The organism is Micromonospora zhanjiangensis (assembly GCF_042650605.1).
GTDB classification, from domain to species: Bacteria; Actinomycetota; Actinomycetes; order Mycobacteriales; family Micromonosporaceae; genus Micromonospora_J; species Micromonospora_J zhanjiangensis.
On the sequence record NZ_JBHSBN010000001.1, the window covers coordinates 338,498 to 449,460 of the forward strand.

Below are 110,963 nucleotides of genomic sequence, written 5' to 3' on the forward strand. Positions count from 1 at the left end.
ATGACACCGGACGAGGCCAACGCGCTCGGCGACGCGCTGAAGGCTGCCGCCGGCTGAGCAGACGACGAACGGTCCGGGTCGCGCGAGCGCCCGGGCCGTTCGTCGCTTCACGGCCGCCCGGCGCCCGCCGGTCGCCCGGTCACCGGCGACCGGCGGGCGACATTGAACCTCTTTCAACCTCCCCTTGCGGGCCGCCGTTGGCCGAGGTCGAAGGCGGCGCGTGCGTGCCGCGCGGTTCAGGTTGAAAAAGGTTCATCGTTCACGATCTTTCGGAGGTACGGTCGGCGTGCTGACCATCCGTCTCGCGGTCGACCCCGACGGGTACGCCGCGCTCGCCCTCCCGGTCCGACCGGCCGAGCCGACCGGCGACGGCCCGGCCGCCGAGCTGCTCCGCACCGCGTCGAGGCTGCCTGACGAGTTGACCGCCGAGGCCACGGTCCTGCTCGACGAGCTGGACCACACCGGGGCGGCCGGCGCCGGACAACTGACCGTCCGGCCGTCGCGTACCCCCGGCCGGCTCGTCCTGATCGGGGTGGGCGCCGGCGACGAGGCCGGTTGGCGGGCGGCCGGCGCGGCCCTGGCCCGTACCGGGCGCCGAGAGAGATCGATCACACTGGCGCTCCCCGCCGACCTGGACCCCACCGCGGTCCGGGGTCTGGCCGAGGGGCTGTGGCTGGCGTCGTACCGGTTCCGGCTGCCGGGTGTCGAGCCCGCCGGGGACGACCGGCCGACGCTGGACGAGGTGGTGCTCGCGGTGGCCGACGTCGACCGCTACGCCGCCGCACTGGCCACCGCCCGGGTCACCGCCGAGGCCACCCGGTTCGCCCGCGACCTGACCAACACCCCGTCCTCGGTGAAGAACCCGGCCTGGTTCGCCGGGCAGGTCAGCTCCGCCGCGGCCGACCGGCCCGGGGTACGGGTCGAGGTGCGCGAGCCGGACCGGCTCGCCGCCGAGGGCTTCGGCGGCATCCTCGCGGTCGGTGGCGCATCGGTCAGCGGACCGCGCCTGCTGGAGCTGGAGTGGGCACCGGCCGGGGCCACCCGGCACGTCGTCCTGGTCGGCAAGGGCATCACCTTCGACACCGGCGGCCTTTCCATCAAGCCCCGCGAGGGGATGAAGCTGATGCGCAAGGACATGGGCGGCGCGGCGGCGGTGGTCGCCGCCACCCTGGCCGCGGCGAGGCTCGAACTTCCGGTCCGGATCACCGCGCTCGCGCCGCTGGCGGAGAACGCGATCGGCGCCTCGGCGTTCCGTCCCGGTGACGTGATCCGGCACTACGGCGGGCTGACCAGCGAATCGACCAACTCGGACGCCGAGGGGCGACTGGTGCTCGCCGACGCGCTGGCGTACGCGGTGGACCGGCTGGCCCCCGACCTGCTGGTCGACCTGGCCACCCTGACCGGGGCGAACGCGGTGGCCCTCGGCAAGCGCACCGGCGCGCTGTACAGCGACAACGACGAGCTGGCCGGCGCCGTGCTGGCGGCGGCCGACGAGGCCGGCGAGCGGGCCTGGCGGATGCCGCTGGTCGCCGACTACGTCGAGTACCTGGGCAGTGACCTGGCCGACCTGTACAGCGCGCCCGACCCGGCGAAGTCGGTGACCTCCGCGCTCTACCTGCGGGAGTTCACCGGCCAGCTGCGGGACCGCTGGCTGCACATCGACATGTCCGCGCCGTCCTGGGCCGAGCGGGACGAGGTCGAACTGGTCAAGGGCGCCACCGGCTGGGGTGTCCGCACCCTGCTGCGCTGGCTGGCCACGCTCGGCTGACCGGCGCGTGCGGGTGCGGATCGCGACTCAGCGGGCCCGTTTGACGGCGACGAGCAGGCCGTCGCCGACCGGCAGCAGCGCCGGTACCCAGTCCTCGGACTCGCGGACCGACTTGACCACCTCGCGGACGGTGACGGTCTCCCGGTCCCGGGCGGCCGGATCGCCGATCCGCCCGCCGGCCAGCGCGCCGTTGATCGCCAGCACGCCGCCGGGGCGGAGCAGCCGCAACGCGGCGTCGATGCTCGCGCTGTACTCCGTCACGTCGGCGTCGACGAAGACCAGGTCGTACACCCCGTCGGCGAGCCGCGGCAGGACGTCCAGCGCCCGGCCGGTGATGATCCGGGTACGCCCCGGCGGGAAGCCCGCCTCGACGAAGATCCGCCGGGCGATCCGCTGGTGCTCGGCCTCCACGTCGATCGTGGTCAGCACGCCGTCCGGGCGCATGCCGCGCAGCAGCCAGACACCACTGACCCCGGTGCCGGTGCCGATCTCCACCACCGCCCGGGCGTTGCCGGCGGCGGCCAACAGCCGCAACGCGGCGCCGGCGGCCGGGGTCACGGCGTCGAGCCCGACCTCGATGGCGAGGTTGCGGGCGGTACGCAGCACCAGGTCCTCGGCGACGTACGCCTCGGTGAACTGGACTGCCTGCGGGGTCAGCGTGCTCACTGACCGGGCGACCGTGGCGATGGGGGACCTCCGGGCGGTACGCGTCGGGGCGGCGGATGCGAACACGAGCCTAGAGCCGGCTCGCCATGATCTGCAGTCCAGACCGGGCCGAGCGACATCGGGGCGCCGACTCTCGACTGCCACTGCGCGATTCATGTAATCCTGGAGGGCGGAAACCGGACGCCGCGACCCGGCTGGGTCGCCCGCTCGGCCGGATTCCGGGACGGACTTGGAGGCACGCAACGTGACCGACGGCTGGAACTGGCGCCAGCCCGACGGGACGCCGGCAGCGGTGGACCGGCCGCTACCGGCCGGCCCCGTGCCCGGACCCCCGGCGGCACCTGGCGGTACGGCCGGATCGGCGTCCTCGCCCTGGTGGTCGGACGCGCTACACGACCCGTGGCGGGACCCGAACAGCCCCTCCGCCGTGGTGGTGCAGGCCCCCGGCGGCGGTCCGGACAGCGAGCCGGAGCCGGTCACCGATCCCGACCTGCCCCGCCGCCCCGGTCTCCGGCTGGTCTTCCTGGTCTCGTTGATCACCGCCCTGCTGGCCGGCGCGCTGGGGGCCTCGTTGGGCTACTTCCTGGCGGTCGGCAACGGGGTGGCCGGGACGACCACGCTCGGTGTCGGCTCGGGTCAGCCGCCGGGGCTGGCCCAGCGCAAGCCGGATTCCCTGGCCGGTGTCGCCGAGCGGCTGCTGCCCAGCGTCGTCACGGTCCGGATGAACAGCGGCACCGGGGTCAGCGTCGGCTCCGGCTTCGTGGCCAGCCGGGACGGCTACGTGATCACCAATCAGCACGTGGTCGAGGGCGGCAAGGGCGCGGCGACGGTGACCTTCAACGACGGGTCGACCGCCACCGGCTCGGTCGTCGGGCAGGATCCCGAGTCCGACATCGCGGTGCTCAAGGTGTCCCGTACCGGGGTGTCGCCGGTCGAGTTCGGTGACTCGGAGGCGATCGCGGTCGGCGATCCGGTGCTGGCCTTCGGCTCGCCGCTGGCGCTGTCCAACACCGTGACCGCGGGCATCGTCAGCGCCCTGGACCGGACCATCCGGGCCGGCGAACCGGGCGGTCAGATGCGCTACTACGCGGCCATCCAGACCGACGCCGCGGTCAACCAGGGCAACTCCGGCGGTCCGCTGGTGGACGGCGCCGGCCGGGTGATCGGGGTCAACTCGGTGATCAAGTCGCTGGCCGTGGACGAGCAGCAGGCGGGCAATATCGGCCTGGCCTTCGCCATCCCGATCAACCAGGCAAAGCGCATCACCCAGGACATCATCGACACCGGCCGAGCCCGCCGGACCGTCATCGGCGCCCAGGTGGGCGGGCCCGGTTCCGGCTCCGCGGCCGGCGTACGGCTCGGCACGGTCGACGCCGGCGGGCCCGCGGCCGGGGCCGGGCTGAAGGCCGGCGACGTGATCCTCAAGCTGGGCGGGCATCCGCTGGAGGAGCCGAGCGACCTGATCGCCCTGGTGCGCAAGTACGCCCCGGGCTCGGTGGTCGCGGTGGAGTACCGCCGGGGCAACGCGAAGCAGACCGCCTCGGTGACCCTCGCCGCGGACGTGAAGTAGCCGCGCGCACCCCCTCCCTGACCGTCCCGTCGGCTGCGTACTCTTGCCGGGGACGGACGAGGAGGCGCCGATGTTCGAGAATCTGAACTGGTGGGAGATCGGTGCGCTCCTGCTGCTCGCGCTGTTGATCTTTGGCGACCGGCTGCCCACGGTGATCAGCGACGGTCTACGGATGATCCGCAACCTGCGGCGGATGGCCCAGAACGCGACCGGCGACCTGAGCCGGGAGCTGGGCACCGACATCCAGCTGGAGGATCTGCACCCGAAGGCGTTCATCCGCAAGCACCTGCTCAGCGAGGAGGACGAGGCGGCGCTGCGCAAGCCGTTGCAGAGCGTCTACGACGACTTGCGGTCGACCGCCACCTCGGTGCACGACGACCTGAAGGACGTCGCCAAGAACGCCGACATCAAGTCGTTCGGCCGCGACACGGGCAGCAGCTCGACCACCAACGGCTCGACCACCGGCGGCGGCCAGGTGGCGCCGAGCCCGCGTCCGGCCCGCTTCGACCTCGACGCGACCTGAGCCTCAGCGGCCGGCTGAGCCTCCGCGGCCGCGTTCCGGTGTCGGCCCGCTGAGCCTCAGCGGCCGGCCGGTCGCAGGCCGAGCGGCTTGCCGAGCAGGGACTCCCGACGGACGGCCAGCCGGTCGGCGACCGCGTTGAGCGCCACCGCCGCAGGTGCGGCGGGCTCGGCCAGGACCACCGGCGTCCCGCTGTCGCCGGCCTCGCGGACCCGGGTGTCGAGCGGGATCTGGCCGAGCAGCGGCACCTGCGCGCCGACCACCCGGGTCAGCGACTCGGCCACCGTGGCGCCGCCACCGGACCCGAAGACCTCCATCCGGGAGCCGTCGGGCAACTCCAGCCAGGACATGTTCTCGACCACGCCGACCAGCCGCTGGTGGGTCTGCAGGGCGATCGCACCGGCCCGCTCGGCGACCTCGGCGGCGGCCTGCTGCGGCGTCGTCACCACCAGGATCTCCGCGTTGGGCAGCAGCTGGGCCAGCGAGATCGCCACGTCACCGGTGCCCGGCGGCAGGTCGAGCAGCAGCACGTCCAGGTCGCCCCAGTAGACGTCGGCGAGGAATTGCTGCAACGCGCGGTGCAGCATCGGACCCCGCCAGACCACCGCCGCGTTCCCGTCGGTGAACATGCCGATCGAGATTATCTTCACGCCGTGCGCCTGCGGCGGCATGATCATGTCTTCCACCCGGGTCGGCCGGGCGCCGGTGCCGAGCATCCGGGGCACCGAGTGTCCGTAGATGTCCGCGTCGACCACGCCGACCGAGAGCCCCTTGGCGGCCAGCGCGGCGGCCAGGTTGACCGTCACGCTGGACTTGCCGACCCCGCCCTTGCCGCTGGCCACCGCGTAGACCCGGGTCCGCGAGCCGGGCTGGGCGAACGGAATGACCGGTTCCTCGGTGGCCCCGCCGCCGCGCAGCCGGGCCTGCAGCGACTGCCGCTGCTCCGGTGACATCACGCCGAACTCGATCTCGACGCCGGTGACCCCGGGCACCGCCGCCACGGCGGCGGTGATGTCGGTCCGTAGCTTGTCCCGCAGCGGGCAGCCGGCCACGGTGAGCAGGAGTTCGACCGTGACCAGCCCGTCCGGCCCGACCACGGCCGAGCGCACCATCCCCAGGTCCGTGATGGGTCGGCGGATCTCCGGGTCGTCGACGGTGGCCAGGGCGGCCTGTACCGCGTCCTCGATGGTGCTGACGGGTGCTGACATGTCCGCCATGCTACGTCGCGCCCGGGACCGGGCCGCCGCTGCCGGGTGCGGATGTGAGCCAACCGATGCCCTGCCCGAGATGGCCGGGTCAAAGTTGAAAGCCCGGGAATTCCGGATTTGCCGCTGGACGCCGTACCTGTCGGGATGCGAGCATCGTTATCAGCGCCGCGCGCCTGGCCCCTTGAGGCGCGCGGCGCTTTCGCGTCCCCGGACCGGACGGTACAGGCGCCTGCGGTGTCGGGTCAGCCGTTGTCCACGTCGTCGCGCGGCTCGGTGGGGTCGCCGCCGCCCGGCCCGCCCCCGCCGCGAATCGGCCCGCCGCTCCGTTCCCCGCCGGGTCCGTCCCGGCCGACCCGGTCGGAGACCCGGTTCCGGCCCTGCTGGCGGCGTTCCTCCAAGCGTTGCCGGCGTCGGTTCTGCTCGTCCAACTCCTCGGCCAGCCGGGCCAGCTCCGACCGGACGAAGTCCCGGGTCGTCACCTCGCCCAGGGCGATCCGCAGCGCGGCGATCTCCCGGGCCAGGTACTCGGTGTCCGCCTTCTGCATGGCGGCCCGCCGCCGGTCCTCCTCCATGGCGAGCCGGTCCCGGTCGGCCTGCCGGTTCTGCGCCAACAGGATCAGCGGCGCGGCGTACGAGGCCTGCAGCGACAGGAGCAGCGTCAGGAACGTGAAGGTGTACGGGTCGAACCGCAGGCTCGCCGGCGCCAGCGTGTTCCACAGCAGCCAGGCCGAGATCACCAACGTCATCCAGACGATGAAGTTGGCCGTGCCCATGTACCGCGCGGTCCCCTCCGACCAGCGACCGAACGTCTCCGGGTCGAATCGGGGCAGCTTCACCCGGTGCGGCTGCTGTGGCTGGTCGAGGCGCTCACCCCGGCGCTGCTCAACCACCGGTCACCCCGTCCCGCGGGCTGGCCGGGCCACCCGCCGTGCTCCCGGTGGCCGCGTTCCGGTCCCGCCAGTCCCGGGGCAGGGTCTGGTCGAGCACGTCGTCCACGGTGACCGCGCCGACCAGCCGGTTCGTCGCGTCCACCACCGGCATGCCGACCAGGTCGTACGTGGCCATCCGACGGGTGATCTCCGGCAGCGGGGTGGCCGCCTGCAGCGGATCGATGTCGTTGGCCACCACCGCGCCGAGCAGCTCGGCCGGTGGCTCCCGCAGCAACCGCTGGAAGTGCACCATGCCCAGGTAGCGACCGGTGGGGGTGGCCAGCGGGGCACGGGCCACGAAGACCTGGGCCGCGACCGCGGGCGAGAGCTGCGGTTCCCGGATCCGGGCCAGCGCCTCGGCCACCGTGGCGTCCGGCGGCAGGATGATCGGCTCGGAGGTCATCACGCTGCCGGCGGTGCCCGGCGTGTACTTCATCAGCTGTCGGACCGGATCGGCCTCGTCCGGCTCCATCAGGTCGAGCAGGACGTCCTGCTCCGGCGGCGGCAACTCGTTGAGCAGGTCGGCCGCGTCGTCCGGGTCCATCTCCTCCAGCACGACGGCGGCCCGTTCCCGGCCCAGCGCGGAGAGGATCTCCACCTGGTCCCGTCCCGGCAGTTCGCTCAGCACGTCGGCGAGGCGTTCGTCGTCCAGCGCGGCGGCGACCTCGTCCCGCCGCCGGTCGGGCAGGTCCTGCAGGGCGTTGGCCAGATCGGCCGGGCGCAAATCCTGCAGCACCGCGAGCAGGTTCGCCGTGCCCCGGATGTCCGCCGCGCCGATCAGGCCGCGGACGTTCTCCCACTCCACCTGGTACAGGTGGCCACGGCGGGTGAGCCGCCGGGTGTGCTCCCGTACGGCGACCCGGCTCAACGACCACTCGCCGGTACGGCTGCACTCCATCGCGACGTCCACCACGGCGCCGGACACGCCGGCCGGTTCGACGACGACCCGCCGGTCGAGCAGATCCTCCAGCACCAGTAGCTCGTTGGGACGTTTGGAGAACCGTCGCAGGTTCAGCGTGCCGGTGCCGAGCGCCACCGCCTCCGGGTCGAACGAGGTGACCCGGGTGATCGGCAGGAAGATCCGCCGACGCATCGGCATCTCGGCGACCAGCCCGACCACCTGCGGCGGCAGGCCGGTGGTCCGCAGCCGGACCACGGCGTCCCGAACCCGACCCACCAGGTCTCCGTTCGGGTCGAAGACGGCGAGCCCGGCGAGGCGGGCGATGTACACCCGGATCGGCGTGGTCACGCGGACAGCCTATGCGCCTAGGCTCGGTGAGCATGTCGAGCCTGTCGTACGAGATCGTCGACGTCTTCACCGACCGCCCGTTCGCCGGCAACCCGCTCGCCGTGGTCTTCGGCGCGCAGGCCCTGGGCACCGCCCAGTTGCAGGCCCTGACCAGGGAGTTCAATCTCTCCGAAACGGTTTTCGTGTTGCCGCCGACCCGCCCCGGTGCCAGCTACCGGGCCCGGATCTTCACGGTGGACGGCGAGTTGCCGTTCGCCGGCCATCCCAGCGTCGGCGCGGCGGTGACCGCCGTGGGCCGCGGCCTGTTCCCGCCGGAGGGGGTCGTCCAGGAGTGCGGCGCGGGCCTGTTGCCGATCGTCGTCGGCGACGGGCAGGCCACGCTCACCGGCGGTACGCCCACCCTCGGCGCCGAACTGGACCCGGGACCGCTGCTGGCGGCGGCCGGCCTGACGGCGGACGACCTCGCCGGTCCGGCGCCCCGGACCGCCGGGTGCGGACTGGAGTTCCCGTACCTGTCGGTGCGCCCGGACGCGGTGGCCCGCGCGGTGCCCGACGTCGCGGCGGCCCGCCGATTCGGGGTCGACCAGGTCGTCGTGCTGTCCTGGCAGCCCACCGGACGGATCGCCCACGCCCGGGTGTTCTGCGTGGGCATGGGGGTGCCGGAGGACCCGGCGACCGGCTCGGCGGCGCTCGGCCTGGGCGTGTGGCTGGTGGCCACCGGCCTACTGCCGGCCGACGGTACGGCCGGCTACACGGTCCGGCAGGGTGCCGAGATCCACCGCCCGTCGTTGCTGGAGTGCACCGTCACCGCGAACGGCGGAACCGCCGTCGGGGCGACCGTGACCGGCAAGGTGGTGCCGGTCGCCCGGGGCGAGATCGCCGTGCCCCCGTTCGTCGGCTGACCGGCCGCGCTCCGGTCCCGGTGGGCCGACCGGGCTCCGGCCCGTGGACGTGGAGCGTCCCGCTCAGCGGCGGCGGACCCGGTGCAGCCGGAACGGGCGCCGGGTCCGCCGGGTGGCCGGCGTCTCCCGGGGCGGTTCGGCGAGCGACCCGTCGGGCAGGGCCGTCCCGTGCGTGGCCGGCCCGGCGGCCGGGACCAGCCGGTTGACGGCGCACCCGGTGGCCCAGCGCCCGACCAGTTCGGCGGCCGTGCCGGGGGCGTTCAACCGCTTGGCCGCCACCAGCGGCGCGACCTCGGTCCACTCCGGGCCGTCGGGGTCCAGCCGGGTCACCTCCGCCGACCAGGTGATGATCCGGCCGCCGTGGTCGCCGCGCAGCGTCACCCGGGCGGTGCGGGCGTCGGCCAGTCCCGGGGCGGACTGCTCACCCGGGCCGCTCACCACGTACAGCGCGTCGCCGTGGGACAGGCACCACACCGCGTACGCCGGCCCGTCGGCGACGCTCACCCAGGCCACGGCGGCCTTCTTCAGGGCCTCGTCCAGCAGCGGGGTGGTGGTCCGGTCGGTGGGCTGCTCGGTCACGTGCCCATCCTGCCGTACCGGGGCGTCCGGCAGCAGGTGCCGGGGCACCCGATCCGCCGCCCGCGACCAGCGCCGGCACCTCGGCCAGGGTTTTCACGACCGGTCCGGACCAGTCCGGTTCGGGGTCGAAGACCAGGTGCCCGGCGAGGTCGGCGGCCGCCAGCCGGACCGGGTGCAGGCCGGCGCCCGCGGCGCCGGAAAGTTCCCGGCTGCCGCCGTCCCCGACGTACAGGCAGTCGGCCGGGTCGACGTCGAGGCGCCGGCAGGCGGTCAGGAAGATCTCCGGATCCGGCTTGCAGCGGCGTACCTCGACCGAGAACACCCGGGCGTCCAGCAGGGGCGCGATCGGCAGGGTCGGCAGCAGCAGCGGCAACTCGTGCGTGCAGTCGCTGACCACGGCGGTGCGTACGCCGAGGTGGCGCAGCCGGCGCAGCACCGCGACGGCGTCCGGGCGCAGCCGGATGTCGGCCGCCACCGCCCGCTCCCGGGCCAGCCGGGCGGCCCGCACCCCGGCCTCGGACGGCCGGGTCCCGGCCTGGCCGGCGACCCAGCGCAGGGTCGCCTCCGCGTCGCCGAGGGCGCCGCCGGCCCGCGGGTAGTACGACCGGTCCAGGACGTCGACCAGGACGGCCGGGTCACAGCCGAGCGCCTCGGCGACGGCCCGGTGGCCGGGCCCACGGCGGACCGCCCGGGTGAGGGTGCCGAAGAAGTCGAACAGGACCGCGCGGTAGGCGGGCATGGCGCAGTGGCCTTCCGAAAAGGGGTGGGATGGCCCCGGGACGGGGTCGGATGATCTTAAATCCAGCCGCGCTCCCAAACCGCTCGGAACGGGCTGGAAGGATACTCTCCCGTGTCGCGCCGCTACTCCATTCCGGGCCAGTCTTCCCCAGTCGACCCGCTGACCACCGGGGCGGTCGCGCTGGCCCTCGTGGCGGTCTCCTCGTCCGGGCCACTGGTCGCCTTCGCCGCCGCGTCGGCGCTGGCGGTGGCGTTCTGGCGCAACGCCCTGGCGGTGGTCCTGCTCGGCCCGGTCTCGGTGCTGCGCCGCCGGACCGAACTGCGGCACCTGGTCCGCGGCGCGGGCCGCCGGGAAGGCGGGTACTGCCTGCTGGCCGGCGTCGCGCTCGCGGTGCACTTCGCCACCTGGATGCCCAGCACCAAGCTGACCTCGGTGGCCACCGCCACCGCGTTGGTCGCCACCCAGCCGGTGTGGCAGGGGCTGATCGTGCTCGGTCAGGGCCGTCGGCTGCCCGGCCCGGTCTGGCTCGGCATCGGCGTCGCGGTCGTCGGGGCGGTGCTGGCCACCGGGGCGGACTTCGGCGGGTCCGGTCGGGCGGTGCTCGGCGACCTGCTCGCCGTGCTCGGCGCGATGGCCGCGGCGGTCTACACGTCGTTCGGTGAACGGGCCCGCAGCGCGGTCAGCACCGTCTCGTACACGACGATCTGCTACGGCGTCTGCGCGCTGCTGCTGCTGCTGGTCTGCCTGCTGGGCGGGGTACGGCTGACCGGGTTCCCACCGACCACCTGGCTCGCCATCGGCGGCCTGGTGGTGGGTGCCCAACTGCTCGGGCACTCGCTGCTCAACTACGCGCTGCACCGGATCTCGGCGACCACGGTCAGCGTGCTGATCCTGCTGGAGGCGCCCGGCGCCGCCCTGATCGCCTGGGCCTGGCTCGGCCAGCTGCCCCGCCCGGCGGCGCTGCCCGGGTTGGCCCTGCTGCTGGTCGGGGTGGCCGTCGTCATCCTCGCCGGTGGCCGGGCCGCCCGGCGCGCGCAGCCGGTCGCCGCTCCGCCCGAAGCCGGCCCGCTGCCGGACTGAGCCACGCCCGCCAGGCCGGCCCCGGTCAGCCGAGGCCGACGGCCTCGGCGCTGGTCTTCCACAACCGGGCCGCGACCCCGGCGTCGGTGGCCTTCGGCAACGCTCGCCGGAGCCGGCAGTCGATGTGGTAACCGCCGCTGGTCAGCGTCGCGGGGTCCTGCCGGGCCAACCACACCAGCGTCCGCGCACCACGTTCCGGGGTACGCATGAACAGCAGGCCCACCTTCATCCCGACCGCGATGAACCGGCTCTCGTTGGCGAACCGGGTCCGCACCACGCCCGGATGGAAGCAGTACGACGGCAGTTCGGGCCACCGGCGCGCCGCCTCGGCGGTGAACAGGATGTTGGCCTGCTTGCTGGTCCCGTACGCCCGGAAGGGCCGGTAGGCGGACAACTGCCCGGACAGGTCGTCCGGGTCGAGGGCGCCGGACCGGTGCGCCGCCGACGCGGTGTTGACCACCCGCCCCAGGCGGTCGGCCAGCAGGTTCGTCAGCAGGAACGGAGCCAGGTGGTTGGCCTGCATGGTCAGCTCGAAGCCGTCCACCGTGGTGACCGGGTGCAGCACCAGGGCGCCCGCGTTGTTGGCCAGTACGTCGATCCGCTCGTACCGGTCGCGCAGGTGTTCGGCGAGCCGGCGTACGTCGTCGAGCACCGCGAAGTCAGCCCGGAACAGCTCGGGAGCCCGGCCGCTCGCCTCGCGTACCCGATCGCCGGCCGCCGTGAGTCGGGCCGGGTCCCGCCCGACCAGGGCGACCCGGTCGCCACCCCGGGCCAGCTCGACTGCCGCGGCCAGGCCGATGCCGGAACTGGCGCCGGTGACCACCACCTGGCGGGGGGCGGTGACATCCTCCACAGCTCGGTTCTCCGCGGTCATGACGTGAGGTTACCGTGGCGTCACTGCGACCGCGCGTGGTCGTCGTCGCCCCGCAGGTCCTGCCTCGCGGTGCCGGGTTCCAGCGTCAAGATGCTGGCTGCACCCCGCCGGCCGGCTGAGGTCAGTTCGCACCCGCCCCGGTCGACGCGACGGTCCCGAACATCACCGCGAGGAACCCGAAGTAGCCGACGAACAGCAGGATGAACAGGGCGGCCAGGCCGACCGCGCACCAACCCACGATCACCCCGGCCTGCGCCAGACCGTCGCCGTCCTCACCGCTGGCGCGGATCTCGGCCCGGGCCTTGTTGCCCAGGACGATCGCCACGATGCCGATCAGTTGACAGCTGAACAGGCTGACCACCCCGACCACCAGGGCGGCGATCGCCATGCCGTTGGTCCGGCGGACCGGGTACGGCGGATAGCCGTACCCGGGCTGCTGCCAGCCGGGCGGCGGGGGGACCAGCTCGCCGCCGGGTGGTGTGTTGGTTTCCGGGGTGTCCACCGGATGCTCTCCTTCGGCCGGGACGGGTGGGTGCGGCCCGGTCAGTAGCCGCTGTTCGACGAGGACGAGGTGGCCGCCCAGACGATCAGACCGACGATGACGAGGGTGGCCAGCACGGCGAGGCCGGTGGCGATCCAGCCGACGATGATGCCGGCCTTGGCCATTCCCTCACCCTGCTCGCCGGATTCCCGGATCTTGCGCTGGGCGACGTGTCCGAGGATCGCGCCGATCGCACCGAGGTACCCGCCGAGGCCGTAGCCGCACAGACCGACGGCGCCGATGATGGCGACCACCATCGCGGCGATCGCCAGGCCGTTGGTCTGCGGCGCCGGGGCGTACCCGTAGCCGGGATAACCCACCCCCGGGTACGCCGGCTGCCCGCCCCCGGGGTACGCCGGCTGCTCGTCCCCCGGGTAGGTGGGTTGTCCCGTCACCGGGTAGGCCGGCTGTTCCGCGCCCGGGTAGGCCGGCTCGGCGTAGCCCGGTGCCGGGTAGCTCTGCGTCGGAGCCGGCGGGGCGGCCGGCGGCGGGGCGGCCGGGAACGGCTGGCCGCTCACCGGCTGCCCGGCGCCGCCGCCGGGGTAACCGGCACCACTGCTCGGGTAACCCGCCCCGCTGCCGGGCTGGCCGGGAACGCCGCCGGCCTGGCCGGGCACGCCGCTGGCCTGGCCGGGGTTGGACAAGGGGGTGGTGGGCGGCTCGGTGGACCACGAGGGGTCGGTCCAACCGCCGGGCTGGTGCGGACTGGTCATCGGGTTCACTCCGTACTGATCCGTCGAGGGCGCGCCGCCAGGGTAGCCATCGGGGGCCAACGCCGTGACCCCGGCCGCCGGGCGCCGCGTTGCCCCGGCGAGGCTGACCGGGCAGGATCGCGGCATGGTATTCGATTCGCGTGCTTCGGACCGGTCTGGTGGCCGGAGCCGACGGGACATCAGTCGGCCCGGCCTGGCTCGGCGCAGCCGGAGCACCCCGATGAGCGCGGACTCCACCGACGTGGACCAGCCGATGCCGATGACCGAGCCGGTCACCCTGCGGCTGGACGGCCGGGTCGCGCTGGTCACCGGCGCGGGCAGTCCGGACGGGATCGGCTACGCCACCGCCCGCCGGTTGCGTGACCTGGGCGCCCGGGTGGCCATCGTCTCCACCACCCGCCGGATCCACGAACGGGCGAGCGAACTCGGCGTGACCGGCTTCGTCGCCGACCTGACCGACGAGTCGGAGGTCGGCGCGTTGGCCGACGCCGTCGCCGAGCAGCTGGACGAGGTCGAGGTGCTGGTCAACAACGCCGGACTGGCCAGCCGGGCCAGTCCCGAGGTGCTCCGCCCGGTGGCCCAGTTGTCGTACGACGAGTGGCGGTCCGAGATCGACCGCAACCTCACCACGGCCTTCCTGTGCAGCCGGGCGTTCATCGGCGGGATGGCCGAGCGCGGCTGGGGCCGGATCGTCAACCTGTCGGCCACCGCGGGGCCGGTCAACGCCCTGCCGACCGAGGCGGCCTACGCCGCGGCCAAGGCCGGCGTGATCGGTCTGACCCGGGCGCTGGCGATGGAGATGGTCGCCGACGGCGTGACGGTGAACGCGGTGGCGCCGGGCACGATCTACACGGCGGCGTCCACCATGGCCGAACTCAAGCAGGGCCTCGGCACGCCGGTCGGCCGCCCCGGTACGCCGGACGAGGTGGCCGCCGCGATCAGCTTCCTCTGCTCGCCGGCGGCCTCGTACATCACCGGGCAGATGCTGGTGGTGGACGGCGGCAACAGCGTCCGGGAGGCCGAGTTCCGCTGACGCCCCGGCCCTCGTCAGTACGTGTTGTTGTTGCCGGCCCACACCACGATGCCGATCCAGGCGCAGCAACCGATCAGGTAGAGCGCGGTGAAGATGTAGCTGAGCACCAGCCCCCACTGGGCCACCTGCTCACCCGGCTCGTGCCGCTCCCGGATCTGCTTCTTGGCCAGGTGGCCGAGCACGATCCCGGCCGGGGCGAAGACGAACGCGAAGACCAGGGACAGGATCGCCAGCACGTTCGTGCTCGGCTGCTGCTGGCCGGGACCGCCCGGCGGGTACGACCCGTACGGGCCGGGCTGCCCCGGTTGGCCGGGCTGGGCGTGTGGGCCGGGCTGGCCGTACGGGCCCGGTTGGCCGTACGGGCTCTGATCGCCGTACTGGCCGGAGGGATTGTGCTGGCCGTACTGACCGTACGGGTTGGCCGGATCGCCGGGCGGCTGGCCGTACCCGGGCTCGCCCGGTCCGCCGCCAGCGGACGACCCGTGCGGGGGCGGCGGCTGGTGGGGATCCTGCGGTTCGCCCGTCGGCCCGTGGCTCATGGTTCGGACGCTACCGGCCGGTGAACCTTTTCACAGCGGATCGGTGCACACGTCGCCTTGGCCGGCCGGGCGGACCGCTACTTACCGAACGTTCAGTTACTCGTCGGTAGGCAGAACCCGGAATCGACTTTCCGGAGCCGGGACCTGGCGCGGCATCGTCGACCCGCACCTGCTCAAGCGGTACAAGCTCTGAACGACCGGCCTCAGCGTCCGCGGCGGGTCAGGTCGGCGGCGGCCCGCTCGATCACCAGGCAGCGGTTCTCGACGTAGTCGATGCCGGCCTCCTCGGCCAGTCGCCGGGCCTCGGGCGACACGATCCCCAGTTGCAGCCAGACCGCCGGCGCGCCGATCGCGATCGCCTCCCGGACCACCGCCACGGCGTCCTCCGCCGGCCGGAACACGTCGACCAGGTCGACCGGGTGCGGGATGTCGGCGAGCGACCGGTAGACCGGCTCGCCGAACAACTCGTCGGCCACCGGGTTGACCGGGACGATCCGCCAGCCGTGTCGCTGCATCTGCGCCGGTACGGAGTGCGCGGCCTTGCCGGGATCACGGGAGGCACCGACCACGGCGATGACGGCGGACTCGGCGAGGATCTGACGGGCGTCTCGCATCACCCGACCCTATCGCGGCCGGGTCGGCTCGCAGCGGTATCCGGAACGGGCGGACCCTGGCTCAGAGCAGCGTCAACTGTTGTGGCTCCGGCGGCGCATCCGGCACCTGGCGGGCCTCGCCCGACTCGGCCCGGTGCAGGCCGTACCGTCGGGCGGCCAGCCGGACCCGGGCGGTGACCTCGCGCTGGTACTCCTTCGGCGAGTACGAACCGGACCGGAACAGTTCCCGGTGGCGCGGCACGAGGCGGGGGTGCTCGCGGGCCAGCCAGGCCGCGTACCACTCCCGGGCGCCCGGCCGCAGGTGCAGGGGCAGCGGCGTCACACCGGCCGCCCCGGCGGCGGCGATCGCGGCGACCGTCCGGTCGATCGACTCCTCGGTGTCGGTGAGACCGGGCAGGATCGGCGCCATCAGCACGCCGACCTCGAAACCCGCGTCGGCGAAGGCCCGGACCGCGTCCAGCCGGCGACGCGGGCTCGGCGCGCCGGACTCGACGCCACGCCAGACCGCCTCGTCGACGAAGCCGACCGAGAACGACACCCCGACCCGGGTGACCCGGGCGGCCGCGCGGAGCAGGTCGAGGTCGCGCAGGATCAGGGTGCCCTTGGTCAGGATCGAGAACGGGTTGGCGAAGTCCCGCAGCGCCGCGATGATCTGCGGCATCAGGCGATATCGACCCTCGGCCCGCTGGTAGCAGTCCACGTTGGTGCCCATGGCGATGTGCGCGCCCCGCCACCTCGGCGCGGCCAGCTCCCGGCGGACCAGCTCACCGGCGTTGACCTTGACGACCACCTTGCTGTCGAAGTCCCGCCCGGCGTCCAGGTCCAGGTAGGTGTGACTCTTTCTTGCGTAGCAATATTGGCATGCATGAGTGCAGCCGCGGTACGGGTTGATCGTCCACTGGAACGGGACCCGCGACGTGCCGGGCACCTTGTTGATGATCGATTTGGCGCGCACCTCGTAGAACGTCATCCCGGCGAAGCCGGGCGTGTCGAAGGTGCGCACCACCGCGTCGGGCAGCGCCAGCGGCAGGGGTGGTGCCGCTGGCGCTGGCCCGTCCGGGACGATCCCGTCGGGGGGAGCCGACAGTCTCTCCCAGCGCATGCGGGTCATTCGAACACACGTACGACCCGCTGGCAAGTCGACCCGCCGGTACGCGCTTCGGCCCCGGCACCCAGGTCGGGCGCCGGGCCAACGGGCGGCGGCGGGCTCAGTGCTGGTGGCCGGCCAACTGCTGCCGTACGTCGTTCATGTCCAGCGCCTGGACCTGCTCGATGAGCGACTCCAGGGCGGACTCGGGCAGGGCGCCCGGCTGGGCGAAGACGATCACGCCGTCCCGCACCGCCATGATGGTCGGGATCGACCGGATGTCGAACTTCGCCGCGATCTCCTGCTGGGCCTCGGTGTCGACCTTGCCGAAGACGATGTCCTGGTGCTTCTCCGACGAACGCTCGTAGGTCGGAGCGAACTTCAGGCACGGGCCGCACCAACTGGCCCAGAAGTCCACCAGAACGATGCCGTCCCGGCCGGTCACCTCGTCAAAGTTGGCCGTGGTCAGCTCAACCGTTGCCATCGATCTCTCCGATCACCGGTGTTGTGCGTACGTCAGGAAGAACTCTTCCCTATTCCGGGGAATTCCCGACGGGGGAGGCGGCAAACGCCACGCCGACAGTCGTCGGCCGGGCGCGCGGAATTGATGGTGGTCCCTGCCGAATGCTGCCGAGTGGTTACGCAACGCGACGTAATCGTCGATACCATCCGTGATGGGAGCGATCCCATCGTGACCTGGGCGAGAGGCGGCTACCAGTCGGTAACTTAGCCCGCGACTAGGGCAAACAATGCTGTCACGATCAGTTACAACGAGATCATTACTTCACGTTCAGTAGTGTAACGAATTGATAACTGTGACCTCTGTCTCTGATCCGTCCCTTCCGGCGGGGTCAGGCGTGCGGCAGAATCCTTCCCATCAGAGCGTGGGCGGCGGGTGCCGGGGAGGGCCCCGCCGCTCATTGCGTCCGGCCCCGTTTTTCCGGTGCGGCCCACACCCCCGGTCGCGGGCCACACCCCCCGTACCGCCGCGAGCCGGTGCGCCCGGCGCCCGCGGGCATATGCTGGCCCCGGGAGGTCACCATGCGCCGGTCCGTGCCCGCAGAGCCCTCGCCTTCTGCCCGCCGTTCCGGCGCGCTGACCGCGGCCACCTGGTCACCGCCGCAGTGGCGACTGCTGGTCCGGCTACCCGGCCGGGTGATCGTCGCGACGACCTCGGTGGCACCCGGTGACCCCGGCCGTACCGTGATCGAGGGACTGGCGGGCCTGGACGGCATCGCCGCCGGCCGGGCCAACGACTGCGACCTCGTCCGCTCGGTGGTGGCCGCGATCTACGCCGAGTCCGACGACGGGTGGGTCCCGGCCGGTGACGACGATCCGACCACCCGCCGTACCGAGGTCCTGGTGGCCTGCCGGTCGGCGACCCGGATCCTGGCGGGCCGGGTCGACCCGGCCGATTCGGCCGCCTACCGGCAGTGGGTGCAGACCGTGGCCGCGCGGGTCTGCCGGGCCGCCGGCGACGGACCCGACCCGGACGGTACGGGTGCCGAGCAGCGGCGGTTCCTCCGCGAGCTCGGCCGCGCCCTGCGCCTCGGCTGAACCCCCGGACCACCCACCCCGGGGCCTCGGTCGCCGCCGGCCGGTGCGGACCCGTACCCTGCCAGTTCGTGGACGGTGAGCAGGTCGAGGTGGGCGTCGGACCCTGGCCCGGGGAACCGCCCGGCGATCCGCGGTTCGACCCGGAACTGCTCGCCCAGGGCGACCGGCGCAACGTCGTCGACCGGTACCGCTACTGGCGCCGGGAGGCGATCGTCGCCGATCTGGACCGCCGGCGGCACGGATTCCACGTGGCGATCGAGAACTGGCAGCACGACCTGAACATCGGCACGGTGGTCCGCAACGCCAACGCGTTCCTCGCGGCCGAGGTACACATCGTCGGCCGGCGCCGGTGGAACCGCCGGGGTGCGATGGTGACCGACCGGTACCAGCACGTCCGGCACCACGAGACGATCGAGGACTTCGTCGGTTGGGCGCGCGCCGGGCAGTTGCCGATCGTCGGCATCGACAATCTCCCCGGCTCCCGGCCGATGGAGACGGCGACCCTGCCGCGGCGCTGCGTCCTGCTCTTCGGCCAGGAGGGCCCGGGCCTGTCCGAACCGGCCCGGGCCGCCTGCGACCAGGTCTTCTCGATCGCCCAGTACGGCTCGACCCGATCCATCAACGCCGGCGTGGCGAGCGGGATAGCGATGCACGCCTGGATCCGCGCCCACGCCGTCCCGGCGCCGCCGGACGGGCCGCCGCCGTCACCCGGAGGATGACCGGACGCGCCGGAAGTTGACCGAAAAGGCCGGTTCGCTTGACTGTGCCGGACGACCCGTGGACTGTATGTCTGTGAGCGTCGAGGTGACCTGTCCGCGGTGCGGCGGGTCGGTGCGAGCGCCGGACCTGATGCACGCGCAGTGGCGGTGCGAGCAGTGCGGTCCGGTGCCGCCGCTGCACGTCGCCGGGCATGTCGGACCCGAGATCGTGGAGAGCGTCGCGGCCCGGATCGCCGCGGTCGACCGGCCGCCGGTGCCGTTGTGGTGCCCGTGGCCGCTGCCGCCCGGTTGGACGATGACCGGCGTGGCCCGGGCCGGCGACGACCGCTCCGGGGTCCGGGCGACAGCGGTGGCGTGCAGTGGTCCCGCGCCGCTCGGCGGGGGACCGGCCGACCTGGTTCTGGTCGCCGAGGAGCCGGGGGTCGGACTCGGCACCCGGTTCGCCGGCATCCCCGGTCCCGACCCGGGTGACCTGCTCTCCGACGCGATGTCCGAGGCACCGTCCGGACACGCCGAGCACGCACCGCACGCCAAGGTCCGCGCCGGCGGCCACCCCACTCCACTGTGGTCGGTAAAATCACCGACAGACCGCAGCGCGTACGTCGGCGAAGCTCGGGGAATGTGGCTCTATGCGATAACCTGGCCGGCGAGTGCGGGCTACCTCCTCGCGGAAGACGTCGTGCTGCACGACCTGACCGAGTGGTTGCCGCCCGAGCTCGTGTACGGCGCGCCATCTCCATACCTGCACGGCATGGCCTGAACGGGCTTGCCATGTAGCCGGAGTGGACACATACTCTGTTCACCCATAGAAGTCCGACTGACACTCTCGGTAGTGACGCGGCACGGGCTCCGGCGCCGCGCGGAGGGAAGGCCCGCCATGGTCAAAAAGGTTCTCACCTGGCTCGGGATCGCCTTTCTCATTTTCTTCATCGCGTTCCGACCCAACTCCGCCGCGGACGTCTTCAAGTCACTCGGTGGTGGCCTGATGGACATCGCCTCGGGCTTCGGCGACTTCTTCAGCAGCCTCGTCGCCTGACCGATGAGCAGCCCGCCCGGTCCGCCGCCCGATCCCGACGACGACGAATGGCGTCGCCGGGAGCGGGACACCGAGCCGATTCCGCGGGACCGTCCTGACGACGGTCCCGCCTTCGGCACCGGTCCCGCCTATTCGGACGGTCCGTCCTACGCCGAGAGCGCCGGCTTCGGCCGGGAGGAGCCTCGGCGGCCGTGGGCGGACGACCCGGAGGGCTACCGGCAGCCCGAGTTCTCCGAGGACGAGCTGGCCGGCCTGCGGGTGGACGCGTCCGGGATGCCGCTCGGCACCCGCCGGGTGCTGCCGCTGGAGGACGAGCCGACCCCGCTGGTGGCCCGCTACCTCTTCCCGACCGAGCGTTACCGGGGCGAGTGGAAGCGGCACTGGATCCACCTGGCCACCCCGCTGCTGGTCGGCATCCTGGCCACCTTCGTGCTCGGTTACCTGGCCGGCTTCCTGGCCGGCCAGAACGTCGGCGCGCTGACCACGGTCGCCGTGATCCTCTGGTTCGCCGTCATCGGCTGGGTGGCCTGGCGGGTCGCGGACTGGTATTACGACCGGTTCATCCTCACGAACAAGCGGGTGATGGTGGTCAACGGCATCATCACCCGGCAGGTGGCGATGATGCCCCTGCTTCGGGTGACCGACATGAAGTACGAGCAGTCGCCGCTCGGCCGGACCCTGAACTACGGCACCTTCGTCCTGGAGTCGGCCGGTCAGGAGCAGGCACTCCGCGAGGTCAAGCACCTGCCCAACCCCAACGAGCTCTACCTGCGGGTCGTCGAGGAGATGTACGAGCCGCAGGCCGTCGAGGCCCGGCTGGGCAAGGAGGCCGACGAGGCCAAGGCCGACGACGGAGCCTGACGCTTTCTGACCGAACATCGGATGGCCGGGAAGCTTGTCGCCATGAAGTGTCGGGGACGGGCGGAGACGCCCGTGACGGTGACACGGCTACGGGGAGGCGGCGGTTGGCGGCCAGGGACAGCCTGGAGGAGGAGTTCCGCGAGTTCGTCGCGGCCCGCTCCGCCGCCCTGCTGCGCACCGCCTACCTGCTCGCCGGGGACTGGGCCACCGCCGAGGACCTGTTGCAGACCGCCCTCACCAAGACGTACCTGGCCTGGAAGCGGCTCGGTGGCATCGAGGCGGTCGAGCCGTACGCCCGGCGGGTGCTGGTCAACACGGCCACGAGCTGGTGGCGTCGCCGCTGGCACGGCGAACGCCCGACCGAGGTGTTGCCCGAGCGCAGCGCCCCGGACCAGATCGAGGAGCAGTTGGAGCGGGACGCGCTCTGGCGGCACGTCCAGACCCTCCCGCTGCGCCAGCGGGCCGTGCTGGTGCTGCGCTTCTACGAGGACCTGTCCGAGGCGCAGACGGCCGACCTGCTCGGCATCTCGACCGGCACGGTGAAGAGCCAGACCTCCCGCGCCTTGCAAACGCTGCGGCGCCGGATGGGCGTCGAGTCGACCGCCGAGGCGGCGTCCTCGCCCCGCACCGCGGGCCCGCCGGGCCGGTCCCCCGGCGGGTCCGGGCGCGGCGCGCGCCCGCCCGCCACCCCCGACCCGATCGTGGCCGCGCCGGCCGCGCGCCCGCCCGCCACCCCCGACCCGATCGTGGTCGCGCCGGCCGGGGGGACCGCGGCGCCGGACGGTAGCCTGCGTCCGGCCGCCCCGGGACCGGTGCCCGGTGCCGACCGCTCGACCGGCCGTGGCGTACCGGTGGCGGCCGCGGTGTCCGCACCACCTGCCGGGGGCCCGTCCCGGCTGCCGGTGCCCGACCGCGGGGACGGAGGCTGAGACGATGACAACCCGTAGGCCACGCCCGCGCGTTACTAGACCGTGACCCCGGAAGAGCTGCAGCGCGCGCTGCGGGACTCGATGTCCCGGCAGGTGGCCGCGCCGCCCGCGCCGGCCGCGGACCGGGCCGGTGCCGTGATCTCCCGGGGTCGGCGCGCCCAGCGGCTGCGTACCGGCACCGGGGTCGCCCTGGCCGCCGTGGCGACGGCCGTGGTGAGCGTGTTCGCCGGGCAGCTCACCGGCCCGGGGATCCCCGTCATCGGCGACCCGTTCGTCGACCCGACCGCCTCCGCCGACGTACCCGTGCCGGACGGACCCACCCCGGGGCCGACCGCGCCGGACGGACCCCCGGCGGTCGACGTGGTGGTCGGCGCCACCCTGCACACCACGGCCGGCGGCCGGGTCGACCTGTCCGCCGTGGGTCCGGTCGCCACCGTCCGGCGGGCGCCGGTCGGGTGGCTGGTGATCACCCGGCCGCGACCCGGCACCGCCGGCCTCTGGTACGTCACCGCGACCGCCCGCCCGGTGCCGGTCCTCACCGACATCGACGCGGTCACCGTGGCGTCCGACGGGCAGCGGGTCAGCTGGCGGGCCGGCGGTACGTTGTCGGTCGGCACCCTCTCCGGCGGCACGTTCAGCAGCAGTACGGACGTCCCCGCGCCGCCCGGGGCCGAACCGGCCGGCTTCGTCGGTGTCGCGGTCCTGTTGCGCCGGGCCGAGGCCCAGGGCGGCGGCTACGGCCTGTGGTGGCCCGCCGAGCCCACCCCGCCGACCTGGTCGTGGAACCCCGACGCGCTCGGCGTGTACGGCCAACTGCCGGAGAACCGGGGCCTGCTCGGGCTGGTCTCGGCCGGGCAGCCGGCCCGCCCCTGCCTGGCGGTGCTGGACGTCAACCGGGCACTGGCCCCGTTGCGTACCGCCTGCGGCGCCCCGCTGGGCGGGGACGCCCGCGGCGCGATCTCCCCGGACGGCAGGTGGCTGGTCGCCGACGCCGAGCACCCGGCCGGCACCCCGACGGCCGGGCCCGGCTCCTGCCTGGTGGTCGACCTGGCCACCGTCTTCGACCGGCCGACCGGCGCGCGGCCGGCCGGACCGGCGCTGACCGGGGATCCGGTCTGGACCGACGCGGGCTCGCTGACCTACCTCGGCGGGCCGGCGGAGCTGGTCCGGGTGGCGGCCGACCGGATCGCCGCCGGCGGCGAGGGCGTCGAGCGGTTCCCGGTCCCGAACGCCCGGGCCGGGGACCCGGTGGTGCTGGTCGCCGACACCCGCTGACCGCCGGTCCCGTCCCGCCCGGCCGCCGGCGGCGGGATCCGGCACGGTGGCGGCGGGTCGGGCCGGGTACCGTCGGCCGGTGAGCCCTCTCCGGCACGACCCGGACGACGGCGGTCCGCCGGCCGCCGGGATCGACCTGCACACCCACTCGACCGCCAGCGACGGCACACTCAGCCCGGCCGAACTGGTCCGCGCCGCGGCCGGTACCGGCCTCGACGTGCTGGCGATCACCGATCACGACACCACGTCCGGCTGGGCACCCGCGGTGGCGGCGCTGCCACCCGGCCTCACGTTGATCCGCGGCGCCGAACTGTCCTGCCGCTGGTACGGCGGGCAACCGGCCGTCGCGTTGCACCTGCTGGCGTACCTGTTCGACCCGGACGAGGCGGAGCTGCGGGCCGAACTGGCCCGGGTCCGGGCGGCCCGGGAGGTGCGCGGGGAACGGATCGTCGAGCTGCTGCGCGCCGACGGCGTCGACGTCGACTGGGCGGACATCCGGGCCCGGGCGGCCGGTGGCACGGTCGGCCGGCCGCACATCGCCCAGGCGTTGATCCGCGCCGGGCTGGTGACCAGCACCGCCGAGGCGTTCACCGCCCGCTGGCTGGGGGAGCGGTACCGGCTGCCCAAGGAGGACATCGACGTCTTCCGGGCGGTCGAGCTGGTCCGCCGCGCGGGCGGCGTGCCGGTCTTCGCGCATCCGCGGGCCAGCCGGCGGGGTCCGGTCGTCCCGGACCGCCTGATCGTCGAGCTGGCCGCCGCCGGGCTGGCCGGTCTGGAGGCCGATCACGAGGACCACTCGCCGGCCGAACGCGCGCACGTCCGGGCGTTGGCCGCCGAGCTGGGGCTGCTGGTCACCGGATCGTCGGACTTCCACGGCGGCAACAAACGGGTCCGGCTGGGCGCGTTCGGCACCGCGCCGGAGGTGTACGAGCGGCTGATCGGCCTGGCCAGCGGGGTGACGCCGGTCGCTTCGGCGTGAACCGGATCCGCCTCGCCGCTACCGTGACCGGGTGGATCTGACACTGTTCGGCGAGGTCTTCGTGACCCTGTTGGTCATCACCGATCCTCCCGGCATGATGCCGATCTTCCTCGCCCTGACCGGTCCGCTGCCGGCCCGGGAACGGAACCGGGCCGCCTGGCAGGCCGTGGCGCTCGCCCTCGGGGTGATCGTGGTCTTCGCGGTCGCCGGCCAGACCCTGCTGGCATACCTGCACGTGACCCTGCCGGCGCTGCAGGCGGCCGGTGGCCTGCTGCTGATCCTGGTCGCCCTGGAACTGCTGACCGGCAAGGCGGACGACCCCGACCAGCAGGCCACCGCCAACATCGCCCTGGTGCCGCTCGGTACGCCGCTGCTGGCCGGCCCCGGTGCCATCGTCGCGACCATGCTCTTCGTGCAGCGCGCGCACACGTCCGGCGCCTACGCGCAGATCGCCGCCGCGATCGTCGCCGTGATGATCGCCGTCTGGATCGTGCTGCGGTTCTCCGGCGCCATCGTGCGGATCCTGCGGCCGGGCGGCATCGAGGTGCTGACCCGGATCGCGGGTCTGCTGCTCGCCGCGATCGCGGTCCAGCTCATCGCGGACGCGCTGGCGGCCTTCGTCAACGTCTACGCCCACCGGGCCTGATCCCGCGCGGCCGGCGCGCCGGTGTCGGACCGGGATGGCAGGATCTGGGCGTGCGACGACCACCAGCGGGCGGCCGCCCGCCCACCGCCGGACGCTCCGCCCCGACCGGCGGCCGGACCCCGCGCCCCCGGGCCGACCAGCCGGAGCAGCTCGGCTTCGAGGGCATGCCGGAGCGGTTGTTCGTCTGCACACCGAGCAAACTCGCCGCCTACGCGGACTGCCCCCGGCGTTACCGCTACTCCTATGTCGACCGACCGGCGCCGCCGCGCGGTGGGCCTTGGGCGCACAACTCGCTCGGCGCCAGCGTGCACAACGCGTTGCGCGGCTGGTACGCGCTGCCGCCCGGCAAGCGGCATCCGCAGGCGCTGCCCACCCTGCTCAAGGGCACCTGGGTCGGCGAGGGCTACCGCGACGACGACCAGGAACGCACGGCCTTCCGGCGCGCGCTGGAGTGGCTGGAGACCTACGTCGGGACGCTCGACCCGGCCGACGAACCGCTCGGCGTGGAGCGGGTGGTCGCGGTGAAGACCTCGGTGCTGGCGTTCAACGGGCGCGCCGACCGGATCGACTCCCGTCCCGGACCGGACGGCCCGGAGTTGGTGATCGTCGACTACAAGACCGGCCGCGCCGGGCAGGACCGGGACGACGCGCGCGGCTCGCAGGCGCTGGCCCTCTACGCGTACGCGGCCGAGCGGGTCTTCCGGCGCCCGTGCCGGCGGGTGGAGCTGCACCACCTGCCGACCGGCACGGTGGTCGGCCACGACCACACCGAGGACTCGCTGGCCCGGCAGCTGCACCGGGCCGAGGCGACCGCCCGGGACATCGTCGAGGCCGAACGGGCGGTGACCGACGGCGCCGACCCCGACGAGGCCTTCCCGACCAGTCCGGGCAGCCTCTGCACCTGGTGCGACTACCGGCGGGTCTGCCCGGCCGGTGCCGAGGCACCGGCCGTCGAGCCCTGGGCCGCGGTCGACCGGGTCCTGCTGCCGGTGATCCCGCCGGCCGACCCGGACCCGGTCACCGACGCGGACTGAGCCCGGCCCGGCCGCCGGCGGCCTGGTCAGCCGGTCGGGGCGAGCCGGGTGGCCCTGGCCTGCGCGGCCTGGTAGATCTCGCCCTCGATGAACCGGCGGGGGACCGCGTTCAGGGCCAGGCGCAGCGCCCGGACGCCGAGTTCGGCCGACAGATCGGTGGTGGGCAGGCCCAGTCCGCCGTACCGGCGCCGGGCCCACTGCGGCAACAGGCCGAACGCGGTGCCGGCCAGCCCGAAGTAGAGCAGTCGGGTCGGACCGAGGCTCAGGCCGACCCGCAACGGAAGGCTGATCTTCCGGGGTACCGGTGGCGCGGTGAGGAACAGCGCCGTCTCGGCGGCCTCCCTGGTCAGCCGCAACTCCGGCCGGATCCGGCGGTAGTACTCCGCCACCTCGGCCGCGCTGCCCGGCACCGATTGCGGGTCCAACCCGGCCAGGGCGGCGGCCCGGCGCTGTTCGGCGAAGTAACCGTCCACCTCCGCCCCGGTCAGCGGTACGCCGGCCCGCTGGGCGGTGGTGACGAACGACTCGACCTCGGTGACGTGCACCCAGCGCAGCAGGTCCGGTTCGTCGACCCGGAACTCCTCCGCGGTGAACGGGTCCCGGGCGGTCATCCGGGCGTGCATCCGCCGCAACCGGCGCCCGGCGGCCTCGGCCTCGGCGGTGGTGCCGTAGATGGTGGTGGCCACGTACGTCGTGGTGCGCATGAGCCGTCCCCACGCGTCGGCCTTGAAGTCGCTGTTCTGCGCCACCCCGGCCATCGCCCGCGGATGCAGGGCCTGCAGGTAGAGCGCCCGCAGGCCGGCCAGGAACAGGATCGGTTCCTCGTGCACCTTCCAGGTGACCGAGCCGGGCCCGAACAGCCCGAGATCGTCGTCGGGGTCCATCGGTCAAGCCTGCCACGTGGGCCGGACCGCCGGCACGCCTCGCCGCGTCGCCGGGCTGGCCGCGGCGTCAGGCGTCCGTGGTCTCGCTGGTGTCCGCGGTCTCGTCGGTGTCCGCGGCGCGACGGGTCTGGCAGTTCGGGCACAGCCCCCAGAAGGTCACCTCGGCCTCGTCCACATCGAACCCGTGCGCGGTGTCCGGATCGAGGCACGGGGCGCTGCCGCGTGAGCAGTCGATGTCGGCGATCTCGCCGCAGCCACGGCAGACGACGTGATGGTGGTTGTCGCCGACCCGGGCCTCGTAGCGGGCCGGGCTGCCGGCCGGCTCGATCCGCCGGGACAGGCCGGCCCGGGACAGCGCACCGAGCACGTCGTAGATCGCCTGGATGGAGACCGAGTCGAGCCGTTCGCGGACCCGCCGGGTGATCTCGTCGACCTCCAGGTGGCCGCCGCCGGCGAGGACGTCGAGCACGGCGAGGCGCGGCCGGGTGACCCGAAGCCCCCGGGAGCGGAGCAACTCCTCACCTGACATGCCGTAATCACAGCATGACCAGTCGGGACCGACAACCGGGGAATCGGACGAGGTGGCCTACGCTGGCCTCGGTCGCTCCCGATCCGTACCGGAGGTTGTCGATGTTCAGAGAAGTCATGGGCCTTCCGGCGCATGCGTTGGTGATCCATGCCGCGGTGGTCTTCGTCCCGCTGCTCGCGGTGCTCGCCATCGGGTACGGCGTCCTGCCGGCCTGGCGCGGCCGGCTCGGCTGGGCGGCGGCGATCCTCGCCGTACTCGCCCCGGTGACCGTCTTCGTCGCCAAGGAGTCCGGCGAGGAACTCGAGCACATCCTGGCGGAGAAGAACTACGGCGCCGAGATCCTGAAGCAGGTCGAGGTCCACAGTGGGTACGCCGACCAGCTGTTCTGGTGGACGGTGGGTCTGGCGGTGGCCACCGCCCTGCTGCTGTTCGCCACCAGCCGGCACCCGCGGGCCGCGGCGCTGCCCGGCTGGGTCGGCACGGTGCTGACCGGCCTGGTCGTCGTGCTGGGCGTGCTCGCGGTGATCTACGTCTACCTGACCGGCGACTCCGGAGCCCAGGCGGTCTGGAAGGGCGTCGTCTAGCACCGTCGCTCGGGTGGCGGCCGGGTCGGAGCAGGACGCCGGGTCAGAGCACGACCCGGCCGCAGAGCAGGCAGAACAGCACCAGCAGCACCACGCCGGCGACCACGGCGACGGTGCCGGTCACCGTCCGGGCGCGTTGTTCCTCCGCCTCCACGGCGAGGACGTCCTGCGGCGGGAGTTGACGCGGCGGGGCGGGCCGGATGTGCACCGGCGGACGCCAGTCCCCGGCCGGCACCGGAGTCGGTGGCGGCCCGGCGTAGCCGACCTGCGCCGGTGGCGGGGCCGCCGGTAGCGGCGCCGGAGGCGCCATCGGACCGCCGGGCTCGGGTTCGACCGGCCGGCGCCAGACGTCGTGGCCGGCCGGGTCGCCGCTGAAGTCCGTCACGCTGTCCGACGCTACCAACGTCGGCGGCCGACGAACCCGCCCGACGTGCCCGTCGCGGCGGCCGGCCCGGCCCGGCGGGTGATCCCGGCCAGCGGCCGGACCCGCCGCGCGCGGGTAGGCTTGCCGGCGTGGACAGGCTTGACGAACCGCGCCGACCGGCGTCGGCGGCCCGGCCGACCCGGCCCGAGCGCCGCGCGGACGACGCTCCGGTGCTGCCCGAGCGGTCGGCCGACGACACCGATCACGGCTGGGGCGAGCGCTCCGACTCCAACGACGACCGACTGCTGGCCGACCGCCCGCCGCACTGGTGATCCGCCCCGGGCTGTCGGTCGCCGAAACGGACGTCTCGCCCCGCGCCGGGTCAGGAAGCGCCGCTCGCGGCGGGTGCGCTGCTGCTCTTGGTCGTCGACGACGAAGACGTCGAGGTCGAGGTCGACTTCGCCGGGTCGCTCGATCCCGATCCGCCGTCGCTCTTGGTCGCCGAGTCGCCGCCCGACGACGAGGACGACTCGGACTTGGCCGCCGGCTTGCCGGCGGTCGGCGATTCGGAGCCGTTGGCCCGGGAGTCGGTGCGGTAGAAGCCGGACCCCTTGAAGACGATCCCCACCGAGTTGAACAGCTTCCGCAGTCGTCCCTCGCACGACGGGCACTGGGTCAGCGGCTCGTCGCTGAACGACTGGACCGCCTCCAGCTGGTGGCCGCACGCGGTGCAGGCGTACTGGTACGTGGGCACGGGTTCCTCCGGATCTTGCGACTTGTCTGGCACTCGACGTATCCGAGTGCCAATGGTGCGGCATCGCACCCTCGATCGTCCAGCGGAAGTGTGGTGCGTGACACTCAGTCACGCCGAGAGCCGTCGTAGGCCCCCGCTCGGCGTGACCACCGCCCGTACCCGGCGGTCGTGTGGTTGCGCGGGGACGTGCTCGATCAACTCCTCGTCGTACACCAGGGCCACGGTGAGGGCGGCGGGGCCGCACCGGGCCAGTGCCCGGTCGTACGAGCCGCCGCCGCGGCCCAGCCGGACGCCGGTCCGGTCCACGGCCAGTGCCGGGACCACGATCAGCTCGGCGGTGCCGACCGCCCCGGCGCCGAGCCGGTCGGTCATCGGCTCGCGGATGCCCCGGCCGGCGACCCGCAGCGTCCCCGGCCCGGCGTAGCCGGCCCAGTCCAGGTTTAGATCCGGCAGTAGCACCGGCAGCAGCAGCCGGGCGTCGGGCGGCAGCGCGGTTCGCAGCACCTCGGGCAGCTCGGCGCCGCCCGGCTCGGCGCCGATCGGGACGTACCCGGTGACGGTGGCCGGCCGCAGGTCGCGTACCAGGTCGGTGAGGGTGGCCTGGACGCGCCGGGCGGCCGCCGCCCGCCGCTTCGCCGGCAGCGACCGACGGCGGGTGAGCACGGCGCGCCGCAGGTCGATCTTGGCGCCGGCCGAGGCTTCCGCTTCATCCGAAAAATTCGGCACGCAACTCTCCAGCGGGAATCCGGGTTAACCGATAGGGCTGTGCAGTCAGCATCGCAGTCGCCGCTCGCGCGACCGCCGGGGGGAAGAGTGACGTTGCGGGGCCGGTTGACCACCGCGTTCCTCGCGGTCGTGCTCGGTCCGGTGCTGCTCGGCGCGGTGTTCGTCGGCGGGACCCTGGCGACGGTCGGCGCCCACCGGTCCGCGGAACGCCTCACCATCGCCGCGAACACGGTACGCACCTCGGTCGGCGCGTTGTGCCGCCAACTGCACGCCGCGGCGGACGCCGTCGCCGTGACCGACCCGACCCTGCGACCCGGCGCCGCCGGCCAGTTGGTGGCCCACGGCCTGGCCGACGCGGTGCTGGTCACCGGCGCGGACGGCGCCGTCCAGGCGGGTACCCCGCGGCAGCCCGCCGGGCCGTGGGCCGACTGCTCCGCCGCCGCCCCCGCCGACGCGCCGGCCCGCGCCCTGGCGGTCCGGGTCGAGCTGCGCGACCCCGACGGCCGACCGATCGGCGCGGTCACCGCGACCCAGGTGCTGGACCTCGCCTTCCTGTCCCGACTGGCGGCCACCATCGGCACCGAGGTCACCCTGCTCGGCGGGGCCGGCGGTGGCCGGACCGCCGGCACCCCGAGCACCGAGAACCTGCGCTCCCGGGAGGCGGTGCTGGCCACCGCGGCGCGGCTCACCGGCGACGGGACGGCCCGCACCGACGGCGGCGGCCGGTACGTCCGGCGGGTCGGCCCGTCGCCCGGCCAGCCGCTGCCGCTGGTGCTGTCGGTGGCTCCGGACGACCCGGCCGCCCTGTACGCCGTACTGATCGGGGCGGTGCTGTTGGCCGGGGGCTGCGCGGTGGTCGCCGCCCGGCGGCTGGCCGGTTCGACCACCCGGCCGCTGGCCGAACTGGCCCGGGCGGTCGACCGGGTCGCCGACGGCGACCTGGAGGCCCGGGTGCCGGTCCGCACCTGCGACGAGGTGGGTCGGCTGGCCGGCGCGTTCAACCGGATGACCCGGGAGACCCAGTCCTACGTGCAGGCCCTCACCACCAGCCGGGACCAGCTGCGGGGCCACCTGGCGGTGCTCGGCGACACGCTGGCCAGCACGCACGACCTGCCCGGGATCCTGCGGGTGATCCTGCGGTCGGCGCTGGCCACCACCGGCGCCCGGGCCGGCCTGGTGCTGCTGGTGGACCCGCGTGCGGCCACCCTGGTCGGGCAGTGCGCCGAAGGGCTGGACGACCCGACCGCGCTCCGGATCCCGCTGGGCAGCGGGCTGCTCGGCCGGGTCGCGGCCACCGGCGAGCCGTGCCGTGGCCGGGTCGACCGGGACCGGCCGCGGCTCGCCGCCGGCGAACCGCGCCGCGGCACGTACGTCGCGGTGCCCTTCGCCGCCCCGGCGCCCGCCGGCGACGGCCCGCCCGGCGGCCCGGTCACCCGGGCACCGTTCGCGCCGGGGGTGGCGGCGCCGCCGGCGTTGGGCGTGCTCGCCCTGTACGACCGGCTCGGCTCCGACGAGTTCGACGACGCCGACCTGGCCACCCTGCGCACCTTCGCCGAACGGGCGGCGGTGGCCGTGGACAACGTCCGGGTGCACGAGGAGGTCCAGCGGCTGTCCCTGACCGACCCGCTGACCGGCTTGTGGAACTACCGCTATCTGAAGGACTCGATCCGTCGCGAGGTGGAACGGGCCAGCCGGTTCGGCCGGATGCTCAGCGTGCTGGCGCTGGACCTGGACCGGTTCAAGGACGTCAACGACACGTACGGGCACGCCGCGGGCGACGTGGTGCTGGCCGAGTTCGCCCGCCGGATCCGCGGCGTGATCCGCGAGGTCGACCTGGCGTTCCGGCAGGGCGGGGAGGAGTTCGTGCTGCTGCTGCCCGAGACCGACGCCCGGGGCGCGGCCACCGTCGCCGAGCGGCTCGGCGCGGCGATCCGCAACAAGCCGGTGGTGGTCGCGGCGGCGCCCGGCTCGGCGGTCCCGCCCGCGCTGATCGAGATGACCGTCTCCGTCGGCATCGCCGTCTACCCGGACCACGGGGGCACCGGCCAGCGGGTGCTCGCCGCCGCCGACGACGCCCTGTACGCGGCCAAGGCCGCCGGCAAGGACACCTACCGGGTCGCGTCGGGGGAAATGCCGGGGGAAATGGTGGTGGCGACCGGCGCCGGATCACCCGAGGACGGTCCGCCGTGGGTCGGCAACCGGCAGGTCGACCCCTCCGGCGGCGCGTCTTGCGGGCCACACCCGCCGCGGCAGAGCCGTGGCGGATAGTCTCGCGGCATGTCGGAGCATTCAGCGTCCCCAGCCACGGCCTCCACCTCGACCGCGGGGCCTCGGGCGGTCAAGGCGGTCATTCCGGCCGCCGGTCTCGCCACCCGGTTCCTGCCGGCGACCAAGGCGGTGCCCAAGGAACTCCTGCCGGTCGTGGACCGGCCGGTGCTGCAGTACATCGTCGAGGAGGCCACCGCGGCCGGCATCGGTGACGTCCTGCTCATCACCGGCCGGGGCAAGACATCCATGGTCGACCACTTCGACCGCCGGCCCGACCTGGAGACCCGGCTGGCGGAGAAGGGCGACCAGGAGCGGCTGGCCGCGGTCCGCCGGCCCAGCGAGTTGGCCGACATCTACACCTGTCGGCAGCCCGAGCAGCTCGGCCTCGGCCACGCCGTCGGGTACGCCGAGGCGCACGTCGGGGACGCCCCGTTCGCGGTGCTGCTGGGCGACGAGTTCGTCAAGCTCTCCGAGCCGCTGCTGCCGGCCATGCTCGATCTGCAGGCCCGTACCGGTGGCATCGTGCTGGCCTTCTTCGAGGTGCCGCCGGCCGACACCAAGCGGTACGGCATCGCCTCGGTCGAGCCGGCCGAGGACCACCTCACCGACCTGGGCGAGGTGGTCCGGGTGACCGCCCTGGTGGAGAAGCCGAAGCCGGAGGACGCGCCGAGCAACCTGGCGATCCTCGGCCGGTACGTGCTGCCGGGCCGGATCTTCGACGCGATCCGGCGGACCGAGCCGGGCAGCGGTGGCGAGATCCAACTGACCGACGCGATGGGACTGCTGATCAAGGAGGGCGTACCGGTGCACGCGATCGTCTACCGCGGCACCCGCTACGACACCGGGATGCCGCTGGGCTACCTGCAGACCGTGGTGCAGATCGCCTGCGAGCGGGAGGACCTGGGCGCCGAGTTCCGCCAGTGGCTGGGCGAGTTCGTCCGGGCGGGCGCGTCGGGCGGGCCTAGTACATGACCGCGACGGCCGACGCCGAGGCGGCCGCCAACGAGCTGACGCCGCTCGCCGAATACCTGGGCAGCGTGCTGCGCAGGCTCCGCGCGCTGCCCCCGCTCGACCTCGACCTGACCCAGGCGTACGGCAACACGCTGGCCGAGGACGTCGTGGCGCCGCACGCCTTCCCGGCGTTCGACCAGGCCGCCGTCGACGGTTACGCCGCGCGTTGGGAAGACCTGTCGGGTGCCGGCTGGGGCGTCTCGTCCGCCCCGGCCGGCTCCGTCGTGCCCGGCGCCCGTGCGGGCGACCACCGCGCGGTACGCCTCAACGTGGTCGGTGACCTCGGCGCGGCCAGTTGGCGACCGGTGCGGCTGACCCCCGGCTCGTGCTTCTCGGTGGCCGCCGGTTCGCCGTTGCCGATCGCCGCCGACGTGGTGGTCCCGGTGGAGTGGACCGACCAGGGCATGGCCGCGGTGGAGATCTTCCGTACCCCCAAGCGCGGCTACGGCCTGCGCCGGGCCGGTGAGGAGGTGGCCGCCGGCACCCTGCTGGCCCGGGCCGGCACGTACGTCTCGCCGGCCCTGGTGGCGCTCTTCGCCGCGACCGGCATCGGGCACGTGGTGGTCCGGCCCAGCCCGCGGGTGGTCATCGTGGCCACCGGCGACGAGCTGGTCGACGTGGGCCGGGCCAGCCAGCCCGGCCAGGTGGTGGACACCAACTCGCACGCGTTGACGGCGGCCGCCGCCGAGGTCGGCGCGCTGGCGTACCGGGTGGGCATCTGCGACGACGATCCGGAGGGTCTGCGGGGGCTCCTTGAGGATCAGACGCTGCGGGCCGACCTGATCATCACGACCGGCGGCACCGGCACCGGCCCGGGCGACATGGTCCGCCGGATCATGTCCCGGCGCGAGGGCGGCCGCGCCGGCCCGGTCTCCTTCACCGATGTCGCCCTCTATCCCGGTACCTCGCTCGGGTTCGGTACGGTCGGAGCCGAGGAGGTGCCGGTCGTGTGTCTTCCTGGTGACCCCGGTGCCGCGTTGATCGGCTTCGAAGTCCTGGCCCGCCCGGCCATCCAGCTGCTGGCCGGCGCCGAGCCGGTGTTCCGGCCCAGCGTCCGGGCGCACCTGCTGGAGACCGTCTCGTCCCCGGCCGGGCTGCGCGAGTTCCGTCCCGCCCAGGTGGCCGAGCGGCGCGGCGGCGGCTACACCGTGCAACCGCTGCGCGGCGGTCCGCACACCCTGTCCGGGCTGTCGCACGCCAACGGGCTGCTGGTGCTCGGCGAACGGGTGACCACCGCCGCCGCCGGTTCCACCGTTGACGTGTTGCTGCTGGACCGGCGGCGATGATCGGCGGACTGCCCGGCTGGCCCGTCGTGCTGCGGGACGGCGCGGTCCTGCTGCGCCCGTACCGGCGCTCGGACGCGGCCGCCTGGTCGGAGATCCGGCTGGCCAACCAGCGGTGGCTGGCACCCTGGGAGTCCTCGCCGCCCGGCCGCTGGGTGGACCTCAACTCGCCGGCCGCGTTCCGCTACGTGCACAAGGACCAGCGCCGCTCGGCCCGCCTGGGCGAGGGCATGCCGTTCGCCGTGTGCCTCGTCGAGGACGGCCGGGAACGCCTGGTCGGGCACCTGAACCTGGGCAACGTCGTGCGCCGGGCGTTCTGCTCCGCGTACGCCGGCTACTGGGTGGACGGTCGGGTGGCCGGCCGCGGCGTGATGCCGACCGCGATGGCGCTGGCCGTGGACCACGCCTTCGGCCCGGGTGGCCTGCACCGGATCGAGGTCAACATCCGGCCCGAGAACGGTCCGTCCCGGCGGGTGGTGGAGAAGCTGGGCTTCCGCGAGGAGGCGTACCACGCCCGCTACATGCACATCGACGGCGCCTGGCGCGACCACATCGGCTACGCGCTGACCAGCGAGGAGGTCGCCGCCGAGGGCGGCCTGCTGGCCCGTTGGCACCGCAATCGCGCCGCCGCCTCTTGATCTTTTCGGTCCGTTGTGATCGGCGCGCCGTACGGCCGTACCGGTGCCACGCCCGTAACCTGAAGTAACTGGACGTGCGGCAACCTCGTACCAAGCCTCAATGATCTGCGTGATCGGCGACCACTGCGCGGAGATCTTCCCGGGTACGGTCGGTTGCCCGGGAAGGCTGACGGGAGGGGGAGCGGGTGCCGACGTCGGTGCTCCTCGCCGTCCTCGCCGCGGCCGGTCTGCTCGCCCTCGCTCCGGCGCTGGTCCGCCGGTACGACGCCACCGAGCGGCTGGTGGCGGAGCGGGCGCAGTCGACGGCGCGGGTCCTGCCGCGCCGCCGGCGGATGCGCACTGTCCCGGGCCGGCGCCCGGTCAACCCGTCCCGGCTGCTGGTCGTCAAGCCCGTCTCCGGCGGCGCTCCGGTCTCCGCCGGCGCCGCGGCCACGGTCGTACCGGCCGGCAACCGCCGCTCCGGCCGGCTGCGCGCGGTACCCCGCACCGCCACCCGGCCGCGCCGCCGCCCCCCGGCCGGCCGGCACACCCCGGCCGTCTACCGCCGGCGTCGGGTGTTCGCCGCCCTGCTGCTGCTCAACCTGGTCGAGCTGGTCGGCGTGGCGGTGGTCAGCCCGGGCTTCTGGATCAGCTTCTCGGTCACCGGCACCCTGCTGGCCGCCTACGTCGTACACCTGCGCAACCGGGCCGTCGCCGACCGCCGGCGCCGGCGCGAGGCCGCCCGCGAGGCGGCCTGGCTGGCCGCCCGCCAGGCCGAGGTCCGCCGCGAACAGGCCCGCCGGGCGGCGGCCCGCCGGGAGGCGCAGCGCCGCCTGGCGGCCCAACGCGAAGCGGTACGCCGAGCCGCGATGGGCCTGGACCGCCCGGCCGACCTACCCCCCGCCGCCGCGGCCGGTGGCCGGTCCGCCTCGGTCTCCTACCGCCGCGCCGGTGGCCTGCGCGGCCGCCCGTACGAGGCCGGCCGCGGCGGCCGCTCGGCGTAAGTCGTGGCGCTCCGGATCTTGGCGTGAGCCGGCCCTCGGCGGGGCCGGAACGCGCCAACCTTCGGTGGCGGCGGCCGGGCGGCGGGGTGGATTCGCATCGGGGGGAGGGAACCTGTTAGCCTGATCCACGACTGGGCGCGTCCGGTGGACGGCGTCTGGTCGGTCGTCGGGCTCCGGTCCGACGAGGGGCTGTGGCGCAGACCGGTAGCGCACCTCGTTCGCATCGAGGGGGTCAGGGGTTCAAATCCCCTCAGCTCCACCCCAGCTCAAAGGCCGTTTCCGCCAGTCGGAGGCGGCCTTTTTCGATCTTGTACAGCAGCGAAGTACAGCAACTGATCGTCGTGCCGGCGCGGCTCGCCGAAGGCGGCGATGATTTCTTGCTGGTCCAGCCCGGCCCGCAGCGGCCGGTGGCTTCGGTGGCCCTGGTGGCGTACTTGGCCAGGTAGGCAGCGACCTTCCCATCAGTCAGCTCGCCGCCAGCGCTGTTGACACGGCGGACGTCGACCTGCTCGCCCCAGGCGACCACCCAGCCCTTCGGCCGGTCGAGATGCGGGGTGTCATGACGGTGATCTGGGAGGAGGCGACGCGGACCGCTTCTTCCAGGTCGTCGACGGTGATGGGATGTCGGCTTCCGGCGGGTTGCCGCAGGCTGCCCCCACCCGTGGAGGTGTGCGAATCCGGGCCATCGTGGACGGCAGGCCAAGGCCGTGCTGGGCCGCTCAGCGGATTCGGGGACCCGTGATCTCGCTGCCGGCTCCGCCTGGAAACTGGCTCGGGCACACATTGTGTGGCCGGCCGGTCACCACCGCGTGTCCGAATGAGATCGGCACGCTCTTTCGCATTGTCCTATGTTGACGCCGAAGCGGATTGATGCCACGATGGCCGCTATCTTTCGATCTTGATGACACAGGGAGATGCGGTCGATGAGACACATGACGACGGTTTTGAAGGGACTCGTGCGATCTCGGCGCGCGGTTAGTGGCATCCTCGCCCTCGTGACCGCAGTGTTCGTGGTGTTTGCCGCGCCGGCGCCGGCCATGGCCGCCGACAATTGGCACCGCATGTGCGGATACGAGTTCGCTAGTTGCCAGACCGGCGTCAAGGCCGGACTGGTGGACGCCGACCAGTGCATGACGGCGTCCGGGGGCCTCTACGGGCACAGTACGCAAGTCTGCGTCAAGTACGACGGTGACTACGTCTACGTCAGGGACGGCCAAGCCGACGGGCACTCGGCGATTGGCGTTATCGAATCCGACAACGGCAACGTCATCAAGCGGCACTGTCGCAATCCCTATGGGAGCGGTACCTGGGCCAAGTGCAACTTCAACTGGTCCGAATCAGGTTACAAGTGGGTTGGGGGCGGCTACCTCGCGAACTTCGACAGTATGCCCCGTGAATGGCTGTGGAAATTCACCAATAACTGAATCGTCATCGGCCTCGCGCCTTCCCTGAAGGCTGGCGGCAGTGGCTGGCGAGAACGGCAAATGCCCTCTGGGCTGGAAGGGTGAGATCTGTAAGGGTCTCAGCCATCCGGCACAGAGGGCGCCTTCACGCGCTCTCGGAACGGTCTCGGCGAGCAGTTCGTCGGCTGCCGCCGCGTGCGGGTAGTGGCGTACCGTCTTGCCGTCGAGGTCAGAGCGACCGGCAATAGGTCGGAATCTCGGCGGGTGGGAGTGGCCGTGCCAGACCCGGCGGCGGGAGCTGCGAGCGGAGTGCGACCGCGCCCCGGTGTCGCTACGTAGCCCTCTACCTGGCCGCCCAACTCGTCGACGCCGCCCAGGATCTAGCCCACGTTCCCGTCGGGCACCGCCCGGTCCGACCCGCTCGCCGACAGTTCGCATCGAGGGGGTCAGGGGTTCAAATCCCCTCAGCTCCACTCAGTTCGAAGGCCGTTTCCCGTGCTGGGAGACGGCCTTTTCCGATCTTGTACAGCAGAAGTACTCTGCCACTTTCGGACCATGTGGCTGCGCCTAGGATCAGTTGGCGCGGGCCGAGGGAAGCTAGCGGCCGACGCGGACACGATCGGCGGCGTACGTCTCCCGGGAACCGTCGCCGCGGAAGATCACGACGACTGGGACGCCCTCGCTGATCTCAAGTTCGCGTCGCTCCGCCGGGGTCGGCATCCGGGCAGACGCAGTGTCGCCCTTCAGGAGAGTGACTGTCTCGGTCGGCTCGTTGGCGCGGACGAAGGTGCCGCGCGGTGGTTCCACGATCACGAGCCCTTCCGACCGAAGTAGCGCTATCGCCTGTCGGACGCTCGTGCGGCTCAACCCGTACTCCTGAGCTAGCCGCAGTTCACTTGGCAGCGATGCGCCCGGCGCAAGGTCGCCAGACGTGATCCGGTCTCGCAGAAGGTCTGCGAGCTGCCGGAACACGGCGCGGTCTGCGCTCGGGTCGATCACGGCTGTGACGCTACGTGTCCAACAGCTCTACATCTTATTGTATCTACAGTCCTACGTCGTTACAGTGACCTTTGATCTCCAGCAGCCGGCCCCCAGGGGCCGAACGCCTGCCATCGATTCATGCTTGAGGGGGTCCAGTGCCGCGCGTCTCGTACGAGGAGTACCTGTCCGCTGTCGCCCTGACCTTGGCCCGCCGGCACCGGCCGGTCTGGTCATGGCGGCACTGGCGGCGCATCTGCCGCTGCGGCGCGACCCTGCCGTGCCGGAGCCGTCACCGCATCCCGATCAATCGCGGCCACTGGCCCAGCCAGGACGGCCCGCGATGAGCACTCACCATCCGATCAAGCCGGCTTGGACGTGTGACGGCTGTGCGGGCGAGTGGCCCTGCCAGAGCCGGCGGCGGGAGCTGCGAGCCGAGTACGACCACGCCCCGGTAGCACTGGCCCTCTACCTAGCCGCTCAACTCGTCGATGCCGCCCAGGACCTGGCCCCCGTTCCCGCCGGCCACCTGCATTACCGATTCCTCGGCTGGACTCGATGAGTATCCTGCGGCCCGGCGACGAGAAGTTCCACTACAGCGACGCCTCGCACAAGTGGATCCCGCCCGATCCCGACTACGACCAGGCGCTCTGGGACGAGCAGGTGCGGCAGCACCAGCGGCAACACCTCGTCTTCGAACCGCCGAAGCGCCGGCGCCCGGCGCGCGGAACGGCGTCTCGGTGACCGCCACCCATCGTCGCCGCCTACCCGTGACGCTCCTTGCCTTGCCGGACCGGCCGGTCAGTCCGACGAACCTCGCTCCCGGCGCCAGGCCAGCAGCCGGTGGTACGCGGCCAGCCCGTCCGGCGTCCAGGGCCACTCGTCCAGCCGCTCCCGCACCTGCTCCTCGGTGAGGAACGCGTGCCAGGCGATCTCCTCCACCTGCGGTCGCACCGGCAGTTCGCAGCGCACCTCGTACACGCCGGACCACCAGCTGTGCTCGGGCGTGTCGTACAGGAACCGGAACAGCGGCGCCGGCGCGGGCAGTCCCGACACGCCCAACTCCTCCTCGGCCTCGCGCAGCGCCGCCTCGTCGTACGACTCGCCGGCGCCGACCACCCCGCCGACGAACATGTCGTACCGGGACGGGAAGATCGCCTTTCCGGCGGTGCGCCGGTGGACGAAGATCCGGTCGGCGGCGTCCCGGACCAGGACGAACGCGCAGCGGTGCCGCAACCGGCGGGCGTACGCCTCGCCGCGCGGCGCCCGGCCCATCACCCGATCCTGTTCGTCGACGATGTCCAGCACCTCGTCCGCCGACCGCGGCACCGCGTCAGTCATGTGCCCATCCAACAGCACGCCGACGGACGACCCGCCCACGCCAGGCCGCCGTCAACCCACGGCAGGCCGCCCCGCCGACCCGCGGCCGGCCTGTCCACCGTCACGGCAGGATCAGGGCGTGCGGGTCCGGTTCGGGGCCGGGGTCGTCGGCGGCCGGCTCGGCGGTGGACTCGCGCCAGGCCCGGGCCGCCAGCCGGTACGCGCCGCATTCCTCGTAGCGGGAGGCGGCCTCCTGGTAGTGCCGCGCCGCGTCGTCCGGTTCGCCGTACCGCCGGGCCACCCGGGCCAGCACTACCAGGGCGCGGGCCCGGTCGTACGGCGGCCGGTCCGGCACCTGGGCGGCCAGCTCGTCGGCGGCCGACAGGCTGGCCGTCCGATCGCCGCCGGCCAGGGCCGCCGCGATCTCCACCACCGCCAGCCGGAACCGGTCCCCGGGGCGGCCGAGCAGGTCGATGGCCTGCCGGGCCCGCGCCAGCAACGGCCGCGCCGCGTCGAGTTCCCGGGCCGCCACCCGGTGCGCGGCCGCCGCCCGCAACAGCCGGGCCCACAGCCGTACGTCGTTGTCCGGCCCGATCTCCGCCAGCGCCCGGTCGAAGCGGGCGCCCGCGTCGGGCTTGCCGTGCAGGAAGTCCATCGCCCCGGCGGTCCAGTGCACCAGGCCGCGCAGGGTGGGCACCGGCACCTCGTCGACCACCGCCAGCAGCTCCTCGGCCAGCGCGATGCCCTGTTCCCATTCGCCGGACGCGACGTACCCGCGGAGCAGGTCCACCGACGCGTGCACCCGTTCCGGGGCGGTGGCCGGCAGCGTGCTGCCGGCGCACCGCGCGCGTTCGGCGATCCGGGTGCTGTCCCGCAGCCGGCCGCGGTGGCGGCTCACCTCGGCCAGCGCGCGCAGGACCCGGGTCTGCAGGGCCGCCGTCTCCGCCGTGAGCCGGTCGTCGAGCAGCGCGTCCAGCACCGCCTCCCGCTCGTCCAGCTCACCGAGCCGGCCGAGGGCCTCGGCGAACTCCCAGCGGGCCTCCCAGGCGACATCCCGGTCCTCGGTGTCGCTGGCGTCGGCGACGATCCCGCGCAGTTGCTCGGCGGCGTGCCGGTGGTCGCCGCCGGACCGGGCCGACCGGGCGGACATCAGCCGGCCGATCAGGTCGACCCGATACGCCCGTTCCGACGGCCGGTGTTCCGCGACGCCGACCAGCTCGGTCAGCGGTACGCCGAGCTGACCGGCGATCAACCGGGCGAAGTCGGCGTTGGGCGTCCGCCGTCCACTCTCGACCAGTGAGATGTAGCTCGCCGACATCCGGCCGCCGGCCACCTGGGCCTGGGACAGGCCACGCGCCCGCCGGAGCTGGCGCAGTCGGTGGCCGAACAATGGTTGCTCCACCATGGATAACTCCCCCGTGTCGCGGGCGTCGTGCCGGGAGTTGCCGTCGTCCGGCGCCCGGAGCGTGTCTGAGCGGCCAGAGACACAGTGGAGCCACGTCCGGGCACGTTTCACCCTTCGCGCCGTTGCCATGGGCTGACTCGCGTCACACCTTAACGTGGGGTCCCGGTTGGCCGCTACGTCGGGTTTCGACGCTGCTACCGCTTGTGTCGGGATCCGTGGCTGGGTCCGCTGCTGGCGGCGGGGACCGCGAGGAAGGGGTGCGGCGCGGCCGGGGAGAGCCCTCGTCCGGCACGGGACGCGGAAAAGGGCTCTCCCCGGGGATCGCTACCGGCGTCGCCAGGTCAGCGAGAAGCCGACCACCCCGGCGATCGCGGCCAGCACCCCGCCGACCGTGGTCCAGATCCATCGGGACGACAGGTCCGGCAGCCAGTCCAGGCTGACGAACGACGTGCCGTCTCCCGCCTCGGGGGTGGCGCTGGGATCCGGCGTCGGCGCGACCGTCAGCGCCGAACCGGGCCGGGCCGGCGGGGCCAGCGGGGCCCGCAACCGGCCGCCCTCGACACCCGGGTCGTCGCCGTCCTCGGCGTTGATCAGCATGTCCACCCGGACCGGCAGGCCCAGGTCCGCCTCCGGCAGGTCGGTCACCGACAACCGGACGTAGTACGTCCCGGGCAGCGGGTCGCCGGACCACGGCTCGGCCCAGCCGCGGATCTGCCGCAGCGTGCAGCCGAGCGACACCGTGCCGGCCGTTGCGTTGACGGTCGGGGTCTGCGCCCCGTCGGTGCACGCCTGCCGGCGGCGCAGTCCGTCGAAGACGTCCACCGTCCAGGTGGACCCGCCGGTGCGCCCCTTCGGCGGCAGGGTCACCGTGATCGCCACCCGGTCGGTCTGCCCGGCCGTCGCGGTGAACGACCAGTACAGGTAGTCGCCGGTGGACCCGGCGACGCTTACCGGTTGGCCCGGGGCGACCGCGGTGGCGGTGAGGAACGTGGTGCCGGCCCGGTTGACGACGGCGGCACCGGGTGAGGGCGTGAGAGTGCTGTCCGGGGTGGGCGTCGGGTCGGCCGCGCGGGCCGCGCCGGCCGGCAGCGCGCCGAACGCGGCGGCGGCCAGCATCGCCGCGGCGAGGCGCCAGGTGTTCGTCCGCATGGTCAGTTCGTCCTCCAGGTACGGACCCACCAGCGGGTCAGCCAGCCGGCGAGCAGCCCGGTGACCAGGCCGGCGACGGTCAACAGGGCGAGCAGCAACCAGCCCCGGCCGAGGCCCGGACTGTCCGGCGCCGGCGACGCCTCGACCACGTCGACGGTCAACTCGACCGGCAGGCCGGGCGACTGCGCCGCCGCGGCACCCTTGCCGGCGAACGAGTTGCTGATCACCAGGCAGACCGGTGGCGGCGCCGCCGCGGTCGGGTCGCTCGGCGACGGGTCCGGTTCCGCCGCGTCGGCGGGCGACCAGCGCAGCCCGCTGGACAGCACGTCGGTCCGGCCGCTGCCGGCGTCCGTGCCACGGACCAGTTCCCGGCCGTCGGCTGCGGTGGCCCTGAGCAGTACGCCGTAGTCCCGGTTCACCGGCCGGTCCAGGCCGACGCTGACCGAGGCCCGCAGTTCCTGCCCCGGCCGTACCGGCACCCGGTACCATCGGTGCTCCTCGAAGCGTTCCCGGTCGGTGTAGACGCCCGGGGTCAGCAGCGGGGCCTTGGCGCAGTCGGCGCCGCCCGCGACGATCGCGGGGGCGGGCGCGTTGCTGTCCTTGGCCCGGTCCACCAGTTGCTTGATCCGGCTGGTGAGCTGCTCCGGGGTGGTCGCCGAGGTGTAGGTGCCGCCGGTGGCGTTGGCGATGCAGACCAACTGCCGGCGTACCTTCTCGTCCGGGGCCAGGCCGAGCGTGTCGACCACCAGGTGGATGCCCTGAGCGGCCAGCTCGCGGGCCACGTCGCACGGGTCCGGTGGGGCGCAGGTGTCCTCGCCGTCGGTGATCAGCACGATTCGCCGCGTCGTCTCGCCGGTGCCGAGGTCCCGCGCCGCGCCGCGCAGCGCCAGCCCGACCGGGGTGAACCCGGTGGGCCGCAGGGTGGCGATCGCCGACTTGGCGGCGGCCCGGTCCACCGGCCCGACCGGTACGAGCTGCTGGCTGTCCTGGCAGCCCACCTTCTTGTCGTCGCCCTTGTACGTCGCTCCGAGCACCCGGATGCCGAGCTGGGTGGCGTCCGGGAGCGCGTCGACCACCTCGTTGAAGGCCTGCTGCGCCACCGAGATCCGGCTGCGCCCGCCGATGTCGGTGGCCCGCATCGAGCCGCTCACGTCGAGCACCAGCTCCACTTTGGGCGGCTCGCCGCTGGTCGGCTCGTCGGCCCACGCCGGCACGGGACCCAGGGTCAGGGAGGCGGCCAGCAGTCCCAATAGGATCGCCGGCAGCCGTCGTTTGATCATCACGGCCGCCGATCCTATTCATGGTAGATCATCCCCCTTCTAGGGGATCACCCTGTCCGCGTCGACCCGGACCGCCCGGTGTCGGCGAAGCAGCCGGCGGCCCGGGCCGGCGGCTCCGGGTCCAGCCGCGCGCCCCGGAGTCCCACGCCTCGGCCAGCGGCACCATGTGGTCGATGTCCAGGTCGGCCCGTGGGAACGCTCCCGAAGTCGCCGGTTCCGCCATTCGGCCCAGGTCGGCCCGGCCGTCGGAGGATGGCCGGTCGGCCGCCGCGACCGCCGGCCCCCGGTTGTCCGGTCCGGCCGGCACCGCTTCGGTCAGAAATCTGACCCCGGGTCACCCGTTGTGTCGGTGATCCCGGCTCGTTAAGCTCATTGTGCGCGCCCCAATCGCCCGCTTCCCCCGTGGCAGGCGATCGGGGCGCGCCCCTATGTGCTCGTCCTGTCACTCCTGACGGGCATCTTCCTCATCTTTCACGCCCGATCCCGGCCACCGTCGGACTTCCGACCCCCACCCGGGCGGGGTGATCCGCACGGACGACGTGATCCCACCCGGGCAGCGTCACGCGGACGCCACGCCGCCACGCGCGGCCCGGCGTCGGGTACCGCCGCCGGGCCGGGTCTCAGGACTTTGCCGGGCCGCCCTCTGGACTCCGCCTCGGCAGCCGCGGAACCCGTCGACAAGGTCGCGGGCGGCGCTCGACCGCCCCGGTACCAAACACGGCCCGGCGTCGACGCCGGCTCAGATCCACCGCCCGCCCAGCCACATCCGCGCCGACCAGTCCGCGTAGGACAGATCCTGTCCGATGAAGATCGGCCAGAAGTAGGCGAAGCAGATCGCGACGAGCAACACGTACGCGCCGGCCACCACGGCACCGACCAGCCGGCGGTCCGACCGTTCCGGCGTCGGTTCGAGCACCGGGACACCGGTCGTCGGCGACCGGGCCGGCACCGGTGACATCAACGCGCCGAGCACGAACACCACCGCGAGGATCAGGAACGGCTCGGCCGGCGCCGCGTAGAAGAAGAACATCGTCCGCCCGTCCAGGGCGTACTTGAACCAGGGCAGCAGCCCGGCGGCCACGCAGAGCAGGATCGCCCCGGCCCGCCAGTCCCGCCGGGCGATACCCAGCCAGGCCAGGCCGGCCAGCGCCGGCAGGAACGACCACCACAGCACCGGCGTGCCCAGCAACAACGTCTCGGCCGCGCAACTCGACGCGCCACACGCCCCGGCGTTGGACCAGTAGAACGCCACCGGCCGGCCGAGCAGCAACCACTGCCACGGCCAGGACTGGTACGGGTGGGTGGCCTCCAATGTGGTGTGGAACTTGTACGCCTCGATGTGGTAGTGGGCGAGATTCTGCAGCGCCCCGATCACCGGCGGTTCCGGCTTTCCGTTGGCGGCCAGCCAGTGCCGGAAGTAACCGCCGTCGGTCAGCAGCCAGCCCGACCACGAGGCCACGTACGCCGCCGCCACCAGCACACCGAACGCGAAGAACCAGCCGGTCTCGGCGATCAGCGTGTCCCGCCACGGGCGCCGCACCCCGACCGCCCGCCGGGCGCCGACCTCCCAGAACAGCATCAGCAGCAGGAACGCCGGAAGGAAGTACAGCGCGCTCCACTTCACCGAGACGGCGCAGCCGAGCAGCACCGCGGACAGCAGCCGCCACCACGGCACCGAGGCCGGGAAACGCAGCGGCAGCCGGCCCTCCCGCCCCGGTTTCGTCGGGTCGAGGCCGCCCTCCAGCGCCCGCAGCCAGCGACCCCGGCGGGCGTCCCGGTCCACCACCAGCGCGCCGAACGCGGCCAGCACGAAGAACAACAGGAAGATGTCCAGCAGGGCGGTCCGGGACAGCACCAGCTGGAAGCCGTCCAGCGCCATCAACAGGCCGGCCGCGCAGCCGAGCATGGTGGACCGGAACATCCGGCGCCCGATCCGTACCGTCAGCAGGACGGCGAGCGTGCCCACCACCGCGGCCGAGAACCGCCAGCCCAGCTCGTTGTAGCCGAACAGCCGCTCGCCGATCGCGATCATCCACTTGCCCAGCGGCGGGTGCACCACGTACGCGGCGGTGTTGGACTTCTCGTCCCACTCGAAGCCGTGCACCAGCAGGCTGTGCGCGTCGGTGGCGTAGTAGACCTCGTCGAAGATCTTGCCCTTGGGGTGGCTCAGCCCGATCAGCCGCAGCACCGCCGCGATCGCGGTGACCACCAGCGTGGCGACCCAGGACCACGGGTCGAGCCGCCGCTCCAGCGGGGCCAGCCGGCGGCGCACGATGTCGGCGACCCCACCGGCGGGGCGGTCGCCCGGCCCGCCGGGCAGCTCCGTAGGCTCGCCGGGTCTGTCCTTCGGGTCGCCGGATCGACTGTCCGCGCCACCGCTCGGCTGGTCGGTGGCGTTGTCCGGGCTCGTAGGCTGCGCTGTCGACGCCTGGGTCACCCCGCGATCGTAGGCTGCGAACGGGTGTTGCGGGACCCGGCGGGCCGGTACATGGGACGGCAAGGGAGTCGTGCGATGGGTGAAATGTCCGATACTGGCCGCCTGGTGCTGTTGGGCGCCCCGCTCGGCAACCCCGGCGACGCCTCCTCCCGACTGCGCGACGTGCTCGCCAGCGCCGACGTGGTGGCCGCCGAGGACACCCGGCGGCTCACCCGGCTGGCCCGCGATCTGGACGTCACCGTCGCCGGCCGGATCGTCTCCTACTTCGAGGGGAACGAGGAGCGGCGTACCCCCGACCTGGTCGACGCCCTGCGCGACGGCGCGTTGGTCGCGCTGGTCACCGACGGCGGGATGCCGAGCGTCTCGGACCCGGGATACCGGCTGGTCCGGGCCGCCCTGGACGCCGGAGTGCCGGTCACCGCGGCCCCCGGCCCCAGCGCGGTCACCACCGCGCTGGCCCTGTCCGGGCTGCCCTGCGACCGGTTCTGCTTCGAGGGTTTCCTGCCCCGCTCGGGCGGGGCCCGGCGGACCCGGCTGCGGTCGCTGGCCGGCGAGGAACGCACCCTGGTGCTGTTCGAGGCGCCGCACCGGGTCGGCGCCGCCCTGACCGACCTGGCCGAGGCGTTCGGCCCGGACCGGCCGGCCGCCCTGTGCCGCGAGCTGACCAAGACGTACGAGGAGGTGCTGCGCCGCCCGCTCGGCGAACTGGCCGACTGGGCCGCGCGGACCGAACCCCGCGGCGAGATCACCCTGGTCGTCGCGGGCGCGCCGGCCGCGGCGGCCGAGCGACCCACGGACGACGAGCTGCGGGCCGCGGTCGCCGAGCGGGAGGCGGCCGGCGCCTCCCGCCGGGACGCGATCACCGCCGTGGCCGAACGCCACGGACTGCGCCGCCGCGAGGTGTACGCCCTGGTACACGCCGGCTGACCACCGGCACCGGTGGCCGTCAGTAGGTCGCGGCCAGGAAACCCGCGGTGATCAACACCGGCCCGGCCAGCCCGGCCGCCGCCGCACCGCGCCGGGTCCCCAGCTCCGGCAACCGCAGCGCCCCGGTGACCCAGACGATGACCGGACCGCAGGCCAGGGTCACCAGCAGCCCGAGCAGCCAGCGCAACTGCCGGCCGAACCCGGTGTCCGCGTACGCCCGGGCGCCGTCGGCGCCGACCATCCGGGCACCGACCTGCGCGCCAGGGCCGCGCTGAGCCGGCCCCAGCCCGGACAGCGGTACGCCCCGGGCGGTGAACGTCCGGTCCGCCGGAGTGAAGTCGCCCCGACAACTCAGGTTCAGCCCGTGCCCGGTGCACCAGGTCACCGTGGCGGTGCCGCGGTCACCGTGCCCGACGGCCAGCCAGAGCGGCTCGGCACTGACCCAGGCGAAGAAGCCGGCCACCAGGGTCACCGCGAGCAGGCCGGGCAATCCGTACCGCGGGTCGCGGGGGCCCTTCGGTCGGGCCGCCCGCCGCCGGTCGGCCCGGTCGGCCCGGCGACGCTCGAACCACGAGCGGGTCTCCCGCTGCACCGGCCGGCCGTCCCAGTGCACCTCCTCGATCGGTAGCCAGAAGGCCGGCTCGTCGGCGGTCGGCTCGCCCGACGGGTCCGCGCCGGGATCCCACTCCGACCGGGCGCTCGCCAGCCGCTCCATCGCCGAGCGCAGCGGCACCCGGCGCGGCAGGTCCCGCCGCCGGGCCCCGGTGGTCACCTCGATGCTCGTCGAGATCTCGGACGGCCCCTCACCGCGTACCGACCCGCCCGGCCCGCCGCGGTCCGGCTCCCACGCCCCGTCGGCCTCCGGCGCGCCCGCCGCTCCGGCCTCCGGCTCGTTCGGCTCGGCCGCTTCCGGCTCGTCCGGCTCGGCCGCTTCCGGCTCGGCTGCTTCCGGCTCGGCTGCTTCCGGCTCGGCTGCTTCCGGCTCGGCTGCTTCCGGCCCGTTCGGCCCGGTCGCGTCCGGTCCGTGTGGCTCGGTGGCTTCGTCCGGCTCGGCCGCGTCCGGTTCTCGCGGGTCGGCCGCCGCCGGCCCGCCCGGGCCGCCGCCCGCCGGCTCGCCGGGGCCGGTCGGTGGCGGTGGTGGACCGACCGGGTCGGTCGACCGTTCGGGATCCGTCGGCCGCGGTACCACCCGGGCCCGGCCGCGGGCCCGCAGCGGCGGGGTGCCGAACGGCCCGCCGGCCCACGAGCCGGTCGCCGGCGGACCGACCGCCGCGGCCCGGCCGACGGCCGCCGGTACGCCCGTCCCGGTCCCGCCGGTGCCCGCCCGGACCGCGGAACCGCCCTGGTCGGGGCCGGTCGGCTCGGTCCCGGCGGGGGACGCCGGACCGGTCGGCCGCCGTTCGCCCGGTTGCTGCGGCGCTGGGTTGCCAGTCACGCCCTCATTGGACAACGGGTCACCGTCGGAGACGGGTAGGTGACGGCGAGTGTCGAGGGGGCGAAACGGCAAATCACGCCAATCTTTCTCACGTCCGGATGCTTCCCCCGGACGGTGACGGTTGCCTGCCGCCCGGCCGACGCAGGTCACTAGGCTTGCTGACCATGAGTCACGTTCTCGCCGCGGTCGCCTGGCCGTACGCCAACGGCCCGCGTCACATCGGCCACGTCTCCGGCTTCGGGGTGCCCTCCGACGTGTTCAGCCGGTACATGCGGATGGCCGGGCACGACGTGCTCATGGTCTCCGGCACCGACGAGCACGGCACCCCGATCCAGGTGCAGGCGGACAACGAGGGGGTCACCCCGCGCGAACTCGCCGACCGGTACAACCGGGTCATCGTCGAGGATCTGCACGGCCTCGGCCTCTCCTACGACCTGTTCACCCGGACCACCACCCGCAACCACTACGCGGTGGTGCAGGAGCTCTTCGACGGGCTGCACCGCAACGGCTACATCGTCCCCAAGGTCACCATGGGGGCGATCTCGCCGTCCACCGGCCGGACCCTGCCCGACCGCTACATCGAGGGCACCTGCCCGATCTGCGGGTACGACAGCGCGCGGGGTGACCAGTGTGACAACTGCGGCAACCAGCTCGACCCGGTCGACCTGATCAACCCCCGTTCGAAGATCAACGGGGAGACCCCGGAGTTCGTCGAGACCGAACACTTCTTCCTCGACCTGCCGGCTTTGGCCGACGCGCTGGCCGGCTGGTTGGACAGCCGCGAGGGCTGGCGTCCCAACGTGCTCCGGTTCTCCCGGAACCTGCTCGACGACCTCCAGCCCCGGGCGATCACCCGGGACCTGGAGTGGGGCGTACCGATCCCGCTCGACGACTGGCGGGACCGCACCGACAAGCGGATCTACGTCTGGTTCGACGCCGTGATCGGTTATCTCTCCGCGTCCGTCGAGTGGGCCCGCCGCAGCGGCGACCCGGACGCCTGGCGGCGCTGGTGGTCGGCCGACGGGCAGGGCAAGGACGCCCGCGGCTACTACTTCATGGGCAAGGACAACATCGTCTTCCACTCGGTGATCTGGCCGGCGCTGCTGCTCGGCTACTCGGGCCAGGGCGCCCGGGACGGCGAGCCGGGCGCCCTGGGTCGGCTGAACCTGCCCACCGAGGTGGTCTCCAGCGAGTTCCTCACCATGGAGGGCCGCAAGTTCTCCTCGTCCCGCCAGGTCGTCATCTACGTACGCGACTTCCTGGCCCGGTACGACGCGGACGCGCTGCGCTACTTCATCGCCGTCGCCGGTCCGGAGAGCCAGGACACCGACTTCACCTGGGCCGAGTTCCTCCGCCGCAACAACGACGAACTGGTCGCCGGCTGGGGCAATCTGGTCAACCGGTCGATCTCGATGGCGGCGAAGAACTTCGGGGCCGTGCCGCCGGTCGACCCGGCCGGTCTCACCGAGGCCGACGAGGCGCTGCTGGCCACCGCCCGGGCCGGCTTCGACACCGTCGGCGCCCTGATCGAGCGGCACCGGCAGAAGCAGGCCGTCGGCGAGGCGATGCGGGTGGTCGCCGAGGCCAACCGCTACCTGTCGGAGCAGGCCCCGTGGAAGCTCAAGACCGACGAGGACAAGCCCCGGATGGGCACCATCCTGCACGTCGCCCTGCAGGTGGTCAGCGACGCCAACACCCTGCTCTCCCCGTTCCTGCCGCACTCCGCGCAGAAGATCCACGAGCTGCTCGGCGGCACCGGCGTACACACCCCGATGCCGTCCGTCGTGGAGGTCGAGGACCTGGACGGCGGGCCGGCGTACCCGGTGCTCACCGGCGACTACACCGGCGGTGTGCGGTGGGCGTCCAGCCCGATCGAGGCGGGTCGTCCGCTGGCGGCGCCGAAACCGGTGTTCCGCAAGCTCGACCCGTCCATCGTGGAGGAGGAGCTGGCCCGGCTGGCCGGCTGACCGAGCGGGTACGGGACGTCCACCGACCGGTCGTCGCTGATCTCGACGGCCGGGGCCCACGTCTCGTACACGCCGCGCTCGAGGCACTGGGCGCCGAGCGCGGCGACGTTCTCCGGATCCGGTCGGCACAACCGCAGCCGGAGCCAGCCGGACTCCGCCCGCAGCGCCAGGCAGGTGGTGTCCCGCCAGGTGACGTAGCGGACCCGGCGGCTCACCGAGTCCACCGGGTAGCGGGCCGCGCGGGTCATCGCCAGCACCCGGAACCCGCCGGGCAGGTCGGCCACCGCCTCGTACTCCTGTCCCCGGTGGGTGCCCACCAGGCGGGTCGACCGGTCCTCCTGCGGGACCGGCAGGTACTCCTGGTCGGGGGGAACGCCCGGCACGGCCGCCAGCAGGTGCCGGCCGCGCGGTCCGACCAGCCGCAGCCAGCCGCGCTGCTCCGGCTGGTACGTGTAGAGCACCACCTCGTCGCCGTCCGGCAGGTACGCCACCAGGGCCGCGTTGGCCGGCATCGGCAGGTCGGCGAGGTCGCGGGTGACGAACTCCGGGACGAGGTGCCGGCTGCTGGGCGTGAACCCGGTGCCCAGTACCGGCGGGCCGATCCGGTCGTGCGGGGGCATCCGGGTCAGCCCGTCGTGGCCGCCCGTCACCGGCGCCTCGAAGTCGACCGGGTCGACGGCCCGCCAGCGCAGCACGAAGGCGACGTCGGGGTCGCCCGGCGTGCCGTCCGGGTCGGTGCGCAACAGCGACAGGTCGGCCGGGGTGCGCAGGTGGGCGATGTCGTACTCGCGGTGGCAGAACCCGAACGGTAGCCGGCCGCGGACGTAGCCGGACAACTGCCGGGCGGAGAGCACCTTGACCATGGTCGTGCCCCGGCGGATCACCGCCGATTCGCGGACGGCGGCCAGGACCGGGTCGTCGCCGTCCGGCCGTTGGCTGAGCCGGTGGAGGTCGGCCCAGGTCCGGACCCGGCTGACCGGCGCCATCAGCGGCTGGTCCAGCTCGGTCCGGTCGGTTCGGCCGCCCTGGACGACCTCGACCTCGCTGGCGTGCACGAAGCGGTGCCACGGCCACCGGGCATCCGGGCGCGCGTCGCGGAGAAAGCCGTCCCGCGGATCGACGCTGAACACCTCGTACGCCGCGCCCCGGGCGATCTCCTCGGCCGGGTGCACGGCTCCGGCGTACGCCACCCGCACCCCGGGCGGCGCCTGGGCCGGCCCGCGCGGCTGGGGAAGAACGGTCACGGCGACCAGGCTAGGTGCGTTGGGTACCGGCCGGATGAACGGACGGTTACCGGCCGTGGTACCCGCACCGATCGCACCCGACGCCCGCGCCGCCACCCGCGCCGCCACCCGCCGCCCGCGCCGCCACCCGGCCGGGGCCCTTCATCGGCCGGCGGTGGTGGTGAGCGGTGTCGGGTGATGTGTGATGCTGGCGGCGATGACTGAGCCAGCCGAGTCCCGACGTCAGCGGGCGGCGCGCCGGGCCGGGGAGTTCCCGCCGGCCCCCGAGCCGCTGCCCAGCCCCGTCCTGGACAGCCACACCCACCTGGACATCACCCTCGCCGAGGCCGGCGTACCGGGCGCCCCGGACCCGACCGGGACCGGCCCGACGGCGACCGGGCCGCTCGCCGGCCGGGCCGGCGCGGACCCGGTCGACGCCGCCATCGCCGTCGCCGCGGGCGTGGGCGTCGACCGGCTGGTCCAGGTCGGGGTGGACGTCGAGTCGTCCCGCTGGGGCGCCGACCTGGCCACCCGGTACGACGCGGTGCTGGCCACCGTCGCCCTGCACCCCAACGAGGCGCCCCGACTGGCCGACCTGGACGCCGCGCTGCGCGAGATCGAGGCGCTGGCCGGCCAGGACCGGGTCCGCGGCGTCGGCGAGACCGGGATGGACTTCTTCCGCACCGGCGACGACGGGCGGGCCGCGCAGGAGGCCAGCTTCCGGGCGCACGTCGCCATCGCCAAGCGGTACGGCAAGCCGCTGGTCATCCACGACCGGGACGCGCACGCCGACGTGCTGCGGATCCTCGACGACGAGGGCGCGCCGGACGCGGTGGTGCTGCACTGCTTCTCCGGGGACGCGGAGTTCGCCGCCGAGTGCGTCCGGCGCGGGTACGTGCTCAGTTTCGCCGGCACGGTCACCTTCGCCAGCGCCGGCGCGCTGCGCGCGGCGGCCCGGGTCACCCCGATCGACCAACTGCTGGTGGAGACCGACGCCCCGTACCTGACGCCGACGCCGCACCGGGGGCGGCCCAACGCGTCGTACCTGATCCCGCTGACCGTCCGGGCGCTGGCCGACACCACCGGCACCGACCTGGACGAGCTGTGCCGGGCGATCTCCGCGACCGGCGACCGGCTGTTCGGCCCCTGGCGATAGCCGGTCGCTCCGCCCGGACGGATCCCCGTGCCGGTACCGACCGTAGGCTTGCCACCATGACCGACCAGCGCCCCGATCCGGGTTCCCAGTTGCCGGCGGGGGGCCCGTCCGGCGCCGGGGGTGACGGCCGGGGATCCGCCCTGGCCACCGGGCTGCTCGGCCCGGTCGAGATTCGGGAGCTGGCGGGCCGGCTGGGGGTGGCACCGACCAAACGGCTCGGGCAGAACTTCGTGCACGACCCGAACACGGTGCGCCGGATCGTCGCCGCCGCCGGCCTCGCCCCGGACGACGTGGCGCTGGAGGTCGGCCCGGGACTCGGCTCGCTCACCCTGGGCCTGCTGCCGGTCGCGGCCCACGTACACGCGGTGGAACTGGACCCGGCGCTGGCCGCGGCCCTGCCGGCCACCGTGGCCGACCGGGCCGGCGCCGGGCCGGCCGGCCGGCTCACCGTGCACCACGCCGACGCGCTGCGGATCGGCGCGGCCGAGCTGACCGAGCCGCCGCCCACGGCGCTGGTCGCCAACCTGCCCTACAACGTCGCGGTTCCGGTGGTGCTGCACCTGCTGGCCGCACTGCCCACGCTGCGGCGCGGGCTGGTCATGGTGCAGAAGGAGGTCGCCGACCGGCTGGTGGCCGGGCCCGGCTCCAAGGTCTACGGCGTCCCGTCGGTGAAGCTCGCCTGGTACGCCGCGGCCCGCGGCGCCGGGAAGGTCCCGCCCAACGTCTTCTGGCCGGTCCCCAACGTCGACTCCGGGCTGGTCGCCTTCACCCGCCGCGAGCCGCCCCGGACCGACGTACCCCGGGAACGGGTCTTCGCGGTGGTGGATGCGGCCTTCGCCCAGCGTCGCAAGACGCTGCGCGCCGCGCTGGCCGGCTGGGCCGGCGGCCCGGACCGCGCGGCGGCGGCGCTGGTCGCGGCCGGTGTCGACCCCGGCGCCCGGGGCGAGGCGCTGACCGTGGCGCAGTTCGCCGCCATCGCCGCGTCGGCCCCGACGGGTACGACGGGCGCCGAGTAGGCTGACGCCGAACTGTGACGGAAGGGACCGGATGAGGACGCAGCCGCAGCGGGAACGGGCCGGGTCGGCGCTGGACGCCGGTCGGTGACCGAGGCATGGCGGCCGGACGACGACCGGCCCAGAGGCTCCCTCGGACCGGTCCGGGTCAAGGCGCCCGCGAAGATCAATCTTCATCTCGGGGTCGGCCCGGTGCGGCCGGACGGTTTCCACGAGCTGAACACCGTTTACCACGCGATCTCGATCCACGACGAGCTGACCGCCCGACGGGGTGACACGCTCACCCTGACCATGGAGGGCGAGGGAGCCGGTCAACTCGCCCTGGACGACAGCAACCTGGTGATCCGGGCGGCCCGCGCCCTGGCCGGCCACGCCGGGGTCCCCGCGCACGCGCGGCTGCACCTGCGCAAGCGGATCCCGCTGGCCGCCGGGCTGGCCGGCGGCAGCGCCGACGCGGCCGCCGCCCTGGTCGCCTGCGACGCGCTCTGGGGCACCGGACTGTCCCGCGACGAACTGGCAGCCATCGCCGCCACCCTCGGCTCCGACGTCCCGTTCCTGGTGCACGGCGGCACCGCCCTGGGCACCGGTCGGGGCGAGGTGGTCAGCCCGGTGCTGGCCCGGCCCACCACCTGGCACTGGGTGGTGGCCGTCGCCGACGGCGGCCTGTCCACCCCGCAGGTCTACGCCGAACTCGACCGGCTCCGCGGCACGGCGACCGCGCCGACGCCCCGGGGCAGCGCGGACGCGTTGCTGGCGGCGCTGCGCCAGCGCGACCCCCGGGTGCTGGCCGAGGCGCTCGGCAACGACCTGCAACCGGCGGCGGTGTCGCTGCGGCCGGAGCTGGCCGAGGTGCTCAAGGCCGGCCGGGCCGAGGGAGCGCTGGCCGGTATCGTCTCCGGTTCCGGGCCCACCTGCGTGTTCCTCGCCGCCGACGGCGAGGACGCCGAGCGGCTGGCGGCCGGCCTCACCGCCGCCGGCGTGTGCCGGGCGGCCCACCCGGCGCACGGCCCGGTTCCCGGCGCCCGGACCAGCTGAGCCGCCCCGGGGCGGTGGCGTGCGCGGGGAAGCCCGCCACGGGCCACGGCGTTAACCTTGGCGACCTCGGGCGACCGGCCCGACGAACGAAAATGATGTTGAAGGGCGGGGCAGTGGCCAACATCGTCAACCTGGACCGGGTGTCCAAGGGCTATGGCGCCGCGGGGCCGCTGCTGACCGACGTGTCCCTGGGCCTGGACGACACCGACCGGATCGGCGTGGTGGGGCTCAACGGCGCCGGCAAGTCGACCCTGCTGCGGCTGTTGACCAAGACCGAGGAGCCGGATGCCGGCCGGGTCACCCACCGGCGGGACCTGCGGGTGGCTTGGCTGCCGCAGACCCTGCGGCTGGCCGCCGAGGCGACCGTCCGGGACGTGGTGCTCGGCACCGCCTGGCTGGACGAGAGCATGGGCGCCGAACACGAGTGGGCCGGCGACGCGGGGGTCCGCCGCATCCTCGACGGGCTGGGCATGCCGTACCTGGGGCTGGACCAGCCGGTCGGGCCGATGTCCGGCGGCGAGCGCCGCCGGGTCGCCCTGGCCGCCCTGCTGGTCCGCCCGGCCGACCTGCTCATCCTCGACGAACCCACCAACCATCTGGACGTGGCCGGCGTCGACTGGCTGGCCCGCCACCTCGTACAGCGGCGGGGTGCGCTGGTGGTGGTCACCCACGACCGGTGGTTCCTGGACGCCGTCTGCACCACCACCTGGGAGGTCGCCGACCAGACCGTCCGCGCCTACGAGGGCGGCTTCGCCGCCTGGACGCTGGCCCGCGCCGAGCGCGAGCGGGTCGCCGCGGCGACCGAGGCCCGTCGGCAGAACCTGCTGCGCAAGGAGATTGCCTGGCTGCGCCGTGGCCCGCCGGCCCGTACCTCCAAGCCCCGGTTCCGGATCGAGGCGGCCAACGCGCTGATCGCGGACGTCCCGCCGCCGCGCGACAGCGTGAGCCTGCAACGGCTGGCCACCGCCCGGCTCGGCAAGCAGGTCTACGACCTGGAATCGGTCACCCTGTACGCCGGCCCGAAGCTGATCCTCGACGACCTGACCTGGCAGGTCGGTCCGGGCGACCGGATCGCCGTCGTCGGCGCCAACGGCGCCGGCAAGACCACCCTGCTGCGCCTGCTGGCCGGGGTCCGCGAGCCGGAGGCCGGCACCGTCCGCACCGGTTCGACGGTACGACCGGCGTTCCTGTCCCAGGAGCTGGCCGAACTGCCCGGTGAGCTGCGGGTGCTGGAGGCGGTCGAGGAGGTGGCCCGCCGGGTGGTGCTCGGCGACCGGGAACTCGCCGCCAGCCAGCTCGCCGAGATGTTCGGCTTCGACGACCGGCGGCTGTGGACCCCGGTGAGCGACCTGTCCGGCGGTGAGCGGCGCCGGCTGCAGCTGCTCCGGCTGCTCGCCGCCGAACCCAACGTGCTGCTGTTCGACGAGCCCACCAACGATCTGGACACCGACACACTGGCCGCGCTGGAGGACCTGCTCGACTCCTGGCCCGGCACGCTGGTGGTGGCCAGCCACGACCGGTACCTGATCGAACGGGTCACCGACGTGGTCTACGGCATGTTCGGCGACGGCCGGCTGGTGCACCTGCCCGGCGGTGTGGACGAGTACCTGGCCCGGGCCGGCGACGGCGAGGGCCGGCCGGCCGCGCCGGAATCGACCCGGCCGGCCGCCGCCGCGGCGCAGGTCGGGACCGGTCCCGCCGGGGTGCCGCGGCTCAGCGCCGCCGAGGTGCGCACCGCCAAGAAGGAACTGAGCCGGCTGGAACGGCAGGTCGGCAAGCTGGAGCAGCGCGAGGCGGCCCTGCACGAGCAACTCGCCGCGCACGCCACCGACTACGCCAAGGTCGCCGAGTTGGACGGGCAACTGCGAACCGTACGCGGCGAGCGGGAAAGGGTCGAGGAGGCCTGGCTGGCCCTCGCCGAACAGGTTCCGGAGGGCTGACCGGCGGCTCGGCCGACCGCCGGGTGGGCGTGTGCTGCGTCACGTGGGGTGATGCGCGAGAATCCTTCGCGACCACCCCCCGGCTCGGCGTTGGAGACTGTCATGGACCACAACCCCGTCAACCATCCCGCGCGCCCCGTCTACCGGGCGCTGGCCGCGCTGACCGGCCTGTACCTGGTGATCTTCGGCGGGCTTGCCCTGATCAACGGCGGTGAGTTCTTCGGCCAGGACCCCGGCGTCAAGGTGCTCGGCCAGGGCATCAACCCCGGCGGCGGGCTGGTCCTGGCGGTGCTCGGACTGATCGCCCTGGCGGCGGCCGTGATCGGCCGGAACGTCGACACGAGGGTCAACCGGGCCCTCGCCTACCTGCTCGCGGCCATCGCCCTGGCCAGCCTCGCGGTGTCCCATACCGGGGCCAACATCCTGAACGTCAGCGTGGTCACCTGCATCGTGCTCATGACGCTCAGCATGGTCCTGCTGATGGCCGCCATGTACGGCCGGGTCGGCTCGGACAAGGACGTGCACGCCTGGGAGCAGTCCCGGCTGTTCGGGTGACCCCGGCGCGGTCCGGCCCCGGCGCGGGCGACCCGCCCGCTCCGCCGGACCGCGCCGACGCCGGATTTCCGGCGAATCGCCCCACCGCTGGGCGACAATCCCAAGTACGACCCATCGGTCGTACGGAGGGAGAAGTGGCATGGCGCACATTCCGGTCAACCACCCGGCACGTCCGCTCTACCGGATCATCGCCGGCCTCGTCGGGCTCTACATCCTGGTCTTCGGGATCCTCGGCGTCTGGGCCACCTGGGGAGAGGGACTGTTCTCCCGGAACAACGTCTGGGTCCTCGGCCTGCGCACCAACCTGGCCTTTTCGCTGATCTCCGTGGTCTTCGGGATCGGCCTGCTGATCGGCGCGTCCCGCCGGGGCAACCTCGGCCACTTCATGAACCTCACCGCCGGGGTGGTGTTCATGGTGACCGGCCTGGCCATGATGACCGTCCTGCAGACCAGCGCCAACTTCCTCAACTTCTCCATGTCGACGGTCCTGGTCTCGCTGCTGTTCGGCCTGCTCTTTCTGGCCACCGGCCTGTACGACAAGGTCGGCCCGCACGACCACGCCCGGGCCGAAAACGCCTACCGGCACGGCGCCCGCCCCTCGCCGGGCCGGCACCGCTGACCCGCTCGGCCGGCACCGCTGACCGGCTCGGCCGGGTTCAGCGCAGCCGGCGGGTCATCAGGGTCGGCTTGGACTCCAGATGGGACAGGCCGTTCCAGGCGAGATTGACCAGATGCGCGGCCACCGCCTCCTTGCGCGGCTTGCGCACCTCCAGCCACCACCGGCCGGTCAACGCCACCATCCCCACCAGGGCCTGGGCGTACAGTTCGGCAAGCTTCGGGTCGTACCCCCGGCTCTTGAACTCGGCGCCGAGGATGTGCTCCACCTGGTGCGCGACGTCGTTGAGCACGCTGCTGAAGTTGCCGGTGGCGGACATCACCGGCGACTCCCGCACCAGCACCCGGAACCCGCTGTTCTCCTCCTCGATGTAACCGAGCAGCGCCAGCGCGGCCTGTTCCAGCAGCTCACGGGGATGCCCCGCGGTCAGCGCCGTGGTGATCCGGTCCAGCAGGGCACGCACCTCGCGGTCCACCACGACGGCGTAGAGGCCCTCCTTGCCGCCGAAGTGCTCGTACACCACCGGCTTGGACACCTTCGCCCGGGCCGCCACCTCCTCGATGGAGGTCGCGTCGAAGCCACGCTCGGCGAAGATCTGCCGACCGATCGAGATCAGCTGCTCGCGGCGCTGTGCCGCCGACATGCGTACCCGGGAACCGGGCTTCGCCGGGACCGGCGGCGGCCGACCGGCGCCGCCGGTGTCGTCCGGCATTGGTTCGCCCCGCCGGTGCGCCCGGCGGACACCGTGGCTGTTCACACCATCACTGCGCTCCGTCACCCGGCCATCCTGCCAGGTGACGCCCGGCGCGGCGGTCCCGCCGACGGCGCCACTCACCGTTGACTGGTCGGATCCACCAGTTTCGCCGCGATCCGCTCGGGCTTCGGCCACCGGACGTTCGAGGCCGCGCCGGCCTTCTCCAGCAGCCAGATGACCCGGGCCGAGATGTCGATCTGCCCGCGCAGGACGCCGTGCCGGGCGCTGGTCGGGTCGGCATGGTGCAGGTTGTGCCAGCTCTCGCCCATCGACAGGATGGCCAGCGGCCAGAAGTTGGCGGCCTTGTCGCCCTGGCGCATCTCGAACGGACGCTCGCCGTAGACGTGGCACACCGAATTGATCGCCCAGGTGACGTGGTGCAGCAGCGCGATCCGGACCAGGCCGGCCCAGAAGAACGCGCTGAGCGCGCCCTGCCAGGACATCGTGAACAGGCCGCCCATCAGCGCCGGTCCGAGGGCGGAGACCACCACCAGCCCGGGGAAGAAGTCGTCCACCCGCCGGATGTCCCGGTCGGCGAGCAGGTCCGGGGCGAACCGTTCCCGGTTGGACAGCTCGCGGTGGAACAGCCAGCCGACGTGCGCGTGGAACAGACCTTTGGTCAGACCCCACAGGCTCTCGCCGAACCGCCACGGCGAGTGCGGGTCGCCCTCCTGGTCGGAGTACGCGTGGTGCCGCCGGTGGTCGGCCACCCACTGGATGATGCTGCCCTGCACCGCGAGTGAGCCGGCGACGGCCAGTGCCACCCGCAGCCACCGCTTGGCCTTGAACGAACCATGCGTGAAGTACCGGTGGAAGCCGACGGTGATGCCCAACCCCGAGACCAGATACCAGAAGGCGCCGATCCCGATGTCGCTCCAGTGCAACCAGCCACCCCAGGCCACCGGTACGGCGACGAGCAGGGCGACGAACGGGACGGTCACGAACGCCCATAGGCCGATCATGATGCCCGGCGGTTGCTTGCCCTCGGTCAGTGGCTTGGGACCGCTGCGCGGACCGGGGGATTCAAGGAGTGTGGTCGACATGGCACCTCACAGGGGTGGATGATCACTAACTTACGCCTACGTCACCGTAACTTACGGAGCCGTAGATTGCAGCGGGCGAGTTTCTGGTAGTTCCCTGAACTTATCGTACGGGTGTTCTAATCTGCACGTCATGACCAAGCAGATGCCGCCAGCTCGACCGTCCTCCGTCGATCCGCCGGCCCTCGGCGGAGGTGATCCCGACTGGCCGGCCGGGGACTCGGCGCTCGTCGCCGAGGCGCGCCGGCTGCGCGTCGTCGAACGGCTCTCCGTGCGCCAGATCCAGGACCGGCTGGGTGTCGGCAAGGACCGGCTGCGCCGGATGCTGCGCGGGGTTCCCGCCCCGGACTGGACCAAACGACCCAACGCCAAGGACGATCTGCGGGCCCGGGCCGTCGAGCTGCGCGCCCAGGGGCGGTCGGTGGTCGACATCGCGGCGGTGCTGGGCGTGGCCAGGTTGACGGCGTACCAGTGGGTCCGGCACCTGCCGCTCGACCGCGACGTCGACGCGGAGCGGGCCCGCCGGCAGGCGCACTCACGGCGGATGACGGACGCGCTCTGGGGCGAGCATCGCCAGACCCGGGACGCGGCGCACGGGGCCGCCGTGACCGCGGCGGCACGGTGGGTCGGCTCGATCGACGACCGCGAGGTGATGCTGGTCGGTGCCGCGATCTATTGGTGCGAGGGCTGCAAGGCGAAGCCGTGGCGGCCCACCGACTTCCGGGTGAGCATCCATGAAACGGCCCAGGTGGAGGCGGCCACTCGGTGGTGGGCGGAACTGGTCGGGGTGGCGGCTGAGGCGTTTCAGCGGCCGAACATCAAGAAGCACGCCCTGTCCACCCGGCGACGCAATGTCGGCGACGACTACCGAGGGTGCCTGATCATTGACGTTCCCCGGTCGCGGGAGCTGTACTGGCGAATCGAGGGGATCATGAGGGGAATGGCCGGTGAGGATTCGGGGGTGGGGCGGTAGGGTGTAGATGCCTCGGGCCAAAGTACGCTTTGCCCGTTTTAGACCGTCCCGGGTCGTCTAATGGCAGGACGTCAGGTTTTGGTCCTGATTGTAGGGGTTCGAATCCTCTCCCGGGAGCTGGACCCGTGGCCGGCTGCTGCGTGGTTAGCATGAGGCCGCAGACTGCCCATCCCTTCGACGGGAGCTCCCTCGTGTCCCAGCCCCGCGCCCGTACCGTGGTCGTTCTCGCCGCCGGCGAGGGCAAGCGGATGAAGTCGGCACTGCCCAAGGTGCTCCACCCGCTGCTCGGCCGGACCCTCGTCGGGCACGTACTCGCCGCCGCCGAGCCGCTCGCCGCGGAGCAGACCGTGGTCGTGGTCGGGCACGGCGCCGACCGGGTCACCGCGCACCTGGCCGAGGTCGCCCCGAGCGCGGGCACGGTGCTGCAGGCCGAGCAGCTCGGCACCGGCCACGCCGTACGGGTGGCGTTGGAGAGTGTCCCGGAGCGCGCCGGCACGGTCGTCGTGATCAACGGCGACGTGCCGCTGCTGCGGGCCGACACGGTACGCGCGCTGGTCGAGGCGCACGAGGCGGCCGGCGCCGCCGGCACCGTGCTGGCCGCCGAGGTGGCCGACCCGACGGGCCTGGGCCGGATCGTCCGGGACGAGGCGGGCCGGCTCGAACAGATCGTCGAGGAGCGCGACGCCACCCCCGTCCAGCGCGCGGTACGGGAGATCAACGCCGGGATCTACGCCTTCGACGCCGGCCGGTTGCGGGCCGCGCTGGGCAAGCTGTCCACCGACAACGACCAGGGCGAGGAGTACCTCACCGACGTCTTCGGCCTGCTGGTCGGTGCCGGCGAGCCGGTGGCGGTGCACGTGGCGGCGGACGCCACCGAGACGCTGGGCTGCAACGACCGGGTCGAGCTGGCGGGGCTGCGCCGGTTGCTGGCCGACCGGATCAACGACGGTTGGATGCGCTCCGGGGTGACCATCCTCGATCCGGCATCGACCTGGATCGACGTGACCGTGACCCTGGAACGGGACGCGGTGGTGGACCAGAACACCCAGCTGCAGGGCTCGACCACGGTCGGCGCGGAGGCGACCGTGGGCCCGGACGTGACGTTGGTCGACACCGTGGTCGGCGCCGGCGCGACGGTGCTGCGCGCGCATGCCGTGGGTGCCGAGATCGGTCCCGGCGCCAGCGTCGGTCCGTACGCCTACCTGCGGCCGGAGGCCACGCTGCGGGAGAAGGCCAAGGTCGGCACGTTCGTCGAGGTGAAGAAGTCGGAGATCGGCGCGGGCGCGAAGGTGCCGCACCTGTCGTACGTGGGGGACGCCACCATCGGCGCCCGGGCGAACATCGGTGCCGCGACGATCTTCGTGAACTACGACGGGGTGGCCAAGCACCACACCACCGTGGGTGAGGCCGCCTTCGTCGGCTGCGACACCAGCCTGATCGCCCCGGTCGAGGTGGGCGCGGGCGCGTACGTCGCGGCCGGCAGCGCGATCACGCAGGACGTCCCGCCGGGAGCGCTCGGGGTCACCCGGGCACCGCAGCGGGCCATCGACAACTGGGTGTTGCGGCGTCGGGCCGGCACCCGGTCGGCCGAGGCGGCCCGGGCGGCGCTCGCGACCGGACGGCCGGAGTCCGGCGACGCTGCCGGTGCCGGCCCGACCGGCGCGGCCGGGGGTGAGTCAGCCCACCCGGACACCGGGTCCGGTGGCCGGGATTCATAGCCGAGAGATACTCCAGGTGAACGACCCTGGGCTGGAACGCCGGGACACCATCGAGTCAACGGGAGCGGACGAGCCGATGGGCAGCATCGTCGCCGAAAATCGCAAGAGCCTCATGCTCTTCTCCGGACGGGGTTTTCCGGAGTTGGCCCAGGAGATCGGCGAGGTGCTCGGCGTCGCGCCGACCCCGTCGGACGCCTATGATTTCGCCAACGGCGAGATCTTCGTACGGTTCAAGGAGTCGGTCCGCGGTTCGGACGCCTTCGTGGTGCAGTCCATCACCCACGGGGTGAACCGGTGGGTGATGGAAACCTTGATCATGGTCGACGCGCTGAAGCGCGGATCGGCGAAGCGGATCACGGTGGTTTTGCCGTTCTACCCGTACGCCCGGCAGGACAAGAAGCACCGTGGCCGGGAGCCGATCTCGGCCCGGCTGGTGGCCGACCTGCTGAAGACGGCGGGGGCCAACCGGATCCTCACCGTCGACCTGCACACCGCGCAGATCCAGGGTTTCTTCGACGGGCCGGTGGACCACCTGTTCGCGATGGACGTGCTGGCCGAGTACGTCGAGCGCAAGTACGCCGGCCGGCCGATGACCGTGGTGGCGCCGGACTCGGGTCGAGTCCGGGTCGCGGAGCGGTGGACCGACCGGATGGGCGGCTGCCCGCTGGCGTTCATCCACAAGACCCGGGATCCGTTGAAGCCCAACCAGGTGGTGGCCAACCGGGTGGTCGGTGACGTCGAGGGCCGGGTCTGCCTGATCGTCGACGACATGATCGACACTGGTGGCACCATCTGCAAGGCCGCCGAGATCCTGGACTCCTCCGGTGCCGCCGAGGTGATCGTCGCCTCGACCCACGCCCTGCTGTCGGACCCGGCCACCGAGCGGCTGAAGAACGGCCGGATCAGCGAGGTGGTGGTGACCAACACGCTGCCGCTGCCGCCGGAGAAGCAGCTCGACAAGATCACCGTACTGTCGATCGCGCCGCTGCTGGCCCGGGCCATCCGCGAGGTGTTCGACGACGGCTCGGTGACCACGTTGTTCGGTGGGCTGAGCTGACCGTGCCCGTCGTCCGGTCGGCGCGGGTGCCGCGGGGTGGGTGCCGACGGAGGGCTGCTTTCCGGCTCGGGTAGACTGGTCCGGTTGCCACGGCGAGGGAGCCCTGCGGGACGCTGACGAAGGAGCGCCGCACGGAGGCACCGTCATCGACGCGGTGCTCCGGGCATGCGGACGCATGGGCCCCAGCGAGCGCCTCCCTCGCCCGGCACCGAGACGACGTTAACGAGACGACACACCGCCGCAGCGAACGTATCAGGAGTTTCCCCGTGTCCGAGGTAAAGATCAGCGCCGAGCCCCGTACCGAGTTCGGCAAGGGTGGTGCCCGTCGTACCCGCCGGGCCGGCAAGGTGCCCGCCGTGCTGTACGGCCACGGCGAGAAGCCCAAGCACATCGCGCTTCCCGCGCGGGAGTTCGCCGCCGCGATCCGGCGCGGCGGCGCCAACCAGTTGTTCACGATCGAGATCAGTGACGGCACCCAGGCGCTGGCGCTGCCCAAGGCGATCCAGCGTGACCCGATCAAGGACTCCTTCGACCACATCGACCTGCTGATCGTCCGGCGGGGCGAGAAGGTCACGGTCGACGTGCCGGTGCTGCTGACCGGCGAGGCCGCCAAGAACACGCTGATCGTGCACGAGCACGACACGCTGTCGGTGGTCGCCGACGCGACCCGGCTGCCGGAGTCGCTGGAGGTCTCCATCGAGGGTCTCGAGGCCGGTTCGCAGATCCTCGCCAAGGACGTGAAGCTGCCGTCGGGTACCGAGCTGGCGGCCGACCCGGAGTCCATCGTGGCCGCGATCACCGCGGCGCCGACCGTCGAGCAGCTCGCCGCCGAGCTGGGCGAGACCGAGGAGGCCGAGGAGGCCGCCGAGGGTGCGGAAGCCGCCGAGGGTGCCGAGGCCCCCGCCGCCGAGGAAGCTCCGGCGCAGGCCGAGGCCTGATCGATTCCGTGACATCAGGCGCCCCCGACACCTCGGGGGCGCCTGATTCTTTTGGAGCCTGGTTCGGGCGAAGGAGGCGACGGTGACGGACGACGCTCACCCGTGGTTGGTGGTGGGGCTCGGCAACCCGGGCCGGGAGTACGCCGCGAACCGGCACAACGTCGGGTTCATGGTCGCCGACCTGCTCGCCGGGCGGATCGGGGCCCGGTCCGGCCGGCACCGTCGGGCGGTGGCCGACGTCGCCGAGGGGCGGCTGGGGTTCGGCGGGCCGAAGGTGATCCTCGCCAAGCCGTTGACGTACATGAACCTGTCCGGTGGTCCGGTGGCGGCGTTGGCGCAGTTCTACAAGGTGCCGGTCGGTCAGGTGGTCGCCGTGCACGACGAGCTGGACATCCCGTACGGGCAGGTGCGGGTGAAGTGCGGCGGCGGCGAGGGCGGTCACAACGGACTGCGGTCGATGTCGAAGTCGCTCGGTGGCAAGGACTACGTCCGGGTCCGGTTCGGCATCGGCCGGCCGCCGGGTCGGCAGGATCCGGCCGACTACGTGCTCTCCGACTTCTCCGCCGTCGAGCGCAAGGAGCTGGAGTTTCTCGTCGACCGGACGGCGGACGTGGTCGAGGCGGTGATCACCCGCGGGGTGGAATGGGCGCAGAACACGTATCACGGAGGGTGACGCCGGAGGGCTCGCGCCGGACATGACCGGTAGTGTGGCGCGAGGGAGTCGCTGGTCGGGTTGCCGAGTCGTACGGTGTGAGGGAGGCGGTCGGGATGACGCGGATGGCACCGGCGGTCCTCGTACCCGGGGGTGGGTGCTGATGGCCACGACGCCACCGGTGATCGACGGCGCGTTCGCCCGGTGGCTCGCCGAGCGGGCCGGCCAGGTGTTGCTCCAGACGCGGGCCGAGTTGGGCTTCGGCGACCCGGGTGCGCTGAAGGCGGCCGGTGACAAGGTCGCGCATGATCTGATCCGCACGGAACTGGCCCGCTGGCGGCCGGCGGACGCGGTGTTGTCGGAGGAGGACGAGGGCGCCCGGCTGGCCTGGACGGCCGAGCTCGGCCGGGCCGCGCTGCCGCGGCTGTCGGCCGACCGGGTGTGGATCGTCGATCCGCTCGACGGGACCGGGGAGTACGCCGAGGAGGGGCGTACCGACTGGGCGGTGCACGTCGCGCTCTGGGACCGGCGGTCGTCCCGCCCGCACCGGCTGGCCGGTGGCGCGGTGGCGCTGCCCGCCCAGCACCGGGTGCTCGGTACGGACTTCCCGCCGGCGTACCCGCCGATGCGTCTCGACTCGGCGACCGGCGCCTCGGGTGCGGCGATCCGGCTGGCGGCCAGTCGTAGCCGGCCGCCGGTCTTCGTGTCGGACGTGGCGGAGGAGGTCGGCGCCCAACTGGTGCCGATGGGGTCGGCGGGTGCCAAGATCGCGGCGGTGATCAGCGGTGACGTCGACGCGTACGTGCACGCCGGTGGCCAGTACGAGTGGGATTCGGCGGCGCCGGTGGCGGTGGCGGCCTGCACCGGACTGCACGCGTCCCGGATCGACGGGTCGGAGTTGAGCTACAACGAGGCCGATCCGCGGCTGCCTGACCTGTTGGTCTGCCGGAAGGATCTCGCTCCTCGGTTACTTGCGGCGTTGCAGCGTCATTCCGGGTAAGTTGGGGGCCGATCGACAAAGTCGACTTGACCTACCGGAAAGATGGGGAAGCCGATGACCGCCGCCGCGACGCCCGGGTACCGGGTCTCCCAGCTCGACGCGCTGGAGGCCGAGAGCATCTTCGTCATCCGCGAGGTGGTCGCCGAGCTGGAGCGACCGGCCCTGCTGTTCTCCGGCGGCAAGGACTCGATCGTCATGCTCCGGCTGGCCGAGAAGGCGTTCGCGCCGGCGAACATCCCGTTCCCGGTCCTGCACGTCGACACCGGCCACAACTTCCCCGAGGTGCTGGAGTACCGGGACCGGCGGGTGGCCGAACTCGGGCTGCAACTGCTGATCGGCAGCGTCCCCGACGCGTTGCGGGACGGCCTGGTCACCGAGCCGCCGGACGGCATCCGCAACCGGATCCAGACGCCGGTGCTGCTGGACGCGGTGGAGCGGCACCGCCTCGACGCGCTGTTCGGCGGCGCCCGCCGGGACGAGGAGAAGGCCCGGGCCAAGGAACGGATCTTCAGTTTCCGGGACGACTTCGGCCAGTGGGATCCGAAGAACCAGCGACCCGAGCTGTGGTCGCTGTACAACGGCCGGCACCACCCGGGCGAGTCGATCCGGGTCTTCCCGCTGTCCAACTGGACCGAGCTGGACGTCTGGCACTACATCGCCCGGGAACGGCTGCCGTTGCCGGCCATCTACTACGCCCACGAGCGGGAGGTGGTCGAGCGGGACGGCATGTTGTACGCGGTCAACGAGTTCATCCACCCCCGGGCCGGCGAGGAACAGGTCAAGGCCCGGGTGCGCTACCGCACGGTCGGCGACGCGTCCTGCACGGCCGCCGTCCGGTCCGACGCGGACACCGTCGAGAAGGTGATCGCCGAGGTCGCGGCCACCCGGATCACCGAACGCGGCGCGACCCGCGGCGACGACCGGGTCAGCGAGGCGGCGATGGAAGACCGCAAGCGGGAGGGCTACTTCTGATGTCGGCTCCGACGACGACAACCGCTGCCGGGCCGGAGGCCCGCGCCATGGACCTGCTCCGGTTCGCCACCGCGGGCAGCGTGGACGATGGCAAGTCGACGCTGATCGGTCGGCTGCTCTACGACACCAAGTCGCTGTTCACCGACCAGCTCGCCGCGGTCGAGGCGGTCAGCGCGGCCCGGGGCGACGAGTACACCAACCTGGCCCTGCTCACCGACGGGCTACGGGCCGAACGGGAACAGGGCATCACCATCGACGTGGCGTACCGCTACTTCGCCACGCCGCGGCGCAAGTTCATCATCGCGGACACCCCCGGGCACATCCAGTACACCCGCAACATGGTCACCGGCGCGTCCACGGCCGACCTGGCCCTGATCCTGGTGGACGCCCGCAAGGGGCTGGTCGAACAGTCCCGCCGGCACGCCTTCCTGTGCTCGCTGCTGCGGGTGCCGCACCTGGTGCTCTGCGTCAACAAGATGGACCTGGTCGACTGGTCGCAGGAGGTCTTCGAGCGGATCGCCGACGAGTTCACCGCGTTCGCCGCCAAGCTGGAGGTGCCGGACCTCACGGTCCTGCCGATCTCCGCCCTGCGCGGTGACAACATCGTCGGCCGGTCGGCCAACATGCCCTGGTACGAGGGACCGTCGTTGCTGCACCACCTGGAACGGGTGCACATCGCCTCGGACCGCAACCTGGTCGACGTCCGGTTCCCGGTGCAGTACGTCATCCGCCCGCAGTCGACCACGGTGACCGACTACCGGGGGTACGCCGGTCAGGTGGCCTCCGGCGTCCTCAAGCCCGGTGACGAGGTGATGGTGCTGCCGTCCGGCTTCACCACCCGGATCGCGGCGATCGACACCGCGGACGGCCCGGTGGCGGAGGCGTTCCCGCCGATGTCGGTCACCGTCCGGCTGACCGACGAACTCGACGTGTCCCGCGGCGACATGATCTGCCGGCCGAACAACGCGCCGACGGTGGCCCAGGACATCGAGGCGATGGTCTGCTGGCTGGACGAGAGCCAACCGCTGCGGGTGGGCGGCAAGTACGCGCTCAAGCACACCACCCGGTCGGCCCGGGCGGTGGTCCGGGCCCTGCACTACCGGCTGGATGTCAACTCGCTGCACCGGGACGAGTCGGCCACCGGACTGGCGCTCAACGAGATCGGCCGGCTGCGGCTGCGGACCACCGTTCCACTGCTCGCCGACGAGTACCGGCGCAACCGCACCACCGGCGGTTTCATCCTGATCGACGAGAGCACCAACCGTACGGTCGGCGCCGGCATGATCGTGGAGGCTGGTTAACCGGCGCCGGCTGTTCCGGCCCCGGCCGCCACGCCGACCGGCTCGTCAGCGGCGGCGGCCACCCGCCGTCAGCCCTGGTTTTCCCCGGTCCGTTCGGCGTGGCCGGTCGGGACCATCCCCCGTGCAGCTCGAATTCGACGATGACCACCTCGGGATCGGCGGTCTCGTGGACCACCGTACGCCCGAGCCTGGTGTAGCGCCGTACGGCGGTTCCGGCCGCGAACCGGGCGCGTAGCTGTTGCTTCCTCGACCGCATGGTGGCCGAGCGGGCCAGTTCGGAGTACGCGGTGACACAGGCAGGCGCGCGGTAGCGCCAGCGCCAGCGCCCGTCATCTCCGCGCGCGAGATGTGCGTCGACCTCGTCACCGATCAACCGTCGCGCCTGGACCGGCCACGATCGCGTGCGTTCCAGCCCAGCCTGGGTCGGATCGTCGAACTCCGGCACCGTCAACGCATCGTGTGCCAACTGGCCGGCGACCCGGGACGGTATTCCCATGGCGGGATCGAGCAGGACGAGCCGGTCTATCCGCCGCGGTGCCCGCCGGGCCAAGTGGACAGCCACGGCGGCGCCCAGCGAGTGGCCGACGACGGGCACCGTTTCCAGATCAAGCGCGTCCATCATGGACAGCACATCGGTCGCGTGCTGTTCCAAGGACCAGGGCGGTTCGTGCGCCGATCGGCCGTGCCCGCGCAGATCCGGTGCAACGACCCGACGGGTGGGCAGCTCCTCGCTGGCCAGCGTTCGCCAGCGCCGACCATGTCCCGTCAGGCCGTGCAGTACCACCAGTGATCGGCCCTCCACCGGGCCGAACCGGTGGACGTGAAGAACCATTCCGGAATGGTAGGCGCGAGGCCGTGCGAAGGCGACCAGCGGGATGGATCGCCGCCATTTTGAAGATTTTTTGCTGTCGATCTTCGTGGGACCGATTTTTGTCGTACTGGTGTTCTAATCTGCGGTCGTGATGGAGGTGTTGGCGCGGGTCGGCGAGGTGATCTCGTCTTGTGCTGACACGTCCGTGTGGGCGTTGTCGGAGGCGGATCTGCTCGCGGCGTTGGACGCGGTGCAGGTGGTGGAGCAGCGGTTGGCGGCCGTGCGGTTGGCGTTGGTGCGGGAGGTCGACGGGCGGGCGGTCGCGGGTGGGCACGGTGCGTCGTCGACGGTGGTGTGGTTGCGGGACCGGTTGCGGGTCTCCGCGGGTGCGGCCCGTCATCAGGTCGACCTGGCGGCCGCGTTGGAGGCCGGACCGGTCGTGGTGCGACAGGCGTTGGGGCGGGGTGTGGTCACGGTCGAGCAGGCGAAGGTCATCACCGACATCCTGGGTGATCTGCCGGCCGAGGTCGGTGCGGAGGTGGTGGACAAGGCCGCGGGTCTGCTGGTCGACTACGCCACCCGGTTCGAACCCAAGGCGTTACGCCAGTTGGGGCGGCGGATCCTCGGGCACGTCGCCCCGGAGTTGGCCGACGAGGCCGAGGCGGCTGCGCTGCGTCGGGCGGAGGCGCGGGCGCATGACCGTCGGCATGTCACCTTCTCCTCGCCGCATGCCGACGGGCAGGTGCGGTTGACCGGCCGGCTGGATGCGGAGAGCGCGGCGGTGGTTCGGGCCGCGCTCGACCCGATCAGTGGACCGTCGGGGTTGGGGGATGACCGGTCGCCGGGTCAGCGGCGGGCCGACGCGTTGACCGACGTGTGCCGCCTCGCCCTGCACACCGGTGTCCTTCCCGACAACGGTGGTGACCGGCCGCAGGTCGTGGTCACCGTCGACCTGGACACTCTGCGCGAGCGGGTCGGCACCGCCACCCTGGACGGCGGGGAACGCCTGACGCCGGAGACGGTGCGGCGGGTGGCGTGCGATGCGCAGGTCCTGCCCGCCGTGCTCGACGGCGCGGGTCAGGTGCTGGATCTGGGTCGGCAGCGGCGGTTGTTCACCGGGCCGTTGCGGCGGGCGTTGGTGTTGCGCGACGGCGGGTGCGCGTTCTCCGGCTGTGACCGGCCGCCCCGCTGGAGCGACGGGCATCACATCGTGCACTGGGCCGACGGTGGCCAGACCTGCCTGGCCAACGCGGTGCTGTTGTGCCGGTATCACCACCGGGTCGTGCACCACGACGGCTGGCAGGTACGCCTGGCCGCCGACGGGCTATCCGAGTTCCTCCCACCGGCCTGGCTCGACCCGACCGGCCAACCCCGCCGCAACCACTACCACCGACGATGCTGACCCCCGGGACCACCACCACTTCCGCTCCAGCCGCTCCTCGGATCCCCCGAGGAGACGCGGCTCCGCTCTCGGCTGCGCCGGTCGCGGCCGTGCCGCGCGGCAACGCCGCCGCAACAGAGGTGGTGGCGCTGCGGTGGTGGTGGCGCTGCGGTGGTGGTGGCGCTGCCATGGAGGTGGTGGTGGCGCGACTGGCGACAGGTGTGGACGCCGTCGCCCGACGGGCGACGCCAGCACCGGTCGGAGCCCAACCGGACCGAGCGAACCGGCGATGGGACGCGCGCAGGCGCCGGTCAGCTGGGCTCGTCGTCGTCCGCAGGGGGCCGAGGGCGGCGGTACTCGGCGATGTAGCGCTCGACGTCAGCCCGCAGCCAGACGTTCATCCCGGTCAGTCGGGCGTAGGGCTTGGGGAAGTTGGGATGAGCGACGATCTGCCGCAATCGGGACCTGCCGACACCCAGCAGCGCCAGCAGCTCGCCAGGCCCGACCAACTCACCCGGTCCCTCGGTCATGCAAAGAAAGGTAGGCACACGCTGGCATACCCGATCGTGCGCGCATATTCAGGCGCGCCATAATTGACCCGCCAATATAGGTAGGGGGCAGTTGAAGGTCGGGCGGTGCCCAGACGGGGCGCGTCCGGTACGTAAACGCCTCCCGGAGGACGAAGGAGGAGCACGGATGGATGAACAGGACGAGTTGGGTCGGTTGCGGGAGCGGGTGAACAGGCTGGAACACGCGTTGGCGGCCAGCCGGCGGGAGGTCCTCGAGAGCCACGCGCGGCTGACGATCATCTCGCGCATCGTCCAGAACACCGACCGGTGCGAGCGGGCGCCTTCGGTGTGCTTCGGCGCCGTCCGCAGCGCGCTGTACGCCGAACACCCGCCGAAGAACCTGCTCGGCTGACCCGGCCGGGCAGACCGGAGAAACGCGCCCGCGAGGAGATCGCTCCGGTGCGCTCGCTGACCCACGATCCCACCGACCGCCGTCGTCGGACTCGTGGCTCGGCTCCGAGCGCGGTTGCCGGCGATGCGGGCCAATGAAACGGAACCGTCCCCATGCCCCGGGGACGGTCCGACCCTCGGCGATCACGGCTGCACCTGGCGGCCGCGCGCATTCGGACGGCCACGCGCATTCGGACGGCCACGCATCCTGACGGGCACCCACTCTGACGGCCACGCATCCTGACCGTCGCGCGCATCCTGCGGGTCACGCACATCCTGGCGGCCGCCCCCATCCTTGACGACCGTAGCTGCCACCACAGGATCGCGCCTATTCCTTGGGAACCGTGGCTACCTATGGGCGCCAGGCGTATCACCAGGGGTCAGGTCTATCCCTTGGCCGCCGCACCACTGCCGGGCACCGGGTCGGTGCTCCCCGCCCGGCCGGTGTCGTCCGGCCGGGCGGCAACGGCGAGCAGGACGGCGATGACCAGGCCGGCGAGCATCGCGGCGCCGTGGAGGTCGGTGACCGCGGTCAGTACCACCGCCGTGACCACGCCCAGCGCGGCGCCCGGTCGGGCAACCGGCAGGCCGCGCCCGAGCGCCGCCCCGGTCGCCGCACCGGCCAGCGCCGCGACGACCGCACCGACGACCGAAACACCGGCCAGCAGCGCTGCGCACCAGTACAGGACGGCCGGCACGGTCATCACCGGCAGCCGTTCGGCGCCGCGCAGCGCCGCCACCAGCAGCGCCGCCGCCAGGCCGCACACCCCCACCGACTTGCCCGCACCGTACGGCTGCCAGGCGTACCCGGCGATCTCACCGGCCGCCGCCGCGCCGAGGAAGCAGAGCAGCCAGGCCGACCGGCTGACGACCTGCTCGGCCAGGGCGCCGAGGACCAGCAGGAAGGCGAGCGTGCCCAGCACCCCGAGCAGCCCGCCGTCCTGGACCAGCAGGGTCGTGCCGCTGCGCCACCACTGCCCGTGCAGGCCCGCCGGGGTGCGTTGCAGCGCCGGCAGCCAGCCGGGCAACACGTACTGCAGTGCGTTGCCGACCGCCGTGATCCCGAAGACGATCAGGGTCAGCACCGGGAACCGGCGCAGTCCGAACCGGCCCGCCGCGCGGGCGTCCGGGTCGTCGTCGTTCTGCCGCATGTCTCCGGTCTACCGCAGCGGGTCAAGCCGGTCTACATCAGAGGGTCGAGTCAGGACAGCCGGTTCGCGCCGGCGGCCGGCAGGACGGTGAACGAGCGGGGGCGGGTGAAACCGCGTTCGCCGTACGCGCGGGTGACCGCCGCCGCGACCGCGTCGGCGAAACCGGCGTCGGCCAGGGCCAGTACGCAGCCGCCGAAGCCGCCGCCGGTCATCCGGGCACCGTACGCCCCGGCGGTCAGCGCCGCCTCGACGGCGGTGTCGACCTCGGCCACGGTGATCTCGAAGTCGTCCCGCATCGAGGCGTGCGAGGCGGTCAGCAGCGGACCGATCTCGCGGATCCGGCCCGACCGGAGCAACTCCACAGTGTCCAGCACCCGCTGGTTCTCGGTGACCACGTGCCGGACCCGGCGGCGGGTCACCTCGTCCGGTAACCGGTCCAGCGCGGCGTCGAGGCCTTCCGGACTGATGTCACGTAGGGCGGCCACGCCCAACGCTCCGGCGGCCGACTCGCAGGACTTCCGGCGGGCGGCGTACTCGCCGTCCACGTGCCGGTGCTCGGCCCGGGTGTCGATGACCACCACGGCGAGTCCCTCGGCGGCCAGGTCGAACGGGATCTGCTCCACGTCCAACGACCGGCAGTCCAGGAACAGGGCGTGCCCGGGACGGCAGCGGATCGACGCGGACTGGTCCATGATGCCGGTGGGCGCGCCGACGTACTCGTTCTCGGCGCGCTGCGCCAGCCGGGGCCGGTCGTCGACCGGCAGGTCCAGGCCGCCGAGGTCGGCGAGCGCGGTGAGCACCGCCGACTCCAGCGCCGCCGACGAGGACAGCCCCGCACCCAGCGGTACGTCCGAGGCGATCGCCAGTCGGGCACCGGGCACGTCGTGTCCCGCCTCGCGCAGCGCCCAGACCACCCCGGCCACGTACGCCGCCCAGCCGGTGACGGCGCCCGGGGCGAGTCCCGCCTCGTCGAAGGTGACCACCGCGTCGGTGTGCTCCGACCAGATCGTCCAGTGCGGTCGATCGACCCGGGACGCCGCGACGACGGTGTGCTGCGGCAGGGCGAACGGCAGCACGAACCCGTCGTTGTAGTCGGTGTGCTCGCCGATCAGGTTGACCCGGCCCGGGGCGGCCCACCGGCCGTCGGGGGTGGCGGCGTACCGGGCGACGAAGCCGGCGGTGGCGCGGTCGGCGACGGGATCGGCCACGGAAGGCCGGTCTGGCATGGCCTCATGGCCCTCGCTGCGCTCGGTGCGTTCGGTCATGCTGGGCTGGTCTGGCATGGCCTCATGGCCCTCGCTGCGCTCGGTGCGTTCGGTCATGCTGGGCTGGTTTGGCATGGCCTCATGGCCCTCGCTGCGCTCGGTGCGTTCGGTCATGCCTTCTCCAGGATCTGGGAGCGGTAGAAGGCCCAGGCGTCGCCGACCATGTCGTGCAGGGTCGGCTTGGCCGGGGTCCAGCCCAGCTCGGTACGGGCCCGGTCGGAGGAGGCGACCAGTTCGGCCGGGTCGCCCTCGCGGCGCGGCGCGATCTCCACCGGCACCGGCCGGCCGGTCACCTCGCGGACCACCTCGGCGACGGCCCGGTTGGAGAAGCCGTTGCCGTTGCCCAGGTTGTAGATCCGGTGCTCGCCGGGCCGGGCGGCCTCCAACGCCAGCAGGTGCGCCCGGGCCAGGTCCTCGATGTGGATGTAGTCGCGCACGCAGGTGCCGTCGGCGGTGGGGTAGTCGTCGCCGAAGATCTGCAGCTTCTCCCGCCTGCCGGCGGCGACCTGCAGGGCGATCGGGATGAGGTGGGTCTCCGGGTCGTGCCGCTCGCCGAGCTGGACACCGTCGCGCAGGTACGCGCCGGCCACGTTGAAGTAGCGCAGCGAGACCGCGCCGAGGTCGTGCCCGATCGCCTCGGAGGTCAGCGCCATGTCCACGGCGAGCTTGGTCGCGCCGTACGTGTTGGTCGGCGCCTTGACCGCGGACTCCGGGATCGGCAGCTCGGTCGGGTTGCCGTAGACGGCGGCGGTGGAGGAGAAGACGAACCGGCGTACCCCGGCCGCGCGGGCCGCGTCGATCAGCGCGAGCGACCCGACGGTGTTGTTCTCCCAGTACAGCTCGGGCCTGGTCATCGACTCGCCGGCGGCGATGAACGCGGCGAAGTGCAGGACGCCGTCGAAACCGGCCGCCGGGGTGAGCACCTGGGCCGCGTCGTGCACGCGGGCGTTGACGAACGTCGCCTCCGGGGCGAGCGCCTCGGTGTGCCCGGTGCTCAGATCGTCGAGGACGACCACCTCGTGGCCGGCGTCGACAAGCATCCGGGTGACGATGCCGCCGATGTAGCCGGCGCCTCCGGTGACGAGCAGTTTCACGGATGTGCCCTCCAGCCTGGCCGCCCGGTGTGGCCGTCGTACGCGGTGCACCGGGCGGAAACGTGAACGCGCCTGCCCATCAGCCTAGAGGCGACCGGTGAACCGCCGTCAGGGGTCGTCCCCGATCCGCCCCGACCACCGCCCGGTCCCGGTGAATGCGCCGCGTCCCGGTCCGCCGGTGGGCCGCGCTGTCTACCATTTCTGGCATGCGGGGATCGGGCAGTACCGGGCCCCGGCGACGATCGCCGGGGCGGTTCAGACGGGAACCCGGGCCGGTGGCCCGACGGGAGCCCGGGCCGGTCGCGCGCGGCCTGGCCCGGCTGGTGGTCCGCGGCGCGGACGGGGCGATCCGCCTGGTCACCGCGTTGCTCGGGGCCAGCCCCACCTCGGGCCGGGAGCGGATCAGCGAGGCCGAACTGCGCGACCTGGTCGCCGCGAACACGGTGCTCGACCCGGACGAGCGGCGGATCATCGACGAGGTCCTCGTCGCCGGTGCCAGCCTGGTCCGCGAGGTGATGATGCCGCGGACCGAGGTGACCTTCCTCGCCGCCGGGCTGACCCTGACCGAGGCGGCGCAACTGGTCCGGGCCGAGACGCACACCCGGTATCCGGTGGTCGACGGCACCCACGACGACGTGGTCGGCTTCGTACACCTGCGGGACCTGCTGCTGCGTCCGGACGACGACGGGTGCCGCACCATCGGCGAGCTGACCCGGGAGGTGAAACGGCTACCCGGCAGCAAGCGGGTGATCGCGGCACTGACCGAGATGCGCCGCGAGCGGCACCACCTCGCGGTGGTGGTCGACGAGTACGGCGGCACCGCCGGCATCGTCACGCTGGAGGACCTGATCGAGGAGCTGATCGGCGAGATCCACGACGAGTACGACACCGACCCGGATCCGGCGCCGGGCGCCCGGGCCACGGTGGTGGACGGTCGGCTCAACCTGTCCGACTTCGCGGAACGCGCCGGCTTCGCCCTGCCCGCCGGCCCGTACGAGACGGTGGGCGGGTTCGTGATGGCCGCCCTGGGCCGGCTCCCGGAAATCGGCGACGAGGTACGGGTGCCCGGCGACGGCACCGAGCCGGGTGGTCCGCGTACCGGCAGGTCGCCGGTGGGGGACGACCCGGCGGCCGACCGGGAGCCGGCGCGGCGGACGACGGGGTGGGTGTTGCGGGTGGTGGCGCTGGACGGCCGGCGGGTGTCCCGGCTGGGCATCGCGCCGGACCACCCCGAACCGGTCACCATGCCGACCGCCCGGCTCGCCCCGGATTCGGCCGCCCGGCCCGCGCCGGGTCCGGTTGTCCGGCCGGCCCCGGATCCGGCTGCCGTGCCGGCATCGGACTCGGCCGTCGTGCCGGCACCGGACACCCGGCCGGAATCGGCCGCCGCGGCTGCCGTGCCGGCTCCGCACGGGTCGCGGGCGGGTGGCCGGACGGTCAGTTGACCTGCAGCTTGTGCCAGGTCAGGCCGTTGCGGGAGAAGGCGACCCAGCCGCCGCCGAACAGGTCGTAGGCGACGTAGCCGGCCGGGGTGCGGGCCAGTCGGCCGACCGCCGGCAGGCTGCCGCCGGCGCGGGCGAAGGTGGCGCCGTCGTCGGCGCTGAGGTACCACCGCTGGTCCGTGCCGGCCACCAGCAGCCGACCGTCGAGCAGCGGCACCATCGCGCCGGCCAGGCCCGGCAGTCCGGTCGGCGGGCCGGACCCGGTCCGGCTGAACGACCGGCCGCCGTCCGACGAGTGAAGCAGCGCCGGGACGGACCTGTTCCGGTCGAGCACCGCCGCGTAGACGTGGCTGCCCAGGGTCGCCACCTCGACCGTGGCGACGTCCCGGGCCGGCGCGTCGAGCAGCACCGTCCGCCAGCTGCGGCCGCCGTCCCGGGTGGCCGCCAGCGCGGCCCGGTCGCCGGACGTACCGCCGACCCAGCGGGTGCCGTCGCCGGCCGGGACCGGCGCCACCGAGCACACCCCGATGCCGGGTTGGACGAGCAGCGGGGCGACCTGTGGCAGCCCGTCCGGCCAGACCTCCACCGACCCGTCGCACCGTCCGGCGCCGGGGCGCAGCCGCAGCCGGTCGTCCGGCCGGGCGAACGGGGCCGGCGCGCTGCCGGCGACCGCCGGTTGCCAGGTGTCGGCGCCGTCCGAGGTGCGGTATCCGACCGGCCCGCCGGGCCGCACGGTGCCGCCGGAACCCGGGGCGGCGGAACCGGTGGCGTCGGGGGCGCTGGAGCCGGGGGTGGCGGGAGCGGCGGCCAGCCGGCCGTCGGCGAAGGCCATCAGGTCGACGTCGGCGTGGTTGCCCAGTTCCGCGGGGAGGGCGGCCGCATGCCAGGTACGCCCGCCGTCGGCGGTGCGAAGCAGGCGCAGCGGGCAGGCGCAGGTGTACGCCAGGAAGCCGATGTCGGCGTCGGCGAACTCGACGTCGGTGACCGGTCCGGACAGCCGCAGCACCGAGTCACCGGTGAGCCCGGTGATGGTGATACCGGCGTCGCCGTACACCGGCACGGTGGGCGGCGGCGAAGCCGCCCGGTCCGCGGGCGGCGGGTCGGCGGCCCGCCACGGGCCCACCGCCAGGGCGACCGTGACCAGCGTGGCGAGCAGGCCGGCACCGGTCCGGGCGGCGCGCCGACGCCGCAGGCCACGGGCCCGGTCCCGGATCCGGTCCAGCGCGGGCTGGTCGATCGTCGCGAGCAGGTCGGCCCGCTCCCGGCGTAGCCGGATGTCCAGGTCAGGCATGGGTCACCTCCGTCGGCCCGGTGGCGGGATCGCCCGGCGCCGCGGCGCGGTAGTCGGCCAGCCGGGCGGCGAGCGCCGTACGGCCGCGGGACAATCGGGACTTGACCGTGCCCACGGGTACGTCGAGCAGCCGGGCGATCTCCTCCACCGGCAGGTCGGCCAGGTAGTGCAGCACGATGGCCTGCCGGTGACCGGCCGGCAGGGTGGCGATCGCGTCCCGCAGGTCGGTCCGTTCCGGCCCGGGGGCGGCCTCGACCAGCCGGCTCACCGGCCGGTCGCGGAGCAGGATCGTGTCGAGCAGCCGGCGGCGGCGCCACCGTCGGCGTACGACGTTGACCGCGACCGTGCGCAGCCATGCCTCCGGGTTGTCCACGCCGGCCAGCCCGCGCGGGCGGGCCAACGCCCGGGCGAACGCCTCCTGCACCACGTCCTGTGCCTCGGTCAGGTCGGCGGTGAAGGCGTAGAGCTGGGTGACCAGCCGTCGGTAGCAGGCGTGGTAGAGCTCTCCCCACGCCTGGTCGGTGTCGATTGGTCCGTGCTCCGGCCGCACCGATCGCCGCCCCTCCGGTTCGCTGTCTGTCAGGGTACGAGCTGTCAGGGTACGAGCCCCGGGACGCGTCCCAGGTTCCCGAGATTTCCGATGACCGGGGAGAGATTTCCGATGACCGGGGAGAGACGACGGTAAACGACCGGGACGACGTCGTGGCGACCGCGACCGGGACGAGGGCCGGCCTCGGCGGCGGGGACGGCGGCCGGCGGCCGGGCCGGGGTGACATCGCGGCCCGGCGGCCGGGCTGTCAGAATTGCCGGCATGTCCGACGCACCCGCCGCCCGGCCCAGGGTTCTCTCCGGCATCCAGCCGACCGCCGACTCGTTCCACCTCGGCAACTACCTCGGCGCGGTGCGGTACTGGGTCACCCTGCAGGACACTCACGACGCGTTCTACTGCGTGGTCGACCTGCACGCGATCACGGCGGGGCACGATCCGAGGGTGCTGCGCCGGCGGACCCGGATCGCCGCCGCCCAGTTGCTGGCGGTGGGGCTGGACCCGGAGCGGTGCACCCTGTTCGTCCAGTCCCAGGTGCCGGAGCACCCACAGCTGGCCTGGGTGTTGAGCTGCCTGACCGGCTTCGGCGAGGCGAGCCGGATGACCCAGTTCAAGGACAAGTCCACCCGGCAGGGCGCCGACCGGGCCAGCGTCGGGCTGTTCACGTACCCGATCCTGCAGGCCGCGGACATCCTGCTCTACCAGGCCGACGCGGTGCCGGTGGGCGAGGACCAGCGGCAGCACCTGGAACTGACCCGGGACCTGGCGCAGCGGTTCAACGGGCTGTTCGGGCGGACCTTCACGGTGCCCGCGCCGCACATCGTCAAGGACACCGCGAAGATCACCGACCTGCAGGACCCGACGGCGAAGATGTCGAAGTCGGCGTCCTCGCCGGCCGGCATCATCGACCTGCTGGAGGATCCGGCCCGGTCGGCCAAGAAGATCCGCTCCGCCGTCACCGACACCGGGCGCGAGATCATCTTCGACCAGGCGAACAAGCCGGGCATCGCCAACCTGCTGACCATCTACTCCGCGCTGGCCGACCGGACCGTCGACGACCTGGTCGAGACGTACGCCGGCAAGGGCTACGGCGACCTGAAGAAGGACCTTGCCGAGGTGGTCCGGGAGTTCGTCGGACCGGTCCAGGAACGCACCCGTACCTATCTCGACGATCCGGCCCAACTGGACAAGCTGCTCACGATCGGGGCGGAGAAGGCGCGGGCGGTGGCCGCGGCGACGCTGCGCACCACGTACGACCGGGTGGGCTTCGTCGCGCCGCGCAGCAGCTGACCGGCACGCCGGCCGCGCCGCACGGACTGTCCGGGGCCGGCCGCCGACGGGTGTGATTGGATGCGGTCGGCGGCGAGGGCGACCGGGTTGGGGTGGAGCGGAGCGTGGTTCGCACGGACGGTACGCAGGACGCTGATGTCCCGACGACGCAGATCGGTGTCGCCGTGGACATCCCGGAGCCGTGGGGCGGCTACCTGACCCGTCGACGGGCCGAGGCGGGCGATCCGCAGGCCTCGGACGTACCGGCGCACGTGACCCTGCTCGGGCCCACGGTGATCCCGACGGCCAGCCTGCCCCGGGTGGAGGAGCACCTCGCCGCGGTGGCCGCCGAGCACCTGCCGTTCACCCTGCACCTGCGCGGGACCGGCACGTTCCGGCCGATCACCGAGGTGGTCTTCGTGGCGGTGGCCGCCGGGATCAGCGAGTGCGAGCTGCTGGCCGCCGCGATCGGATCGGCGCCCGAGCTGCGCCGGGACGCGCGGTTCCCGTACCACCCGCACGTCACGGTCGCGCACGACGTCGCCCCGGAGGCCCTGGACAAGGTGTACGAGGACCTGGCCGACTTCTCGGCGTTGTTCGAGGTCGAGTCGTTCACCCTGTTCTCGCACGGCGGCACCGCCCGCTGGCAGCCCCGCCGGGACTTTCGGCTGGGCGGCTGAGCCGTCGGTGGTCTCGGCCGGGACGGCGCCGCGGCGGGCGCGCCGACCCTGGATGCGGATGTCCGGCCACCGATCGGCCAAAATGACGGTCGTGAACGTCTTCGACCGGATCGAGGCTGGCTTCGATCGCCGGGTGGCGGCCGGTCGCCGCAGGTCGCGGCGGTTCGACCACTTCTGGCGGGCCCAGGACCACTACTACAACCTGCTCGGTCCCCGGCTCGCCGCGGCGATCGCCTACTACGGGTTCTTCGCGGTGTTCGCGCTGGGCCTGGTCGCGTACTCGATCTTCGGTTTCGTGGTCCGGAGCAGCCACGCGGTGCAGATCGCCGTGGACCAGTTCCTGATCCGGAACCTGCCGTTCGTCGGCCTGGACCAGATCCGCGAGAGCAGCAGCACGATCGGCGTGATCGGCCTGGTGATCCTGCTGTTCACCGGCGTCGGGTGGGTGGAGGCGATCCGGTCATCGCAGCGGCTGATCTACGGGCTGGAGCAGCAACCGGGCAACGTGGTGATCCGATGGTTGGTCGATCTGGCGGTGCTGTTCGGCGTGTTCGTGCTGCTGGGTGTGTCGATCGCGGCGATCGACGCGCTGGAGTCGCTGCTGAGCTGGCTGCTGCGCAGCACCGGCTCGGTCGGGCTGGCGGTGGTCAGTGGCGTGCTCAGCGTGCTGGTGAACGCGGTGCTGGCGGCGATGTTGATGATCGCCGTACCCCGGTTGAAGATCAGTCGACGGCGGTTGCGACCGTCGATCATGTTCCTCGCGATCGGCATCACGCTGTTGAACACGGTGGGGCGCTACTACGTGGTCCGCACCGAGCGGAATCCGGCGTACACGGTGGTGGCCGGCGCGGTGGGCCTGCTGCTGTACCTCTACCTGCTCAACCAACTGCTGTTGTTCGGCGCGGCCGTCGCGGCGACCAGCGGCTTCGGCCGCGTGGTCGACCTGGCCGGCGGCGAGGCCGCGACCACCGACGCACCCGTCGACCCCCCGCCCCCACCCGACCGCACGCCCCCGCCCGATGAGCCGGAAGAGTGAGAGTGGGCAATTCGGGCAAAACGTGCTGATGGCTGGTGCTGGATGGACATGATGGGGCGCGTGGGCGCACTTGTGACGTTGGAGCTGGCGCAGGACTCTCCGGTCGCCGAACAGCCGTGGATCATCACGTTCGGCCCGCTCGGCGGCGGGGACGACTGGGAACCGGTCGTCTGCGGTCCGTACGAGCGGGCGCACGCCTTGGCGCTCGCCGAGGCGGTGGTGGCCGACGAGGAGCTGATGGCGGTGGTGGAGCCGTTGTCCACGGCGGTCTCCATCGACGAGATCCGCGGCGAGATCGCCGCCGCGATGGCCGGCGCCGAGGAGGGCCGGGTCGAGCTGGACGACGAGGACCTGTACGGCGTCTACGAGGACACCGTCGTGGACGAGGAACTCGACGCGGCGGCCGGCGGCGGAGCGTCGGCGCCACCCGCCGAACCGCCCAGCGAGCAGGAGATCCGCGCCGGCTGGCGGCGGATCGCCGGCAAGCTCGTCGGCCAAGCCGGCTGAGCCGGCAGGTCGGTCAGCGCCGTTCGAACCAGACGGCGGCGTCGACCGGGAGGACGTACCCGCCGTCGCGGGCGGTGAGCGGGGCGCTGGCCAGCAGTGGCTCGCCGTGGCCGGACAGGTGCACCTCGGCGCCGCTGAGGTTGACCGCGCAGACCAGGGCCGCGGCGCCGGCCGGGCCGGTCCGGGCGAAGGCCAGCACGCCGGGTCCCAGGTCGAGCCAGGTCATGGTGGCCGGCTCGGCGTCGGCCGGCGCGGCGGTCAGTGCAGGGTGGGCCCGGCGGGCGCGCAGCGCGGCGCGGTACAGCTCCAGCGTCGAGGCGGGATCGCCGGTCTGGGCAGCCACCGACAGCGGGCCCCAGGTCGTCGGCGCCGGCAGCCAGGACCGGGTGGAGCCGTCCGGCCCGAAGCCGTACGGCGGGGTGTCGCCGTGCCACGGCAGCGGCACCCGGCAACCGTCCCGGCTCTCGCCGGTACGCCGGAACGACGGGTCCTGGCGTACCTCGGCCGGCAGGTCGAGCACCTCCGGCAGGCCCAACTCCTCGCCCTGGTACAGGTAGACGCAGCCGGGCAGGGCGAACATCAGCAGCGCGGCGGCCCGGGCCCGGCGCAGGCCGACCTCGCCGTCGCCGTACCGGGTGACGTGCCGCTGGCGGTCGTGGTTGGACAGCACCCAGGTGGTCGGCGCGCCCACGACGGCGGCCTCGGCCAGCGCCGTGTCGACCACCTTGCGGAACGAGTCGACCGACCAGACGGCGTCCATGAAGTCGAAGTTGAACGCCTGGTGCAGCTCGTCCGGGCCGACGTAGCGGGCCAGCCGCTGCGGCGTCTCGGCCCACGCCTCGGCGACCGCCATCCGTCCGCCCGGGTAGCTGTCCAGGATCGGCCGCCAGGACCGGTAGATCTCGTGTACGCCGTCCTGGTCGAAGTACGGCAACCGGGCCTTGCCGAGCAACTCCACCTGGCGCTGGCCGGTGGCCGACGAGTACCCCACGTCGGGCAGGCCGTCCTGCTTGACCATGCCGTGCGCCACGTCGACCCGGAAACCGTCGACGCCGCGGTCCAGCCAGAACCGCAGGATGTCCTCGAACTCGGCGCGCACCTCGGGGTGCTGCCAGTTCAGGTCGGGCTGGGCGGGGTCGAACAGGTGCAGGTACCACTGGCCGTCCGGCACCCGGGTCCAGGCCGACCCGCCGAAGATCGACTCCCAGTCGTTGGGCGGCAGTTCGCCGTCGGTGCCCCGACCGTCGCGGAACAGGTACCGCTCGCGGGCGGCCGAGCCGGGGGCGGCGGCGAGCGCCTCGGCGAACCAGGCGTGCGCGTCGGAGGTGTGGTTGGGCACCAGGTCCACGATGATCCGCAGGCCGAGCCGGTGCGCCTCGGCGATCATGACGTCGAAGTCGGCGAGGTCGCCGAACATCGGGTCCACGTCCCGGTAGTCGGCCACGTCGTAGCCGCCGTCGACCATGGGGGAGCGGTAGAACGGGGTGAGCCAGAGCGCGTCCACGCCGAGGTCACGCAGGTACGGCAGTCGGTCCCGGACGCCCAGCAGGTCGCCGGTGCCGTCGCCGTTCGAGTCGGCGAAGCTGCGGACGTAGACCTGGTAGACCACGGCCGAGCGCCACCAGGTGTCGTCGGTGGTGGGCGCGGGCGCGGTGCTGCTGTCGGTGGAGGGGGGCACTGGCCGTCCGATCGTGACGTGGCGTCTGGGTCCGCGGCCGCACCGGGCCGCGCGAGAGGATCAGTGCAGAATGCCGGCCAACCCTGCAAGAGTCAAGCAAGCCTTGCGCAAGAAGCCGGCCGTCAGCTCCGACCGGCGAGCGCGGTACCGGCCGGCGACTGGTCGGGCGGCGGCGCCGCGACCGGGCCCGGCTGGGTCGGCGTGGTCGGCCGTGCCGGCGGGGCGACCGCGGTCGAGCCGCGCACCACCAGTTCCGGCCGGAAGACGTACTCCGAGTGCGGGGCGGGGTGGCCGTGGATCTCGTCGACCAAGGCCCGGACGGCGGCCACCGCCATCGAGATGACCGGCTGCCGCATGGTGGTCAGCGGCGGCTCGGTGAAGGCCATCAGCGGCGAGTCGTCGAAGCCCACCACGGACAACTCGCCCGGCACCGCCAGGCCGCGGTGCCGGCCGGCCCGGATCGCGCCGAGCGCCATCAGGTCCGAGCCGCAGACCACCCCGGTCACGCCGCGGTCCAGCAGCCGGCCGGCGGCCGCCTCGCCACCCTCCACGCCGAACAGCGACAGCTCGGTCAGCTCGGCCAGGTCGGCGTCGGTCACCCCGAGCAGCCGCCGCATGGCCGCCTTGTAGCCGGCCACCTTGCGCTGCACCGGTACGAACCGGTCCGGTCCGGTGATCAGCCCGATCCGGCGGTGGCCCAGGGCGACCAGGTGGGCCACCGCGAGTTCGCCGGACTCCCGGTCGTCGCAGGAGACGAAGGGCGCCGGGATGCCGTCGGCGTACCCGTTGATCAGGACGATCGGCAGCGGGCGGGCCACCAGCGCGCGGTACCGGTCGTGGTTGGCCGCGGTGTCGGCGTGCAGGCCGGAGACGAAGACGATGCCGGAGACCTGTCGGTCGAGCAGCATCTCGACGTACTCGTCCTCGGTCACCCCGCCGGGGGTCTGGGTGCACAGCACCGGGGTGAAACCGGTCTGCGCGAGGGCTGTCTCGATCATCTGCGCGAAGGCCGGGAAGATGGGGTTCTCCAGCTCCGGCACCACCAGGCCGACCAGGCCGGCGCTGCGCTTGCGCAGCCGGGCCGGCCGCTCGTAGCCGAGCACGTCCAGGGCGGTGAGCACGGCCTGCCGGGTCTCCGGCGCGACCCCGGGGCGGTCGTTGAGCACCCGCGACACCGTGGCCTCGCTGACTTCGGCCTGTTGGGCGATGTCGGACAGTCGAGCGCGCATGGCGGCACCTTAGCCCATGGGCAAGTTCTTGCGCCGACGACTGCAAGGACTTCCATAATCTGAAAGCTCTTGCTACGGTCCCGGAAACACGCCACACCTGCGGCGCGAGATCCCGGCGCCGGTTGAAAGAACTTACACCGACCTGCCCGTGACCTGCACCGGCCCCGCGCCGGTACGACGGTCCGCGGTGCGGTCGATAACCCCCTCGGTCGGACGGCGCCACCCGAGCCCGCCCGGCCATGATCGACAGGAGTACCGATGCGCATCCGTACCGCGGGTGTGGTCGCCGCCCTCGCCCTGGCGCTCGCCGCCGCGGGCTGTGGCGGCGACGGCAAGCCGGCCGCCAAGGAGTCCGCCAAGGCGGCCGGTGGCAAGTTGGTCATCTGGGCCGACGACAAGCGCACCGCCGCCCTCAAGCCGTTCGCCGAGAAGTTCGGCCAGGAGAACGGCGTGACCGTCGAGGTCCAGGCCGTCTCCAAGGAACTGCAGACCACCTTCGTCACCGCCTCGCAGCAGGGCAGCGGTCCGGACGTGGTGGTCGGCGCGCACGACTGGATCGGCAACATGGTCCAGAACGGCGCGATCGACCCGGTGCAGCTCTCCGGCGACATGAAGAGCGCGTTCAACCCGACCGCGGTCAAGGCGGTCACCTTCAACGGCCAGACCTACGGCGTGCCGTACGCCATGGAGAACCTGGCGCTGATCCGGAACACCGCGCTGGCCCCCGAGGCGCCGAAGACTATCGAGGACCTGGTCGCCTCGGGCAAGAAGCTCCAGCAGGAGAAGAAGGTCAGCGAGATCCTCTGCCTGCAGGTCGGCCAGAAGGGTGACGCGTACCACATCTACCCGCTGTACGCGTCGGCCGGCGGCTCGCTCTTCGGCACCACCGCGAACGGCGACTACGACCCGAAGGACCTGGGCGTCGGCAAGCCCGAGTCGATCGCGGCGTTCAAGAAGATCGGCGCGCTGGGCGAGAAGGGCGCCGGGGCGCTGAAGCGGTCCATCGACGACACCAACTCGATCTCCACCTTCACCGGCAAGAAGTGCGCGTACCTGGTCTCCGGACCGTGGGCCGTGACCGACGCGAAGAAGGCCGGCATCACGTACGACATCTCCGCCGTCCCGCCGTTCGCGGGCGGCAAGGAGGCCGCGCCGTTCGTCGGGGTGCAGGCGTTCTACGTGGCGGCCAAGAGCAAGAACAAGGCCCTGGCGCAGGAGTTCGTCGCGAACTACACCACCCGGACCGACCTCGCCGTGGCGCTCTACCAGGCCGAGCCGCGCCCGCCGGCGCTGACCGCGGCGCTGGACCAGGTCAAGGGCAGCGACCCGGACCTGGCCAAGTTCCAGGAGGCCGGCAAGAACGGCCAGGTGCTGCCCGCCATCCCGGCCATGGCCGCCATCTGGGACCCGTTCGGCAAGGCGGAGTCCGCGGTCGTCGGCGGCGCCGACCCGACCGCCACGGTCACCGCGGCCGGCAAGACCATCGCCGGACAGATCAAGTAACCGATGAGCACCGAGCTCTCCGGCCCGGGGTCCGCGCTGCGGGCCCCGGGCCGGGGGCCGGCCGACGGTCGCCGGCCCGAACCGCAGCGCCGCGTCGCGCGTAACGACGCGCCGGTCACCGCATCCGGCCTGGCCGTGAAGGTGGTGCTCCTCGGCCTGACCGCCGGGATCGCGATCTGGGCGGCCTTCCCGCTGGTCGAGGCCGGCGCGTGGATCGGGCTGGCGATCCTCGCGGGCACCACCGCCGGACTGTTCTACCTCTACCTGACCCGCCGGCACATCCCGGCGAAGTACCTGATCCCCGGGACGCTGTTCCTGATCGCCTTCCAGGTCGCGCCGGTGCTCTACACGGCGAGCACCGCGTTCACCAACTTCGGCGACGGCCACCGGGGCAGCAAGCAGGACGCGATCACCGCGATCCAGACCGCCTCGGTGACCCAGGTGCCCGGCTCGACCGAGTACCAGCTCTCGGTAGCCACCACCGGCGACCCGGCCAGCGGACCGCTGGTCTTCCTGGTCACCGACCCGGCCACCGGGACGGTCCAGGCCGGCGACGCGGGCGGGCTGACGAAGCTCGACGCCGCCGACGTCACGGTGGGTGGCACCGGCAAGGTCACCGCCGCCAAGGGCTACACCGTGCTGAACTTCGGCCAGGCCAGCGCGCGGAGCAAGGAGATCACCGACTTCGCGGTGCCGACCCCCGGTGGCGCCATCCGGTCCAGCGGCCTGTCCCGGGCGTACGAGGGCAAGGCCGTCCGGGCGTACGACGCGGGGTGCGACTGCGTCCGGGCCGCGGACACCGGGAAGACCTGGACGGCCGACCCGGCGACCGGAACGTTCGTGGCCGACGACGGTGACCGGCTGGCCCAGGGCTGGCAGGTCACGGTCGGGTTGACGAACTTCACCCGGGTGGTCACCGACCCGAACATCTCCGGACCGTTCCTCGGCACGCTGGTCTGGAACTTCGCCTTCGCCATCGGCTCGACCGGCGGCACCTTCCTGCTCGGCCTGTTCTGCGCGTTGGCGCTCAACTCGCCCCGGGTACGCGGCAAGAACGTCTACCGGGTGCTGATGATCCTGCCGTACGCCATGCCGTCGTTCGCGATGTTGCTGGTCTGGCGGGACATGTTCAACACCGACTTCGGGCTGCTGAACAACCTGTTCGGCACGCACGTCGACTGGTTCGGGCAGAACTGGTCGGCCCGGCTGGCGGTGCTGCTCGTGCAGCTGTGGCTCGGCTACCCGTACATGTTCCTGGTCTCCACCGGGGCGCTGCAGGCCATCCCGCGGGAGCTGTCCGAGGCCGGTTCGGTCGACGGGGCGAGCCCCTGGCAGTCGTTCCGGCGGATCACCCTGCCGCTGCTGCTGGTCGCGCTCTCGCCACTGCTGATCTCGTCGTTCGCGTTCAACTTCAACAACTTCAACGCGATCTACCTGACCACCGAGGGCGGCCCGTTCCCGGCCGAGAACTCGATGATCGGGGCCACCGACCTGCTGATCACGTACACGTACCGGCTCGCCTTCGGCGGGCAGGGCGCCGAGTACGGCTTCGCGGCGGCCATCTCGATCTTCATCTTCACCATCGTCGCGGTGATCTCCGCGGTGAGCTTCCGGCGTACCCGCCGACAGGAGGAGGTGTACTCGTGACCCGGTGGTTCTCCCAGGTCGGCTGGCGGCATCTGGTCGGCCTGCTCGCGATCGCGTTCAGCCTGTTCCCGATCCTGTTCGTGCTCTCCGCGGCGGTGAACCCGCAGGGCACGCTCAGCTCCACCGACCTGGTGCCCACCGGCGGCGTGTCGGTGGAGAACTTCGGCAAGCTGTTCCAGCGGACCGACTTCGGCCGGTGGTTCCTCAACTCGGTCCTGATCGCCGTGCTGGCGTCCGCCGCGTCGCTGCTCCTGTCGGTGCTGGCCGCGTACGCGTTCTCCCGGATGCGGTTCCGCGGCCGCCGGGTGGGTCTGCTGTCGCTGCTGCTGATCCAGATGTTCCCGCAGTTCCTGGCGGTGGTGGCGATCTTCCTGATCTTCTCGAGGATCACCGAGTTGTGGCCGGCGATCGGCTTCAACACGCCGTGGGGGCTGATCCTGCTCTACCTCGGCGGCGCGCTGGGGGTGAACACCTGGCTGGTCAAGGGCTTCTTCGACACGCTGCCCCGGGAGTTGGACGAGTCGGCCACCATGGACGGCGCCACCCACTCGCAGGTGTTCTTCCGGATCATGCTGCCGCTGGTGACGCCGATCCTGGCGGTCACCGGGCTGCTGGCCTTCATCACCACCATCAACGAGTTCCTGCTCGCCAACGTCTTCCTGACCAGCGGGCAGTCCAAGACGGTGGCGGTCGGCATGTGGAGCCTGCTCAACGGCGACCAGCGGAACGCCAACTTCGGCGTGTTCGCCGCCGGCACCCTGCTCACCGCGATCCCCACGGTGGCGGTCTTCCAGTTCCTGCAGCGCTACATCGTCTCGGGTCTGACCGCAGGATCGGTGAAAGGGTGAAACCGGAGGGGTGTGCGCGGTGCGACCACCCGCGGCCCGAGAGGTGCCGCTCCGGACGGACGTGAGCCGCGCGAAAGGCGGGTTCGATGCTGCCGCATCACGACGGGTCCGGGCTCTACGTCCCGGACCAGGCGCCGGGGCTGGGCGACACGGTCGACGTGTTCGTCCGGGTGCCGGCGACGGCCGGGGTGGACCGGGTGCACGTGCGGACCACCCCGGACGGCGAGCCGAGGTTCGTCGAGGTGCGGCCGGACCGGCGGGTCGGCGACGAGACGTGGTGGCGGGCGCGGGTGGGCGTGCGCAACCCGGTCACCACCTACCACCGGTACGACGCGAGCGCCTTCGACCGGGTCGACCCGCTGCTCGGCGGCGACGCGGCGCTGGCCCGGCTGGCCGACGCGGTGCACGCCCGGGGTTGGCGGTTGCTCGGCGACGTGACCAGCAACCACACCGGCGACGGGCACGACTGGTTCGTCGCCGCCACCGCCGACGGGTCCGCGCCGGAACGGGAGTTGTACTACTTCGACCCGGCCGGCGGCGACTACGAATCCTGGAACGGGGTCAAGACGCTACCCAAGCTGAACTGGGCCAGCGCCGAGCTGCGCCGTCGGTTCGCCGGGGCCGCCGACTCCGTGGTCCGGCGCTGGCTGCGCCCGCCGTACGGGTTGGACGGCTGGCGGGTGGACGTGGCCAACATGACCGGCCGGCGCGGCGCGGACGCGTACACCCACGAGGTGGCCGCGCTGCTGCGGGCAGTGGTGACCGAGGTCCGGGCGGACGCGCTGCTGATGGCCGAGCACGGCCACGACCACACCGGTGACCTGGACCGGGGCGGCTGGCACGGCACCATGAACTACACCGGTTTCACCGATCCGCTGCTGCGCTGGTTGCGGGCCGGTGACCGGCCGCTGCCGACCTTCCTCGGCACCCCGGGCGGGATCCGCCGGCAGGGCGCCGACGCGATGCTGGCCACCATGGCGGCGTACCGGTCGCTGGTGTCCTGGCGGGCGTGCGCGCACTCGTGGCAGTTGCTCGGCTCGCACGACTCGGCCCGGAGCCGTACCGTCGTCGGGGACGCGGCCCGGCAGGAGGTGGCCGCCGGGATGCTGGCCACCATGCCGGGCATCCCGATGGTGTACGCCGGCGACGAGTGGGGCCTGACCGGCGTCAACGGCGAGGACTCGCGTACCCCGATGCCGTGGGACCGGCCGGAGCGGCGGGACGCGGCGACGTTCGCGGCGTACCGGTCGTTGCTGGGGTTGCACCGGGCGGAGCCGGCGCTGCGGTACGGCGGCCTGCGCTTCGCGCACGCGGACGCGGACACCGTCGTCTTCCTGCGCGAGACGGCGGACGACGCGCTGCTGGTGCTGGCCCGCCGCGCCCCCGGCCGCCCGGTCCGCCTGGCCGGCCTCCCCGGCACCGGCGACGCCACCAACCTGTACGGCGGCGCGGCCCTCCGCCCCGCCTCCGACGGCACGGTCGAACTTCCCGCCGACGGCCCCACCTTCCAGGTGTGGCGTCTGAGCTGAGGTGGAGCGCCAGAGCTTGGCGGGAGTCGCCCCTCGGGGGCAATCCGCGCTGACATCTGCGCGCCCAGAGGCGCCGCCAATATTTTGGCCGGGAAATGCCGGGACGGGTGCTTCATATGCGTACGGGTGTTCGACATCATTGGCTCTCCGAGTGGGAGGAGCGGCAATGGCCGACAAGAGCGCCATCGAATGGACCGAGGCGACCTGGAATCCGACCACTGGTTGTGACCGAATCTCGAGCGGCTGCGACCACTGTTACGCGCTCACGCTCGCCAAACGGCTCAAGGCGATGGGATCACCGAAGTACCAGGTGGACGGTGACCCGCGAACGTCCGGGCCCGGGTTCGGCGTCGCCATTCACGCCGACGCGCTGGACGTTCCGTACCGTTGGCGGGAACCACGGACGGTGTTCGTCAATTCAATGTCGGACCTTTTTCACGCTCGGGTACCACTGGCCTACGTGCGGCGGGTGTTCGAGGTGATGCGCAAGACGCCCCGGCACACCTATCAGGTGCTCACCAAGCGGGCCGCCCGGCTGGCCAGGCTTGCCCCGGAGATCGACTGGCCGGCCAACGTTTGGATGGGTGTCAGCGTCGAGGACGCGAGCCAGACGGCTCGGGTCGACCACCTGCGGACGGTGCCGGCCGCCGTCCGGTTCGTCTCGGCCGAGCCGCTGCTCGGACCGCTGCCAGGACTCGACCTCGACGGCGTCGACTGGCTCATCGCGGGGGGCGAATCGGGAGCCGGATGTCGGAACATGTCCGCCGACTGGGTGCGTGACCTGCGGGATCAGTGCCAGGTGGCCGGGACGGCGTTCTTTTTCAAGCAGTGGGGCGGTCGTACGCCGAAGGCCGGTGGCCGGGCGTTGGACGGCCGGACCTGGGACGAGATGCCGGTGCGGCGGACGGTCACTGTCGCCGGGTGACAACGACGAGCGAAGCGTCGCCGTGCCTGCGGCCGCCGAGTCGGAATCGCCATTGTGCGACTGACGGCCGTGCCGTTGGTCGCCGTCTTCCGCGACCGCGGGGTGGTCAGGAGCGGTAGAGGACCTGTTTCCAGAAGTCGCCGTGGCCCGTCCGGGGGATGTATCCCCGGGCGTGCAAGCTCTTGACCGCGGCGCGTACGTGCGGGATCCATGCTTGGCCGAGCGTCTTCCCGTAGACCTCCGGCACGACCTCGGCCAAGGTGAGTCGTGGGTGCTGTTCCAGTAGCCCGTGAATGTTCTGTTCGATGATGGCCGTCCACCGTGGTCCGTTCTGCTTCCTGTATGCCTCGGCGTCGAATACGGGCGTCTCGCCGAAGAGGGTGGGTACGACTAGGTCTCCTCGCCGTACCTGTTCTTCGAACCATGCCTGTTCCCACTCGACGCCGGCCTTGCCGAGCGCGTCGGCGAAATGCCAGGCGCCCTCGCGATGCGTCGTGAACAGGACGAGGACGTATTGCGGTGCGAGGTCAGGTCGCTTGCGTACCGGCATCCGGATCGCCCGGTAATGCGTTCCCTCGGTCAGCCGGCGTTCGTACTCTAAGCCCACCCGGAGCGCGACGTCGGTGGCCCGCTCGTCCGTGCGCACGTCGCCCACCGTGGCGAAATGTTCCTGCCACCAGTCGGCACCGAGGAAGCGGTCGAGCAGGCGGGCGGTCTTTCTGTCCGCATCGGACAGGCCCCGGGTCTGGTCCGCGCCAGGTGGACCGCGCGTCCCACCCGGGCCACCGCCGAGACGCTGAAGTGCAGCAAGACCTCGGTGGGTGGCCAGGCCGGCCGAGCAGGTGATGCCGGATCGTGTCGAACGCGAGCGCTGGCCCGAACGGATCGAGAAACGCGAAGAGGGAGGCATCCTTCGCCAGGACCAGGAGTTCCGGCAGGTGTTCGTCGAGGGTGCCGTGCCGCAACTCGCGACGGACCGTGCCGCCCTTGGCGTGGAGAACCTGTCGCAGGTTGGCGAAGTTGTCGTCGTCCTGTTCGACAAAGAAGCCGCGAACGTCGCGGAAGCCGCTGACGAACTCGGCGCACCGGGTGAGCAGCAGGGGAGACCCGGGCTCGCCGTCCTCGTATTCGCCCCGGCCCGCGTAGCCGTCCAGGAAGACGACCGGGTTGCTCTGTCCGGTCATCGACGCGAAGACCACCGGGTACCGCTTGAGGATGCCGTGCTTGAGCACGGCGGCGGATTTCCTGGACCGGAAGAACTCCTCGTTGGCAGACATCGCGCATCGGACGTCATTCACTTTTGGTGACGACACGGTAGCGCTCGGCATGGAGTTCTGTGGGTCTTGACGTCTCGGGCAGGGTGGATGTCCCGTGATGTCTGCAGCGTGACCAGCGATAATGCGCTGAGGGGGATGAGTTGTCGGGTAGCTGACACCGGGCCGGTCTGCGTTGGTGCGTCCGCGCTGCGGGCGGTGAGGGCTTCTCCATCCGCGTGTCGGAGGGGCGAGCGTCGCATGGTGCGGTGGGTGGGCATTCACCCGCCGGTTTGTGAACGTCTGGTGTCACTCCCGCAGCACTAGATGCGCACGAACCGGCGGTCGCCCGGGTCGGCGGGTGCGTGGCTCGGTGGGTGTGGTTACTTCGCTGACGGGTCCGCGACGTAGGTGCCGCGACCCTGCCGGAGATCGACGCGATCGAGACCACGGTGTCGGCGGCGAACCGGCAGAACCTGCGCTACCGGGCCTTCTGCGACCGGGTCCCGACCGGCCCGCTGCGCTGCCTCCTGCCCGCCGCCCACCCCGGTCGCTGCGTCCCCGAACCCCCATCCTGACTTACCCCGACCCTCTACCCCCACCCACCGAGCCCCCACCCGTCACCCGCCACGAGGCGGGCGGAGATACCAGCAATGTCGGGGACATTGCTGCATCCGCGCGCCGAATAACAGCAAAGTCCCCGACATTGTCGGGACGGGAGCCGGTTGGGGCGGGCGCCTCGCGCCTGGGTGGGGTGGATCGACACAGGATGGGCGGTGGGTTGGGGGCGCGGCATCGGCCCGTGGCCGTTATCTGGCTGTGACCAAGTGTGGACTGTGTGGTGGGGCCATCCGATCGGTGTTACTTGTGGGTTTCCGCCACATAGCTCGTGTGTGACGTCACTTCTAGCGTGTGCCGACAACAAGCTCCCTTCCCCGTGTCCTCCGGGTCGACCGACCCGGAGCGACCACCTCCCCCACCTGGAGCGCACACATGACGGTCCGGACGACGCGGCGGGCACTGGTCACCGCCGCCGGCATGATGACGGTGGCGCTGGCCGCCACGGCCTGCGGCAGCCCGCAGAGCACCGCGAACGGCGGCGGTGGTGACGCGCCGGTGAAGGTCGGCCTGGTCTACTCGCAGTCGGGCGCGTTGGCCAGCTACGGAAAGCAGTACATCGAGGGTTTCAAGGCCGGGTTGTCGTACGCCACCAAGGGCAGCAACAAGGTCGGCAACCGTACGGTCGAGGTGACCGAGGTGGACGACGCGGGTGACCCGGCCAAGGCGGTGTCGGCGGCCAAGGACCTGATCGGCAAGGGCACGAAGATTATCGCCGGTTCGACGGCCTCCGGCGTGGCGTTGCAGGTCGCCCCGATCGCCGCGCAGAACAAGGTGCTGTTCATCTCCGGGCCGGCGGCCACCGACGGCGTCACCGGGGTCAACAAGTACACCTTCCGGTCCGGCCGGCAGTCCTACCAGGACGTCCTCACGGCCAAGTCGTTCATCGGCGAGCCGACCGGCAAGAAGGTGGTGGTGTTCGGCCAGGACAGCGCCTTCGGCAAGAGCAACGAGACGGCGGTGAAGGCGGTCCTCGGCGGCGCGGGCGCCACCGTCAGCAGCGTTCTCGCGCCGGCCAGCGCCACCGACTTCACCCCGTTCGCCAGTCAGCTCAAGGCGGCCAAGCCGGACCTGCTCTTCGTCGCCTGGGCCGGCACCTCCGCCCCGGCCATGTGGCAGAGCCTCGACCAGCAGGGCGTACTCGGCTCGACCACGGTGGTCACCGGGTTGGACATCCGGGCGTCCTGGGCCACCTTCGGCGCCGGCGGGACGAAGATCTCGTTCCTGTCGCACTACTTCGACGGTGCCAGCGACAACGACGCGGCCAAGGCCGCCAAGGCCGCGGTGCCCGGCGGCGTGCTCGACCTGTTCCACCCGGACGGCTTCGCCGCCGCGCAGCTGGTGGTCCGGGCGATCGAGCAGGGCGGCGACGACGTGGACAAGATGGTCAAGGGCCTGGAGGGCTGGAGCTTCGACGGGGTCAAGGGCCCGATGACCGTCCGGGCCGAGGACCATGCGCTGCTGCAGCCGATGTTCCAGGCCAAGCTCACCGGCACCGGTACGGCGATGAAGGCCGAGGCGCAGAAGACCCTGGCGCCGCAGGAGTGCGCGCCCCCGGTCGTGAGCATGAAGGGCTGACCGGAGTGACTGTGCTCGCGGTTCGGGGACTGACCTGGCGGATCGGTGAGGTCGCCATCGTCGACAACGTCCACCTGGACCTGGCGCCGGGGGAGTTCCTCGGCGTGATCGGGCCGAACGGCGCCGGCAAGACCTCGCTGTTCAACCTGGTCTCCGGGCTGCGCCCGGCCACCGAGGGGCGGCTGCTGCTGCACGGCCGGGACGTCGGGCATTTGCCTCCGCACCGGCGCGCCCGGCTCGGGCTGGGCCGCACCTTCCAGTCCTCGTCGGTGTTCGGGTCGCTGAGCGTACGGGAGAACGTCCGGCTCGCCGTACAGGCTCATCGTGGTGGGTCGATGCGGCTGTGGCGGCGGGCGGCGGCCGACCGGGACGTGCTGGTCGCCGCGGACGCGGCGCTGGACCGGGTGGGGCTGGCCGGCCGGCGGGACGCGCCGGCCGGCACCCTGGCGCACGGCGAGAAGCGCAAGCTGGAGATCGCCCTGCTGCTGGCCGGCGAACCGTCGGTGATGCTGCTGGACGAGCCGATGGCCGGGGTCAGCGCCGAGGACGTGCCGGAACTGGTCGAGGTGATCAGGTCGCTGACCGGGGAGGCCGGTCGGTCGGTGCTGATGGTGGAGCACCACATGGACGTCATCCTGCGGCTGGCCGACCGGATCGCGGTCATGCACCACGGCGCGCTGCTCGCCTGCGACACCCCGGAGACGGTGATGGCCAACCCGACCGTCCAACAGGCATACCTGGGGGAGGCTCTGTGAGCGCGAGGAGTGAGCCGGGTTTGCGAGCCCCGCAGTCGCGAACGGAAGGCGGCTCTGTGAGCGCGAGGAGTGAGCCGGGTTTGCGAGCCCTGCAGTCGCGAACGGAAGGCGGCCCTGCGAGGCTGGAGGGTGCCGCGGGCGGCGAACCGGTGCTGACCGTCACCGACCTGTCGGTGCGGATCGCCGGGCTGCACATCCTGCAGGGGGTGTCCTTCACGGTGGCGCCGACCGGGGTGACCGTGTTGCTCGGCCGCAACGGGGTCGGCAAGACCACCACCCTGCGGGCGATCGTCGGGCTGACGCCGCGCGGTGGTGAGGTGCGCGGGACGATCCGCACCGGGGCGCGGGGGCTGCTGAACCAGCCGACGTACCGGCTGGTCCGCGAGGGGTTCGGCTACGTGCCGGAGGACCGGTGCGTGTTCGCCGGGCTCACCGTCGCGGAGAACCTGCGGCTGGCCGAGCCGCGCGGGGCGCGGTCCGCCGGCGGCGAGCTGACCGCCGCGTACGACCGGGTCTATGACCTGTTCCCGGAGCTGCGCCGGCGCGGCCGGCAGCGGGCCGGGTCGCTGTCCGGCGGGCAGCAGCAGATGCTGGCCATCGGCCGGGTGTTGCTGCGGGACAACCGGCTGCTGCTGGTCGACGAGCCGACCAAGGGTCTCGCGCCGAAGGTGGTCACCGAGGTGGCCGAGGTGTTGGAACGGGTCGCGGAGGTGGTGCCGGTGCTGCTCGTCGAGCAGAACCTCGCGGTGGTACGCCGGTTGGCGCGGGACGCGGTCGTGCTGGCCGCCGGCCGGGTCGCCTGGGCCGGCGACGCCCGGGAGCTGCTGCGGGAGACGGCGCTGACCCGGTCGCTGCTGGGCGTCGGATCGAGCGAGGTGGCCACCTCATGAGCACGCTGGTGCTGCTGACGGTGACCGGGTTGGGGCTGGCCGCGCTGTACTTCCTGGTCGCCTCCGGGCTGTCGCTGGTGTTCGGGCTGGCCGACGTGCTCAACTTCGCGCACGGGCTGTTCCTGTCCGTCGGGGCGTACGCCACCTGGTGGGCGGCCGGCAACCTGCCCGGCGCCGGTGCCGACGGGTTCGGCTTCGTGCTGGCGGTCGCCTTCGGCGTGCTGGCCGGCGCGGTGGTGGCGATGCTGGTCGAGCTGGTGATGATCCGGCCGCTGTACGCCCGGCCGATCGAGCAGGTGCTGGTGACCGTGGGCCTGTCTCTGGCCGGGGTGGCGCTGTTGCAGGCCACCTGGGGCGCCGACCCGCGCAGCTTCCCCCGACCGGCCTGGACCCAGCGGGTCACCTCGGTGCTCGGCGCGAAGGTGCCGAACTCGGGGCTGCTGCTGATCGTCGCCGCGGTGGTGGTGCTCGCCGCGCTGCTCGGCCTGCTCCGCTACACCCGGTACGGCCTGGTGATCCGGGCCGGGGTGGAGAACCGGGAGATGGTCACCGCGCTCGGCATCGACGTGCGGAAGGCGTTCACCCTGGTCTTCGCGATCGGCGGGGCGGCGGCGGCGCTGGCCGGCGGGCTCGGCGGGGTCTACTTCGGGTCCGTGTCCCCGGGGCAGGGCGGGTCGCTGCTCATCTTCGCCTTCATCGTGGTGGTGATCGGCGGGATGGGTTCGGTGGTCGGCTCGGCGTACGCGGCCGTCGCGGTGGGCCTGCTGCAACAGTTCGTCAACTACTACGGCACCTCGGGGCTGGGTGACGTCTGCGTCGTCGCGCTGCTGGCGCTGGTGCTGTTGCTGCGCCCGCAGGGCATCGCCGGAAAGGTGGTTACCCCATGACCTCCACCGTCGAGGAGACGCCGCCGGCCGTGGTGCCGGACGAGGTGACCCCCGGCCGGCGGCGCCGGGTCGCGCCGCGGGTCTGGTTGCCGCTGTTGGTGTTGCTGCTGTTCGCCCTGCTGCCGTACTCGACGGTGGTGGTGCCGGGGGCGTTCGAGGGGCCGCTCAACTCGCCGGGCACCCTGCAACTGCTGGCCATCTGCCTGGTGTTCGGCGGTCTGGCGGCCGGTTACGACCTGCTGTTCGGGCGGACCGGCATGCTCTCGTTCGGGCACGCGCTGTACTTCGCGGCCGGCGTCTACGGCACTGACGTCCTGGTCACCCGGGCCGGCCTGCCGCTGTGGCAGGCGACCCTGTTCACCCTGGTCGGTGGGACTGTCCTGGCGGCGCTGCTGGGCGCGGTGGCGCTGCGTACGGTCGGGATCGCCTTCGCCATGGTGACGTTGGCGTTCGCCCAGGTGGCGGCGCTCGGAGTGGCCCGCGACTTCGGCGGGCTGACCGGCGGCGAGGAGGGACTGCCGCTGGACGTGTCCGGCCTGCCGGCCCCGCTGGTCGGGGTGGCCAACACGGTCAACCTGTACTGGCTGGCGCTGGCGTACCTGGTCCTGGTGGTGCTCCTGGTGCACCGGATCTCCGGGTCGCCGACCGGCCGGGTGCTGGCCGGGCTGCGCGACGACGAACGGCGGATCGGGGTGCTCGGGCTGGACCCGTACCGGTTCAAGCTGGTGGCGTTCACCGTCTCCGGCGCGCTGGCGGTGGCCGGCGGGGTGGTCTACTGCCTGCTGGTCGGCGGCGCCTCACCGCACGTCACCTCGTCGGAGTTGACCCTGTCGCTGTTGGTGATGGTGGTGCTGGGCGGCCCGGGGACCCGCTGGGGGCCGGTCCTGGGCGGGATGCTCTACATGTACCTCGACCATCGGTTGACCGCGTTCGGTTCGTCGGAGGCGGTGCGGTCGCTGCCCGGGGTGCTGCGCGGCCCGTTGTCCCAGCCGCTGTTCGTCCTGGGCACCGTGTTCGTGCTGGCCGTGTACTTCTTCCCGGGCGGGCTGGCCGCGCTGGCCGGCCGGCTGGGACCGCTGCGGAACCTGCGCCCGCGCCGATCGGACCGGTGACCCGGAAGGTCCCCCGGGCAGTCGGTACGGGCGGCGACCCCCCGTGTGGTCGCCGCCCGTACCGGTGCGCGCCGGTCGGATCAGCCGTTGAGCAGGTCGTACGCCGCCGCGGGCGCGTCCTGTGCCTGGTCGGCCGCGGGCGCGCCGAGCTTCGGCGCGTGACCGTATTCGCTGTACTTCACGACGTACGTGAAGGCCTTGTTCTTGCCCGCGGCCGGGACGTCCATGGTGAGCGAGGCGAGGTTGTGGTCCGGCCCGAGCGTGGCGCGGAACGGGATCGACTTCGCCTGCTGGCCCAACGCCTTCATCTGGTCGGCGTCCAGCACCTGGGCGGCGGTCCCGTCAGTGAGGTCGATGACGCCCGCGTACTCACCGTTGCCCTTGTCCTGCACCGTGGTGGCCGCGTTGAACAGGTGGCCGGCGTTGCCCTGGTCGGCGCCGTCGTACGCGGGGGTGGCGTCCTTGTCCGTGACCTTGGCCGGGTCGAGCTTCAACCACTTGTTCGGCAGCTTCGGCAGGCCGGTGACCCCCTTCGCGGCCTTGAAGCTCACCTTCATCCACACCTGTTGGCCGATGATCAGGTACCCCATCTGCATGGTGAAGCGGTGCTCCGGATCCTCGATGGAGGTGTTCAGCTGGATTGCCTTCGCCGCCGGGTCAACCGAGCCGGTGATGTCGTTCGTGGCGTCCTTGCCGGAGAAGCGGACCGGGCCCTTGGCGTCGTCCGGCACCGAGGCGAGCAGGATCTCCTTCGGTGACTTCGACGCGCTCGGTGCCGGGGACGCCGACCCCGCCGATCCGGCCCGTTCGACCGCGCCGCAACCGCTCACGCCGGCGACCGTCACCGCCAGGGCCGTCAGGGTCACGGTTCCGCGCCGGATCAGAGCCGTCGCGCCGGTGTGTCGTCTCATGCCTGTCTCTTTCTTCGGGGTGTCCGGTTCCTTGCAGGTGGTAAGTCTGCGGACGGACACTGCCGAATCACTGCCGATATGCTGCCGTCCGGCTGACGCGGACCGGATTCGCGCCGGCGGGAAGGCGGAGCGGGGGCATGGCCGGGATGCGGTTCGAGATCCTCGGGTCGCTGCGCGCCTGGCGGGACGGGTACGAGCTGGATCTCGGGCCGGGTAAGCAGCGGGCGGTGCTCGCGGTGCTGCTGCTGAACCCCGGTCGACCGGTCGGCACGGGTCAGATCATCGACGCGGTGTGGCCGGACGACCCGCCGGCGAACGGCCCGAACGTCGTGCAGAAGTACGTCGCCGGGCTGCGCCGGGTGCTGGAGCCGGACCGCTCTCCCCGAACACCCGGCCAGCTACTGACCCTCACCGACGCGGGATATCTGCTCCGGATCGACCCGGAGGCCGTCGACGCCGAGCGGTTCGAGCGAGGCGTCCAGCGGGCCCGGGCGGCTTTTGCCGCCGGTCGGCCGGCGGAGGCGGTGGCCGGTTTCCGGGCCGTCCTGGAAATGTGGCGGGCGGAGCCGCTGGCCGGACTGTCCGGCTCGTTCTTCGAGGCGACCCGGGTGCGGCTGACCGAGGCCCGGGCCACGGCGGTGGAGTCGCTGGCCGAGACCGAACTCGCCCTCGGCCGGCACCACGAGCTGATCGCCGAACTCGCCCGCCCGGTCGCCGAGTTCCCGGTCCGGGAGCGACTGCGCGGCCTGCTGATGCTGGCCCTGTACCGGTCCGGGCGGCAGGCGGACGCGCTCGGCGCGTTTCGCGAGATCCGGACCCTGCTCGCCGACGAGTACGGTCTGGAGCCCGGCCGGGAGCTGCAGGACCTGCACCAGCAGATCCTGCGCTCCGACCCGGCGCTGGCCGCGCCGACACCGGTGGCCGGACCGGATGCGCTGGCGGCGACGGCGCCGCCGACGGCGAGGGGGCCGGTGCCGGGGCAGCCGACCGTGCCGGAACAGCCGACCGTGCCGGAACAGCCGACCGTGCCGGGGCAGCCGACCGTGCCGGGGCAGCCGGTTTGGCCGGCGACTCCGGGGGCGGTCGTACCGGCCGGGTTGCCGTGGCCGGGGCCGGCCCTCCCGGCGGTCGGTGCCGCACCGGCGCGGGCCGGGTGGCCGCGTTGGCTGTCGGTGCTGGTCAACTTTCTCGCCGTGCTGCTCGTCCTGGCCAGCCTCGGCTACCTGACCTGGGCCGTGCTGCTCGGCTACGCCATCCGTCGACGCAGCCGCTGGCTGGGTGCGGCGGCGGCCGGATACTTCGCGCTGACCATGGCGGTGATCGTCGCGGTCGGGCCGGATCCGGTGGACGCGGAACCGGTCGGCCTCGACGACGCCCTGGTCTCCGCTCAGGTGGTTGTGGCCTGGCTGATCGGTGCGGTCCACGTCCTCCTGCTCAACCGGCTGCTCCGGGGACCGGGCCACCGCCGACGGGACGACTCCGAGGACGCGGAGCGGTCCGCCCGACGGGTGCTGCGGGAACGGGCCAGATACCTGCTGTACCACTACCCGACCGCTCGTACCGAGCTGCGGATCGGTCGCCCGGACCTGCCTCGCGACTACGACGACGGCGGGCTGATCGACATCAACGCCGTACCGGAGGAGGTGATCCACCGGTTGCCGGGCCTGCCGGCGGACCAGTGTCGCCAGATCGCCGTGGTCCGGCGGCTGCGGGGCGGTTTCCTGTCGATGGAGGATCTCGCGGCGCACTGTCTGCTCCCACCCGTTTCCACCGAGCCGCTCCGCGAGTTCCTGATCTTCCTGCCCCGCCCGCCGGCCGCGCAGCCGCCGCCCGTCGGGCAGCCGGTTCCGGACGGGCAGGCGCCGCCGGGCGAGCCGACCGGGTGGCCCGCACCGGTCACCGGGATCGTGGAGGGCTGACCACCGCCGCAACGCCGGACCGTCGCCGCGCCGGGCGGTCGGGTCGATGTCGTGGTGCGCTGGTAGAAAGGCCGGATGGGTAACGACCGGGCGGCGGTACGGGAGCGGGCCGAGGCGGTGCTGCGCCGGCTCGCCGGTGAGCGGGCCCGGCTGCGCGAGGACCAGTGGCGGGCGATCGAGGCGCTGGTCGTGGAGAAGCGTCGGGTGCTCTGCGTCCAGCGCACCGGCTGGGGCAAGTCCGCCGTCTACTTCGTCGCCACCGCCCTGCTGCGCGCGGGCGTCGGCGCCGCCGGCCCGGCGACCGGCGCCGGCACGGACACAGGCACGGACACCGGCACTGGCACCGCGACCGACCGGGGGAGCGCGGCCGGGCCGACGGTGATCGTCTCGCCGCTGCTGGCGTTGATGCGCAACCAGGTGGAGGCGGCCGCCCGGGCCGGAATCCACGCCCGGACGATCAACTCCGCCAACCTGGAGGAATGGGACGAGATCGCGGCCGAGGTGCACGCCGGTACGGTCGACGTCCTGCTGATCAGCCCGGAGCGACTCAACAACCCGGACTTCCGGGACAACGTCCTGCCCCGGCTCGCCGCCACCACCGGGCTGCTGGTGGTGGACGAGGCGCACTGCGTCTCCGACTGGGGCCACGACTTCCGGCCGGACTACCGCAGACTGCGGACCTTCCTGGCCGGGCTGCCGGAGCGGACCCCGGTGCTGGCCACCACCGCCACCGCCAACGCCCGGGTGACCGACGACGTCGCCGAGCAGCTCAGTGACGCGCTGGTGCTGCGCGGGCCGCTGGACCGCGAGTCGCTGCGGCTCGGCGTGATCGAGCTGCCCAGTGCGGCGCACCGGCTCGGCTGGCTTGCCGACCACCTCGACGAGCTGCCCGGCTCGGGGATCGTCTACACCCTCACCGTGGCGGCCGCCGGCGAGACGGCGGAGTTCCTGCGCGCGCGGGGCTGGTCGGTGGCCTCGTACACCGGCCAGGCCGAGGACGCGGACCGGCGCGCGGCGGAACAGGACCTGCTGGACAACAAGATCAAGGCCCTGGTGGCGACGTCGGCCCTGGGGATGGGTTTCGACAAGCCGGATCTCGGGTTCGTCGTGCACCTCGGGTCACCACCGTCGCCGATCGCCTACTACCAGCAGGTGGGCCGGGCCGGCCGGGCCGTCGAGCACGCCGAGGTGCTGCTCCTGCCCGGCCCCGAGGACCAGGCCATCTGGCGGTACTTCGCCTCGCTGGCGTTCCCGCCCGAGGAGCAGGTGCGCGGCGTGCTCGGCGCGTTGAGCCAGGACCGCCCGATGTCCACCCAGGCCCTGGAACCGATCGTCGACCTGCGGCGTACCCGGCTCGAACTGATGCTCAAGGTGCTCGACGTCGACGGCGCGGTCCGCCGGGTGCGCGGCGGGTGGCTGGCCACCGGCGAGCCGTGGGTCTACGACGAGGCCCGGTTGCGCCGCGTCGCCGAGGCGCGCACCGCCGAGCAGCGGGCGATGCGGGAGTACGTCAACGGCACCGGCTGCCGGATGGAGTTCCTCCGCCGGTGCCTGGACGACCCGGGAGCGGCGCCCTGCGGACGCTGCGACCGGTGCGCGGGAGCCAGGTTCGGTACCGACGTCTCCGCACCGGCGCTGTCCGCCGCGCAGGCGTACCTGGGCCGGCCGGGGGTGGAGATCCCGCCGAAGAAGATGTGGCCGACCGGGCTGGCCGCGGTCGGCGTACCGCTGAAGGGCAAGCTCGGCCCGGACGAGCAGGCGCTGCCGGGGCGGGCCGTGGGCCGGCTCTCCGACCTCGGCTGGGGTGGTCGGCTGCGCGGTCTGGTCGGCCCGGACGCGCCGGACGCGGACCTGCCGGACGACGTCGCGGGCGCGGTGGTCGAGGTGCTCAAGGCGTGGGCGCACGGTGATGATCCGTGGCCGGCGCGGCCGGTCGGGGTGGTCGCGGTCGGCTCGCGCGGCCGGCCGCGGTTGGTGCGCGGCCTGGCCGACCGGATCGCCACCGTCGGCCGGCTGCCGCTGCTGGGGGAGGTAACACCGGACCCGGCCGCGCCGGCCGGTGGCGGCGCGCGGGGCAACAGCGCCCAACGGGTACGCGCCCTGCACGACGCCTTCACCGTGCCGGCCGACCTGGCCGGCGCGCTGGCCGGGCTGACCGGCCCGGTGCTGCTGGTGGACGACCTGGTCGACTCGGGGTGGACGATGACGATGGTGGCCCGGCTGCTGCGCCGGGCCGGAGCCACGGGGGTGCTGCCGCTGGCCCTCGCGGTCGCCGGGTGAACCCACTGGCTGTCCCGCCGTCACCGGCAACACCACCCGCCACCCACCGTTTTGAGAGAATCTTGAACAGTGGACCACGAGGAAGAGATGCCGACCGTGCCGGACGGGACCCGGGCCGCAGGCGCCGGCGGATCGGCGGGACCGGTGGACCGGAGCACCCTGCGCCTCGGGCTGACCGTCGGCGGGCTGGTGCTCGCGCTGCTGGTCGGGTTCGGTCTGGGCCGGATCGGTGCCAACGGTGCCGCCGCGCCGGGTAACCCCGGTGTTCCCAGCCATACGCACGCGCCCGGCATCGGGCCGCACGACCATTCCGGCACCGGCACCGGCGACGGCGACGGCGGCCCGGGAACCGGGCAGGCCGGGGCCGAGGTGGGCGGGCTGTCGCTCAGTGCCGCCGGGCTGACCCTGGCGCCGGTGAGCGCCCCGACCGGCGTCGGCGCGGGGCAGGAGTTCCGGTTCCGGGTGCTGGGGGCCGACCGGCGACCGGTCACCGGGTACGCGGTCGTGCACGACAAGCCGATGCACCTGGTGGTCGCCCGTCGGGACCTGTCCGGCTACCAGCACCTGCACCCGACGATGGCACCGGACGGCACCTGGCAGGTTCCGCTGCGGCTGCCCGAGCCGGGGGTCTGGCGGGCGTACGCGGACTTCACCGCGGTGGACGACGCGGGCCGGCAGACGGCGGCCACCCTCGGGGTGGACCTGGTCGTCGCCGGCGACTACCGACCGCGGCCGCTGCCGGCGGCGGCCCGCGAGGCCACCGTCGACGGCTACCCGGTCACGTACCAGGGCACCCCGCAGGTCGGCGCGATCCAGCCGCTGCTGTTCCGGGTCTTCGCCGACGGGACCCCGGTCACCGCCCTGGAGCCGTACCTCGGCGCGTACGGGCACCTGGTGGCGCTGCGCGAGGGTGATCTCGGCTATCTGCACGTGCACCCGGAGCCGCAACCGGCCGGCGGCGCGGTGAAGTTCTGGCTCGCCGCGCCGAGCCCCGGGCGGTACCGGCTGTTCTTCGACTTCCGGCTCGGCGGGGTGGTCCGGACCGCCGCGTTCACCCTGGTCGTGCCGTAACGCCCGAGGTCGCCGCCGGGGAGCGCCCGGCGGGGCGCTCAGCCGGCGGCCCGGCGGTCGGCGGGGCGGGCCAAATAGCGGAGCAGGTCGCGGATCGTCTTCTTCTCGTCGGCCGACACGCGTGGGTCGGCCAACCGGCGCTGGATGGCCCGGATGTCCGCGTCGGCGGTGTCCGGACCGCGCTGCCGCCCGGCGACGGGCGCTCCGTCGGGTACGCCGAGGGCCCGGAACGCGGCGGCCACCGGTACGTCCAGCGCGGCGCAGAAGCCACGCACCTTGGCCAACTCGGGGTAGTCCTGCCAGTCGCCGGCCAGCCAGCGGAACACGGTGGACCGGCCGACGCCGGTGTGCGCGGCCAGGTCGCTGACCGTCCAGCCGCGTTCGTCCCGCGCGTCGTCGATCGCCCGCCGGACGAACCGGGCGAAGGCCTGCTGCGGCGACTCCTGTGCGGCGCCCATACCCGACCGGTCCCTCTCTGCCCTGGCCCCTCGGGCGGGATCCAGCTTCCTTGAGGGTAGTGCCCCCAGGGGCGGGCGCAAACGAGGATGCGGACGTACCGAGCGTGATCGTTTGGACATCTCCTGGAACGCGTTCGCGGCGGCCGGCAACTCCGACAGCCCGGCGAACGTCGTGCCGTTCCCGACGATGGCCTACGACTCGGCGGGCGGCGGTCGCCGGGGATCGGACAACGGCGGCGAGCGACGGAACTGAGCGGCGGCGGACCGCCGTCGGCTCAGCTCTCGGCCAGCAGGGTCGCCAGGCGCGGGGTGACCTGCCACTGCCGGACCAGTTCGCGGTACTCCTCGTGCTGCCGCGCGGTCGGCTCGGCACCGGTCAGCCGGGCCCGCAGCAACAGGTTGCGTGGCGTGTGCGCGGAGTCGACGAACTCCACCACGTCGACCCGGTAGCCGCGCAACCGCAGCAGCGCCGCCCGCAGCGAGTCGGTGAGCACGTCGGCGAACCGCTCGCGCAGGATGCCCTGCCGGGTGAGCAGCTCGTACGGCTCCGGGGCGGGCCGGTCCCGCAACTGTGCCGCCAGGTCGTGGTGGCAGCACGGGGCGGCGAGCACCCAGCGCGCGTTCCACCGCACCGCCCGGGCGAGCGCCTCGTCGGTGGCGGTGTCGCAGGCGTGCAGGGCCAGTACCAGGTCGACGGGGGGCCGCACCGGCGCGTCCAGGTTCGTACCGGCCACGAAACCGACCCGGTCGGCGCAGCCCAGCCGCTCGGCGAGTTCGGTGTTGCGCCGCCGCTGGTCGTCCCGGACGTCCACGCCGACGATCTCGACGTCCAGACCCCGGCCGGACAGGTAACGGTAGGCCGCGAAGGTGAGGTACGCGTTGCCGCAGCCGAGGTCGACCACCCGCAGCCGGTCGGGCAGTTGGTCGGGCAGGGTGGCCGCCAACGCCCGCAGGAACGCGTCGACCTGGCGGCGCTTGGCGGCGGTGCCGCCGATTACGGCGAACAGCGGATCACCCGGGTCGAGCAGGTGCTCCCTGGTCCGGTCGTGGCCCGCCGCGACGGTCGGGCGCGGCTCGGTCGTGGCCCGGTGCAGTTGCGCGTCGCCCTTCTTGGTCACCCGGAGCTGGACGGTGGCCGTGGCGGTCTCCACGTGCCAGTTGCCGAACGGCTCGGCCAGCAGCGCGTCGACGGCGGCGTCGGCCTCCGGCCCGGACGGCACGTTGCGGGTGTGCGGTCGGGCTCCGTCGAAGGTGGCGATCTGCAGCCGGACACCGGACTTGAGGGTGACCGGGCGCAACTCGGCGCGTACCACCGAGGGGGCCTGCCCACGGCGGCGCCCGGCGGCGACGGCGCGGGTCAGACCCGGGCCCAGCAGCAGCGAGCGGACCTCGGCCAGGGCGGTGTCCAGCGGTTGGGGCATCGGTTCATCATCCTGTCTGCGTCGCCGCGGGCGCCCGACGGGCCCCGGTCGGCGCGGAAAGCCCCTCCGGCGGCGCGGTCGGCGCCGACGGAGGGGCGGTGGTGCGGGAGATCGCGGTCAGGCGGTGGTCGGGTCGGCGTCGGTCGAGCCGGTCGACGCGGCGGACTCGCCGCGCGAACCGCGCCCACCGCGACGGCGCCGCCGCCGGGACGGCCGGCCGCGGCCGGCCTCGTCGGTGCCGGTCGACTCGCCGCGGGCCTCGACCAGGGTCGAGGTCTCGCCGCCGCCGGTGGTGGCGGTTGCGGTGGCCTCCGCCGTGCCGGCGTCGCCGGAGACGACCTCGCCGGCCCGGCGACGTCGCCGGCGACGCGGGCTGCGGCCCGCCTCGTCGTCGCCGGCCTGCTCGGGAACGGCCGCGTCGGGCGCGGAGTCGGACCGGCGCCGACCGCGGTCACGGTCACGCTCGCCCCGACCGCGCTCGCCCCGACCGTGCTCGCCCCGGCCGCCACCGGCACCACCGGTACGCCGCTGACCGCGCGGCCGACCGCCGCCCAGGTCCTCCTCGACCTCGGCGGACAGGCCGGCGCGGGTGCGCTCGGCGGTCGGCAGGGTGCCGGAGATGTCGGTCGGGATCGACAGGTCGGTGTAGAGGTGCGCCGAGGTGTGGTACGTCTCCGGCGGCTCCGGCATGTCCAGCCCGAGCGTCTTGTCGATGATGCGCCAGCGGGGTACGTCGTCCCAGTCGACGAAGGTCACCGCGACACCGGTGGCGCCGGCCCGGCCGGTACGACCGATCCGGTGCGTGTAGGTGTCCTGGTCCTCCGGGCAGTCGTAGTTGATGACGTGGGTGACGCCGGTGACGTCCAGGCCCCGGGCCGCCACGTCGGTGGCGACCAGAATATCGATCTTGCCGGTGCGGAACGCCCGCAGCGCCCGTTCCCGGGCCCCCTGGCCGAGGTCACCGTGCACCGCGGCCACGGCGAAGCCGCGGAAGTCGAGGTCCTCGGCGACCCGGTCGGCGGCCCGCTTGGTCCGAGTGAAGATCATCGTCAGGCCCCGGCCCTCGGCCTGCAGGATCCGGGCCACGATCTCGACCTTGTTCAGCGAGTGGGTCCGGTAGACCAGCTGCACGGTCTGCGGGGACGGGCCGGTCTCGGCGGTGTGCCCGGCGTGGATCGTCATCGGCTGGCGCAGGAAGCGCCGGGACAGGGTGACGATCGGATCGGGCATGGTCGCCGAGAACAGCATGGTCTGCCGGTCCTCCGGCAGCATCGCCAGGATCTTCTCGACGTCGTCCAGGAAGCCCAGGTCGAGCATCCGGTCGGCCTCGTCGAGGACCAGCGCGCGGATCCGGTCCAGCCGCAGGTGCTTCTGCTTGGCCAGGTCCATCAGCCGGCCCGGCGTGCCGACCAGGATCTCGACGCCGCGGCGCAGCGCCTCGATCTGCGGCTCGTAGGCCACCCCGCCGTAGATCGGCAGGACGCGTACGCCGCGGGTCCGGCCGGCGGCGGCCAGGTCCTTGGCGACCTGCAGACCCAGCTCCCGGGTCGGTACGACGACCAGGGCCTGCGGCACGCCGTCGCTGCCCTCGGCGGGAGTGAGGACCCGCTCCAGCAGCGGGATGCCGAAGCCGAGCGTCTTTCCGGTGCCGGTCGGCGCCTGGCCGATCAGGTCACCGCCGCGCAGCGCGATCGGGATGGCGTACTCCTGGATGGCGAAGGCGCGGAGGATGCCGCCCTCGGCCAGCGCGTCGACGGTTTCCTGACGCGCGCCCAGCTCGGCGAAGGTCGGTGCCTCGGGCCGGACCGGCTTGGTGGCGGCGAGCTCCGTGCCGCCGGTGATTGTCTCGATGTTGTCGCTCATCTGGTTGTGGGGGTGCCCTCTCGTGGTGCGCCCCGTCAGGTGGCGAAGGGCGCGGTATCGGTATGGGCGCGGGCCACACGGTCCGAGGCGGATCGCCAGGGTCGGACCGGGCCGCACGCGCACCGCAGGCAGGGATTTCGACGATCTCGATGCCCGCGGCAACTGATTCATGCTACCTGAGCCGGGCCGTTGTCGCCGACAGTGGCGTGATCCGACCGCCACCCGGGGTGTTCGGGAGTGACATCCGTTACTCCGGGACGGTCGCGGGCGGGAAAGATCCGCGGGTGATTTCCGCCACGATGAGCGGTAGCCTCCCGGGCGTGCCCGCCCTTCCGGATTCCCCCGTCGATCCGGCCGTGGTCGACCTGCTCGGCCTGGTCGCGTACGGCGAGCTGCTGGCCTTCGACCGGATGGCCGCCGATGCCCGGCTCGCGCCCGACCTGCCGCGTCGGGCCGTGCTGAGCGAGATGGCGGCCCGGGAGATCGACTGCTACCGCCGGCTCGCCGACCGGCTGACCGAGCTGGGTACGCCCCCCGAGGTCGCCATGGCGCCCTACGTCGAGGCGCTGCAGGGCTACCACGACTCCACCGAGCCGAAGGACTGGCTGGAGGCGCTGACCAAGGCGTACCTGGGTGACGCGGTCGCCGACGACTTCTTCCGGACGGTCGCCGACCACCTGGCCGAGCCGGACCGCCGGTTGGTGCTGGAGGTGCTGCACGACTCGCACTACGACGAGTTCGCCCGGCGGGAGATCCGGGACGCCATCGCGGCCGATCCGAAGGTGGCCAACCGGTTGTCGATGTGGGCCCGCCGGCTGGTCGGCGAGGGGATCTCCCAGGCCGGTCGGCTCGCCGCGGAACGGCCCGCGCTGGCCGGCCTGATCATGGGCGGCCCGGGCGACCGGGCCGGGGTGCCGGAGCTGTTCGAGCGGCTGACGACCGCGCACACCGCGCGGATGGCCGAGGTCGGGTTGAACAACTGAACCTTTTCAACCTCCCCGTGCGGACCGTCGGCCGAGGTGCGGGCGGCGCGCGGTCCAGGTTGAAAAGGTTCACTGAACCGGCGGTCGGTCACCCGACCGCCGGCCGGCGGTTCAGCGCGCCACGAACCCGACGGAACGGGGCGACGCCTCGGCGATCTCGACGTAGGCGACCTTGCTGACCGGGACGATGACCCGGCGGCCCTTCTCGTCGGTCAGCGACAGCGTGCCCTCGCCGCCGAGCGCGTCGGCGACGATCCGCTCGATCTCGGCCGGGGTCTGCGCGCTCTCCAGCACCAGCTCGCGCGGCGCGTACTGCACGCCGATCTTGACCTCCACTCACAGCCTCCTCGTTCAGGGCGAAAACACGCCGATCAGAAGGCTATCCGATCGGCGCCGGGGGTGACGGTCAGGCCGACTCACCGTGCAGCGGAAAGCTGGCGATGCCGCGCCAGTTGAGGCTGGCGACCAGGGCCTCGGCCTCCGCCTTGGGCACCTGCCGACCACCGGCCAGCCAGAACTGGGCCGCCGTCTCGGCGGCGCCGACCAGACCCGAGGCGAGCAGTTCGGCCCGGGCCTGACTCACCCCGGTGTCCGCCATGATCGTGTCGGTGATCGCGGCGATGCAGCCCTTCTCCACCCGCTCGACCCGCTCCCGCACCGCCGGATCGTTGCGCAGGTCCGACTCGAAGACCAGTCGGAACGCCTCGCTCTCGTGGTCGACGAAATCGAAGTACGCCCGGACCGCGCCGTCCACCCGCTCCCGGTTGTCGTTGGTGCCCTCCATGGCCCGGCGGACATTGGCGACGATGGCGTCACAGTGGGTGTCCAGCAAGGCCAGATACAGTTCGAGCTTGCCGGGGAAGTGCTGGTAGAGAACCGGTTTCGACACTCCCGCCCGTTCGGCGATGTCGTCCATCGCGGCTGAGTGGTAACCCTGCGCGACGAACACCTCCTGCGCGGCGGTTAGCAGTTGCTTGCGCCGAGCCGAACGGGGCAGCCGGGTGGGTCGTCCGGCCGTCTGTGCGCCGCTGCCCGCAGTCATCTGGGCACCTCCGAATTTCAGCTTGCCGCGGTGGACCGAATGACAGCGTCCTACCGCGGTGGATCGTCACCACCCCCGCCGACTCGCGACAGTGGACGCCCTACCTTGTACTGTCCCACCGACGGGCACACTTCGTTGGATACCCACCGGCCGCGGACGCGATCGCCGAATTAGCCGGCAGCTGTAACTTATCGCCACTGTCGCCACGCGGTAGCCTCAGCGCAGGCGACCAAGGAGCGCACGGTGGAAGAATCAGGGCAACCCGGGGCCGCCGCACCGGGGGAGAACAGCAACGGAACGGGTTCGCGGGAGGATCGCGGCGGGCCGGCCAACGGCTGGGCGCCCGCCGACCCGAGCTGGTCGTCCGTCGAACCGGTGAGCGGCTCGGGCGACCCGCGTGAGCAACACGGTTGGCGTACGCCGGGCGAGTCGTCCGGGTCGACCGGCTGGGCCGATCCGGGACCGCGGTATCCGGATCTCGCACCGCCGTTCCCGGTCGGTCCGTCGGGCGCGGCCGGCCGCGCCGCCGGCTCCGGGTCGGAGCGGCCGACCAACGGGTACGGCCGGACCGACCGGCGCGCTACGTCACCCATGGTTGCCCTGCGTGATCCGATGGATCCGTCGCGTTACCCAGCAGAGGACGACCCGGCCGGGGCGGCCGGCGGTCGACCGGAGTCGCCGGCCAACCGGCCGGGCGCCGGGCAGCGGGCGGGCGGGCCGCTCCCGGGCGACCCCACCGAGCCGGCCCGGCACGCCTACGACGAGGTCGGACCGGACCGGCCCGGGTCGCCGGCACCGCAGTGGCCGACGCCCGGCGGTTACCGCCCGGTCTCGGCCGTACCGACGGCGTCGCACGACTCGGGGGGCTACCCCACGCCGGCGGGTTACCCGACCGAACCGCGTTACGGCCCGGCCCCCGACCAGGTGAGCGCGCCGGCGGCGGAAGCTCCGGCCGGGAGCGGGATGGCCGGGAGCGGCCCGGAGGCCCGCGAACCGCGCTCCCGCGGCCGGCGGGCCGCCGAACCGGACGACGAACCAACGGTCGTGGACGACCAGGAATGGCCGAACGGTTGGGCTTCGAGCTGGTCCGCCGGCGCCGCCGACCCGTGGAGCCAACCGGGCCGGGAGGACTGGATGGCCGGGCGGCCCGGCGCGGCGGGGCAGCCGGAGCCGGGTGGGCCGGTGGCCGCGGGTGGTCCGGCCACGGCCGACCCC

111 protein-coding genes, 2 tRNA genes and 1 pseudogene (2 of these 114 running past the window's edge) are annotated in these 110,963 nt (G+C 73.0%); 69 read left to right on the forward strand and 45 right to left on the reverse strand.

All coding sequences use genetic code 11. The annotated features are described in order from the left end of the window. Nucleotides 1-57: the final stretch of a DUF3117 domain-containing protein gene (locus ACFOX0_RS01585; protein ID WP_007455245.1), read on the forward strand. The gene continues 111 nt to the left of window position 1, outside the view; 57 of the gene's 168 nt are visible here — the last part of the coding sequence; its start codon lies beyond the left edge, outside the window; the stop codon is at nucleotides 55-57. Nucleotides 58-286: 229 nt separating this feature from the next. Beyond that, nucleotides 287-1,768 (forward strand): leucyl aminopeptidase family protein, encoded by a 1,482-nt coding sequence (locus tag ACFOX0_RS01590; RefSeq protein ID WP_377541565.1) that lies wholly within the window; start codon nucleotides 287-289, stop codon nucleotides 1,766-1,768. A 27-nt stretch (nucleotides 1,769-1,795) separates the two neighbouring features. Here the strand turns inward: ACFOX0_RS01590 and ACFOX0_RS01595 are convergent, their stop codons facing one another. After that, nucleotides 1,796-2,425: an O-methyltransferase gene (locus ACFOX0_RS01595; protein ID WP_377541865.1), complete on the reverse strand. Its 630-nt coding sequence runs from the start codon at nucleotides 2,423-2,425 to the stop codon at nucleotides 1,796-1,798. A gap of 238 nt (nucleotides 2,426-2,663) precedes the next feature. Here ACFOX0_RS01595 and ACFOX0_RS01600 point away from each other — a divergent pair, with 238 nt between their 5' ends. Then, entirely contained in the window at nucleotides 2,664-4,004 is a 1,341-nt protein-coding gene (locus ACFOX0_RS01600; RefSeq protein ID WP_377541566.1) for a S1C family serine protease, read from the forward strand. Between the two features lie 70 nt (nucleotides 4,005-4,074). Beyond that, complete coding sequence (locus ACFOX0_RS01605) at nucleotides 4,075-4,527, forward strand: preprotein translocase subunit TatB (RefSeq protein WP_377541567.1); 453 nt, start codon at nucleotides 4,075-4,077, stop codon at nucleotides 4,525-4,527. Between the two features lie 56 nt (nucleotides 4,528-4,583). Here the strand turns inward: ACFOX0_RS01605 and ACFOX0_RS01610 are convergent, their stop codons facing one another. The 3 genes from ACFOX0_RS01610 to ACFOX0_RS01620 all read right to left on the reverse strand — a co-directional run bounded on the left by ACFOX0_RS01610 (nucleotide 4,584) and on the right by ACFOX0_RS01620 (nucleotide 7,910). Further along, nucleotides 4,584-5,732, reverse strand: coding sequence for an Mrp/NBP35 family ATP-binding protein (locus ACFOX0_RS01610; RefSeq protein WP_377541568.1), 1,149 nt, complete (start codon nucleotides 5,730-5,732; stop codon nucleotides 4,584-4,586). A 242-nt stretch (nucleotides 5,733-5,974) separates the two neighbouring features. Continuing rightward, on the reverse strand, nucleotides 5,975-6,622 hold the full coding sequence (locus tag ACFOX0_RS01615) for a DUF1003 domain-containing protein (RefSeq protein WP_377541569.1): 648 nt from the start codon (nucleotides 6,620-6,622) through the stop codon (nucleotides 5,975-5,977). Beyond that, a complete protein-coding gene (locus ACFOX0_RS01620; protein WP_377541570.1) occupies nucleotides 6,615-7,910 on the reverse strand; it encodes a magnesium transporter MgtE N-terminal domain-containing protein in 1,296 nt (431 codons plus the stop codon). The genes ACFOX0_RS01615 and ACFOX0_RS01620 overlap by 8 nt, the downstream gene beginning before the upstream one ends. A gap of 32 nt (nucleotides 7,911-7,942) precedes the next feature. Between ACFOX0_RS01620 and ACFOX0_RS01625 the strand changes: the two genes are divergently transcribed. Next, nucleotides 7,943-8,812, forward strand: coding sequence for a PhzF family phenazine biosynthesis protein (locus ACFOX0_RS01625; RefSeq protein WP_377541571.1), 870 nt, complete (start codon nucleotides 7,943-7,945; stop codon nucleotides 8,810-8,812). A gap of 63 nt (nucleotides 8,813-8,875) precedes the next feature. On the opposite strand, the gene ACFOX0_RS01630 is transcribed toward ACFOX0_RS01625, so the two are convergent. After that, on the reverse strand, nucleotides 8,876-9,352 hold the full coding sequence (locus tag ACFOX0_RS01630; protein WP_377541866.1) for a hypothetical protein: 477 nt from the start codon (nucleotides 9,350-9,352) through the stop codon (nucleotides 8,876-8,878). Continuing rightward, the gene (locus tag ACFOX0_RS01635; RefSeq protein ID WP_377541572.1) at nucleotides 9,234-10,130 is read right to left on the reverse strand and encodes an HAD family hydrolase; all 897 of its coding nucleotides are present in this window, start codon (nucleotides 10,128-10,130) and stop codon (nucleotides 9,234-9,236) included. The genes ACFOX0_RS01630 and ACFOX0_RS01635 overlap by 119 nt, the downstream gene beginning before the upstream one ends. Nucleotides 10,131-10,241: 111 nt before the next feature. Here ACFOX0_RS01635 and ACFOX0_RS01640 point away from each other — a divergent pair, with 111 nt between their 5' ends. Then, nucleotides 10,242-11,210, forward strand: a complete 969-nt coding sequence (locus tag ACFOX0_RS01640) for a DMT family transporter (RefSeq protein ID WP_377541573.1) — start codon at nucleotides 10,242-10,244, stop codon at nucleotides 11,208-11,210. A gap of 25 nt (nucleotides 11,211-11,235) precedes the next feature. Here the strand turns inward: ACFOX0_RS01640 and ACFOX0_RS01645 are convergent, their stop codons facing one another. The 3 genes from ACFOX0_RS01645 to ACFOX0_RS01655 form a co-directional block, all read right to left on the reverse strand. After that, on the reverse strand, nucleotides 11,236-12,063 hold the full coding sequence (locus ACFOX0_RS01645) for an SDR family NAD(P)-dependent oxidoreductase (RefSeq protein ID WP_377541867.1): 828 nt from the start codon (nucleotides 12,061-12,063) through the stop codon (nucleotides 11,236-11,238). Between the two features lie 142 nt (nucleotides 12,064-12,205). Beyond that, a complete protein-coding gene (locus ACFOX0_RS01650) occupies nucleotides 12,206-12,586 on the reverse strand; it encodes a DUF4190 domain-containing protein (protein WP_377541574.1) in 381 nt (126 codons plus the stop codon). 41 nt (nucleotides 12,587-12,627) lie between these two features. Beyond that, complete coding sequence (locus tag ACFOX0_RS01655) at nucleotides 12,628-13,338, reverse strand: DUF4190 domain-containing protein (RefSeq protein WP_377541575.1); 711 nt, start codon at nucleotides 13,336-13,338, stop codon at nucleotides 12,628-12,630. A gap of 193 nt (nucleotides 13,339-13,531) precedes the next feature. Between ACFOX0_RS01655 and ACFOX0_RS01660 the strand changes: the two genes are divergently transcribed. After that, complete coding sequence (locus ACFOX0_RS01660) at nucleotides 13,532-14,371, forward strand: SDR family NAD(P)-dependent oxidoreductase (RefSeq protein ID WP_377541868.1); 840 nt, start codon at nucleotides 13,532-13,534, stop codon at nucleotides 14,369-14,371. A 14-nt stretch (nucleotides 14,372-14,385) separates the two neighbouring features. Here ACFOX0_RS01660 and ACFOX0_RS01665 read toward each other — a convergent pair whose 3' ends face one another. The 4 genes from ACFOX0_RS01665 to trxA all read right to left on the reverse strand — a co-directional run bounded on the left by ACFOX0_RS01665 (nucleotide 14,386) and on the right by trxA (nucleotide 17,095). Continuing rightward, nucleotides 14,386-14,910 carry a DUF4190 domain-containing protein gene (locus ACFOX0_RS01665; protein ID WP_377541576.1) on the reverse strand — a complete coding sequence of 175 codons (525 nt, stop codon included), beginning with the start codon at nucleotides 14,908-14,910 and terminating at the stop codon, nucleotides 14,386-14,388. A gap of 203 nt (nucleotides 14,911-15,113) precedes the next feature. Further along, nucleotides 15,114-15,524 (reverse strand): CoA-binding protein, encoded by a 411-nt coding sequence (locus ACFOX0_RS01670; RefSeq protein WP_377541577.1) that lies wholly within the window; start codon nucleotides 15,522-15,524, stop codon nucleotides 15,114-15,116. Nucleotides 15,525-15,585: 61 nt separating this feature from the next. Next, nucleotides 15,586-16,626 (reverse strand): Rv2578c family radical SAM protein, encoded by a 1,041-nt coding sequence (locus ACFOX0_RS01675; protein ID WP_377541578.1) that lies wholly within the window; start codon nucleotides 16,624-16,626, stop codon nucleotides 15,586-15,588. A gap of 106 nt (nucleotides 16,627-16,732) precedes the next feature. Continuing rightward, on the reverse strand, nucleotides 16,733-17,095 hold the full coding sequence (gene trxA, locus ACFOX0_RS01680; RefSeq protein WP_377541579.1) for a thioredoxin: 363 nt from the start codon (nucleotides 17,093-17,095) through the stop codon (nucleotides 16,733-16,735). Nucleotides 17,096-17,652: 557 nt separating this feature from the next. Here trxA and ACFOX0_RS01685 point away from each other — a divergent pair. The 10 genes from ACFOX0_RS01685 (at nucleotide 17,653) to ACFOX0_RS01730 (ending at nucleotide 25,647) form a co-directional block, all read left to right on the forward strand. Next, complete coding sequence (locus ACFOX0_RS01685; protein ID WP_377541580.1) at nucleotides 17,653-18,168, forward strand: hypothetical protein; 516 nt, start codon at nucleotides 17,653-17,655, stop codon at nucleotides 18,166-18,168. 68 nt (nucleotides 18,169-18,236) lie between these two features. Next, nucleotides 18,237-18,887: a TrmH family RNA methyltransferase gene (locus ACFOX0_RS01690; protein WP_377541581.1), complete on the forward strand. Its 651-nt coding sequence runs from the start codon at nucleotides 18,237-18,239 to the stop codon at nucleotides 18,885-18,887. 67 nt (nucleotides 18,888-18,954) lie between these two features. Next, the gene (locus ACFOX0_RS01695) at nucleotides 18,955-19,647 is read left to right on the forward strand and encodes a DUF6758 family protein (protein WP_377541583.1); all 693 of its coding nucleotides are present in this window, start codon (nucleotides 18,955-18,957) and stop codon (nucleotides 19,645-19,647) included. A gap of 117 nt (nucleotides 19,648-19,764) precedes the next feature. Next, nucleotides 19,765-19,923 carry a hypothetical protein gene (locus ACFOX0_RS01700; RefSeq protein ID WP_377541584.1) on the forward strand — a complete coding sequence of 53 codons (159 nt, stop codon included), beginning with the start codon at nucleotides 19,765-19,767 and terminating at the stop codon, nucleotides 19,921-19,923. Between the two features lie 3 nt (nucleotides 19,924-19,926). Next, nucleotides 19,927-20,784 (forward strand): PH domain-containing protein, encoded by an 858-nt coding sequence (locus ACFOX0_RS01705; RefSeq protein WP_377541585.1) that lies wholly within the window; start codon nucleotides 19,927-19,929, stop codon nucleotides 20,782-20,784. A 104-nt stretch (nucleotides 20,785-20,888) separates the two neighbouring features. Continuing rightward, on the forward strand, nucleotides 20,889-21,713 hold the full coding sequence (locus tag ACFOX0_RS01710; RefSeq protein ID WP_377541586.1) for a SigE family RNA polymerase sigma factor: 825 nt from the start codon (nucleotides 20,889-20,891) through the stop codon (nucleotides 21,711-21,713). Nucleotides 21,714-21,755: 42 nt separating this feature from the next. Beyond that, nucleotides 21,756-22,988: a hypothetical protein gene (locus ACFOX0_RS01715; protein ID WP_377541587.1), complete on the forward strand. Its 1,233-nt coding sequence runs from the start codon at nucleotides 21,756-21,758 to the stop codon at nucleotides 22,986-22,988. Between the two features lie 79 nt (nucleotides 22,989-23,067). After that, a complete protein-coding gene (locus tag ACFOX0_RS01720; protein ID WP_377541588.1) occupies nucleotides 23,068-23,967 on the forward strand; it encodes a PHP domain-containing protein in 900 nt (299 codons plus the stop codon). Between the two features lie 31 nt (nucleotides 23,968-23,998). Beyond that, nucleotides 23,999-24,613: a MarC family protein gene (locus ACFOX0_RS01725; protein ID WP_377541589.1), complete on the forward strand. Its 615-nt coding sequence runs from the start codon at nucleotides 23,999-24,001 to the stop codon at nucleotides 24,611-24,613. Between the two features lie 164 nt (nucleotides 24,614-24,777). Further along, nucleotides 24,778-25,647, forward strand: coding sequence for a RecB family exonuclease (locus ACFOX0_RS01730; RefSeq protein ID WP_377541870.1), 870 nt, complete (start codon nucleotides 24,778-24,780; stop codon nucleotides 25,645-25,647). A 26-nt stretch (nucleotides 25,648-25,673) separates the two neighbouring features. Here ACFOX0_RS01730 and ACFOX0_RS01735 read toward each other — a convergent pair whose 3' ends face one another. After that, entirely contained in the window at nucleotides 25,674-26,531 is an 858-nt protein-coding gene (locus ACFOX0_RS01735) for an oxygenase MpaB family protein (protein ID WP_377541590.1), read from the reverse strand. Between the two features lie 67 nt (nucleotides 26,532-26,598). Then, nucleotides 26,599-27,060 carry a Fur family transcriptional regulator gene (locus ACFOX0_RS01740; RefSeq protein ID WP_377541591.1) on the reverse strand — a complete coding sequence of 154 codons (462 nt, stop codon included), beginning with the start codon at nucleotides 27,058-27,060 and terminating at the stop codon, nucleotides 26,599-26,601. Between the two features lie 101 nt (nucleotides 27,061-27,161). Between ACFOX0_RS01740 and ACFOX0_RS01745 the strand changes: the two genes are divergently transcribed. Continuing rightward, nucleotides 27,162-27,644, forward strand: coding sequence for a DUF2231 domain-containing protein (locus ACFOX0_RS01745; RefSeq protein ID WP_377541592.1), 483 nt, complete (start codon nucleotides 27,162-27,164; stop codon nucleotides 27,642-27,644). Between the two features lie 43 nt (nucleotides 27,645-27,687). Here ACFOX0_RS01745 and ACFOX0_RS01750 read toward each other — a convergent pair whose 3' ends face one another. Continuing rightward, a complete protein-coding gene (locus tag ACFOX0_RS01750) occupies nucleotides 27,688-28,029 on the reverse strand; it encodes a hypothetical protein (RefSeq protein WP_377541593.1) in 342 nt (113 codons plus the stop codon). Between the two features lie 128 nt (nucleotides 28,030-28,157). Here ACFOX0_RS01750 and ACFOX0_RS01755 point away from each other — a divergent pair, with 128 nt between their 5' ends. Next, nucleotides 28,158-28,340 carry a hypothetical protein gene (locus ACFOX0_RS01755; RefSeq protein ID WP_377541594.1) on the forward strand — a complete coding sequence of 61 codons (183 nt, stop codon included), beginning with the start codon at nucleotides 28,158-28,160 and terminating at the stop codon, nucleotides 28,338-28,340. A gap of 50 nt (nucleotides 28,341-28,390) precedes the next feature. On the opposite strand, the gene ACFOX0_RS01760 is transcribed toward ACFOX0_RS01755, so the two are convergent. Together ACFOX0_RS01760 and ACFOX0_RS01765 are read right to left on the reverse strand one after the other, a co-directional pair. Beyond that, the gene (locus ACFOX0_RS01760; protein WP_377541595.1) at nucleotides 28,391-28,762 is read right to left on the reverse strand and encodes an FmdB family zinc ribbon protein; all 372 of its coding nucleotides are present in this window, start codon (nucleotides 28,760-28,762) and stop codon (nucleotides 28,391-28,393) included. Between the two features lie 108 nt (nucleotides 28,763-28,870). Beyond that, entirely contained in the window at nucleotides 28,871-29,488 is a 618-nt protein-coding gene (locus tag ACFOX0_RS01765; RefSeq protein WP_377541596.1) for a 5-formyltetrahydrofolate cyclo-ligase, read from the reverse strand. A gap of 87 nt (nucleotides 29,489-29,575) precedes the next feature. Between ACFOX0_RS01765 and ACFOX0_RS01770 the strand changes: the two genes are divergently transcribed. From ACFOX0_RS01770 to ACFOX0_RS01795, 6 genes are all read left to right on the forward strand, one after another. Beyond that, a complete protein-coding gene (locus ACFOX0_RS01770; protein ID WP_377541597.1) occupies nucleotides 29,576-31,756 on the forward strand; it encodes a GGDEF domain-containing protein in 2,181 nt (726 codons plus the stop codon). Nucleotides 31,757-31,765: 9 nt separating this feature from the next. Further along, complete coding sequence (locus ACFOX0_RS01775; RefSeq protein ID WP_377541598.1) at nucleotides 31,766-32,728, forward strand: UTP--glucose-1-phosphate uridylyltransferase; 963 nt, start codon at nucleotides 31,766-31,768, stop codon at nucleotides 32,726-32,728. After that, a complete protein-coding gene (locus ACFOX0_RS01780; RefSeq protein WP_377541599.1) occupies nucleotides 32,725-34,053 on the forward strand; it encodes a molybdopterin molybdotransferase MoeA in 1,329 nt (442 codons plus the stop codon). The genes ACFOX0_RS01775 and ACFOX0_RS01780 overlap by 4 nt, the downstream gene beginning before the upstream one ends. Further along, complete coding sequence (locus ACFOX0_RS01785; RefSeq protein ID WP_377541600.1) at nucleotides 34,050-34,688, forward strand: GNAT family N-acetyltransferase; 639 nt, start codon at nucleotides 34,050-34,052, stop codon at nucleotides 34,686-34,688. Before ACFOX0_RS01780 ends, ACFOX0_RS01785 begins: the two co-directional genes overlap by 4 nt. A 185-nt stretch (nucleotides 34,689-34,873) precedes the next feature. Beyond that, entirely contained in the window at nucleotides 34,874-35,671 is a 798-nt protein-coding gene (sepX, locus tag ACFOX0_RS01790) for a divisome protein SepX/GlpR (RefSeq protein WP_377541601.1), read from the forward strand. A gap of 185 nt (nucleotides 35,672-35,856) precedes the next feature. Then, nucleotides 35,857-35,930: transfer RNA gene (locus ACFOX0_RS01795), tRNA-Ala, on the forward strand. Here ACFOX0_RS01795 and ACFOX0_RS01800 read toward each other — a convergent pair. Then, nucleotides 35,922-36,197 (reverse strand): replication initiator, encoded by a 276-nt coding sequence (locus ACFOX0_RS01800; RefSeq protein ID WP_377541602.1) that lies wholly within the window; start codon nucleotides 36,195-36,197, stop codon nucleotides 35,922-35,924. The genes ACFOX0_RS01795 and ACFOX0_RS01800 overlap by 9 nt on opposite strands. A 469-nt stretch (nucleotides 36,198-36,666) precedes the next feature. On the opposite strand from ACFOX0_RS01800, the gene ACFOX0_RS01805 reads away from it, so the two are divergent. Then, entirely contained in the window at nucleotides 36,667-37,095 is a 429-nt protein-coding gene (locus ACFOX0_RS01805) for a hypothetical protein (protein WP_377541603.1), read from the forward strand. Nucleotides 37,096-37,291: 196 nt separating this feature from the next. After that, nucleotides 37,292-37,475: pseudogene (locus tag ACFOX0_RS01810) on the forward strand (hypothetical protein); the annotation flags it as partial. Between the two features lie 196 nt (nucleotides 37,476-37,671). Here ACFOX0_RS01810 and ACFOX0_RS01815 read toward each other — a convergent pair. Further along, nucleotides 37,672-38,073 carry a GntR family transcriptional regulator gene (locus ACFOX0_RS01815; protein ID WP_377541604.1) on the reverse strand — a complete coding sequence of 134 codons (402 nt, stop codon included), beginning with the start codon at nucleotides 38,071-38,073 and terminating at the stop codon, nucleotides 37,672-37,674. A 537-nt stretch (nucleotides 38,074-38,610) separates the two neighbouring features. On the opposite strand from ACFOX0_RS01815, the gene ACFOX0_RS01820 reads away from it, so the two are divergent. After that, a complete protein-coding gene (locus ACFOX0_RS01820) occupies nucleotides 38,611-38,796 on the forward strand; it encodes a hypothetical protein (RefSeq protein WP_377541605.1) in 186 nt (61 codons plus the stop codon). Between the two features lie 57 nt (nucleotides 38,797-38,853). Here the strand turns inward: ACFOX0_RS01820 and ACFOX0_RS01825 are convergent, their stop codons facing one another. From ACFOX0_RS01825 to ACFOX0_RS01845, 5 genes are all read right to left on the reverse strand, one after another. Further along, nucleotides 38,854-39,393, reverse strand: a complete 540-nt coding sequence (locus ACFOX0_RS01825) for an NUDIX hydrolase (RefSeq protein ID WP_377541606.1) — start codon at nucleotides 39,391-39,393, stop codon at nucleotides 38,854-38,856. Between the two features lie 100 nt (nucleotides 39,394-39,493). Further along, nucleotides 39,494-40,777 carry a helix-turn-helix domain-containing protein gene (locus tag ACFOX0_RS01830; protein ID WP_377541608.1) on the reverse strand — a complete coding sequence of 428 codons (1,284 nt, stop codon included), beginning with the start codon at nucleotides 40,775-40,777 and terminating at the stop codon, nucleotides 39,494-39,496. A 324-nt stretch (nucleotides 40,778-41,101) separates the two neighbouring features. Further along, complete coding sequence (locus tag ACFOX0_RS01835) at nucleotides 41,102-41,926, reverse strand: peptidase (protein WP_377541872.1); 825 nt, start codon at nucleotides 41,924-41,926, stop codon at nucleotides 41,102-41,104. 2 nt (nucleotides 41,927-41,928) lie between these two features. Next, nucleotides 41,929-43,206 carry a VWA domain-containing protein gene (locus ACFOX0_RS01840; RefSeq protein ID WP_377541874.1) on the reverse strand — a complete coding sequence of 426 codons (1,278 nt, stop codon included), beginning with the start codon at nucleotides 43,204-43,206 and terminating at the stop codon, nucleotides 41,929-41,931. Between the two features lie 739 nt (nucleotides 43,207-43,945). Beyond that, a complete protein-coding gene (locus tag ACFOX0_RS01845) occupies nucleotides 43,946-45,643 on the reverse strand; it encodes a dolichyl-phosphate-mannose--protein mannosyltransferase (RefSeq protein ID WP_377541609.1) in 1,698 nt (565 codons plus the stop codon). A gap of 75 nt (nucleotides 45,644-45,718) precedes the next feature. Here ACFOX0_RS01845 and rsmI point away from each other — a divergent pair, with 75 nt between their 5' ends. Further along, on the forward strand, nucleotides 45,719-46,570 hold the full coding sequence (gene rsmI, locus ACFOX0_RS01850; RefSeq protein ID WP_377541610.1) for a 16S rRNA (cytidine(1402)-2'-O)-methyltransferase: 852 nt from the start codon (nucleotides 45,719-45,721) through the stop codon (nucleotides 46,568-46,570). Nucleotides 46,571-46,589: 19 nt separating this feature from the next. Here the strand turns inward: rsmI and ACFOX0_RS01855 are convergent, their stop codons facing one another. After that, nucleotides 46,590-48,005: a hypothetical protein gene (locus ACFOX0_RS01855; RefSeq protein WP_377541611.1), complete on the reverse strand. Its 1,416-nt coding sequence runs from the start codon at nucleotides 48,003-48,005 to the stop codon at nucleotides 46,590-46,592. Between the two features lie 164 nt (nucleotides 48,006-48,169). On the opposite strand from ACFOX0_RS01855, the gene metG reads away from it, so the two are divergent. From metG to ACFOX0_RS01890, 7 genes are all read left to right on the forward strand, one after another. After that, nucleotides 48,170-49,972, forward strand: a complete 1,803-nt coding sequence (metG, locus tag ACFOX0_RS01860) for a methionine--tRNA ligase (protein ID WP_377541612.1) — start codon at nucleotides 48,170-48,172, stop codon at nucleotides 49,970-49,972. 1,428 nt (nucleotides 49,973-51,400) lie between these two features. Continuing rightward, nucleotides 51,401-52,351, forward strand: coding sequence for a TatD family hydrolase (locus ACFOX0_RS01865; protein ID WP_377541613.1), 951 nt, complete (start codon nucleotides 51,401-51,403; stop codon nucleotides 52,349-52,351). Nucleotides 52,352-52,491: 140 nt separating this feature from the next. Beyond that, complete coding sequence (gene rsmA, locus ACFOX0_RS01870; RefSeq protein WP_377541876.1) at nucleotides 52,492-53,367, forward strand: 16S rRNA (adenine(1518)-N(6)/adenine(1519)-N(6))-dimethyltransferase RsmA; 876 nt, start codon at nucleotides 52,492-52,494, stop codon at nucleotides 53,365-53,367. 84 nt (nucleotides 53,368-53,451) lie between these two features. Beyond that, nucleotides 53,452-54,399, forward strand: coding sequence for a 4-(cytidine 5'-diphospho)-2-C-methyl-D-erythritol kinase (locus ACFOX0_RS01875; protein ID WP_377541614.1), 948 nt, complete (start codon nucleotides 53,452-53,454; stop codon nucleotides 54,397-54,399). A 113-nt stretch (nucleotides 54,400-54,512) separates the two neighbouring features. Next, nucleotides 54,513-56,339: an ABC-F family ATP-binding cassette domain-containing protein gene (locus ACFOX0_RS01880; protein WP_377541615.1), complete on the forward strand. Its 1,827-nt coding sequence runs from the start codon at nucleotides 54,513-54,515 to the stop codon at nucleotides 56,337-56,339. Between the two features lie 102 nt (nucleotides 56,340-56,441). Further along, nucleotides 56,442-56,894: a DUF4383 domain-containing protein gene (locus tag ACFOX0_RS01885; protein WP_377541617.1), complete on the forward strand. Its 453-nt coding sequence runs from the start codon at nucleotides 56,442-56,444 to the stop codon at nucleotides 56,892-56,894. 139 nt (nucleotides 56,895-57,033) lie between these two features. Beyond that, nucleotides 57,034-57,513, forward strand: coding sequence for a DUF4383 domain-containing protein (locus tag ACFOX0_RS01890; protein WP_377541618.1), 480 nt, complete (start codon nucleotides 57,034-57,036; stop codon nucleotides 57,511-57,513). Between the two features lie 37 nt (nucleotides 57,514-57,550). On the opposite strand, the gene ACFOX0_RS01895 is transcribed toward ACFOX0_RS01890, so the two are convergent. Together ACFOX0_RS01895 and ACFOX0_RS01900 are read right to left on the reverse strand one after the other, a co-directional pair. Next, complete coding sequence (locus ACFOX0_RS01895) at nucleotides 57,551-58,222, reverse strand: TetR family transcriptional regulator (protein WP_377541878.1); 672 nt, start codon at nucleotides 58,220-58,222, stop codon at nucleotides 57,551-57,553. A 119-nt stretch (nucleotides 58,223-58,341) separates the two neighbouring features. Further along, nucleotides 58,342-59,307: an acyl-CoA desaturase gene (locus ACFOX0_RS01900; RefSeq protein ID WP_377541619.1), complete on the reverse strand. Its 966-nt coding sequence runs from the start codon at nucleotides 59,305-59,307 to the stop codon at nucleotides 58,342-58,344. A 130-nt stretch (nucleotides 59,308-59,437) separates the two neighbouring features. Between ACFOX0_RS01900 and ACFOX0_RS01905 the strand changes: the two genes are divergently transcribed. From ACFOX0_RS01905 to ACFOX0_RS01945, 9 genes are all read left to right on the forward strand, one after another. After that, nucleotides 59,438-60,277: a helix-turn-helix domain-containing protein gene (locus tag ACFOX0_RS01905; protein WP_377541620.1), complete on the forward strand. Its 840-nt coding sequence runs from the start codon at nucleotides 59,438-59,440 to the stop codon at nucleotides 60,275-60,277. 46 nt (nucleotides 60,278-60,323) lie between these two features. Beyond that, nucleotides 60,324-60,394 (forward strand) — tRNA-Gln (locus ACFOX0_RS01910). Nucleotides 60,395-60,426: 32 nt separating this feature from the next. Further along, entirely contained in the window at nucleotides 60,427-61,995 is a 1,569-nt protein-coding gene (gene glmU / locus ACFOX0_RS01915) for a bifunctional UDP-N-acetylglucosamine diphosphorylase/glucosamine-1-phosphate N-acetyltransferase GlmU (protein WP_377541621.1), read from the forward strand. Between the two features lie 76 nt (nucleotides 61,996-62,071). Beyond that, nucleotides 62,072-63,052, forward strand: a complete 981-nt coding sequence (locus tag ACFOX0_RS01920) for a ribose-phosphate diphosphokinase (RefSeq protein WP_377541879.1) — start codon at nucleotides 62,072-62,074, stop codon at nucleotides 63,050-63,052. Between the two features lie 266 nt (nucleotides 63,053-63,318). Beyond that, nucleotides 63,319-63,990: a 50S ribosomal protein L25/general stress protein Ctc gene (locus tag ACFOX0_RS01925; RefSeq protein ID WP_377541622.1), complete on the forward strand. Its 672-nt coding sequence runs from the start codon at nucleotides 63,319-63,321 to the stop codon at nucleotides 63,988-63,990. An 82-nt stretch (nucleotides 63,991-64,072) separates the two neighbouring features. Further along, nucleotides 64,073-64,663, forward strand: coding sequence for an aminoacyl-tRNA hydrolase (gene pth, locus ACFOX0_RS01930; RefSeq protein ID WP_377541623.1), 591 nt, complete (start codon nucleotides 64,073-64,075; stop codon nucleotides 64,661-64,663). 142 nt (nucleotides 64,664-64,805) lie between these two features. Continuing rightward, nucleotides 64,806-65,642 (forward strand): 3'(2'),5'-bisphosphate nucleotidase CysQ, encoded by an 837-nt coding sequence (locus tag ACFOX0_RS01935; RefSeq protein ID WP_377541624.1) that lies wholly within the window; start codon nucleotides 64,806-64,808, stop codon nucleotides 65,640-65,642. A gap of 54 nt (nucleotides 65,643-65,696) precedes the next feature. Beyond that, nucleotides 65,697-66,614 (forward strand): sulfate adenylyltransferase subunit CysD, encoded by a 918-nt coding sequence (gene cysD, locus ACFOX0_RS01940; RefSeq protein ID WP_377541625.1) that lies wholly within the window; start codon nucleotides 65,697-65,699, stop codon nucleotides 66,612-66,614. Then, nucleotides 66,614-67,915 carry a sulfate adenylyltransferase subunit 1 gene (locus ACFOX0_RS01945; protein WP_377541626.1) on the forward strand — a complete coding sequence of 434 codons (1,302 nt, stop codon included), beginning with the start codon at nucleotides 66,614-66,616 and terminating at the stop codon, nucleotides 67,913-67,915. Before cysD ends, ACFOX0_RS01945 begins: the two co-directional genes overlap by 1 nt. Here the strand turns inward: ACFOX0_RS01945 and ACFOX0_RS01950 are convergent. After that, on the reverse strand, nucleotides 67,851-68,747 hold the full coding sequence (locus tag ACFOX0_RS01950; RefSeq protein WP_377541627.1) for an alpha/beta fold hydrolase: 897 nt from the start codon (nucleotides 68,745-68,747) through the stop codon (nucleotides 67,851-67,853). The genes ACFOX0_RS01945 and ACFOX0_RS01950 overlap by 65 nt on opposite strands. A 130-nt stretch (nucleotides 68,748-68,877) precedes the next feature. Between ACFOX0_RS01950 and ACFOX0_RS01955 the strand changes: the two genes are divergently transcribed. Then, nucleotides 68,878-70,128 (forward strand): HNH endonuclease signature motif containing protein, encoded by a 1,251-nt coding sequence (locus ACFOX0_RS01955; RefSeq protein ID WP_377541880.1) that lies wholly within the window; start codon nucleotides 68,878-68,880, stop codon nucleotides 70,126-70,128. A 290-nt stretch (nucleotides 70,129-70,418) separates the two neighbouring features. Here ACFOX0_RS01955 and ACFOX0_RS01960 read toward each other — a convergent pair whose 3' ends face one another. Beyond that, on the reverse strand, nucleotides 70,419-70,637 hold the full coding sequence (locus ACFOX0_RS01960; RefSeq protein WP_377541628.1) for a helix-turn-helix transcriptional regulator: 219 nt from the start codon (nucleotides 70,635-70,637) through the stop codon (nucleotides 70,419-70,421). Between the two features lie 166 nt (nucleotides 70,638-70,803). Here ACFOX0_RS01960 and ACFOX0_RS01965 point away from each other — a divergent pair, with 166 nt between their 5' ends. Next, a complete protein-coding gene (locus ACFOX0_RS01965) occupies nucleotides 70,804-71,028 on the forward strand; it encodes a hypothetical protein (RefSeq protein WP_377541629.1) in 225 nt (74 codons plus the stop codon). 424 nt (nucleotides 71,029-71,452) lie between these two features. Here the strand turns inward: ACFOX0_RS01965 and ACFOX0_RS01970 are convergent, their stop codons facing one another. The 3 genes from ACFOX0_RS01970 to galE all read right to left on the reverse strand — a co-directional run bounded on the left by ACFOX0_RS01970 (nucleotide 71,453) and on the right by galE (nucleotide 74,576). After that, nucleotides 71,453-72,217, reverse strand: coding sequence for a hypothetical protein (locus ACFOX0_RS01970; RefSeq protein WP_377541630.1), 765 nt, complete (start codon nucleotides 72,215-72,217; stop codon nucleotides 71,453-71,455). Between the two features lie 50 nt (nucleotides 72,218-72,267). Then, entirely contained in the window at nucleotides 72,268-73,443 is a 1,176-nt protein-coding gene (galK, locus tag ACFOX0_RS01975) for a galactokinase (protein ID WP_377541882.1), read from the reverse strand. Nucleotides 73,444-73,592: 149 nt separating this feature from the next. Further along, nucleotides 73,593-74,576, reverse strand: a complete 984-nt coding sequence (gene galE, locus ACFOX0_RS01980; RefSeq protein ID WP_377541631.1) for a UDP-glucose 4-epimerase GalE — start codon at nucleotides 74,574-74,576, stop codon at nucleotides 73,593-73,595. A 206-nt stretch (nucleotides 74,577-74,782) separates the two neighbouring features. On the opposite strand from galE, the gene ACFOX0_RS01985 reads away from it, so the two are divergent. After that, the gene (locus tag ACFOX0_RS01985; protein ID WP_377541632.1) at nucleotides 74,783-76,021 is read left to right on the forward strand and encodes a hemolysin family protein; all 1,239 of its coding nucleotides are present in this window, start codon (nucleotides 74,783-74,785) and stop codon (nucleotides 76,019-76,021) included. Here ACFOX0_RS01985 and ACFOX0_RS01990 read toward each other — a convergent pair. Further along, the gene (locus ACFOX0_RS01990; RefSeq protein ID WP_377541633.1) at nucleotides 76,014-77,309 is read right to left on the reverse strand and encodes a hypothetical protein; all 1,296 of its coding nucleotides are present in this window, start codon (nucleotides 77,307-77,309) and stop codon (nucleotides 76,014-76,016) included. The two genes, ACFOX0_RS01985 and ACFOX0_RS01990, sit on opposite strands and share 8 nt — an antisense overlap. Further along, entirely contained in the window at nucleotides 77,302-77,859 is a 558-nt protein-coding gene (locus ACFOX0_RS01995) for an RNA polymerase sigma factor (protein WP_377541634.1), read from the reverse strand. Before ACFOX0_RS01995 ends, ACFOX0_RS01990 begins: the two co-directional genes overlap by 8 nt. 261 nt (nucleotides 77,860-78,120) lie before the next feature. On the opposite strand from ACFOX0_RS01995, the gene trpS reads away from it, so the two are divergent. From trpS to ACFOX0_RS02015, 4 genes are all read left to right on the forward strand, one after another. Next, nucleotides 78,121-79,146, forward strand: a complete 1,026-nt coding sequence (gene trpS, locus ACFOX0_RS02000) for a tryptophan--tRNA ligase (RefSeq protein WP_377541635.1) — start codon at nucleotides 78,121-78,123, stop codon at nucleotides 79,144-79,146. 56 nt (nucleotides 79,147-79,202) lie between these two features. Then, a complete protein-coding gene (locus ACFOX0_RS02005) occupies nucleotides 79,203-79,805 on the forward strand; it encodes a 2'-5' RNA ligase family protein (protein ID WP_377541637.1) in 603 nt (200 codons plus the stop codon). A 91-nt stretch (nucleotides 79,806-79,896) separates the two neighbouring features. After that, nucleotides 79,897-80,841 (forward strand): YihY/virulence factor BrkB family protein, encoded by a 945-nt coding sequence (locus ACFOX0_RS02010; protein WP_377541638.1) that lies wholly within the window; start codon nucleotides 79,897-79,899, stop codon nucleotides 80,839-80,841. 60 nt (nucleotides 80,842-80,901) lie between these two features. Next, nucleotides 80,902-81,348, forward strand: a complete 447-nt coding sequence (locus tag ACFOX0_RS02015; protein WP_377541639.1) for a hypothetical protein — start codon at nucleotides 80,902-80,904, stop codon at nucleotides 81,346-81,348. A 13-nt stretch (nucleotides 81,349-81,361) separates the two neighbouring features. On the opposite strand, the gene ACFOX0_RS02020 is transcribed toward ACFOX0_RS02015, so the two are convergent. Together ACFOX0_RS02020 and ACFOX0_RS02025 are read right to left on the reverse strand one after the other, a co-directional pair. Then, a complete protein-coding gene (locus tag ACFOX0_RS02020) occupies nucleotides 81,362-83,026 on the reverse strand; it encodes a glycoside hydrolase family 13 protein (protein WP_377541640.1) in 1,665 nt (554 codons plus the stop codon). A gap of 122 nt (nucleotides 83,027-83,148) precedes the next feature. Further along, nucleotides 83,149-84,255 (reverse strand): LacI family DNA-binding transcriptional regulator, encoded by a 1,107-nt coding sequence (locus ACFOX0_RS02025; protein ID WP_377541641.1) that lies wholly within the window; start codon nucleotides 84,253-84,255, stop codon nucleotides 83,149-83,151. A 258-nt stretch (nucleotides 84,256-84,513) separates the two neighbouring features. Between ACFOX0_RS02025 and ACFOX0_RS02030 the strand changes: the two genes are divergently transcribed. The 5 genes from ACFOX0_RS02030 (at nucleotide 84,514) to ACFOX0_RS02050 (ending at nucleotide 90,707) form a co-directional block, all read left to right on the forward strand. Continuing rightward, nucleotides 84,514-85,758: a sugar ABC transporter substrate-binding protein gene (locus ACFOX0_RS02030; protein WP_377541643.1), complete on the forward strand. Its 1,245-nt coding sequence runs from the start codon at nucleotides 84,514-84,516 to the stop codon at nucleotides 85,756-85,758. A gap of 3 nt (nucleotides 85,759-85,761) precedes the next feature. After that, on the forward strand, nucleotides 85,762-87,405 hold the full coding sequence (locus ACFOX0_RS02035) for an ABC transporter permease subunit (RefSeq protein WP_377541644.1): 1,644 nt from the start codon (nucleotides 85,762-85,764) through the stop codon (nucleotides 87,403-87,405). After that, nucleotides 87,402-88,253: a sugar ABC transporter permease gene (locus tag ACFOX0_RS02040; RefSeq protein WP_377541645.1), complete on the forward strand. Its 852-nt coding sequence runs from the start codon at nucleotides 87,402-87,404 to the stop codon at nucleotides 88,251-88,253. Before ACFOX0_RS02035 ends, ACFOX0_RS02040 begins: the two co-directional genes overlap by 4 nt. A gap of 86 nt (nucleotides 88,254-88,339) precedes the next feature. After that, on the forward strand, nucleotides 88,340-89,782 hold the full coding sequence (locus tag ACFOX0_RS02045) for an alpha-amylase family glycosyl hydrolase (protein WP_377541646.1): 1,443 nt from the start codon (nucleotides 88,340-88,342) through the stop codon (nucleotides 89,780-89,782). Between the two features lie 166 nt (nucleotides 89,783-89,948). Further along, a complete protein-coding gene (locus ACFOX0_RS02050) occupies nucleotides 89,949-90,707 on the forward strand; it encodes a DUF5131 family protein (RefSeq protein ID WP_377541647.1) in 759 nt (252 codons plus the stop codon). A 106-nt stretch (nucleotides 90,708-90,813) separates the two neighbouring features. On the opposite strand, the gene ACFOX0_RS02055 is transcribed toward ACFOX0_RS02050, so the two are convergent. Next, entirely contained in the window at nucleotides 90,814-91,353 is a 540-nt protein-coding gene (locus tag ACFOX0_RS02055) for a hypothetical protein (RefSeq protein ID WP_377541900.1), read from the reverse strand. After that, nucleotides 91,235-92,035 carry a three-Cys-motif partner protein TcmP gene (gene tcmP, locus ACFOX0_RS02060; protein WP_377541648.1) on the reverse strand — a complete coding sequence of 267 codons (801 nt, stop codon included), beginning with the start codon at nucleotides 92,033-92,035 and terminating at the stop codon, nucleotides 91,235-91,237. The genes ACFOX0_RS02055 and tcmP overlap by 119 nt, the downstream gene beginning before the upstream one ends. A 377-nt stretch (nucleotides 92,036-92,412) precedes the next feature. Between tcmP and ACFOX0_RS02065 the strand changes: the two genes are divergently transcribed. From ACFOX0_RS02065 to ACFOX0_RS02090, 6 genes are all read left to right on the forward strand, one after another. Next, nucleotides 92,413-92,538, forward strand: coding sequence for a hypothetical protein (locus tag ACFOX0_RS02065; protein WP_377541649.1), 126 nt, complete (start codon nucleotides 92,413-92,415; stop codon nucleotides 92,536-92,538). Between the two features lie 415 nt (nucleotides 92,539-92,953). Beyond that, nucleotides 92,954-94,156 (forward strand): substrate-binding domain-containing protein, encoded by a 1,203-nt coding sequence (locus ACFOX0_RS02070; protein WP_377541650.1) that lies wholly within the window; start codon nucleotides 92,954-92,956, stop codon nucleotides 94,154-94,156. Nucleotides 94,157-94,167: 11 nt separating this feature from the next. Further along, nucleotides 94,168-94,911 (forward strand): ABC transporter ATP-binding protein, encoded by a 744-nt coding sequence (locus tag ACFOX0_RS02075; protein ID WP_377541651.1) that lies wholly within the window; start codon nucleotides 94,168-94,170, stop codon nucleotides 94,909-94,911. 149 nt (nucleotides 94,912-95,060) lie between these two features. Continuing rightward, on the forward strand, nucleotides 95,061-95,801 hold the full coding sequence (locus tag ACFOX0_RS02080; protein WP_377541652.1) for an ABC transporter ATP-binding protein: 741 nt from the start codon (nucleotides 95,061-95,063) through the stop codon (nucleotides 95,799-95,801). Continuing rightward, a complete protein-coding gene (locus ACFOX0_RS02085; RefSeq protein ID WP_377541653.1) occupies nucleotides 95,798-96,688 on the forward strand; it encodes a branched-chain amino acid ABC transporter permease in 891 nt (296 codons plus the stop codon). Before ACFOX0_RS02080 ends, ACFOX0_RS02085 begins: the two co-directional genes overlap by 4 nt. After that, nucleotides 96,685-97,800, forward strand: coding sequence for a branched-chain amino acid ABC transporter permease (locus tag ACFOX0_RS02090; RefSeq protein ID WP_377541654.1), 1,116 nt, complete (start codon nucleotides 96,685-96,687; stop codon nucleotides 97,798-97,800). The genes ACFOX0_RS02085 and ACFOX0_RS02090 overlap by 4 nt, the downstream gene beginning before the upstream one ends. An 80-nt stretch (nucleotides 97,801-97,880) precedes the next feature. Here the strand turns inward: ACFOX0_RS02090 and ACFOX0_RS02095 are convergent, their stop codons facing one another. Further along, complete coding sequence (locus ACFOX0_RS02095) at nucleotides 97,881-98,711, reverse strand: hypothetical protein (RefSeq protein ID WP_377541655.1); 831 nt, start codon at nucleotides 98,709-98,711, stop codon at nucleotides 97,881-97,883. Between the two features lie 137 nt (nucleotides 98,712-98,848). Here ACFOX0_RS02095 and ACFOX0_RS02100 point away from each other — a divergent pair, with 137 nt between their 5' ends. From ACFOX0_RS02100 to ACFOX0_RS02110, 3 genes are all read left to right on the forward strand, one after another. Further along, on the forward strand, nucleotides 98,849-100,630 hold the full coding sequence (locus ACFOX0_RS02100) for a BTAD domain-containing putative transcriptional regulator (protein WP_377541656.1): 1,782 nt from the start codon (nucleotides 98,849-98,851) through the stop codon (nucleotides 100,628-100,630). A 75-nt stretch (nucleotides 100,631-100,705) separates the two neighbouring features. Beyond that, a complete protein-coding gene (locus ACFOX0_RS02105; protein WP_377541658.1) occupies nucleotides 100,706-102,910 on the forward strand; it encodes a DEAD/DEAH box helicase in 2,205 nt (734 codons plus the stop codon). Nucleotides 102,911-102,979: 69 nt separating this feature from the next. Then, complete coding sequence (locus ACFOX0_RS02110; RefSeq protein ID WP_377541659.1) at nucleotides 102,980-103,981, forward strand: hypothetical protein; 1,002 nt, start codon at nucleotides 102,980-102,982, stop codon at nucleotides 103,979-103,981. 38 nt (nucleotides 103,982-104,019) lie between these two features. Here ACFOX0_RS02110 and ACFOX0_RS02115 read toward each other — a convergent pair whose 3' ends face one another. Next, nucleotides 104,020-104,439, reverse strand: a complete 420-nt coding sequence (locus ACFOX0_RS02115) for a helix-turn-helix domain-containing protein (protein WP_377541660.1) — start codon at nucleotides 104,437-104,439, stop codon at nucleotides 104,020-104,022. A 112-nt stretch (nucleotides 104,440-104,551) separates the two neighbouring features. Between ACFOX0_RS02115 and ACFOX0_RS02120 the strand changes: the two genes are divergently transcribed. Then, nucleotides 104,552-104,692: a hypothetical protein gene (locus ACFOX0_RS02120; protein WP_377541661.1), complete on the forward strand. Its 141-nt coding sequence runs from the start codon at nucleotides 104,552-104,554 to the stop codon at nucleotides 104,690-104,692. A gap of 22 nt (nucleotides 104,693-104,714) precedes the next feature. Here ACFOX0_RS02120 and ACFOX0_RS02125 read toward each other — a convergent pair whose 3' ends face one another. Both ACFOX0_RS02125 and ACFOX0_RS02130 read right to left on the reverse strand, forming a co-directional pair. Beyond that, nucleotides 104,715-105,860, reverse strand: a complete 1,146-nt coding sequence (locus ACFOX0_RS02125; protein ID WP_377541663.1) for a class I SAM-dependent methyltransferase — start codon at nucleotides 105,858-105,860, stop codon at nucleotides 104,715-104,717. Between the two features lie 117 nt (nucleotides 105,861-105,977). Beyond that, nucleotides 105,978-107,723 carry a DEAD/DEAH box helicase gene (locus tag ACFOX0_RS02130; RefSeq protein ID WP_377541665.1) on the reverse strand — a complete coding sequence of 582 codons (1,746 nt, stop codon included), beginning with the start codon at nucleotides 107,721-107,723 and terminating at the stop codon, nucleotides 105,978-105,980. 320 nt (nucleotides 107,724-108,043) lie between these two features. Between ACFOX0_RS02130 and ACFOX0_RS02135 the strand changes: the two genes are divergently transcribed. Next, nucleotides 108,044-108,706, forward strand: coding sequence for a ferritin-like fold-containing protein (locus ACFOX0_RS02135; protein WP_377541666.1), 663 nt, complete (start codon nucleotides 108,044-108,046; stop codon nucleotides 108,704-108,706). Nucleotides 108,707-108,817: 111 nt separating this feature from the next. Here the strand turns inward: ACFOX0_RS02135 and ACFOX0_RS02140 are convergent, their stop codons facing one another. Together ACFOX0_RS02140 and ACFOX0_RS02145 are read right to left on the reverse strand one after the other, a co-directional pair. Then, nucleotides 108,818-109,042 (reverse strand): DUF3107 domain-containing protein, encoded by a 225-nt coding sequence (locus tag ACFOX0_RS02140; RefSeq protein ID WP_377541667.1) that lies wholly within the window; start codon nucleotides 109,040-109,042, stop codon nucleotides 108,818-108,820. A gap of 70 nt (nucleotides 109,043-109,112) precedes the next feature. Continuing rightward, complete coding sequence (locus ACFOX0_RS02145; RefSeq protein WP_377541668.1) at nucleotides 109,113-109,748, reverse strand: TetR/AcrR family transcriptional regulator; 636 nt, start codon at nucleotides 109,746-109,748, stop codon at nucleotides 109,113-109,115. A gap of 243 nt (nucleotides 109,749-109,991) precedes the next feature. Here ACFOX0_RS02145 and ACFOX0_RS02150 point away from each other — a divergent pair, with 243 nt between their 5' ends. After that, a protein-coding gene (locus ACFOX0_RS02150; RefSeq protein ID WP_377541669.1) for a hypothetical protein crosses the window boundary here: on the forward strand, nucleotides 109,992-110,963 show its beginning. The gene runs 1,689 nt beyond the window's last position; only the first 972 of its 2,661 coding nucleotides appear in the window; the start codon lies at nucleotides 109,992-109,994; its stop codon lies off the right edge, out of view.

What these genes read in the sequence shown, in the direction of transcription:
- ACFOX0_RS01780 (WP_377541599.1), top strand. Translation starts at nt 32,725, where the DNA reads ATGACCGCGACGGCCGACGCCGAGGCGGCCGCCAACGAGCTGACGCCG.
- ACFOX0_RS02085 (WP_377541653.1), top strand. Translation starts at nt 95,798, where the DNA reads ATGAGCACGCTGGTGCTGCTGACGGTGACCGGGTTGGGGCTGGCCGCG.
- ACFOX0_RS01730 (WP_377541870.1), top strand. Translation starts at nt 24,778, where the DNA reads ATGCCGGAGCGGTTGTTCGTCTGCACACCGAGCAAACTCGCCGCCTAC.
- ACFOX0_RS02095 (WP_377541655.1), bottom strand. Translation starts at nt 98,711, where the DNA reads ATGAGACGACACACCGGCGCGACGGCTCTGATCCGGCGCGGAACCGTG.
- rsmI (WP_377541610.1), top strand. Translation starts at nt 45,719, where the DNA reads ATGGGTGAAATGTCCGATACTGGCCGCCTGGTGCTGTTGGGCGCCCCG.
- ACFOX0_RS02050 (WP_377541647.1), top strand. Translation starts at nt 89,949, where the DNA reads ATGGCCGACAAGAGCGCCATCGAATGGACCGAGGCGACCTGGAATCCG.
- ACFOX0_RS01695 (WP_377541583.1), top strand. Translation starts at nt 18,955, where the DNA reads ATGTCTGTGAGCGTCGAGGTGACCTGTCCGCGGTGCGGCGGGTCGGTG.
- ACFOX0_RS01825 (WP_377541606.1), bottom strand. Translation starts at nt 39,393, where the DNA reads ATGACTGACGCGGTGCCGCGGTCGGCGGACGAGGTGCTGGACATCGTC.
- ACFOX0_RS02070 (WP_377541650.1), top strand. Translation starts at nt 92,954, where the DNA reads ATGACGGTCCGGACGACGCGGCGGGCACTGGTCACCGCCGCCGGCATG.
- ACFOX0_RS02105 (WP_377541658.1), top strand. Translation starts at nt 100,706, where the DNA reads ATGGGTAACGACCGGGCGGCGGTACGGGAGCGGGCCGAGGCGGTGCTG.
- ACFOX0_RS01820 (WP_377541605.1), top strand. Translation starts at nt 38,611, where the DNA reads ATGAGTATCCTGCGGCCCGGCGACGAGAAGTTCCACTACAGCGACGCC.
- trpS (WP_377541635.1), top strand. Translation starts at nt 78,121, where the DNA reads ATGTCCGACGCACCCGCCGCCCGGCCCAGGGTTCTCTCCGGCATCCAG.
- trxA (WP_377541579.1), bottom strand. Translation starts at nt 17,095, where the DNA reads ATGGCAACGGTTGAGCTGACCACGGCCAACTTTGACGAGGTGACCGGC.
- ACFOX0_RS01735 (WP_377541590.1), bottom strand. Translation starts at nt 26,531, where the DNA reads ATGGACCCCGACGACGATCTCGGGCTGTTCGGGCCCGGCTCGGTCACC.
- ACFOX0_RS01840 (WP_377541874.1), bottom strand. Translation starts at nt 43,206, where the DNA reads ATGATCAAACGACGGCTGCCGGCGATCCTATTGGGACTGCTGGCCGCC.
- ACFOX0_RS01960 (WP_377541628.1), bottom strand. Translation starts at nt 70,637, where the DNA reads ATGACCGAGGGACCGGGTGAGTTGGTCGGGCCTGGCGAGCTGCTGGCG.
- ACFOX0_RS02100 (WP_377541656.1), top strand. Translation starts at nt 98,849, where the DNA reads ATGGCCGGGATGCGGTTCGAGATCCTCGGGTCGCTGCGCGCCTGGCGG.
- ACFOX0_RS02045 (WP_377541646.1), top strand. Translation starts at nt 88,340, where the DNA reads ATGCTGCCGCATCACGACGGGTCCGGGCTCTACGTCCCGGACCAGGCG.
- ACFOX0_RS01605 (WP_377541567.1), top strand. Translation starts at nt 4,075, where the DNA reads ATGTTCGAGAATCTGAACTGGTGGGAGATCGGTGCGCTCCTGCTGCTC.
- ACFOX0_RS01865 (WP_377541613.1), top strand. Translation starts at nt 51,401, where the DNA reads ATGCTGGCGGCGATGACTGAGCCAGCCGAGTCCCGACGTCAGCGGGCG.
- ACFOX0_RS02125 (WP_377541663.1), bottom strand. Translation starts at nt 105,860, where the DNA reads ATGCCCCAACCGCTGGACACCGCCCTGGCCGAGGTCCGCTCGCTGCTG.
- ACFOX0_RS01625 (WP_377541571.1), top strand. Translation starts at nt 7,943, where the DNA reads ATGTCGAGCCTGTCGTACGAGATCGTCGACGTCTTCACCGACCGCCCG.
- galK (WP_377541882.1), bottom strand. Translation starts at nt 73,443, where the DNA reads ATGCCAGACCGGCCTTCCGTGGCCGATCCCGTCGCCGACCGCGCCACC.
- ACFOX0_RS01965 (WP_377541629.1), top strand. Translation starts at nt 70,804, where the DNA reads ATGGATGAACAGGACGAGTTGGGTCGGTTGCGGGAGCGGGTGAACAGG.
- metG (WP_377541612.1), top strand. Translation starts at nt 48,170, where the DNA reads ATGAGTCACGTTCTCGCCGCGGTCGCCTGGCCGTACGCCAACGGCCCG.
- ACFOX0_RS02025 (WP_377541641.1), bottom strand. Translation starts at nt 84,255, where the DNA reads ATGCGCGCTCGACTGTCCGACATCGCCCAACAGGCCGAAGTCAGCGAG.
- ACFOX0_RS01785 (WP_377541600.1), top strand. Translation starts at nt 34,050, where the DNA reads ATGATCGGCGGACTGCCCGGCTGGCCCGTCGTGCTGCGGGACGGCGCG.
- ACFOX0_RS01830 (WP_377541608.1), bottom strand. Translation starts at nt 40,777, where the DNA reads ATGGTGGAGCAACCATTGTTCGGCCACCGACTGCGCCAGCTCCGGCGG.
- ACFOX0_RS01705 (WP_377541585.1), top strand. Translation starts at nt 19,927, where the DNA reads ATGAGCAGCCCGCCCGGTCCGCCGCCCGATCCCGACGACGACGAATGG.
- ACFOX0_RS01835 (WP_377541872.1), bottom strand. Translation starts at nt 41,926, where the DNA reads ATGCGGACGAACACCTGGCGCCTCGCCGCGGCGATGCTGGCCGCCGCC.
- ACFOX0_RS01745 (WP_377541592.1), top strand. Translation starts at nt 27,162, where the DNA reads ATGTTCAGAGAAGTCATGGGCCTTCCGGCGCATGCGTTGGTGATCCAT.
- ACFOX0_RS01670 (WP_377541577.1), bottom strand. Translation starts at nt 15,524, where the DNA reads ATGCGAGACGCCCGTCAGATCCTCGCCGAGTCCGCCGTCATCGCCGTG.
- ACFOX0_RS01665 (WP_377541576.1), bottom strand. Translation starts at nt 14,910, where the DNA reads ATGAGCCACGGGCCGACGGGCGAACCGCAGGATCCCCACCAGCCGCCG.
- ACFOX0_RS01945 (WP_377541626.1), top strand. Translation starts at nt 66,614, where the DNA reads ATGTCGGCTCCGACGACGACAACCGCTGCCGGGCCGGAGGCCCGCGCC.
- ACFOX0_RS01655 (WP_377541575.1), bottom strand. Translation starts at nt 13,338, where the DNA reads ATGACCAGTCCGCACCAGCCCGGCGGTTGGACCGACCCCTCGTGGTCC.
- ACFOX0_RS01920 (WP_377541879.1), top strand. Translation starts at nt 62,072, where the DNA reads ATGGGCAGCATCGTCGCCGAAAATCGCAAGAGCCTCATGCTCTTCTCC.
- ACFOX0_RS02035 (WP_377541644.1), top strand. Translation starts at nt 85,762, where the DNA reads ATGAGCACCGAGCTCTCCGGCCCGGGGTCCGCGCTGCGGGCCCCGGGC.
- ACFOX0_RS01955 (WP_377541880.1), top strand. Translation starts at nt 68,878, where the DNA reads ATGGAGGTGTTGGCGCGGGTCGGCGAGGTGATCTCGTCTTGTGCTGAC.
- ACFOX0_RS02090 (WP_377541654.1), top strand. Translation starts at nt 96,685, where the DNA reads ATGACCTCCACCGTCGAGGAGACGCCGCCGGCCGTGGTGCCGGACGAG.
- ACFOX0_RS01970 (WP_377541630.1), bottom strand. Translation starts at nt 72,217, where the DNA reads ATGCGGCAGAACGACGACGACCCGGACGCCCGCGCGGCGGGCCGGTTC.
- ACFOX0_RS01610 (WP_377541568.1), bottom strand. Translation starts at nt 5,732, where the DNA reads ATGTCAGCACCCGTCAGCACCATCGAGGACGCGGTACAGGCCGCCCTG.
- ACFOX0_RS01675 (WP_377541578.1), bottom strand. Translation starts at nt 16,626, where the DNA reads ATGCGCTGGGAGAGACTGTCGGCTCCCCCCGACGGGATCGTCCCGGAC.
- ACFOX0_RS01950 (WP_377541627.1), bottom strand. Translation starts at nt 68,747, where the DNA reads ATGGTTCTTCACGTCCACCGGTTCGGCCCGGTGGAGGGCCGATCACTG.
- glmU (WP_377541621.1), top strand. Translation starts at nt 60,427, where the DNA reads ATGAGGCCGCAGACTGCCCATCCCTTCGACGGGAGCTCCCTCGTGTCC.
- ACFOX0_RS02145 (WP_377541668.1), bottom strand. Translation starts at nt 109,748, where the DNA reads ATGACTGCGGGCAGCGGCGCACAGACGGCCGGACGACCCACCCGGCTG.
- cysD (WP_377541625.1), top strand. Translation starts at nt 65,697, where the DNA reads ATGACCGCCGCCGCGACGCCCGGGTACCGGGTCTCCCAGCTCGACGCG.
- ACFOX0_RS01700 (WP_377541584.1), top strand. Translation starts at nt 19,765, where the DNA reads ATGGTCAAAAAGGTTCTCACCTGGCTCGGGATCGCCTTTCTCATTTTC.
- ACFOX0_RS01905 (WP_377541620.1), top strand. Translation starts at nt 59,438, where the DNA reads ATGACCAAGCAGATGCCGCCAGCTCGACCGTCCTCCGTCGATCCGCCG.
- ACFOX0_RS01775 (WP_377541598.1), top strand. Translation starts at nt 31,766, where the DNA reads ATGTCGGAGCATTCAGCGTCCCCAGCCACGGCCTCCACCTCGACCGCG.
- ACFOX0_RS01900 (WP_377541619.1), bottom strand. Translation starts at nt 59,307, where the DNA reads ATGTCGACCACACTCCTTGAATCCCCCGGTCCGCGCAGCGGTCCCAAG.
- ACFOX0_RS02115 (WP_377541660.1), bottom strand. Translation starts at nt 104,439, where the DNA reads ATGGGCGCCGCACAGGAGTCGCCGCAGCAGGCCTTCGCCCGGTTCGTC.
- ACFOX0_RS01740 (WP_377541591.1), bottom strand. Translation starts at nt 27,060, where the DNA reads ATGTCAGGTGAGGAGTTGCTCCGCTCCCGGGGGCTTCGGGTCACCCGG.
- ACFOX0_RS01990 (WP_377541633.1), bottom strand. Translation starts at nt 77,309, where the DNA reads ATGCCTGACCTGGACATCCGGCTACGCCGGGAGCGGGCCGACCTGCTC.
- ACFOX0_RS01685 (WP_377541580.1), top strand. Translation starts at nt 17,653, where the DNA reads ATGCGCCGGTCCGTGCCCGCAGAGCCCTCGCCTTCTGCCCGCCGTTCC.
- ACFOX0_RS01890 (WP_377541618.1), top strand. Translation starts at nt 57,034, where the DNA reads ATGGCGCACATTCCGGTCAACCACCCGGCACGTCCGCTCTACCGGATC.
- ACFOX0_RS01935 (WP_377541624.1), top strand. Translation starts at nt 64,806, where the DNA reads ATGGCCACGACGCCACCGGTGATCGACGGCGCGTTCGCCCGGTGGCTC.
- ACFOX0_RS02030 (WP_377541643.1), top strand. Translation starts at nt 84,514, where the DNA reads ATGCGCATCCGTACCGCGGGTGTGGTCGCCGCCCTCGCCCTGGCGCTC.
- ACFOX0_RS01635 (WP_377541572.1), bottom strand. Translation starts at nt 10,130, where the DNA reads ATGCCCGCCTACCGCGCGGTCCTGTTCGACTTCTTCGGCACCCTCACC.
- tcmP (WP_377541648.1), bottom strand. Translation starts at nt 92,035, where the DNA reads ATGCCGAGCGCTACCGTGTCGTCACCAAAAGTGAATGACGTCCGATGC.
- ACFOX0_RS01895 (WP_377541878.1), bottom strand. Translation starts at nt 58,222, where the DNA reads ATGCCGGACGACACCGGCGGCGCCGGTCGGCCGCCGCCGGTCCCGGCG.
- ACFOX0_RS01985 (WP_377541632.1), top strand. Translation starts at nt 74,783, where the DNA reads ATGCGGGGATCGGGCAGTACCGGGCCCCGGCGACGATCGCCGGGGCGG.
- ACFOX0_RS02130 (WP_377541665.1), bottom strand. Translation starts at nt 107,723, where the DNA reads ATGAGCGACAACATCGAGACAATCACCGGCGGCACGGAGCTCGCCGCC.
- ACFOX0_RS01885 (WP_377541617.1), top strand. Translation starts at nt 56,442, where the DNA reads ATGGACCACAACCCCGTCAACCATCCCGCGCGCCCCGTCTACCGGGCG.